This window comes from Arthrobacter sp. AG367 (assembly GCF_007828995.1).
Lineage (GTDB): Bacteria > Actinomycetota > Actinomycetes > Actinomycetales > Micrococcaceae > Arthrobacter.
The window spans coordinates 55,826-168,865 of record NZ_VIVE01000004.1; the positions used below are offsets into that span (position 1 = coordinate 55,826).

General features: G+C 66.2%; 111 protein-coding genes and 4 tRNA genes (2 of these 115 only partly in view). 45 read left to right on the top strand and 70 right to left on the bottom strand.

What is annotated here, in order from left to right; genetic code table 11:
• The 8 genes in view from rpsC to rpsJ are tightly spaced (at most 38 nt apart) and all read right to left on the bottom strand, a layout consistent with a single transcriptional unit that may run on beyond the window.
• A protein-coding gene (gene rpsC, locus FB478_RS12625; RefSeq protein WP_018769135.1) for a 30S ribosomal protein S3 crosses the window boundary here: on the bottom strand, nt 1–243 show its 5' end (the start). 588 nt of this gene lie to the left of the window's left edge; only the first 243 of its 831 coding nucleotides appear in the window; the start codon lies at nt 241–243; its stop codon lies beyond the left edge, outside the window.
• The gene (rplV, locus tag FB478_RS12630) at nt 244–609 is read right to left on the bottom strand and encodes a 50S ribosomal protein L22 (RefSeq protein ID WP_009358304.1); all 366 of its coding nucleotides are present in this window, start codon (nt 607–609) and stop codon (nt 244–246) included. It lies immediately after the preceding gene.
• A 38-nt stretch (nt 610–647) separates the two neighbouring features.
• A complete protein-coding gene (gene rpsS, locus FB478_RS12635) occupies nt 648–929 on the bottom strand; it encodes a 30S ribosomal protein S19 (protein ID WP_003803803.1) in 282 nt (93 codons plus the stop codon).
• A gap of 12 nt (nt 930–941) precedes the next feature.
• Entirely contained in the window at nt 942–1,781 is an 840-nt protein-coding gene (rplB, locus tag FB478_RS12640) for a 50S ribosomal protein L2 (protein WP_026264302.1), read from the bottom strand.
• Between the two features lie 29 nt (nt 1,782–1,810).
• Nucleotides 1,811–2,116 (bottom strand): 50S ribosomal protein L23, encoded by a 306-nt coding sequence (gene rplW, locus FB478_RS12645; protein WP_011692807.1) that lies wholly within the window; start codon nt 2,114–2,116, stop codon nt 1,811–1,813.
• A complete protein-coding gene (gene rplD / locus FB478_RS12650; RefSeq protein ID WP_018769134.1) occupies nt 2,113–2,733 on the bottom strand; it encodes a 50S ribosomal protein L4 in 621 nt (206 codons plus the stop codon). The genes rplW and rplD overlap by 4 nt, the downstream gene beginning before the upstream one ends.
• Before the next feature lie 4 nt (nt 2,734–2,737).
• On the bottom strand, nt 2,738–3,388 hold the full coding sequence (rplC, locus tag FB478_RS12655) for a 50S ribosomal protein L3 (RefSeq protein ID WP_018769133.1): 651 nt from the start codon (nt 3,386–3,388) through the stop codon (nt 2,738–2,740).
• Nucleotides 3,389–3,405: 17 nt separating this feature from the next.
• Nucleotides 3,406–3,714, bottom strand: a complete 309-nt coding sequence (rpsJ, locus tag FB478_RS12660) for a 30S ribosomal protein S10 (RefSeq protein WP_003803825.1) — start codon at nt 3,712–3,714, stop codon at nt 3,406–3,408.
• A 398-nt stretch (nt 3,715–4,112) separates the two neighbouring features.
• Here rpsJ and FB478_RS12665 point away from each other — a divergent pair, with 398 nt between their 5' ends.
• Nucleotides 4,113–5,549, top strand: coding sequence for a GH1 family beta-glucosidase (locus FB478_RS12665; RefSeq protein ID WP_018769132.1), 1,437 nt, complete (start codon nt 4,113–4,115; stop codon nt 5,547–5,549).
• A 36-nt stretch (nt 5,550–5,585) separates the two neighbouring features.
• Here FB478_RS12665 and FB478_RS12670 read toward each other — a convergent pair whose 3' ends face one another.
• The 9 genes from FB478_RS12670 to FB478_RS12705 form a co-directional block, all read right to left on the bottom strand.
• A complete protein-coding gene (locus tag FB478_RS12670; RefSeq protein ID WP_026265740.1) occupies nt 5,586–6,836 on the bottom strand; it encodes an Nramp family divalent metal transporter in 1,251 nt (416 codons plus the stop codon).
• 109 nt (nt 6,837–6,945) lie between these two features.
• A complete protein-coding gene (locus tag FB478_RS21385) occupies nt 6,946–7,071 on the bottom strand; it encodes a hypothetical protein (RefSeq protein WP_018769130.1) in 126 nt (41 codons plus the stop codon).
• 101 nt (nt 7,072–7,172) lie between these two features.
• A complete protein-coding gene (tuf, locus tag FB478_RS12675; protein ID WP_056334246.1) occupies nt 7,173–8,363 on the bottom strand; it encodes an elongation factor Tu in 1,191 nt (396 codons plus the stop codon).
• Between the two features lie 257 nt (nt 8,364–8,620).
• Complete coding sequence (fusA, locus tag FB478_RS12680) at nt 8,621–10,735, bottom strand: elongation factor G (RefSeq protein WP_144600747.1); 2,115 nt, start codon at nt 10,733–10,735, stop codon at nt 8,621–8,623.
• Between the two features lie 69 nt (nt 10,736–10,804).
• Nucleotides 10,805–11,275 carry a 30S ribosomal protein S7 gene (gene rpsG / locus FB478_RS12685; RefSeq protein WP_003803829.1) on the bottom strand — a complete coding sequence of 157 codons (471 nt, stop codon included), beginning with the start codon at nt 11,273–11,275 and terminating at the stop codon, nt 10,805–10,807.
• Between the two features lies 1 nt (nt 11,276).
• Nucleotides 11,277–11,651, bottom strand: coding sequence for a 30S ribosomal protein S12 (gene rpsL, locus FB478_RS12690; RefSeq protein WP_009358312.1), 375 nt, complete (start codon nt 11,649–11,651; stop codon nt 11,277–11,279).
• A 384-nt stretch (nt 11,652–12,035) separates the two neighbouring features.
• The gene (locus tag FB478_RS12695; RefSeq protein ID WP_144600749.1) at nt 12,036–15,935 is read right to left on the bottom strand and encodes a DNA-directed RNA polymerase subunit beta'; all 3,900 of its coding nucleotides are present in this window, start codon (nt 15,933–15,935) and stop codon (nt 12,036–12,038) included.
• Nucleotides 15,936–16,038: 103 nt separating this feature from the next.
• Complete coding sequence (gene rpoB / locus FB478_RS12700) at nt 16,039–19,548, bottom strand: DNA-directed RNA polymerase subunit beta (RefSeq protein WP_018769127.1); 3,510 nt, start codon at nt 19,546–19,548, stop codon at nt 16,039–16,041.
• 309 nt (nt 19,549–19,857) lie between these two features.
• Nucleotides 19,858–20,346, bottom strand: a complete 489-nt coding sequence (locus FB478_RS12705; protein WP_315898346.1) for a hypothetical protein — start codon at nt 20,344–20,346, stop codon at nt 19,858–19,860.
• A gap of 255 nt (nt 20,347–20,601) precedes the next feature.
• On the opposite strand from FB478_RS12705, the gene FB478_RS12710 reads away from it, so the two are divergent.
• Both FB478_RS12710 and FB478_RS12715 read left to right on the top strand, forming a co-directional pair.
• Nucleotides 20,602–21,801 (top strand): acetyl-CoA C-acetyltransferase, encoded by a 1,200-nt coding sequence (locus tag FB478_RS12710; protein ID WP_026265738.1) that lies wholly within the window; start codon nt 20,602–20,604, stop codon nt 21,799–21,801.
• Nucleotides 21,801–22,298, top strand: coding sequence for an aminoacyl-tRNA deacylase (locus FB478_RS12715; protein WP_144600751.1), 498 nt, complete (start codon nt 21,801–21,803; stop codon nt 22,296–22,298). Before FB478_RS12710 ends, FB478_RS12715 begins: the two co-directional genes overlap by 1 nt.
• Nucleotides 22,299–22,370: 72 nt before the next feature.
• Here the strand turns inward: FB478_RS12715 and rplL are convergent, their stop codons facing one another.
• The 9 genes from rplL to FB478_RS12760 form a co-directional block, all read right to left on the bottom strand.
• Complete coding sequence (gene rplL, locus FB478_RS12720) at nt 22,371–22,748, bottom strand: 50S ribosomal protein L7/L12 (RefSeq protein ID WP_018769123.1); 378 nt, start codon at nt 22,746–22,748, stop codon at nt 22,371–22,373.
• A 78-nt stretch (nt 22,749–22,826) separates the two neighbouring features.
• Nucleotides 22,827–23,408, bottom strand: coding sequence for a 50S ribosomal protein L10 (gene rplJ / locus FB478_RS12725; RefSeq protein ID WP_018769122.1), 582 nt, complete (start codon nt 23,406–23,408; stop codon nt 22,827–22,829).
• A 297-nt stretch (nt 23,409–23,705) separates the two neighbouring features.
• Nucleotides 23,706–24,824: a GNAT family N-acetyltransferase gene (locus FB478_RS12730; protein ID WP_144600753.1), complete on the bottom strand. Its 1,119-nt coding sequence runs from the start codon at nt 24,822–24,824 to the stop codon at nt 23,706–23,708.
• A gap of 7 nt (nt 24,825–24,831) precedes the next feature.
• Nucleotides 24,832–25,929 carry a GNAT family N-acetyltransferase gene (locus tag FB478_RS12735; protein WP_144600755.1) on the bottom strand — a complete coding sequence of 366 codons (1,098 nt, stop codon included), beginning with the start codon at nt 25,927–25,929 and terminating at the stop codon, nt 24,832–24,834.
• 131 nt (nt 25,930–26,060) lie between these two features.
• Complete coding sequence (gene rplA, locus FB478_RS12740) at nt 26,061–26,768, bottom strand: 50S ribosomal protein L1 (protein WP_018769119.1); 708 nt, start codon at nt 26,766–26,768, stop codon at nt 26,061–26,063.
• 177 nt (nt 26,769–26,945) lie between these two features.
• Nucleotides 26,946–27,377 carry a 50S ribosomal protein L11 gene (rplK, locus tag FB478_RS12745; RefSeq protein WP_003803853.1) on the bottom strand — a complete coding sequence of 144 codons (432 nt, stop codon included), beginning with the start codon at nt 27,375–27,377 and terminating at the stop codon, nt 26,946–26,948.
• Between the two features lie 128 nt (nt 27,378–27,505).
• Nucleotides 27,506–28,324, bottom strand: a complete 819-nt coding sequence (nusG, locus tag FB478_RS12750; RefSeq protein WP_018769118.1) for a transcription termination/antitermination protein NusG — start codon at nt 28,322–28,324, stop codon at nt 27,506–27,508.
• Nucleotides 28,325–28,439: 115 nt separating this feature from the next.
• The gene (gene secE / locus FB478_RS12755) at nt 28,440–28,724 is read right to left on the bottom strand and encodes a preprotein translocase subunit SecE (protein ID WP_056388913.1); all 285 of its coding nucleotides are present in this window, start codon (nt 28,722–28,724) and stop codon (nt 28,440–28,442) included.
• 82 nt (nt 28,725–28,806) lie between these two features.
• Nucleotides 28,807–28,879: transfer RNA gene (locus tag FB478_RS12760), tRNA-Trp, on the bottom strand.
• Between the two features lie 276 nt (nt 28,880–29,155).
• On the opposite strand from FB478_RS12760, the gene FB478_RS12765 reads away from it, so the two are divergent.
• A complete protein-coding gene (locus FB478_RS12765) occupies nt 29,156–30,373 on the top strand; it encodes a pyridoxal phosphate-dependent aminotransferase (protein ID WP_018769116.1) in 1,218 nt (405 codons plus the stop codon).
• A 187-nt stretch (nt 30,374–30,560) separates the two neighbouring features.
• On the opposite strand, the gene FB478_RS12770 is transcribed toward FB478_RS12765, so the two are convergent.
• On the bottom strand, nt 30,561–31,250 hold the full coding sequence (locus FB478_RS12770; RefSeq protein ID WP_186447796.1) for a response regulator transcription factor: 690 nt from the start codon (nt 31,248–31,250) through the stop codon (nt 30,561–30,563).
• Entirely contained in the window at nt 31,247–32,614 is a 1,368-nt protein-coding gene (locus FB478_RS12775; protein ID WP_144600757.1) for an ATP-binding protein, read from the bottom strand. Before FB478_RS12775 ends, FB478_RS12770 begins: the two co-directional genes overlap by 4 nt.
• Nucleotides 32,615–32,739: 125 nt before the next feature.
• Here FB478_RS12775 and FB478_RS12780 point away from each other — a divergent pair, with 125 nt between their 5' ends.
• The 5 genes from FB478_RS12780 to FB478_RS12800 all read left to right on the top strand — a co-directional run bounded on the left by FB478_RS12780 (nt 32,740) and on the right by FB478_RS12800 (nt 36,938).
• Nucleotides 32,740–34,410: a PspC domain-containing protein gene (locus FB478_RS12780; RefSeq protein WP_144600759.1), complete on the top strand. Its 1,671-nt coding sequence runs from the start codon at nt 32,740–32,742 to the stop codon at nt 34,408–34,410.
• 1 nt (nt 34,411) lies between these two features.
• The gene (locus FB478_RS12785) at nt 34,412–34,669 is read left to right on the top strand and encodes a hypothetical protein (protein WP_018769112.1); all 258 of its coding nucleotides are present in this window, start codon (nt 34,412–34,414) and stop codon (nt 34,667–34,669) included.
• Nucleotides 34,670–34,672: 3 nt separating this feature from the next.
• Nucleotides 34,673–34,930: a PspC domain-containing protein gene (locus FB478_RS12790; RefSeq protein WP_018769111.1), complete on the top strand. Its 258-nt coding sequence runs from the start codon at nt 34,673–34,675 to the stop codon at nt 34,928–34,930.
• A 238-nt stretch (nt 34,931–35,168) separates the two neighbouring features.
• Entirely contained in the window at nt 35,169–36,194 is a 1,026-nt protein-coding gene (locus FB478_RS12795) for an ATP-dependent 6-phosphofructokinase (protein ID WP_018769110.1), read from the top strand.
• 27 nt (nt 36,195–36,221) lie between these two features.
• Nucleotides 36,222–36,938, top strand: coding sequence for a GNAT family N-acetyltransferase (locus tag FB478_RS12800; RefSeq protein WP_144600761.1), 717 nt, complete (start codon nt 36,222–36,224; stop codon nt 36,936–36,938).
• On the opposite strand, the gene FB478_RS12805 is transcribed toward FB478_RS12800, so the two are convergent.
• The 6 genes from FB478_RS12805 to FB478_RS12830 form a co-directional block, all read right to left on the bottom strand.
• On the bottom strand, nt 36,900–38,423 hold the full coding sequence (locus tag FB478_RS12805; protein WP_018769108.1) for a DHA2 family efflux MFS transporter permease subunit: 1,524 nt from the start codon (nt 38,421–38,423) through the stop codon (nt 36,900–36,902). The genes FB478_RS12800 and FB478_RS12805 overlap by 39 nt on opposite strands.
• Before the next feature lie 51 nt (nt 38,424–38,474).
• The gene (locus FB478_RS12810; protein WP_018769107.1) at nt 38,475–38,906 is read right to left on the bottom strand and encodes an ankyrin repeat domain-containing protein; all 432 of its coding nucleotides are present in this window, start codon (nt 38,904–38,906) and stop codon (nt 38,475–38,477) included.
• Nucleotides 38,906–39,988: a folate-binding protein YgfZ gene (locus tag FB478_RS12815; RefSeq protein WP_186447797.1), complete on the bottom strand. Its 1,083-nt coding sequence runs from the start codon at nt 39,986–39,988 to the stop codon at nt 38,906–38,908. Before FB478_RS12815 ends, FB478_RS12810 begins: the two co-directional genes overlap by 1 nt.
• 22 nt (nt 39,989–40,010) lie before the next feature.
• Nucleotides 40,011–40,745, bottom strand: coding sequence for a flavodoxin family protein (locus FB478_RS12820; protein WP_056388901.1), 735 nt, complete (start codon nt 40,743–40,745; stop codon nt 40,011–40,013).
• 16 nt (nt 40,746–40,761) lie between these two features.
• On the bottom strand, nt 40,762–41,370 hold the full coding sequence (locus FB478_RS12825) for an FABP family protein (RefSeq protein WP_018769104.1): 609 nt from the start codon (nt 41,368–41,370) through the stop codon (nt 40,762–40,764).
• Between the two features lie 173 nt (nt 41,371–41,543).
• Nucleotides 41,544–42,311, bottom strand: a complete 768-nt coding sequence (locus FB478_RS12830) for a hypothetical protein (RefSeq protein ID WP_043424912.1) — start codon at nt 42,309–42,311, stop codon at nt 41,544–41,546.
• Between the two features lie 339 nt (nt 42,312–42,650).
• Here FB478_RS12830 and FB478_RS12835 point away from each other — a divergent pair, with 339 nt between their 5' ends.
• The 10 genes from FB478_RS12835 to FB478_RS12880 all read left to right on the top strand — a co-directional run bounded on the left by FB478_RS12835 (nt 42,651) and on the right by FB478_RS12880 (nt 50,479).
• The gene (locus FB478_RS12835; RefSeq protein WP_018769102.1) at nt 42,651–43,349 is read left to right on the top strand and encodes a response regulator transcription factor; all 699 of its coding nucleotides are present in this window, start codon (nt 42,651–42,653) and stop codon (nt 43,347–43,349) included.
• Nucleotides 43,350–43,383: 34 nt separating this feature from the next.
• Nucleotides 43,384–44,352: a mycothiol synthase gene (gene mshD, locus FB478_RS12840; RefSeq protein ID WP_018769101.1), complete on the top strand. Its 969-nt coding sequence runs from the start codon at nt 43,384–43,386 to the stop codon at nt 44,350–44,352.
• A 130-nt stretch (nt 44,353–44,482) separates the two neighbouring features.
• Nucleotides 44,483–46,732 carry an RNA degradosome polyphosphate kinase gene (locus FB478_RS12845; protein WP_018769100.1) on the top strand — a complete coding sequence of 750 codons (2,250 nt, stop codon included), beginning with the start codon at nt 44,483–44,485 and terminating at the stop codon, nt 46,730–46,732.
• 9 nt (nt 46,733–46,741) lie between these two features.
• The gene (locus FB478_RS12850) at nt 46,742–47,710 is read left to right on the top strand and encodes an NUDIX hydrolase (protein WP_134163692.1); all 969 of its coding nucleotides are present in this window, start codon (nt 46,742–46,744) and stop codon (nt 47,708–47,710) included.
• A 20-nt stretch (nt 47,711–47,730) separates the two neighbouring features.
• Entirely contained in the window at nt 47,731–48,534 is an 804-nt protein-coding gene (locus tag FB478_RS12855; protein WP_144600763.1) for a thymidylate synthase, read from the top strand.
• On the top strand, nt 48,531–49,115 hold the full coding sequence (locus FB478_RS12860) for a dihydrofolate reductase (protein ID WP_018769097.1): 585 nt from the start codon (nt 48,531–48,533) through the stop codon (nt 49,113–49,115). The genes FB478_RS12855 and FB478_RS12860 overlap by 4 nt, the downstream gene beginning before the upstream one ends.
• Nucleotides 49,116–49,119: 4 nt before the next feature.
• Nucleotides 49,120–49,338: an NF038396 family protein gene (locus FB478_RS12865; RefSeq protein WP_018769096.1), complete on the top strand. Its 219-nt coding sequence runs from the start codon at nt 49,120–49,122 to the stop codon at nt 49,336–49,338.
• 91 nt (nt 49,339–49,429) lie between these two features.
• On the top strand, nt 49,430–49,753 hold the full coding sequence (locus FB478_RS12870) for a hypothetical protein (RefSeq protein WP_144600765.1): 324 nt from the start codon (nt 49,430–49,432) through the stop codon (nt 49,751–49,753).
• Nucleotides 49,754–49,793: 40 nt separating this feature from the next.
• The gene (locus FB478_RS12875) at nt 49,794–50,198 is read left to right on the top strand and encodes a VOC family protein (protein WP_144600767.1); all 405 of its coding nucleotides are present in this window, start codon (nt 49,794–49,796) and stop codon (nt 50,196–50,198) included.
• Nucleotides 50,195–50,479, top strand: a complete 285-nt coding sequence (locus FB478_RS12880; protein ID WP_018769093.1) for a helix-turn-helix domain-containing protein — start codon at nt 50,195–50,197, stop codon at nt 50,477–50,479. The genes FB478_RS12875 and FB478_RS12880 overlap by 4 nt, the downstream gene beginning before the upstream one ends.
• A 266-nt stretch (nt 50,480–50,745) precedes the next feature.
• Here FB478_RS12880 and FB478_RS12885 read toward each other — a convergent pair whose 3' ends face one another.
• The gene (locus tag FB478_RS12885) at nt 50,746–51,669 is read right to left on the bottom strand and encodes a phosphotransferase family protein (RefSeq protein ID WP_144600769.1); all 924 of its coding nucleotides are present in this window, start codon (nt 51,667–51,669) and stop codon (nt 50,746–50,748) included.
• A 250-nt stretch (nt 51,670–51,919) separates the two neighbouring features.
• Between FB478_RS12885 and asd the strand changes: the two genes are divergently transcribed.
• On the top strand, nt 51,920–53,050 hold the full coding sequence (gene asd, locus FB478_RS12890; RefSeq protein WP_144600771.1) for an aspartate-semialdehyde dehydrogenase: 1,131 nt from the start codon (nt 51,920–51,922) through the stop codon (nt 53,048–53,050).
• 15 nt (nt 53,051–53,065) lie between these two features.
• Here asd and FB478_RS12895 read toward each other — a convergent pair whose 3' ends face one another.
• From FB478_RS12895 to FB478_RS12945, 11 genes are all read right to left on the bottom strand, one after another.
• Nucleotides 53,066–54,085 carry a type IV toxin-antitoxin system AbiEi family antitoxin domain-containing protein gene (locus FB478_RS12895; protein ID WP_144600773.1) on the bottom strand — a complete coding sequence of 340 codons (1,020 nt, stop codon included), beginning with the start codon at nt 54,083–54,085 and terminating at the stop codon, nt 53,066–53,068.
• Nucleotides 54,086–54,215: 130 nt separating this feature from the next.
• A complete protein-coding gene (locus FB478_RS12900) occupies nt 54,216–55,319 on the bottom strand; it encodes a winged helix DNA-binding domain-containing protein (protein ID WP_018769089.1) in 1,104 nt (367 codons plus the stop codon).
• Nucleotides 55,320–55,357: 38 nt separating this feature from the next.
• Nucleotides 55,358–56,425: a UDP-N-acetylmuramate dehydrogenase gene (locus FB478_RS12905; RefSeq protein WP_144600775.1), complete on the bottom strand. Its 1,068-nt coding sequence runs from the start codon at nt 56,423–56,425 to the stop codon at nt 55,358–55,360.
• Between the two features lie 22 nt (nt 56,426–56,447).
• Nucleotides 56,448–57,713 carry a sugar MFS transporter gene (locus FB478_RS12910; protein ID WP_144600777.1) on the bottom strand — a complete coding sequence of 422 codons (1,266 nt, stop codon included), beginning with the start codon at nt 57,711–57,713 and terminating at the stop codon, nt 56,448–56,450.
• A 49-nt stretch (nt 57,714–57,762) separates the two neighbouring features.
• The gene (locus FB478_RS12915; protein ID WP_144600779.1) at nt 57,763–58,200 is read right to left on the bottom strand and encodes a MaoC family dehydratase; all 438 of its coding nucleotides are present in this window, start codon (nt 58,198–58,200) and stop codon (nt 57,763–57,765) included.
• A 2-nt stretch (nt 58,201–58,202) separates the two neighbouring features.
• A complete protein-coding gene (locus FB478_RS12920) occupies nt 58,203–58,664 on the bottom strand; it encodes a MaoC family dehydratase N-terminal domain-containing protein (protein ID WP_018769085.1) in 462 nt (153 codons plus the stop codon).
• Nucleotides 58,665–58,730: 66 nt separating this feature from the next.
• Entirely contained in the window at nt 58,731–58,955 is a 225-nt protein-coding gene (locus tag FB478_RS12925; RefSeq protein ID WP_018769084.1) for a DUF3188 domain-containing protein, read from the bottom strand.
• A 35-nt stretch (nt 58,956–58,990) separates the two neighbouring features.
• Entirely contained in the window at nt 58,991–59,968 is a 978-nt protein-coding gene (locus FB478_RS12930) for a DUF2797 domain-containing protein (protein ID WP_144600781.1), read from the bottom strand.
• 27 nt (nt 59,969–59,995) lie between these two features.
• Nucleotides 59,996–60,859 carry a CoA ester lyase gene (locus FB478_RS12935; RefSeq protein WP_134163680.1) on the bottom strand — a complete coding sequence of 288 codons (864 nt, stop codon included), beginning with the start codon at nt 60,857–60,859 and terminating at the stop codon, nt 59,996–59,998.
• Between the two features lie 168 nt (nt 60,860–61,027).
• Nucleotides 61,028–61,969: an aldo/keto reductase family oxidoreductase gene (locus tag FB478_RS12940; protein WP_144600783.1), complete on the bottom strand. Its 942-nt coding sequence runs from the start codon at nt 61,967–61,969 to the stop codon at nt 61,028–61,030.
• Nucleotides 61,970–62,000: 31 nt separating this feature from the next.
• Nucleotides 62,001–63,713 carry a glycoside hydrolase family 13 protein gene (locus tag FB478_RS12945; protein WP_144600785.1) on the bottom strand — a complete coding sequence of 571 codons (1,713 nt, stop codon included), beginning with the start codon at nt 63,711–63,713 and terminating at the stop codon, nt 62,001–62,003.
• A gap of 96 nt (nt 63,714–63,809) precedes the next feature.
• Between FB478_RS12945 and FB478_RS12950 the strand changes: the two genes are divergently transcribed.
• A complete protein-coding gene (locus FB478_RS12950; protein WP_144600787.1) occupies nt 63,810–65,027 on the top strand; it encodes an ROK family transcriptional regulator in 1,218 nt (405 codons plus the stop codon).
• A gap of 31 nt (nt 65,028–65,058) precedes the next feature.
• Here the strand turns inward: FB478_RS12950 and FB478_RS12955 are convergent, their stop codons facing one another.
• A complete protein-coding gene (locus tag FB478_RS12955) occupies nt 65,059–65,715 on the bottom strand; it encodes an SDR family oxidoreductase (protein WP_018769078.1) in 657 nt (218 codons plus the stop codon).
• Between the two features lie 105 nt (nt 65,716–65,820).
• Here FB478_RS12955 and FB478_RS12960 point away from each other — a divergent pair, with 105 nt between their 5' ends.
• The 5 genes from FB478_RS12960 to FB478_RS12980 are packed head-to-tail and all read left to right on the top strand — an operon-like array spanning nt 65,821 to nt 73,896.
• On the top strand, nt 65,821–69,528 hold the full coding sequence (locus tag FB478_RS12960; protein WP_144600788.1) for a nitrate reductase subunit alpha: 3,708 nt from the start codon (nt 65,821–65,823) through the stop codon (nt 69,526–69,528).
• Nucleotides 69,528–71,222: a nitrate reductase subunit beta gene (narH, locus tag FB478_RS12965; protein ID WP_144600790.1), complete on the top strand. Its 1,695-nt coding sequence runs from the start codon at nt 69,528–69,530 to the stop codon at nt 71,220–71,222. Before FB478_RS12960 ends, narH begins: the two co-directional genes overlap by 1 nt.
• A complete protein-coding gene (narJ, locus tag FB478_RS12970; RefSeq protein ID WP_144600791.1) occupies nt 71,219–71,839 on the top strand; it encodes a nitrate reductase molybdenum cofactor assembly chaperone in 621 nt (206 codons plus the stop codon). The genes narH and narJ overlap by 4 nt, the downstream gene beginning before the upstream one ends.
• Nucleotides 71,840–71,841: 2 nt before the next feature.
• Nucleotides 71,842–72,639 carry a respiratory nitrate reductase subunit gamma gene (gene narI / locus FB478_RS12975; protein WP_134163673.1) on the top strand — a complete coding sequence of 266 codons (798 nt, stop codon included), beginning with the start codon at nt 71,842–71,844 and terminating at the stop codon, nt 72,637–72,639.
• Between the two features lie 45 nt (nt 72,640–72,684).
• Nucleotides 72,685–73,896 carry a nitrate/nitrite transporter gene (locus tag FB478_RS12980; RefSeq protein ID WP_134163672.1) on the top strand — a complete coding sequence of 404 codons (1,212 nt, stop codon included), beginning with the start codon at nt 72,685–72,687 and terminating at the stop codon, nt 73,894–73,896.
• On the opposite strand, the gene FB478_RS12985 is transcribed toward FB478_RS12980, so the two are convergent.
• From FB478_RS12985 to FB478_RS13020, 8 genes are all read right to left on the bottom strand, one after another.
• Nucleotides 73,881–74,435, bottom strand: a complete 555-nt coding sequence (locus FB478_RS12985) for a dihydrofolate reductase family protein (RefSeq protein ID WP_144600793.1) — start codon at nt 74,433–74,435, stop codon at nt 73,881–73,883. The genes FB478_RS12980 and FB478_RS12985 overlap by 16 nt on opposite strands.
• Before the next feature lie 138 nt (nt 74,436–74,573).
• Nucleotides 74,574–75,362, bottom strand: a complete 789-nt coding sequence (gene yidC, locus FB478_RS12990; RefSeq protein ID WP_018769071.1) for a membrane protein insertase YidC — start codon at nt 75,360–75,362, stop codon at nt 74,574–74,576.
• Between the two features lie 185 nt (nt 75,363–75,547).
• On the bottom strand, nt 75,548–75,739 hold the full coding sequence (locus FB478_RS12995) for a hypothetical protein (RefSeq protein WP_018769070.1): 192 nt from the start codon (nt 75,737–75,739) through the stop codon (nt 75,548–75,550).
• Between the two features lie 23 nt (nt 75,740–75,762).
• Nucleotides 75,763–76,011, bottom strand: a complete 249-nt coding sequence (locus FB478_RS13000; RefSeq protein ID WP_056393080.1) for a hypothetical protein — start codon at nt 76,009–76,011, stop codon at nt 75,763–75,765.
• Nucleotides 76,012–76,349: 338 nt separating this feature from the next.
• Nucleotides 76,350–76,423, bottom strand: a tRNA-Met gene (locus tag FB478_RS13005).
• Nucleotides 76,424–76,483: 60 nt separating this feature from the next.
• Nucleotides 76,484–76,555: transfer RNA gene (locus tag FB478_RS13010), tRNA-Thr, on the bottom strand.
• A gap of 295 nt (nt 76,556–76,850) precedes the next feature.
• Nucleotides 76,851–78,908, bottom strand: coding sequence for a DEAD/DEAH box helicase (locus FB478_RS13015; protein ID WP_018769068.1), 2,058 nt, complete (start codon nt 78,906–78,908; stop codon nt 76,851–76,853).
• A 395-nt stretch (nt 78,909–79,303) separates the two neighbouring features.
• Nucleotides 79,304–79,957: an MOSC domain-containing protein gene (locus FB478_RS13020; RefSeq protein WP_056393075.1), complete on the bottom strand. Its 654-nt coding sequence runs from the start codon at nt 79,955–79,957 to the stop codon at nt 79,304–79,306.
• A 181-nt stretch (nt 79,958–80,138) separates the two neighbouring features.
• Between FB478_RS13020 and FB478_RS13025 the strand changes: the two genes are divergently transcribed.
• Genes FB478_RS13025 through FB478_RS13040 form a run of 4 tightly spaced genes read left to right on the top strand, consistent with a single transcriptional unit; the run spans nt 80,139 to nt 84,689 of the window.
• Nucleotides 80,139–80,780, top strand: coding sequence for a Tat pathway signal protein (locus tag FB478_RS13025; protein ID WP_144600795.1), 642 nt, complete (start codon nt 80,139–80,141; stop codon nt 80,778–80,780).
• A 3-nt stretch (nt 80,781–80,783) separates the two neighbouring features.
• Nucleotides 80,784–81,995, top strand: coding sequence for a glutathionylspermidine synthase family protein (locus FB478_RS13030; RefSeq protein ID WP_026265733.1), 1,212 nt, complete (start codon nt 80,784–80,786; stop codon nt 81,993–81,995).
• A gap of 13 nt (nt 81,996–82,008) precedes the next feature.
• Nucleotides 82,009–83,502: an APC family permease gene (locus tag FB478_RS13035; RefSeq protein WP_134163668.1), complete on the top strand. Its 1,494-nt coding sequence runs from the start codon at nt 82,009–82,011 to the stop codon at nt 83,500–83,502.
• The gene (locus FB478_RS13040; RefSeq protein ID WP_144600797.1) at nt 83,499–84,689 is read left to right on the top strand and encodes an acyl-CoA dehydrogenase family protein; all 1,191 of its coding nucleotides are present in this window, start codon (nt 83,499–83,501) and stop codon (nt 84,687–84,689) included. The genes FB478_RS13035 and FB478_RS13040 overlap by 4 nt, the downstream gene beginning before the upstream one ends.
• A 103-nt stretch (nt 84,690–84,792) precedes the next feature.
• Here the strand turns inward: FB478_RS13040 and FB478_RS13045 are convergent, their stop codons facing one another.
• From FB478_RS13045 to FB478_RS13065, 5 genes are read right to left on the bottom strand one after another with little or no spacing between them, the layout of a single operon-like run.
• Nucleotides 84,793–85,563 (bottom strand): SDR family oxidoreductase, encoded by a 771-nt coding sequence (locus tag FB478_RS13045; protein WP_144600799.1) that lies wholly within the window; start codon nt 85,561–85,563, stop codon nt 84,793–84,795.
• Nucleotides 85,564–85,588: 25 nt separating this feature from the next.
• Nucleotides 85,589–86,950, bottom strand: coding sequence for an MFS transporter (locus FB478_RS13050; RefSeq protein WP_144600801.1), 1,362 nt, complete (start codon nt 86,948–86,950; stop codon nt 85,589–85,591).
• Nucleotides 86,947–87,453: a helix-turn-helix domain-containing protein gene (locus tag FB478_RS13055; protein WP_186447798.1), complete on the bottom strand. Its 507-nt coding sequence runs from the start codon at nt 87,451–87,453 to the stop codon at nt 86,947–86,949. Before FB478_RS13055 ends, FB478_RS13050 begins: the two co-directional genes overlap by 4 nt.
• Nucleotides 87,454–87,502: 49 nt before the next feature.
• A complete protein-coding gene (locus FB478_RS13060; RefSeq protein WP_056393063.1) occupies nt 87,503–88,666 on the bottom strand; it encodes a cystathionine gamma-synthase in 1,164 nt (387 codons plus the stop codon).
• A 25-nt stretch (nt 88,667–88,691) separates the two neighbouring features.
• Nucleotides 88,692–90,077: a cystathionine beta-synthase gene (locus FB478_RS13065; RefSeq protein ID WP_018769058.1), complete on the bottom strand. Its 1,386-nt coding sequence runs from the start codon at nt 90,075–90,077 to the stop codon at nt 88,692–88,694.
• 59 nt (nt 90,078–90,136) lie between these two features.
• On the opposite strand from FB478_RS13065, the gene FB478_RS13070 reads away from it, so the two are divergent.
• Nucleotides 90,137–91,324, top strand: coding sequence for an SLC13 family permease (locus FB478_RS13070; protein WP_144600803.1), 1,188 nt, complete (start codon nt 90,137–90,139; stop codon nt 91,322–91,324).
• Between the two features lie 71 nt (nt 91,325–91,395).
• Here FB478_RS13070 and FB478_RS13075 read toward each other — a convergent pair whose 3' ends face one another.
• Nucleotides 91,396–91,800 carry a VOC family protein gene (locus FB478_RS13075; protein WP_018769056.1) on the bottom strand — a complete coding sequence of 135 codons (405 nt, stop codon included), beginning with the start codon at nt 91,798–91,800 and terminating at the stop codon, nt 91,396–91,398.
• A gap of 184 nt (nt 91,801–91,984) precedes the next feature.
• On the opposite strand from FB478_RS13075, the gene FB478_RS13080 reads away from it, so the two are divergent.
• The 4 genes from FB478_RS13080 to FB478_RS13095 all read left to right on the top strand — a co-directional run bounded on the left by FB478_RS13080 (nt 91,985) and on the right by FB478_RS13095 (nt 95,688).
• Nucleotides 91,985–92,971: a DNA-3-methyladenine glycosylase gene (locus tag FB478_RS13080; RefSeq protein WP_056393187.1), complete on the top strand. Its 987-nt coding sequence runs from the start codon at nt 91,985–91,987 to the stop codon at nt 92,969–92,971.
• A gap of 105 nt (nt 92,972–93,076) precedes the next feature.
• Nucleotides 93,077–93,670, top strand: a complete 594-nt coding sequence (locus tag FB478_RS13085; protein WP_018769054.1) for a hypothetical protein — start codon at nt 93,077–93,079, stop codon at nt 93,668–93,670.
• 66 nt (nt 93,671–93,736) lie between these two features.
• Nucleotides 93,737–95,233 carry a C2 family cysteine protease gene (locus tag FB478_RS13090; RefSeq protein ID WP_261377401.1) on the top strand — a complete coding sequence of 499 codons (1,497 nt, stop codon included), beginning with the start codon at nt 93,737–93,739 and terminating at the stop codon, nt 95,231–95,233.
• Between the two features lie 137 nt (nt 95,234–95,370).
• Nucleotides 95,371–95,688 (top strand): hypothetical protein, encoded by a 318-nt coding sequence (locus FB478_RS13095; protein WP_018769052.1) that lies wholly within the window; start codon nt 95,371–95,373, stop codon nt 95,686–95,688.
• On the opposite strand, the gene FB478_RS13100 is transcribed toward FB478_RS13095, so the two are convergent.
• Nucleotides 95,689–97,365: an AMP-binding protein gene (locus tag FB478_RS13100; protein ID WP_144600805.1), complete on the bottom strand. Its 1,677-nt coding sequence runs from the start codon at nt 97,363–97,365 to the stop codon at nt 95,689–95,691.
• Between the two features lie 103 nt (nt 97,366–97,468).
• On the opposite strand from FB478_RS13100, the gene FB478_RS13105 reads away from it, so the two are divergent.
• Nucleotides 97,469–97,747 (top strand): putative quinol monooxygenase, encoded by a 279-nt coding sequence (locus FB478_RS13105; RefSeq protein ID WP_018769050.1) that lies wholly within the window; start codon nt 97,469–97,471, stop codon nt 97,745–97,747.
• Between the two features lie 67 nt (nt 97,748–97,814).
• On the opposite strand, the gene trxA is transcribed toward FB478_RS13105, so the two are convergent.
• Entirely contained in the window at nt 97,815–98,252 is a 438-nt protein-coding gene (gene trxA / locus FB478_RS13110) for a thioredoxin (RefSeq protein ID WP_144600807.1), read from the bottom strand.
• Between the two features lie 92 nt (nt 98,253–98,344).
• Nucleotides 98,345–98,899, bottom strand: coding sequence for an acyl-CoA thioesterase (locus tag FB478_RS13115; RefSeq protein ID WP_056393057.1), 555 nt, complete (start codon nt 98,897–98,899; stop codon nt 98,345–98,347).
• A gap of 71 nt (nt 98,900–98,970) precedes the next feature.
• Here FB478_RS13115 and FB478_RS13120 point away from each other — a divergent pair, with 71 nt between their 5' ends.
• Nucleotides 98,971–99,705, top strand: a complete 735-nt coding sequence (locus tag FB478_RS13120) for a potassium channel family protein (RefSeq protein ID WP_144600809.1) — start codon at nt 98,971–98,973, stop codon at nt 99,703–99,705.
• A gap of 401 nt (nt 99,706–100,106) precedes the next feature.
• Nucleotides 100,107–101,114, top strand: coding sequence for a LysM domain-containing protein (locus tag FB478_RS13125; RefSeq protein WP_144600811.1), 1,008 nt, complete (start codon nt 100,107–100,109; stop codon nt 101,112–101,114).
• A gap of 105 nt (nt 101,115–101,219) precedes the next feature.
• Here the strand turns inward: FB478_RS13125 and FB478_RS13130 are convergent, their stop codons facing one another.
• The 3 genes from FB478_RS13130 to FB478_RS13140 all read right to left on the bottom strand — a co-directional run bounded on the left by FB478_RS13130 (nt 101,220) and on the right by FB478_RS13140 (nt 102,338).
• Nucleotides 101,220–101,645, bottom strand: coding sequence for a CBS domain-containing protein (locus FB478_RS13130; protein ID WP_056393052.1), 426 nt, complete (start codon nt 101,643–101,645; stop codon nt 101,220–101,222).
• Nucleotides 101,646–101,832: 187 nt separating this feature from the next.
• Nucleotides 101,833–101,914, bottom strand: a tRNA-Tyr gene (locus tag FB478_RS13135).
• 166 nt (nt 101,915–102,080) lie between these two features.
• A complete protein-coding gene (locus FB478_RS13140) occupies nt 102,081–102,338 on the bottom strand; it encodes a hypothetical protein (RefSeq protein ID WP_018769044.1) in 258 nt (85 codons plus the stop codon).
• A 186-nt stretch (nt 102,339–102,524) separates the two neighbouring features.
• Between FB478_RS13140 and FB478_RS13145 the strand changes: the two genes are divergently transcribed.
• The 4 genes from FB478_RS13145 (at nt 102,525) to efeB (ending at nt 106,790) form a co-directional block, all read left to right on the top strand.
• Nucleotides 102,525–103,016 carry a YajQ family cyclic di-GMP-binding protein gene (locus FB478_RS13145; RefSeq protein ID WP_018769043.1) on the top strand — a complete coding sequence of 164 codons (492 nt, stop codon included), beginning with the start codon at nt 102,525–102,527 and terminating at the stop codon, nt 103,014–103,016.
• 288 nt (nt 103,017–103,304) lie between these two features.
• Nucleotides 103,305–104,168: an iron uptake transporter permease EfeU gene (efeU, locus tag FB478_RS13150; RefSeq protein ID WP_144600813.1), complete on the top strand. Its 864-nt coding sequence runs from the start codon at nt 103,305–103,307 to the stop codon at nt 104,166–104,168.
• A 52-nt stretch (nt 104,169–104,220) separates the two neighbouring features.
• A complete protein-coding gene (gene efeO, locus FB478_RS13155) occupies nt 104,221–105,417 on the top strand; it encodes an iron uptake system protein EfeO (RefSeq protein ID WP_144600815.1) in 1,197 nt (398 codons plus the stop codon).
• Nucleotides 105,414–106,790 (top strand): iron uptake transporter deferrochelatase/peroxidase subunit, encoded by a 1,377-nt coding sequence (gene efeB, locus FB478_RS13160; RefSeq protein WP_144600817.1) that lies wholly within the window; start codon nt 105,414–105,416, stop codon nt 106,788–106,790. Before efeO ends, efeB begins: the two co-directional genes overlap by 4 nt.
• Nucleotides 106,791–106,993: 203 nt before the next feature.
• Here efeB and htpX read toward each other — a convergent pair whose 3' ends face one another.
• Nucleotides 106,994–107,860, bottom strand: a complete 867-nt coding sequence (htpX, locus tag FB478_RS13165) for a zinc metalloprotease HtpX (RefSeq protein WP_056393047.1) — start codon at nt 107,858–107,860, stop codon at nt 106,994–106,996.
• Between the two features lie 29 nt (nt 107,861–107,889).
• Nucleotides 107,890–109,161, bottom strand: a complete 1,272-nt coding sequence (locus FB478_RS13170; RefSeq protein ID WP_144600819.1) for an MFS transporter — start codon at nt 109,159–109,161, stop codon at nt 107,890–107,892.
• 81 nt (nt 109,162–109,242) lie between these two features.
• On the opposite strand from FB478_RS13170, the gene FB478_RS13175 reads away from it, so the two are divergent.
• From FB478_RS13175 to FB478_RS13185, 3 genes are all read left to right on the top strand, one after another.
• The gene (locus tag FB478_RS13175; RefSeq protein ID WP_018769037.1) at nt 109,243–109,728 is read left to right on the top strand and encodes a Fur family transcriptional regulator; all 486 of its coding nucleotides are present in this window, start codon (nt 109,243–109,245) and stop codon (nt 109,726–109,728) included.
• A 7-nt stretch (nt 109,729–109,735) separates the two neighbouring features.
• A complete protein-coding gene (locus FB478_RS13180; protein WP_018769036.1) occupies nt 109,736–111,232 on the top strand; it encodes a catalase in 1,497 nt (498 codons plus the stop codon).
• Between the two features lie 137 nt (nt 111,233–111,369).
• Complete coding sequence (locus FB478_RS13185; protein ID WP_018769035.1) at nt 111,370–112,005, top strand: DUF2461 domain-containing protein; 636 nt, start codon at nt 111,370–111,372, stop codon at nt 112,003–112,005.
• 76 nt (nt 112,006–112,081) lie between these two features.
• Here the strand turns inward: FB478_RS13185 and FB478_RS13190 are convergent, their stop codons facing one another.
• A protein-coding gene (locus FB478_RS13190) for an amino acid permease (protein WP_018769034.1) crosses the window boundary here: on the bottom strand, nt 112,082–113,040 show its 3' portion. It continues 604 nt past the right edge of the window; only the last 959 of its 1,563 coding nucleotides appear in the window; the start codon falls outside the window, past its right edge; the stop codon is at nt 112,082–112,084.

A 113,040-nucleotide genomic window follows, 5' to 3' on the forward strand; every position in this document is an offset into this window, starting at 1 on the left:
GATGACGATGCCGGGACGTGCCGTGTGGATGTCCACGCGGACACGGTCACGGGTGCGCTCGATCTCGACCTTGGCGATGCCGGCGCGCTCCATGCCCGTGGACATGAGCTGGCGGATGCGGATGTCTTCGCGGACGAAGTCCTTGTACCGCTGGCCTGCCTTGGTGCTGTCAGCGAACCAGTGCGATACGTGATCGGTGGTGATGCCGAGTCGGAACCCGTGCGGGTTTACTTTCTGTCCCACTTAGCGAGCCTCCTCTTTCTCCGGGGTAGCGACTACCACGGTGATGTGGCTGGTGCGCTTCTTGATCTGAAATGCACGACCCTGGGCACGCGGCTGGAACCGCTTCATGGTCGGGCCTTCATCAACAAACGCTTCGCTGATGATGAGGTCGCCTTCGTCAAACGCCACGCCGTCGCGGTCCGCGAGGACCCGGGCGTTGGAGATTGCCGACTGAACTACCTTGAATACCGGCTCCGAAGCTGCCTGGGGGGCAAACTTCAGAATTGCCAGAGCCTCATTCGCTTGCAATCCACGAACAAGGTTGACGACGCGCCGGGCCTTCATAGGCGTTACGCGGATGTGGCGCGCAATTGCCTTGGCTTCCATTGCTTTCCTTCTCTCGTCTTTGACGTAAACGCAGGCGCCTAGCGGCGCTTGCCCTTACGGTCGTCCTTGACATGGCCGCGGAATGTCCGCGTGGGAGCGAATTCGCCGAGCTTGTGCCCGACCATCGACTCAGTGACAAACACCGGGATGTGCTTGCGTCCGTCGTGTACGGCGATCGTGTGTCCGAGCATGTCGGGGATGATCATCGAACGGCGGGACCAGGTCTTGATGACGTTCTTGGTGCCCTTTTCGTTTTCCCTGGCTACCTTCACAAAGAGGTGCTGGTCGACGAAAGGACCTTTTTTCAGGCTGCGTGGCATGTGTCCAGGCTCCTATCGCTTGTTCTTGCCAGTACGACGGCGACGCACAATAAGCTTGTCGCTCTCTTTGTTGGGGCGGCGGGTGCGGCCTTCACGCTTACCGTTCGGGTTGACGGGGTTACGTCCACCGGACGTCTTACCCTCGCCACCACCGTGCGGGTGGTCAACCGGGTTCATGGCAACACCACGGACGGTCGGGCGGACGCCCTTCCACCGCATACGGCCGGCCTTGCCCCAGTTGATGTTCGACTGCTCGGCGTTGCCCACCTCGCCGACGGTTGCGCGGCAGCGCACGTCAACGTTGCGGATTTCACCGGAAGGCAGGCGCAGCTGGGCGAAGCGGCCTTCCTTGGCAACAAGCTGGATGGATGCGCCGGCGGAGCGGCCCATCTTGGCGCCGCCACCCGGACGCAGTTCCACTGCGTGGATAACGGTACCCACCGGGATGTTGAGCAGGGGCAGGTTGTTACCGGGCTTGATGTCAGCACCGGCACCTGCCTCGACAACGTCACCCTGGGAGAGCTTGTTGGGAGCGATGATGTAACGCTTGGTGCCATCAACGTAGTGCAGGAGGGCGATGCGAGCCGTGCGGTTCGGATCGTACTCGATTTCGGCAACGCGGGCGTTGACGCCGTCCTTGTCGTGGCGACGGAAGTCGATCAGACGGTACTGGCGCTTGTGCCCACCACCCTTGTGACGGGTGGTGATCTTACCGGTGTTGTTACGGCCGCCCTTCTTGGGCAGCGGACGTACCAACGACTTTTCCGGCGTCGACCGCGTAATTTCGATGAAGTCCGCTACGCTCGAGCCACGACGGCCCGGGGTAGTCGGCTTGTACTTACGGATTCCCATAATTTATTTCCTCGTTAAAGTGGTCTCCGCTACGCGAGCGGACCGCCGAAGATGTCGATGGTGCCTTCTTTGAGGGTGACAATCGCACGCTTGGTGTTCTTGCGGGTACCCCATCCGAATTTGGTGCGCTTGCGCTTACCGGCACGGTTGATGGTGTTGATCGATTCGACCTTGACGGAGAAGATCTTCTCCACGGCCAGCTTGATCTCGGTCTTGTTCGAACGGGGGTCCACCAGGAAGGTGTACTTGCCCTCGTCGATCAGGCCGTAGCTCTTTTCCGACACGACGGGTGCAAGCACGACGTCGCGGGGATCCTTGATGGTGGCTGCACTCACTTGGCATCCTCCTCGTTCTTAGCTGCCTTAGCGGCAACGAATGCGTCGTAGGCAGCCTTGGTGAAGACAACGTCATCAGAGACGAGAACGTCGTAGGTGTTCAGCTGGTCTACGTACAGAACGTGAACGCCGGCGAGGTTGCGCACGGACAGTGCGGCAACGTCGTTATCGCGCTCGATGACGACCAGCAGGTTCTTGCGGTCGGACACACCGCGGAGCGTTGCCAGTGCGGTCTTGGCGGAGGGCTTGGTGCCTTCAACCAGTTCTGCGACAACGTGGATGCGACCGTTGCGTGCCCGGTCAGACAGTGCGCCGCGCAGTGCAGCAGCAATCATCTTCTTGGGGGTGCGCTGGCTGTAGTCACGCGGGGTGGGACCGTGGACGATGCCACCGCCGGTCATGTGGGGAGCACGGATGGAACCCTGACGGGCGCGGCCGGTGCCCTTCTGCTTGAACGGCTTGCGTCCTGCACCGGAAACTTCAGCGCGGGTCTTGGTCTTGTGGGTTCCCTGGCGGGCAGCAGCGAGCTGGGCAACGACAACCTGGTGCAGCAGCGGCACGTTGGTCTGAACGTCGAAGATCTCTGCAGGCAGGTCAACCTGGACAGTGTTAGCCATTGAACTAGGCTCCCTTCACGGCGGTGCGTACGAGTACGACCTGGCCGCGGGCGCCGGGAACGGCACCCTTGATCAGGAGCAGCGACTTCTCGACGTCAACCGCGTGGACCGTGAGGTTCAGCGTGGTGTGACGAACGGCGCCCATGCGGCCGGCCATTTTCATGCCCTTGAAGACGCGGCTCGGGGTGGATGCGCCACCGATTGAACCGGGCTTACGGTGGTTCTTGTGGGCACCGTGGGAAGCTCCAACACCGTGGAAGCCGTGACGCTTCATAACACCGGCGAAGCCCTTACCCTTGGTGGTGCCGATGACGTCGATCTTCTGGCCGGCTTCGAAGACCTCTACGGAGAGCTCCTGGCCCAGCTCGTACTCGGCAGCATCTGCGGTACGGAGTTCGACGACGTGGCGGCGAGGCGTGACGCCTGCCTTTTCAAAGTGACCAGCCAGCGGCTTGGTGACCTTGCGGGGATCGATCTGGCCGTAGCCGATCTGAACGGCGACGTAGCCATCGGTCTCAGCGTTGCGCAGCTGGGTGATGACGTTCGAGTCTGCCTGGACCACAGTGACGGGGATGAGCTTGTTGTTCTCGTCCCAGACCTGGGTCATGCCGAGCTTCGTGCCCAACAGGCCCTTTACGTTACGGGTTGCGGTCATAGTTTCTCAGCACCTCCCTACAGCTTGATTTCGATGTTCACGTCAGCCGGCAGGTCGAGACGCATGAGCGAGTCAACAGCCTTCGGCGTGGGATCGATGATGTCGATAAGACGCTTGTGCGTGCGCATTTCAAAGTGCTCGCGGCTGTCCTTGTACTTGTGCGGAGAGCGGATCACGCAGTACACGTTCTTCTCCGTCGGCAGCGGCACGGGGCCGACTACCGTTGCGCCTGCGCGCGTGACCGTCTCAACGATCTTCCGTGCTGAAACGTCAATGACCTCGTGGTCGTATGACTTCAGCCGGATGCGGATTTTTTGTCCCGCCATGTCGCCTGACTCTCTTTCAGTCTGTGCTTCCCCGGTTTAGGGCTGCCCTGTTCACTTACTCGTTGTATGGCTGCCGAAGCATTTGAGGTCGTAACCACCATCCGCCGCACAAACTGAATCCGGATGAATCCGGGTTCCTCACCTTGCCGGCGTAACCGACCCCCGCGGTCGGGCGTGTCGCGCTGGGCGCACATATAAATCCGCAGTTCCATGGGGGTGGGTTATGTTTGGTCTTCAGCTTGGACCCTGCACCCGGCATTATCCGGATCGGGACGCGAAGAAGCGCTTGAACAACTCATCTAGTATGCCGGAAATCCGCGGCAGATGCGAATCGGCTCCGGGTCCGGGCTGGTCACCGGCCATTGCCGCGGACCCGAACGCGCTGGATGATAGGGAGCATGACCCTGGAAGGCACTGAATCGGTGACCGAACTGGCCGGACGCGTTCCGCCGTCGTTCACGCTTGGCGTCGCGGCGGCGGCGTTCCAAATTGAAGGCGCACTCAAGGCCGGGGGCCGTGGGCCATCGGGGTGGGATGCCTTTGCGGAGAAGCCCGGCGCCATCCAGGACGGACACTCCCCCGCCGTGGCCTGCGACCATTACAACAGGTTGCCGGAGGATGTGGCGCTGCTCAAGGAACTGGGCGTTGACTCATACCGGTTCTCGCTGTCCTGGCCACGCATCCAGCCGGATGGCCAGGGCGGCTTCAATCCCGAGGGCCTGGACTTTTACGACCGGCTGATCGACCAACTCCTTGAGGCCGGCATCTCCCCCATGGCAACGCTCTACCACTGGGACACCCCGTTGCCCCTGGAACACCGCGGCGGCTGGCTGAACCGTGACACCGCGGAGCGGTTTGGCGAGTATGCCAGGGCTGCCGGCGAGCGGTTCGGCGACCGTGTGGCGCAGTGGGTCACCCTCAACGAACCGGTCTCGGTCACCCTGAACGGCTATGCCCTTGGAGTGCACGCACCGGGGCGCCGGTTGATGTTTGACGCCCTTCCCGCCATCCATCACCAGCTCCTGGCGCACGGGCTCGGCGTGCAGGCACTGCGGGCCGCCGGCGTGGCGGGCGGCATCGGCCTGACCAACCTGCACTCCCCCGTCAGGCCCGCCACCAGGAAGCTTGGCGACCGGCTGGTGGCCCATCTCTACGACCTGCTCATGAACAGGATCTATGCCGACCCCGTCCTGCTGGGCCAATACCCCTCGCTGCCGCTGTACGCTAAGCCCTGGCTGCGATCAATCGGCAGGATTTCCGATGCGGACCTCCGGACCATCCACCAGCCGCTGGACTTCTACGGACTGAACTACTACTTCCCCGTCAAGGTGGCCCTGGGGCCGGGCATCACTCCCCTGCCTGCGGATATGCACAAGCAACTCGCCAAGCTGCCCTTCCACGAGGTTGGCTACTCCGAGTTCGACAGCACAGGATTCGGCTGGCCCGTGGCACCGGACCATCTGGGAATCCTGCTGCGGGAAATGCGGGACCGGTACGGAGCGGCCCTCCCGCCGGTGTACATCACCGAGGGCGGTGCCAGCTTCCCCGAACCCGACCGTATCGCCGGCACACTGGAAGACACCGACCGCGTGGAGTACCTTGCCGCACATCTGACGGCAGCGCTTGACGCCACCGCCCCCGGCGGCCACGCCGAGGGCGTGGATCTCCGGGGCTACTACGTCTGGACGCTGATGGACAACTTTGAGTGGGCGGCCGGCTACTCGCAGCGTTTTGGGCTGGTGCACGTGGACTTCGAGACACTGGAGCGGACGCCCAAGCGGTCCTTCTACTGGTACCAGGCGCTGTCCAGGGCACGGCGCCACCGGCCACATTAGTGGCGCGCCACCAGCACCGTAGCGGCGGCGGCGGATTCAGCCGTGTCCCAACACCGTGAGGAAGATCAGCACGCAGTTCAAGCCCACGATCAGGGTGGCGCTGGTCCACCCGGCGATCTTGAGCGGCTTTGAATCGGCGTGGATGCCCATCACCTTGCGGCTGCCGGTGAGCCGGATCAGGGGGATCAGCGCGAACGGGATGCCGAAACTCAGGAGGACCTGGCTCAGGACCAACGCCAGCGTCGGTTCAATCCCTGCGCCCAGGACCGCCAGCGCGGGAATCAGGGTGACGGTCCGCCGGACCAGCAGGGGAATCCGCACCTTGAGGAGGCCGCCCATGATGGTGGCCCCGGCGTAGCATCCCACCGAGGTGGACGCCAGGCCGGAGGCCAGCAGGCCCACAGCGAAAACGACGCCGATCACAGGGCCCAGTGCGGACGTCACGGCAGCGTGCGCGCCGGCAATGGTGTCAGTACCCTCCACGCCGCGAAGGCTGGAGGCAGCCAGCAGCAGCATGGCAATGTTGACGACGCCGGCGAGCAGCAGAGCGCCGGCGACATCCACGCGCGTGGTTCGGATCAGCCGGGTCCTGACCGCCGGATCTTCGGAGAATCCGTGGCGGTCGCGGGCAAGGGCGGAATGCAGGTAGATGGCATGCGGCATAACCGTGGCACCGAGCATGCTCGCCGCGAGCAGCACGGTGTCGGTTCCCTCGAACCGGGGCACCAGTCCGGCCAGGGCGCCGCCGGCGTCAGGCGGTGCGACGAAGAGGCCCGAAACGAACCCGACAGCAATGACGCCCAGCAGGGTAAGAATGGCAAATTCGAAGGATTTCTGGCTGCGGTGCGACTGGAGCGCCAGCAGCAGCATGGACGCCAGGCCGATAATGACGCCGCCGGTCAGCAGGGGCAGGCCGAACAACAGGTTCAGTGCCACTGCCCCACCGATAACCTCGGCCATGTCAGTGGCCCCGGCAACGATCTCGGCCTGCACCCAATAGGCGCGGCGGCGCCGCGTGCCCAGGCGCTTGCCGAGGATTTCGGGCAGGCTCATGCCGGTGGCGAGCCCCAGCTTGGCTGACTGGTACTGGATCAGTACGGCCATGCCATTGGCTGCAACGAGGACCCAGACCAGGAGGTAGCCGAAGCTGGCGCCGGCGGTCAGGTTGGCGGCGACATTTCCCGGGTCGACGTAGGCAATGGCAGCTACGAATGCCGGCCCGAGCAGGAGCAGGCGGGACCAGATCCTGGGGGTGGCGGATTCTGCCGTCATTGTTGAAACAGCCATTGCGTGTCCTCGTCGTTGCGGGCGTCGATATGACGAGGATACCCCGAATTTAGGTATACCGAAAAGTAGGAGTAAGGACTACCGGCAGATCGCTGTGCTCACGCCGTTGCTACTGGTTTTTGTTTGCCCTGTTGATCCGCTTGGCCCGGTCAATCTCGCGCCGGAAGTACTTCCTGGTCCAGAACACCCCGGCTACAACGGCAACCGCGATGATCAGGAAAATAAGCCATCCCATGATGAACTCCTTTCAGTGGTGCAACAGTACCAGTGGCCCCTTAACGAAAAAGGACAGCCCCGCTGCTACTGCAGCGGGGCTGTCCTTTAGGTCAGCAAGTACTACTTGATGATCTTGGTAACACGTCCCGAACCAACGGTGCGGCCGCCTTCGCGGATTGCGAAGCCGAGGCCCTCTTCCATAGCGATCGGCTGGATGAGCGCAACGGTCATCTCAGTGTTGTCGCCAGGCATAACCATTTCCGTGCCCTCGGGCAGGGTGATAACGCCGGTTACGTCCGTGGTACGGAAGTAGAACTGCGGGCGGTAGTTGGAGTAGAACGGGTTGTGACGTCCGCCTTCGTCCTTGGAGAGGATGTAGACGTTGGCCTCGAAGTCGGTGTGCGGGGTGATGGAACCCGGCTTGACGACAACCTGGCCACGCTCGACATCGTCGCGCTTCAGACCGCGGAGCAGGAGGCCACAGTTCTCGCCGGCCCATGCTTCGTCGAGCTGCTTGTGGAACATCTCGATACCGGTAACCGTGGTCTTCTGGACCGGGCGGATGCCGACAATCTCGACCTCGGAGTTGATGGCGAGGGTTCCACGCTCGGCGCGGCCCGTAACAACGGTGCCACGACCGGTGATGGTGAAGACGTCCTCGATCGGCATCAGGAACGGCTTGTCGCGGTCACGTACGGGGTCCGGAACGGACTCGTCGACTGCTGCCATCAGGTCCTCAACGGACTTGACCCACTCGGGGTCGCCTTCCAGGGCCTTCAGGCCGGAAACGCGGACGACGGGAGCTTCGTCACCATCGAAGCCCTGAGAGCTCAGGAGCTCACGAACTTCCATTTCAACGAGGTCCAGCAGTTCCTCATCGTCAACCATGTCGGCCTTGTTCAGGGCGACCAGCAGGTAGGGAACACCAACCTGGCGAGCGAGCAGAACGTGCTCGCGGGTCTGAGCCATCGGGCCGTCGGTAGCGGCAACCACGAGGATTGCGCCGTCCATCTGGGCAGCACCGGTGATCATGTTCTTGATGTAGTCAGCGTGGCCGGGGGCGTCAACGTGTGCGTAGTGACGCTTCTCGGTCTGGTACTCCACGTGGGAGATGTTGATGGTAATACCGCGCTGACGCTCTTCGGGTGCAGAGTCAATCGACGCGAAGTCACGCTTCTCGTTGAGATCCGGGTACTTGTCGTACAGCACCTTGGAAATGGCGGCCGTCAGCGTCGTCTTACCGTGGTCAACGTGACCAATGGTGCCGATGTTGACGTGCGGCTTAGTCCGCTCGAACTTTGCCTTTGCCACAGGTTCCTCCTAGAACGTTTTCAAATAGCTTGCCCTCCAGCCGCGCTTATCGCGGTAGAACTCAGGCAAGTCTACTTGGGGGGCTTTGGATTGGTGAAATTGCAGATTCAGGAACTAATACTAATCCCCTGAGCCTGTTCGTGCAGGGGCCGGACCGGCTTGCCGGATAAATCCGGCCGGCCCGGCCACCTGCACCGGCTGCGCTGTCCGCTGGCGGACTGCCCAACCGAGGTGTTCGCTTTGAAAGTCCGGAAGGACTACTCGCCGCGGGACTTCTGGATGATCTCGTCGGCAACTGCCTTCGGGACCTCGGCGTAGCTGTTGAACGTCATGGAGTACACAGCGCGGCCCTGGGTCTTGGAGCGCAGGTCACCGATGTAGCCGAACATGCCGGACAGCGGAACGTGCGCACGGATGACCTTGACGCCCTGTGCATCTTCCATGGACTGCATCTGGCCACGGCGGGAGTTGAGGTCACCAATAACTTCACCCATGTATTCCTCAGGGGTGCGGACCTCGACATCCATCAGTGGTTCGAGCAGAACCGGGTTCGCCTTGCGTGCAGCTTCCTTGAAAGCCATACGGCCGGCGATCTTGAACGCCATTTCCGAGGAGTCAACATCGTGGTACGCGCCGTCGATCAGCGTGGCCTTGATGCCGACAACCGGGTAGCCGGCCAGGACGCCGTCGTTCAGTGCATCCTGGATGCCCGCGTCAACGGACGGGATGTATTCGCGCGGAACGCGGCCACCGGTGACCTTGTTCTCGAACTCGTACAGCTCGCCTTCGGCGGTGTCCAGCGGCTCGATGGCGATCTGGATCTTTGCGAACTGGCCCGAACCACCGGTCTGCTTCTTGTGCGTGTAGTCGTGGCGTTCGACGGCGCGCTTGATGGTTTCGCGGTAGGCAACCTGGGGCTTGCCCACGTTTGCCTCGACCTTGAATTCGCGGCGCATGCGGTCCACCAGGATGTCCAGGTGGAGCTCGCCCATGCCGGCGATGATGGTCTGGCCGGTGTCTTCGTTGAGGGACACCTGGAAGGTGGGGTCCTCAGCGGAGAGCTTCTGGATGGCCGTGGAGAGCTTCTCCTGGTCACCCTTGGTGTTCGGCTCGATGGCAACCGAGATCACGGGCTCCGGGAAGCTCATGGACTCAAGCACGATCTGGTTGTTGGCATCACACAGGGTGTCACCCGTGGTGGTGTCCTTCAGGCCAATGGCTGCGTAGATGTGGCCGGCGGTAGCGCCCTCAACGGGCATTTCCTTGTTGGCGTGCATCTGGAACAGCTTGCCGATGCGCTCCTTCTTGCCCTTGGTGGAGTTGACCACCTGGGCGCCTGCTTCCACGTGACCGGAGTACACGCGGATGAAGGTGAGCTGGCCGAAGAAGGGGTGCGCAGCAATCTTGAACGCCAGAGCCGAGAAGGGCTCTTCCGAGGAAGGCTTGCGCGTCAGTTCCTTCTCTTCGTCGCGAGGATCGTGGCCGACCATCGGGGGGACGTCGAGCGGGTTCGGCAGGTAGTCCACAACTGCGTCGAGCATGGGCTGAACGCCACGGTTCTTGAAAGCGGAACCGCAGAAGATCGGGTACAGCTCGGAGTTGATGGTCATCTTGCGGATGCCGGCCTTGAGCTCGTCAATCGAGATCTCTTCACCCTCGAGGTACTTGTCCATGAGTTCCTCGGAGGACTCAGCGACAGTCTCAATAAGGGTCGCGCGGTATTCCTCAGCCTTTTCCTGGAGGTCAGCCGGGATCTCGCGGATCTCGTACTTGGCACCCATGGTCACGTCACCCTTGGCGTCGCCGGGCCATACCAGGGCGCGCATGTAGAGCAGGTCAACGACGCCGATGAAGTCGTTCTCGGCACCGATGGGCAGCTGCATGACCAGCGGCTTGGCACCGAGGCGGCTGATGATGGTGTCTACGGTGAAGTAGAAGTCAGCACCGAGCTTGTCCATCTTGTTGACGAAGCAGATACGCGGAACGTTGTACTTGTCAGCCTGGCGCCAAACAGTCTCGGACTGCGGCTCAACGCCTTCCTTGCCATCGAAGACGGCGACTGCACCGTCGAGGACGCGCAGGGAGCGCTCAACCTCAACCGTGAAGTCAACGTGGCCGGGGGTGTCGATGATGTTGATCTGGTTGTTTTCCCAGAAGCAGGTCACGGCGGCAGACGTGATGGTGATGCCGCGTTCCTTTTCCTGTTCCATCCAGTCGGTGGTCGAAGCGCCGTCGTGCGTTTCGCCGATCTTGTGGTTCACACCCGTGTAGAACAGGATGCGCTCGGTGGTGGTGGTCTTGCCGGCATCAATATGGGCCATGATGCCGATGTTGCGGACCTTACTAAGGTCGGTAAGCACGTCCTGTGCCACGGGGTCTCCTTTTGGGATGGACTACGCGTTCGCCGCCGGCTCTGTTGAGCCGGCGGCGTCCGGGGAGTATTACCAGCGGTAGTGTGCGAAGGCCTTGTTGGACTCGGCCATCTTGTGGGTGTCTTCGCGACGCTTCACAGCGGCACCGAGACCGTTGGACGCATCCAGGATTTCGTTCTGGAGACGCTCGGTCATCGTCTTCTCGCGGCGGGCCTTGGAGTAGCCAACCAGCCAGCGCAGGGCGAGTGCGGTGGAGCGGCCGGGCTTGACCTCAACCGGAACCTGGTAGGTGGCGCCACCGACACGGCGGGAGCGGACCTCGAGGGAAGGCTTGACGTTGTCCATGGCCTTCTTCAGGGCTGCAACGGGGTCGCCGCCGGACTTGGCGCGTGCGCCTTCGAGTGCACCGTAGACAATGCGCTCTGCCGTGGACTTCTTGCCGTCAACGAGCACCTTGTTGATGAGCTGGGTTACCAGCGGGGAACCGTATACCGGATCCGAAACGAGCGGCCGCTTGGGGGCCGGACCCTTGCGAGGCATATTACTTCTTCTCCATCTTTGCGCCGTAGCGGCTGCGGGCCTGCTTACGGTTCTTCACACCCTGGGTATCGAGGGCGCCACGGACGATCTTGTAGCGGACACCCGGGAGGTCCTTCACACGACCACCGCGAACGAGCACAATGGAGTGCTCCTGCAGGTTGTGGCCAACACCGGGGATGTAGGCGGTAACTTCCACGCCGCCGTTGAGGCGCACACGTGCCACCTTACGCAGAGCCGAGTTCGGCTTCTTCGGGGTGGTGGTGTAGACGCGGGTGCAGACACCGCGGCGCATGGGGCTGCCCTTAAGCGCGGGAGCCTTGGTCTTTGAGACCTTAGGCGTGCGGCCCTTGCGGACCAGCTGGTTAATCGTAGGCACTCTCGTGTTCTCCGTTTTATCCGGAGTGGCTGTTTCCGGCCACTCTCCTGTTGCGTTGCCCCGCCGCCCGGGCCTTGAAGAAGATCTCCAGGGCGGCGAAGGCGAAGCCTTAATAGTCGGATCGCATTCCCGGGGGCGACTGGCGTCGGACAAGTCCCTAGGCATGCAAAAATGTGGCATACGTTGCACAAGAACCCTGCAAACCGGAAACGTCGCTCTGGTCCAGCTTTTCAGCTGGTACCGGCGCTCTCATCCACTGCCACAATAACAATTGGTTACAAGTCTAGCACGGACAGGCTCCATGCCTTAATCGGGGGGTTAAAGCGGATGGTCCCCCACCTTTCGGTGCGGGACCATCCCCTCGTAAGGCTCTACCGGAGTTGGTTACCGGAAGTCGTTGCCCAGGTCGTAGTCATCCAGCGGGATGGCGTGGAACTCGGGGGCTCCGTCACCGCCCAGGGTGTCGTACGAGAAGTCACTGAATGCGCTGGGGCCGGTGAACAGGTTGGCCTTTGCTTCCTCAGTGGGCTCGACGGTGACCTCGGTGTAGCGCGGGAGGCCCGTGCCGGCCGGGATCAGCTTACCGATGATGACGTTTTCCTTCAGGCCCAGCAGCGGATCGCTCTTGCCTTCCATGGCCGCCTGCGTCAGGACGCGGGTGGTCTCCTGGAAGGAAGCTGCGGACAGCCAGGACTCGGTGGCCAGCGATGCCTTGGTGATGCCCATGAGCTCGGGACGTCCGGAAGCCGGAGTCTTGCCCTCGGACACAACGCGGCGGTTCGCTTCCTCGAACCGGCTGCGCTCGGCGAGTTCGCCGGGCAGCAGGTCCGATTCGCCGGACTCGATGACCGTGACGCGGCGCAGCATCTGGCGGACGATAACCTCGACGTGCTTGTCGTGGATACCGATGCCCTGGCTGCGGTACACGCCCTGGACTTCGTCCACCAGGAACTTCTGTGCCGCACGCGGACCCATGATGCGCAGGACCTGCTTGGGGTCCACCGGGCCGTTGATCAGCTTCTGTCCGACGGAGACGTGGTCGCCGTCTTCGATCAGCAGGCGTGAACGGCGCAGGACCGGGTAAGCGATCTCTTCCGTTCCGTCATCCGGGGTGATGACCAGGCGCATCTGGCGCTCGGACTCTTCGATGGTGATGCGGCCGGCTGCTTCAGCAATCGGGGCGACACCCTTCGGAGTACGGGCTTCGAAGAGCTCCTGGATACGGGGCAGACCCTGGGTGATGTCGTCGCCGCCGCTGGCGGAAACTGCACCACCGGTGTGGAACGTACGCATCGTCAGCTGGGTACCGGGTTCACCGATGGACTGTGCGGCGATGATGCCCACGGCCTCGCCGATGTCCACGGTCTTGCCGGTGGCAAGCGAACGGCCGTAGCACAGGGCGCAGGTGCCGACGCTGGACTCACAGGTGAGTACGGAGCGGACCTTGACCTCGGTGATGCCTGCCTTGAAGAGCTCGGCGATGACGACGTCGCCACAGTCGGTGCCGGCGGCTGCGAGGACGTTGCCCTCGGAGTCCAAGACGTCGACGGCGAGCGTACGTGCGTAGGCGCTGTTCTCGACGTTCTCGTCCAGGACGAGTTCACCGTTGGAGTCGGCGACGGCGATGGGCGTGACCAGGCCACGCTCGGTGCCGCAGTCTTCTTCGCGGACGATGACGTCCTGGGAGACGTCCACCAGACGACGGGTCAGGTAACCCGAGTTGGCGGTACGCAGAGCGGTATCGGCCAGGCCCTTACGGGCGCCGTGGGTGGCGATGAAGTATTCCAGCACCGACAGGCCCTCACGGTAGGAGGACTTGATGGGGCGCGGGATGATCTCACCCTTCGGGTTGGCCACCAGGCCACGGATACCCGCGATCTGGCGGACCTGCATCCAGTTACCACGTGCACCGGAGGACACCATGCGGTTGATGGTGTTCATCGGGGACAGGCTGTCACGCATTGCCTGGGCGATCTCGTTGGTCGCCTTGTTCCAGATCTCGATCAGTTCCTGGCGGCGCTCGTCGTCGTCGATCAGGCCCTTGTCGTACTGGCCCTGGATCTTGGCGGCCCGCTCTTCGTACCCGGCAAGGATTTCCGGCTTGGCGGCCGGGACCTCGATGTCGGAGATGGCGACGGTGACGCCCGAACGGGTGGCCCAGTAGAAACCGGCATCTTTCAGGTTGTCCAGCGTTGCTGCGGTGACGACCTTCGGGTAGCGCTCGGCAAGGTCGTTGACGATGCGGGAAAGTTCGCCCTTGTCGGCAACAGCCTCAACCCAGGGGTAGTCCTCGGGCAGGGTCTCGTTGAAGAGGACCTGGCCCAGGGAGGTCTGGACGAGTGCGGGCTGACCCGGCTCCCAGCCTTCCGGAGCTTCCCAGCCGGCGTAGGGCACGAAGCCTTCGAGGCGGATCTTGACCTGCGAGTTCAGGTGCAGCTCGCGGGCATCGAACGCCATGATGGCTTCCGAAACCGAACCGAAGATGCGGCCTTCGCCGGCAGAACCGACACGCTTGGTGGTCAGGTGGTACAGGCCGATGATCATATCCTGCGAAGGCAGGGTGACCGGGCGTCCGTCGGAGGGCTTCAGGATGTTGTTCGAGGACAGCATCAGGATGCGGGCCTCAGCCTGCGCCTCGGGGCTCAGCGGCAGGTGCACTGCCATCTGGTCGCCGTCGAAGTCGGCGTTGAACGCGCCACAAACCAGCGGGTGCAGCTGGATTGCCTTGCCTTCGACAAGCTGCGGCTCGAACGCCTGGATGCCCAGGCGGTGCAGGGTAGGTGCACGGTTGAGCAGCACCGGGTGTTCGGTAATGATCTCTTCGAGCACGTCCCAGACCTGCGGGCGGTAGCGCTCCACCATCCGCTTGGCCGATTTGATGTTCTGGGCGTGGTTGAGGTCAACCAGGCGCTTCATCACGAACGGCTTGAAGAGCTCCAGGGCCATCTGCTTGGGCAGGCCGCACTGGTGCAGCTTCAGCTGCGGGCCGACGACGATGACCGAACGGCCGGAGTAGTCGACGCGCTTGCCGAGGAGGTTCTGGCGGAAACGGCCCTGCTTGCCCTTGAGCATGTCGCTCAGGGACTTCAGCGGACGGTTGCCCGGTCCGGTGACCGGACGGCCGCGGCGGCCGTTGTCGAAGAGGCTGTCAACAGCTTCCTGAAGCATGCGCTTCTCGTTGTTGACGATGATCTCCGGAGCACCCAGGTCAAGCAGGCGCTTGAGGCGGTTGTTGCGGTTGATCACGCGGCGGTAGAGGTCGTTGAGGTCGGAGGTCGCGAAGCGGCCACCGTCCAGCTGGACCATGGGGCGCAGTTCCGGCGGGATCACCGGGACGGCGTCGAGGACCATGCCAAGCGGGCTGTTGTTGGTGGTCAGGAACGCGTTGACCACCTTCAGGCGCTTGAGGGCGCGGGTCTTGCGCTGGCCCTTGCCGTTGGCGATGACGTCGCGCAGCAGGTCGGACTCGGCCTGCATGTCGAAGTTCTCAAGGCGCTTCTTGATGGCTTCGGCACCCATGGAGCCCTCGAAGTACATGCCGTAGCGGTCGCGCAGTTCGCGGTACAGGCCTTCGTCACCTTCGAGGTCGGCGACCTTCAGGTTCTTGAAGCGGTCCCAGACCTGCTCGAGGCGCTCGATGTCGGCGTCGGCACGCTTGCGCACGTTGGCCATCTGGCGGTCGGCGGAGTCGCGGGCCTTCTTCTTGTCGGCAGCCTTGGCGCCTTCGCCTTCGAGGCGTGCGATTTCGCCTTCGAGGTCGCGGGCGATCGCGGCGATGTCGGCATCGCGGTTGTCGATCAGCTGCTTCTTCTCGATGTCGTGCTCAACCTGCAGGTTGGGCAGTTCCTCGTGGCGGGCAGCTTCGTCAACGCTGGTGATCATGTAGGCGGCGAAGTAGATGACCTTTTCGAGGTCCTTCGGGGCCAGGTCAAGCAGGTAGCCCAGGCGGGACGGAACACCCTTGAAGTACCAGATGTGCGTGACGGGGGCGGCCAGTTCGATGTGGCCCATGCGCTCACGGCGGACCTTGGCGCGGGTGACTTCAACGCCACAGCGCTCACAGATGATGCCCTTGAAGCGCACGCGCTTGTACTTGCCGCAGTAGCATTCCCAGTCCCGGGACGGGCCGAAGATCTTCTCGCAGAAGAGGCCGTCCTTCTCGGGCTTGAGCGTGCGGTAGTTGATGGTTTCCGGCTTCTTAACCTCGCCGTACGACCAGCCGCGGATGTCTTCCGCGGTGGCGAGGCCGATCTGCATGAGGCCGAAGGAGGATTCGCTGGACATATGGTCCCTGTTCTCTCTTGTTCTCTAAATTCTGAAGTCTTGGTGCGGGATGAGGGAGGGGGCGTACGACGGCGGGTGGTCACCCGCCGTCGCAAACCTCCTGCTAGACCTCTTCTACGGAGCTGGGCTCTGCGCGAGACAGATCGATGCCCAGTTCCTCCGCAGCCGTGAAGACTGCGTCATCAGAGTCACGCATTTCAATTGTGGTTCCGTCCGTGGAAAGGACTTCCACGTTCAGGCACAGCGACTGCATTTCCTTGATCAAGACCTTGAAGGATTCGGGAACGCCCGGCTCGGGGATGTTCTCGCCCTTGACGATTGCTTCGTAGACCTTCACACGACCGTGGATGTCATCCGACTTGATCGTGAGGAGTTCCTGGAGCGTGTAGGCGGCGCCGTAAGCTTCGAGCGCCCACACTTCCATTTCACCGAAGCGCTGGCCACCGAACTGTGCCTTACCACCCAGCGGCTGCTGCGTGATCATGGAGTACGGGCCGGTGGAGCGTGCGTGGATCTTGTCGTCCACCAGGTGGTGGAGCTTCAGGATGTACATGTAGCCGACCGAGATCGGATCCGGGAACGGCTCGCCGGAGCGGCCGTCAAACAGGCGGGTCTTGCCGGAGGAGTTGATCAGGCGCTCACCATCGCGGGTCACGTTGGTGGAATCCAGCAGGCCCGTGATTTCCTCTTCGCGGGCACCGTCGAACACCGGCGTCGCAACAGTGGTGGGGCCACTCTCGCGCGGCAGGTTCGGCAGCTGCTTGACCCACTCGGGCTCGCCTTCGATCTTCCAACCGGTCTTGGCAACCCAGCCAAGGTGGGTTTCGAGCACCTGCCCCACATTCATACGGCCCGGAACACCCAGCGGGTTCAGGACGATGTCAACGGGGGTGCCGTCGGCAAGGAAGGGCATGTCCTCAACGGGGAGGATCTTGGAGATAACACCCTTGTTGCCGTGGCGGCCGGCGAGCTTGTCGCCGTCGGTGATCTTGCGCTTGGCGGCCACGTAGACGCGGACCAGCTGGTTCACGCCCGGGGGCAGCTCGTCGTCGTTGTCGCGGTCGAAGACGCGGACGCCGATGACGGTGCCGGACTCGCCGTGGGGCACCTTCAGGGAGGTGTCGCGGACTTCGCGGGACTTCTCACCGAAGATGGCGCGCAGCAGGCGCTCTTCCGGGGTCAGTTCGGTTTCACCCTTCGGGGTGACCTTTCCAACCAGGATGTCCCCTGCTTCAACCTCGGCACCGATGTGGATGATGCCGCGCTCGTCCAGGCCTGCCAGGACTTCCTCGGACACGTTGGGGATGTCACGGGTGATTTCCTCGGCACCAAGCTTGGTGTCGCGGGCATCGATCTCGTGCTCCTCGATGTGGATGGAGGAAAGGACGTCCTCGGCAACGATGCGCTGCGAGAGGATGATGGCGTCCTCGAAGTTGTGGCCTTCCCATGACATGAATGCCACGAGCAGGTTCTTGCCCAGTGCGAGCTCGCCCTGGTCCGTTGCCGGGCCGTCGGCGATGATGCCGCCAACTTCCAGGCGCTGGCCTTCGTTCACCAGGACGCGGTGGTTGTAGCAGTTGCCCTGGTTGGAGCGGGCGAACTTGTTGATGCGGTAGTTGGTCTCGGTGCCGTCGTCGTTGAGCATGATGACGAGCTCGGCGGAAACCTCGGTGACCACACCGGCCTTCTTGGCGATGACAACGTCACCGGCGTCGACGGCGGCAGCGCGCTCCATGCCGGTGCCCACGAACGGAGCCTCGGAACGGACCAGCGGCACAGCCTGGCGCTGCATGTTGGCACCCATGAGTGCGCGGTTGGCGTCGTCGTGCTCCAGGAACGGGATCAGGGCGGTAGCCACGGACACCATCTGGCGCGGGGAGACGTCCATGAACTCAACGTCCGCGGCCGGAACCAGGACGGGCTCGCCCCCACCACCACGGGCACGGACCAGCACGGTGTCTTCAGCGAACTTGTTGTTCTCGTCCAGCGGCGCGTTGGCCTGGGCGATCAGGACCTCGGCCTCGTCGTCGGCTGTCAGGTACTGGACGTCGTCGGACACGACGCCGTCCTTGACCAGGCGGTACGGGGTTTCGATGAACCCGAACGGGTTGATGCGTCCGTAGGATGCCAGCGAACCGATCAGGCCGATGTTGGGGCCTTCAGGGGTTTCGATGGGGCACATACGTCCGTAGTGGGACGGGTGCACGTCACGGACTTCCATGCCGGCGCGGTCACGGGACAGACCACCGGGGCCAAGGGCCGACAGGCGGCGCTTGTGGGTCAGGCCCGAGAGCGGGTTGTTCTGGTCCATGAACTGCGACAGCTGGGAGGTTCCGAAGAACTCCTTGATGGCTGCGACCACGGGGCGGATGTTGATCAGGGTCTGCGGCGTGATGGCCTCGACGTCCTGGGTGGTCATACGCTCGCGGACAACGCGCTCCATGCGGGACAGGCCCGTGCGGACCTGGTTCTCGATGAGCTCGCCAACGGCGCGGATGCGGCGGTTGCCGAAGTGGTCGATGTCGTCGATTTCGACGCGCAGGTCCACTTCCTGGCCATCGCGGGTGCCCTTGATGGTCTTCTCGCCGGCGTGCAGCGCGACGAGGAACTTGATCATGGCAACGATGTCTTCAACGTGCAGGACAGAAGCTTCCTTGTCGCCAAGGGAGCGGTCGATGCCCAGCTTGCGGTTGATCTTGTAGCGGCCAACCTTGGCCAGATCGTAGCGCTTGGAGTTGAAGTACAGGTTGTCCAGCAGGGACTGGGCAGCCTCGACGGTGGGCGGCTCGCCCGGACGCAGCTTGCGGTAGATGTCCAGCAGGGCGTCTTCGCGGGTCTCGGTGGCGTCCTTCTCCAGGGTTGCCCGCATGGAGTCGTACTGGCCGAACTCTTCGAGGATCTGGCCTTCGGTCCAGCCAAGGGCCTTCAGCAGGACGGTGACGGACTGCTTGCGCTTGCGGTCGAGGCGGACGCCGACCTGGTCGCGCTTGTCGATCTCGAGCTCAAACCAGGCACCGCGGGACGGGATGATCTTCGCGGTGAAGATGTCCTTGTCGCTGGTCTTGTCAGCGGCGCGCTCGAAGTAGGCGCCCGGGGAACGGACCAGCTGGGAGACGACGACACGCTCGGTGCCGTTGACGACAAAGGTGCCCTTCTCGGTCATCAGCGGGAAGTCACCCATGAACACGGTCTGCTGCTTGATTTCGCCCGTGTTGTTGTTCATGAACTCGGCCTTGACGTACAGCGGAGCCGAGTACGTTGCGTCCCGGTCCTTGCATTCGGCCATGGTGTACTTGGGGTCAGCGAACTCCGGATCGGAGAAGCTCAGGGACATAGTGCCCTGGAAATCCTCGATCGGGGAGATCTCTTCGAAGATGTCCGACAGGCCGGACGTGGTGGCGACGCTGAGATCGTTTTCTTCGACAGCCTTTGCCACGCGTGCCTGCCAGCGCTCATTGCCGACCAGCCAGTCAAAGCTGTCCGTCTGCAGGGCAAGCAGATTCGGAACGTCAAGAGGTTCGTGAATCTTTGCGAATGAGAGCCGGCGAGTGGCACCATCAGTGCTGTCGGCAGTGTTAGCGGTTTCGTTATTAGAGGTGCTCGAGGCGACCAAGAGGGATCCTTCCACAGACCTTCAGGCGTTTTCAGATCTCCCCCGCTGTGCACCCTGCGGAGTGACTCCGCAGCGCTACCATCCGGTTCCGCTATATGACCCGGGACCTGATACTGACTATGCTGTGACCGTTGTTACGGCACGTTGATTGCCAGCTGCCAGGCAAAGCCCACCGCTATATGAAGGCTGAAGGTAAACAGGGAAGACGCAAATATCTACGATACGGCAAAATAACCTACGTGTCTACCCCACATCCGGCCGGATTGCAAGCACCTGATTTTTGGGGACCCCTAGGGCGCCCCCCGGATGCTAGAGCCTGAGCGTGACGCCCGCCGCCGTGCAAGCCGCGGAGTTGGCGAAGACGGCGTCCCGCACCGCGTCCTGGGACTCCGGCGCCGGCTTGGCTCCGGCCTCCGCCGCGGATGAGTGGTCGATGGCCAGCAGGCTCAGGGAGGCAAACAGTCCCTGCAGATCCCCGGAGACGGTGTCCTTGGCGTCCTGGGCCTTCAGGTACACGTCCTCATAGCCCTTGGAGTCAGTGGGTGCAACAGCGGAGTAATCCGCCACCAGCCTGTTGAAGAGCTCGCAGGCTTCCCGGGTTCCGCCTGCCCTGGCACCCTGGCTTGTGCCGTCGGTGGCCAGGGGGCCGCTTCCGGCCGCATCCCGGGTCTGCTCCGGCGATGCGGTCGACTGGACCGATTCCGCCGGCGCCGGGGTGGACACCGAGCAGCCTGCCATCATTCCGCCCGCCAGTAAGGCCGTGGCGGCCGTGGCGGCCGCGATAGATGTCGTCTTCACTGTGTCGCTCCGTCCGTCCCGGCTCCGGACCATCTGTCCCCCTGCAAAGCATGTGCCCCTGCAAAGCCTCGCCGTCCACCCTACGCAAGAGGCCGCCGTCGTGCACAACGCTGCCGATGGGTACCTCTCCCCTGCCGCGTGTGGAACGAACTGATTCAGGAATGCACATAGGGGTTCCAGCGTTTGAATAGTTGGGTGACCAGGGTCACGATAGCCTTGGTGGCTTACACCGGAACTGGACTGAAAGTGAAAACCATGGGCAACTCTCCCGACAACAGTGACGTTGTCATCCTCGGGGCAGCACGGACTCCGCAGGGCCGGATCAACGGCCAGCTCTCGAGTCTCACCGCCGTGGACCTTGGCGCCCACGCCATCAAAGCCGCACTGGAATCCAGCGGCGTCGGCACCGGCGACGTGGAGGCCGTGATCATGGGCCAGGTGCTTCAGGCCGGTGCGGGGCAGAATCCAGCGCGGCAGAGCGCCGTCGGCGCCGGCATCGGCTGGAACGTCCCCGCGGTCACAGTCAATAAGGTGTGTCTTTCAGGCCTGACGGCGGTGATCGACGCCGCCCGGATGATCCGTGCCGGCGAGGCCGCGGTGGTGGTGGCCGGCGGCCAGGAGTCGATGAGCCGGGCGCCGCACCTGCTCCCGGGGTCCCGCCAAGGATGGACGTACGGCTCCATCCAGGCGCTGGACGCTGCCGCCCATGACGGCTTGACCGATGCCTTCGACGGCCAGTCCATGGGCCTGTCCACGGAAACACGGAACCTCACGCTGGGCATTGACCGCACGTCGCAGGACAACGTTGCCGCCCAGTCCCACCAGCGGGCGGCGCTGGCGGCAAAGAACGGAACGTTCGACGGCGAGATCGCACCCATCAGTGTGAAGCAGCGCAAGGGCGAGCCCCTGGTGGTGGATTCCGACGAGGGCGTCCGCCCCAACACCTCGGTGGAGTCGCTGGCAGGCCTGCGCGCAGCGTTCGTCACCGATGGCACCATCACCGCCGGTAACTCCTCTCCCCTGTCCGACGGCGCCGCCGCCCTGGTGCTCGCATCCCGAGGCTACGCGGAGGAGAACGGGCTGGAGTACCTGGCCGTGGTGGGAAAGCCGGGACAGGTGGCCGGCCCTGACAACTCGCTGCATTCCCAGCCGTCAAACGCCATCATGAACGCCTTGGGCAAGGCCGGGTGGAGCACTGCGGACCTTGACTTCATCGAGATCAACGAGGCCTTCGGGTCCGTGGCGGTACAGTCTCTGAAGGACCTGGACTACCCCCTGGAAAAGTGCAACATACACGGCGGTGCCATCGCGCTGGGACATCCGATCGGGGCCTCGGGCGCACGGCTGGCGGCCCATGCGGCCCATGAGCTGAAACGGCGCGGAACGGGCAAAGCCGCCGTGTCCCTCTGCGGTGGGGGCGGGCAGGGCGAGGCCCTCCTGCTGTACCGCGACTGATGGCGGGCGCATCCGGAAACGGAACGGACGGCGTCGGACGGGAACGCTTCCTGGCCGACGCCGCGGCCCGCGGCCTGCAGGTTGACGTGGTGCAGCGCCCGGCAGCAAAGAGCCTCGAAGAGGCAGCCGGCATCCTGGGCATCAGCCCGGCCGACATCGTCAAATCCCTGGTGGTCAAGCACAAGGACGGCACCTTTTTGTTCGCCCTGGTCCCGGGCGACCGGCAGATCTCCTGGCCCAAGCTCCGCGCCCTGGTAGGCGTCAATAAGCTGTCCCTCCCGCCCGCCGCTGCCGCGCTGGAGGCAACCGGCTATGAGCGGGGCACGATCACTCCGCTGGGGAGCACCACCGCCTGGCCGGTCTATGCCGATGCCACGATCACTGGGCGACGGATCTCCATGGGGGCCGGCGCCCATGGCTACAGTGCGTTCGTTGACGCCGATGCCCTGACCGCAGCCCTGGACGCGGTTGTGGCGGATATCAGCGACCCCGCGTAACGCGGGAGACCCGTTTAAAGCAGGAAACCCCGCCCACCGGAGTGGACGGGGTTTCCTGAGGAAAAGGCGTTGTTACTTGAGGGTAACGGTGGCGCCTGCAGCCTCGAGCTGCTCCTTGGCCTTCTCGGCAGCTTCCTTGTTGGCGCCTTCGAGGACAGCCTTGGGGGCACCGTCAACCAGGTCCTTGGCTTCCTTGAGGCCGAGGGAGGTGATGGCGCGAACTTCCTTGATGACTGCGATCTTCTTGTCGCCGGCAGCTTCGAGGATGACGTCGAAGTCGGTCTTCTCTTCAACCTCTTCAGCAGCTCCGCCACCGGCGGGGCCGGCAACTGCAACAGCAGCGGCGGTAACTTCGAAGGTCTCTTCGAAGAGCTTGACGAACTCGGAGAGCTCGATGATGGTCAGTTCCTTGAAAGCTTCAATGAGCTCTTCGTTGCTGAGCTTCGCCATGGTAGGCGTCCTTCCTGTTGTGGTGTCCGCAATGGCGCATGGCCTGAGGGGCACCGGAGTCTGGTGGGGGTAAGAGAATCAGTTCTCTTCGGCAGCGGGAGCTTCAGCGGCAGCTTCAGCTTCAGCGGCGGGGGCTTCTTCAGCGGCGGGCGCTTCGGCAGCTGCCGGTGCACCGTTCTCTTCTTCAAGCTTGAGGCGCAGTGCGTCGATGATGCGTGCAGCTGCGGCGGCCGGTGCCTTGAGGACACCTGCAACCTTGGCGAGCTGCAGCTCGCGGGACTCGAGGGCAGCAAGTGCGGCAACCTCGGTGGCGTCCAGCGCCTTGCCCTCGAAGTAACCGGTCTTGATGACCAGCTGCTTGTTGGCCTTGGCAAAATCCGTCAGGCTCTTGGCAGCGGCAACTGCGTCACCCTTGATGAACGCGATTGCAGTGGGGCCGGCAAGCTGGCCGTCGAATGCTTCGACGCCGGCTTCCTTGGCTGCAATGGCGGTCAGGGTGTTCTTGACGACCGCGAACTTGGTGTCCTGGCCGAGAGAAACACGCAGCTGCTTGAGCTGTGCAACGGTGAGCCCGCGGTATTCGGTCAGGACAGCGGCGTTCGATTCCTTGAAATCGTTAGTGATCTCAGCTACTGCTGAAACCTTGGTAGGCGTTGCCATAACCCTCCTTCCGGGGATAGTGCCGGTATTCGACGGTCCCCGCTCAAGAGAGCTAAAACTAAAAACGCCCCGCGCAGATGCACGGGGCTTGGCTCAACACGGCTATACCGCGGAGCTTTGCTTCGTTCACCTGCGCCGGCCGCCCTGCGTTGAGGGTCCTTCGTCCGGAAAACCACTGTGGTCCCCGGAGCACAACTGCAGAGTTGAGCCATGTTCAGGAGAGTGGATTTCCAACAACCGACGGTCTTTGGTACTCCCAGCATACGCGAGGCGTTGCCGGTCCGCCAAATCGGGGGCTCAGCTGGTACTGGCACGCAACGTGGGGAGCTCCTTTTGCCAGATCCCGGTGACGCCGGCCGTCTGGAATCCGAGCTGCCTGTTGACGGTCAGGAGGTACCGGTTCTCCGGCGCGTTCCAGGTGTAGATGATGCGGGCGTCCGGGAACTGCTCGCTGAGCCGCTCCATGTTGGCCACCTTGATGAGCAGGCCCAGCTTGTTGCCGCGGTGTTCCTGCAAAACCAGGGTGTCGTCCTGGAACACGACGTCGGCCCGGTGTGCCAGCACGGTGATGGTGGTGAGTCCCACCAGGGCTCCGGTGGCGACGTGCTCGACGGCGGTGACCACCGTCCTGCGGCCCTGTGCGATGGCGACGTCCTCCGCCTCCCGCAGGATGCCGCCGTCGAACACCATCTCCTGCTCGACGGGCGCGTCCAGCGAGGGATCCAAATCGGCCCCGGCCTGGTTTTCCAGGACGGCCACGGCCTCCAGCCAGCGTTCCGGGCAGCGGTCGGTCCAGTGGTGCAGCCTGTACCTGCCGTTGTTTGCTTCGTCGGCCTCAGCCTGGAGGTCCGCCACCAGCTTGCTGTCCAGCGGCAAGCGGCAGGAGCTGAACTGCTCGATGTGCTGCAGCGTGTATCCGGTCTTCTGCGCGAACTCCACTTCGCGGCTCTCCAGCGGCACGAACCCCTGGCCGGTACCGGGAACCAGCAGGGCCTGTTCAAACTCAGACAGGGACGCGCCGGGGTGGTTGGTGTCCACCAGGATCATGCTGCGCCCTTCCCCCCTTGCCAGTTGTTCGGCTGCCTCCAGCAGCCGCCGTCCCACGCCCTGCCGCTGGTACTCGGGGAGGATGTCCAAAGTGAGTTCGGCGAGGTCCAGGTGGTCAGTCAGCGGCAGTGCAATGTCCACCGTTCCCACAATGGTGCCATCCACCTTGGCCACGAGGATCAGCTGGCGCTCATACGGATCCGCGAACTCAAGCAGCTTCTCCAGTGGACCGTAAGCCAGATCGTCGCTGCCCCACGTGGCCATCCGCACCTTGCGGCCGACTTCGACGGCGGCAAGGAAGTCCGCTGCGTCGGGGGTGTCCAGTGAGTCGGGGATCCAAAGCTGCTCGATCTTTACGTCTATTGCCATTCGGGCATCATCCCAGCCGTTTCTGCCACTCACCTTCATAGCCAGCGGGCCTGAATCCAAGTGCGGTATTTATCGCCAGCATATGCTGGTTTTCGCTGGCATTCCATGTCAGGACCGAGCGCGCCCGGGGCCACTTTTCCTGTGCGCGGCGGAGGTTGGCCACCTTGACCAGCATGCCCAGCCGGTGGCCGCGGTGTTCCTCCGAAACCAGGGTGTCCTGCTGGAGCAGCGACCCCGGCACCAGCGGCCGCCAGGTCAGGACGGTATAGGCCACCAGCTCACCGGTGCGGCGGTGCAGGGCCGCCGCCACGGATGAGTGCACGCCGCTCCTGGCCAGCACCTGCTCATCGTCCCGCACGCGGGCGGCGTCCCAGTCCTCGCGTTCCCAGTCCATCCCGGCGGTGGGCGCATCGGTGCTCATTTGTGCCCGCAGGGCGGCGTACCGGGCGATCAACGGGTCCGGACAGTGCACGTCCCAGGCCGTCAGCCCATAATCGCCGGCGTGGCTGAGGGCATCAGCCTCCAGCCGCGCCAGCAGTTGTCCCGGAACGGGGAGGGCGAGCCGGCTGGAACGCTCCACCTGTTCCAGCCGGTACCCGGCGGACAGGGCGAAGGAGGTGGCCGGGTCAGCCAAAGGAAGTCCCCCGGCCCCCGACATGGCAGGTACCAGCGGACCCGCGTCATCCACCAGGCGGGCAGGGAGTTCAAAGTAGCCATCCAGCGACGTCCGGTTGTTGGCGCGGGCCACCTTCTCCGCGTGGTCAAGGAGCCGCCGCCCCAGCCCGCGCCGCCGGAAGGCCGGCGCCACCAGGACGTTGATCCCTGCCGTGGCGGTGTTCTCCCGCAGGGGCAGCGTCACCGAACACATGCCCACCGGTTCCTTGCCCAGCCGGGCGACAAAGAGGTGCCGCGCCTCGTAAGCGGTGCCGCGCCAGTGTTCCACCTCCTCCGCGTAGGTGTAGCCACGGTCAAGGTCGCCCCATGTCTGCAGTTCGTGCGCTTCCCGCATTGACCGGCAGTCGTTGAAGTCCTGAAAGTCGCTGCCGCCCTCGGTTGACGGAGGAACAACGACGGCGGAAATCACCAGGGCGTTCGGCTGCGTCATTCCCCAAGCGTAGCCAGCCGTGGACGGCTGTCGAGGGTGCGCAAGCGGCGTTAACGCCTGAAGGGACCGCCCGGCTGGTAGCCGGACGGTCCCTTCAGAAGTGCCGGAAGGCACGGGACGCTGCTGAGGATTTACGCCTCGGTGAGCACCTTGGTGACGTTGGGGTCAACGGAGATGCCCGGGCCGAACGTGGTGGCCACGGTGGCCTTCTGGATGTAGCGGCCCTTGGATGCGGACGGCTTGAGGCGAAGGACCTCTTCCAGTGCGGCTGCGTAGTTCTCGGCCAGCTTCACGGCGTCGAAGGAAACCTTGCCGATGATGAAGTGCAGGTTGGAGTGCTTGTCGACGCGGAAGTCGATCTTTCCACCCTTAATGTCGTTGACGGCCTTGGTGACGTCGGGGGTCACGGTGCCCGTCTTGGGGTTCGGCATCAGGTTACGCGGACCCAGGACCTTACCGAGGCGGCCAACCTTGCCCATGAGGTCAGGGGTGGCAACGGCGGCGTCGAAGTCGGTCCAGCCGGCGGCGATCTTTTCGATCAGGTCGTCGGAACCAACGAAGTCGGCGCCGGCTGCGATTGCGGCCTCAGCCTTGTCGCCCGTGGCGAAGACCAGGACGCGGGCCGTCTTACCGGTGCCGTGGGGCAGGTTGACGGTGCCGCGGACCATCTGGTCGGCCTTGCGGGGGTCAACGCCGAGGCGGAAGGCAACCTCAACCGTGGCGTCGAACTTGGACGGGTTGGTGTCCTTGGCCAGCGTTACTGCCTCGAACGGTGCGTAGTGCTTCTCCGCGTCGATCTTGGCGGCTGCTGCCTCATATGCTTTGCTGCGCTTTGCCATGCTGCTTATTTCTCCTTGTGCAGTTGTGGTCTGCGGACCGCGCTGGCCCTGCCACAGTCGGTGATCCGGTTCGTTATCCGGCCCGGATGACCAACATTTCAATGTGTTTGGTGCCGGTGTCCCGGCGGTGCCGCCCGTCGTCGTCAACTACCTGACGCTGGACAGCGGGAAGGGTGGTTAGCCCTCGACGGTGATGCCCATGGAGCGGGCGGTGCCGGCGATGATCTTCGCTGCGCCTTCGAGGCTGGTGGCGTTGAGGTCTTCCATTTTGGTGGAGGCGATCTCGTTGACCTGGGCCTGGGTCAGCTTGGCAACCTTGACGGTGTGCGGGGTTGCTGAACCCTTGGCGACGCCTGCAGCCTTCTTGATGAGTTCTGCAGCCGGCGGGGTCTTGGTAATGAACGTGAAGGAACGGTCTTCGTAGACCGTGATTTCCACGGGGATGACGTTTCCGCGCTGGGCTTCCGTCGCAGCGTTGTACGCCTTGCAGAATTCCATGATGTTGACACCGTGCTGGCCAAGCGCAGGACCGATCGGCGGGGCCGGGTTGGCGGCACCTGCCTGGATCTGCAGCTTGATGAGGCCGGTGACCTTCTTCTTGGGAGCCAATGTAGGGTCCTTCTCTCAATAACGTCCTGGGGCACAGGAGCGTGCCTCAGGTTTTTGGCCGCCATGGCAAGGCGGCCGGCCGTTCCGGTGCAGCTAAGCGGGCGGCGCCGGGACGAATTCTAGGATTCTCAGATCTTGGTGACCTGGTTGAACGCCAGGGTGACGGGCGTTTCGCGCTCGAAGATGGAGACCAGCACCACGAGGGTCTGGGACTCGGGCTTGATCTCGGAGATCGTGGCGGGAAGGGTCTCGAAGGGACCTTCCTTGACGATGACGGATTCACCGACCTCGAAGTCGACGGCCACGGGAGCCTGGTTCTGCTTGTTGACCGGCTTGCCCTTCTCGGCCTGTTCCTCTTCGAAGACAGGGGCGAGCATGGAGAAGACCTCGTCAAGGCGCAGCGGGACCGGGTTGTGGGCGTTGCCCACGAATCCGGTGACGCCGGGGGTGTGGCGGACGGCGCCCCAGGAGGCGTCGGTCAGGTCCATGCGGACCAGGACGTAGCCGGGGATGCGGACGCGGTTGATCACCTTGCGCTGGGCGTTCTTGATCTCCACGACTTCTTCCATGGGCACCTGGATTTCGAAGATGTAATCTTCCATGTCCAGGGTCTGGATGCGGGTTTCAAGGTTGGCCTTCACGCGGTTTTCGTAACCTGCGTACGAGTGGATGACGTACCAGTCACCTTCCTGGCGGCGCAGCTTGGCCTTGAACTCCTCAGCGGGATCCACGGCTGCAGCTGCTGCCGCGGCGGCGAGGGCGTCGGCGGACTCGTCTTCCCCGTCAGCGTCTGATGCATCGCCTTCGGCAGCAACTACCACGTCGGAGGCGGCGTCGTCGGATTCGGGCGTGGAGGACTCAACCTCGGACTCTTCACCGGCTTCTGCCGTGACGTCCGGGGATTCTTCCAGCCCCGTCTCGGTTACCTCGAGCTCCTGCTCAGACACTTGGTCTCCTGCTTCCTCATTGCCTAACATGCCTATTTAAATGGCTCAATCCCGCACACCGGCGCATCCCTTCCGGTTTCCCGGATGGAACACGCGGCCTGCGGACTGTGCAGCCTTAGCTGTCCTTGGGGCCGGTACCGCCGAAGATCCAGCTGACAGCGGTTCCGAAACCAATGTCCAGCAGGCTGACGATGACCATCATGATGGCCACGAACACCAGCACCACGAGCGTGTAGTTGATCAGTTCCTTGCGGGTGGGGGCAACAACCTTCTTCAGTTCGCCGATAATCTGGCGGACAAAGAGTGCAATGCGGGCGAAGAAGTTTGCCTTGGCTTCCTTCTTAGCTGGGCGGCCCTTGGAGCTGCTGGCAGCTGTTTCGGTCACCTGGTCCTCGCTCATCTTTGCAATGGTGGATTACCCGGCCCTGATCAGAACCATGGTTGCTGCGCCTGCCCCGGGCTTTCGCCCGGAGCAGCTTGCGCAGGGCAGACAGGACTCGAACCTGCAACCTGCGGTTTTGGAGACCGCTGCGCTACCAATTGCGCCACTACCCTATGGAGTGAATTCCACTCTTTGACGACCCAACACCAGCTTGAACTGGGGCGCACGTCATCATCCGTGTTTCAACACCGGTGAACCAGTCTACGCAAGAACTTCGCGTAGGTAAAACCAGCCCGGCCCGGTCCGTCCGAAGTCCGGCCTGAAAGGTGCTGCGCAGGGCAGTCATAAATCAAAACCGGCTCCCCGGAGGGTCCGGTGAACAGCATAGAGTAGAACTCGTCGAATCCCACATTCCAGCCACCCGGCTGCAAGCGAAGAACGGACCTGCCATGTCTGCCGCCCGCGTTTCCCAACGCATTTCCGCAATTGCCGAATCCGCAACCCTGGCCGTCGATGCCAAGGCCAAGGCGCTGAAGGCAGCTGGCCGGCCCGTTATTGGCTTCGGCGCGGGTGAACCCGACTTCCCCACCCCGGACTACATCGTGCAGGCGGCAATCGAGGCTGCGGGGCAGCCCAAGTTCCACCGCTACTCCCCCGCCGGCGGCCTGCCCGAGCTGAAGAAGGCCATCGCCGAGAAGACCCTCCGCGATTCCGGCTACCAGGTGGACCCCTCCCAGGTCCTGGTCACCAACGGCGGCAAGCAGGCCGTCTACAACACCTTCGCCACCCTGGTGGATCCGGGCGACGAAGTCATCGTTCCCACCCCGTTCTGGACCACATACCCGGAGGCCATCCGGCTCGCCGGCGGCGTCCCCGTGGAGGTTTTCGCCGGCCCCGAACAGGACTACCTGGTGACCGTCGAACAGCTCGAAGCAGCCGTGACGGACCGCACCAAGATCCTGCTGTTCGTCTCGCCGTCGAACCCCACCGGCGCCGTCTACTCCCCTGAGCAGGTGGCGGAAATCGGCAAGTGGGCCGCCGCCAAGGGCCTGTGGGTGGTCACGGACGAAATCTATGAGCACCTGACCTACGACGGCGTGCCGTTCACGTCGATCGCCACCGCGGCCCCCGAACTGGGCGACAAGGTGGTCATCCTCAACGGCGTTGCCAAGACGTACGCCATGACCGGGTGGCGCGTGGGCTGGATGATCGGCCCGGCCGACGTCATCAAGGCTGCCACCAACCTGCAGTCGCACGCCACCTCCAACGTGTCCAACATCATGCAGATCGCCGCCCTCGCCGCCGTGTCCGGTCCGCTGACCGCCGTGGACGAAATGAAGGTTGCGTTCGACCGCCGGCGCAAGGCGATCGTGGCAGGACTGAACGCGATCGACGGAGTGGAATGCCCGACGCCGAAGGGCGCCTTCTACGTGTACGCGGACGTCCGTGCCCTGCTGGGCAAGGAATTCCCGACCGCGTCCGGTACGGCCACGCCGCAGACCTCCGCGGAACTGGCCTCGCTCATCCTTGACGAGGTTGAGGTGGCAGTGGTTCCCGGCGAAGCCTTCGGCCCCTCGGGCTACCTGCGCCTGTCCTACGCCTTGGGCGACGACGACCTCGCTACGGGCGTCCAGCGCCTGCAGGACTTCCTGGGCAAGGCCCAGTAGTCGCTCCATCACCTTCCGCAGGAACAACCCAAACGCCCCATCACCTTCCGCAGGAACAACCCAAACGCCCCATCACCTGGTGATGGGGCGTTTGGGTTTAAGGCACAGGATCTGATGGGGCGTTTGGTTTTAAGGCCCGAAAGATGATGGGGCGTTTGGGTTTAAGGCGCAGGATCTGATGGGGCGTCTAGAGGAGGCGGCGCTCGGCTGCCCACTTGGTCAGTTCGTGGCGGCTTGAGAGCTGGAGCTTGCGCAGCACGGCTGACACGTGGGTCTCCACCGTCTTGATGCTGATGAAGAGCTCCTTGGCCACCTCCTTGTAGCTGTAGCCGCGGGCGATGAGGCGCATGACCTCAAGTTCCCGGGCGGAGAGCTTGTCCAGCTCGTCATCGGCAATATCCGCAGGAGCGGTGCCGAAGGCGTCCAGGACGAACCCGGCAAGGCGTGGGGAGAAGACCGCGTCGCCGCCGGCCACCCGGAACACGGCGTCGGTGATCTCGGCACCGGAGATGGTCTTGGTGACGTATCCGCGGGCACCAGCGCGGATGACGGCCACCACGTCCTCCGCAGCGTCGGAGACGCTCAATGCCAGGAACCGGGTGGTGGACAGGAGCGCGGCGGAGCCGGCGATGACTTCCCGGCCGCCGCCGCCCAGTCCTCCGGGCAGGTGGACATCGAGAAGAACGACGTCGGGCCGCTGCTGGGCGATCACGGCAATGGCCTGTTCAACGGTGGCGGCCTCCCCCACCACCTGGATGCCGGCGTCGAGGTCAGCTTTCAGCCCGGACCGGAAGATGGCGTGATCGTCCACGATGACCACACTCACGGAGTTTGCCGGCCGGGTGCTTCCGGTACTTGTCCCCTGGGTCGTGTTCATGATTTTCCTTCCGCGTGTTCTGCTGCAGCCGGCAGCCTCAGGCGGACCTCGGTACCATCCCCCGTGCTGAGGATGGCCGCCGAGCCGCCATGCCGTTTCATCCTGCCGATGATCGATTCCCTGATACCGAGGCGGTCCGCCGGGACGTCCCCCAGCTGGAAACCGGGTCCCCTGTCCTTGATGAAGATCTCAGCCTGCCCGTCCGATGCCTCAAGGTAGACCGAGACGGTTCCGCCGCCGTGCCGCGAGGCGTTGAGCATGGCCTCCCGGCTTGCCTGGACCAGGGCTTCGTGCGCCTCGGTCATGGCGGCGTCACCCACGGTGACCACCTCCACGGCGTTGCCAAGCAGGTCCTCCACCTCCGCCGCAACAGCCTTGATCCGGTCTGAAAGCTGTCCGCTTTCACGGCCGGGGTCCTGGAACAGCCAGCCGCGCAGCTCGCGTTCCTGGGCACGGGCCAGGCGGACCACGTCATGCTCGTTGCCGGCGCGCCGCTGGATCAGTGCCAGTGTCTGCAGCACGGAATCGTGGAGGTGGGCAGCGATCTCCGCCCGTTCCGTCTCCCGGATCCGGCCGGCGCGTTCCGATTCCAGGTCCCGCCAAAACTTCAGCGCCCACGGCAACAGGACCAGCACCACGCCGCCCAGGACGGCCACGGACGCCAACAGCGCCAGCCAGGTCTGTTCCCAGGAGCCCGAGCCGGACACCATCACCAGGACCCCGGCCACCACCAGCGCCAGTCCTGCAGCGAGCCTGCCCCACCCGCCGGCCTGGTCCGCTTTGGTCTTGTCCACCAGCCCTGCGCGGCGCGTCTCATCCAGCTGCATCCAGGCGATCGACGCGCCGCCCAGCACAGCTGCAGCCGGGATCAGCGTCCCCAGGGACACGTCCACGCCCAGCATCTGGGCAATCATGATGCCGGCCACCAGCAGGAGCCCGCAGCCCAGCAGGATTTCCTTGCCGTACCGCATCCCGCGCGCCCGGAACCAAGGGGGCTCTCCGGAGGCTCCCGCTCCGGCCGGAACGGGCCCATCGGCACCTGCTGGTGTTCCGCCGTCGGACGCCGTCTCCTGCGCCGGCTGGGCCTGCTGCTGCTGGCCCGGTCCCAGCTGGCTGACGGCGGGAGCAATGGGCGACGCCGGCCGGCGGGCGTTGCGGCGCGCGGCCTCATCCGCGGTGGGCACCATGATCCAGAGCCATGCGTAGAAGACCAGGCCGGCCCCGCCGGCGAAGGAGGCGAGGACCATGCCCAGCCGGACATTCTTGACCGGCCAGCCCAGGTGCGCGGCGAGGCCGGAGCAGACGCCGGCGATGACACGGTCGCTGCTCCGTGCCAGGGGCGGGCGCACCGGGAGGGTTGTCATGGATCAATCCAAACACGGATCAGGGTTGCCCGGACCGTATCCGGCCGCTTACCGGGGACAGCTCAGGGGCCGTTCAGGGTATCCCCCAGTAGAGCGGCGACGGGCCCGGACGGGAGGATCGAGGTATGAACTCGCAGACCCCCTCCCCTGACGACGAACACCCTGCCGGGGCCATCCCCGGATCCGACAGCGAGCGGCCCACGGAGCCGCTGCCGTCCTCCCCTGCAACGCCTCCGGAGCCTGAGGTTGGCCCGGGTGCCGGTCCCGCGGCCGGCCCGTCAGGTGGTCTTGGCGCCGGTCCGTCAGCTGATCCCGGTGCCGGACCGGGCCCTGATCCCGCTGATAACACCCAGGGCTATGCCTACCGCAGCAGCCCCACCGCCCCAACTCCTTCCACCGACTTCTTCGGCTGGATCCGCAGCAACGGCATTTACCGGGGCAACGACCGTTGGGTCGGCGGCGTCTGCAGCGGCATCGCCCACCGGCTGAACGTGGACCCGATCATCATCCGCGGCGCCTTCATTGTCCTCACCCTCCTGGCCGGCATTGGCGTGTTCTTCTATGGCCTGGCATGGGCGTTCCTGCCGGAACCGGACGGCCGGATCCACGTCCAGGAAGCCGGCGCCGGACGCTGGTCCAGTGGCATGACGGGCTCCCTGATTGCCACGGTCCTGGGTCTCACCGGCCTGGGCGGAGGCTTCTGGGGCTGGAGCCATAACGGCCTCAGCGGACTGCTCTGGACCGTCTTCTGGGTGGCCGGCGCAATCTATTTGGTCTACTACCTTTCCCAGCGCAACAAGTCCCACCCCACCATGGCCGGCCACACGCCGGCAGCCCCCGGCGCGGGCCACCCGGCCGGACGCCCGGGCGCGGACTACACCTCGTCGTTCTCCGCAGGCACGCCCTCCGGGCCGGCGCCCGGCTTCCCGGCGGCGCCGCGGTACAGCGGCGGCCCCACCAGCTCAGCATCCACCGGCATCTATGGCCCGGGCGGACACAGCACTCCTATCGGAACCGGTGTTCCCGTCGGAGGCACCTCCGCCGGCCCAAACGGCACCGGTTCAGGCAGCACAGGCCCAGGCGGGCCGGGCACAGGCGGGCCGGGCAGCGGCGTTCCCGGTGGAAGCAGCTACCCCGCACCGTGGGTGCCCCCGCAACCGCCAAAGCCCCGGCCGTCCGGCCCCGGCGCTCCCGCCGTCGCCATCGCCACGGGCTCGGCCCTGGTGGTGGGCGGTGGCCTCAAGGCGCTGGATGCCGCAAACATCATCGACCTGGGCGGCTCCGCCAACGCCATCGTGTGGGCCAGCGCGGCAGCAGTGCTAGGCCTGGGCATCCTGGTGGCGGGTTTCCGCGGCCGCACCTCCGGCGTCCTGAGCCTCTTTGCCGTAATCGCCCTGGTTACCGGCGGCATCTACAACACGCTGGACGACGGCCGGATGCGTTTCCAGCAAGTGGACTGGAACCCGGCAAGCATTGAGGAGGCACGCGGCGGCATCGACATCACCGCCGGGCGGGGCACCGTGGACCTCACGGGCCTGTCACCCACCGCCCCCCTGACGTCCGACGTCGTGGTTCCCCTGGACATCACCGCCAGCAACGTGACCGTGGTGATCCCGCAGAACCTGCCCGTCGACATCAAGGCGGACATGACCATGGGAAACCTTAACGAGGCCACCGGCCAGCGCGGCGGCACCACCACCCGCGAAAGCAGCTACAACGCGGACAAGCCCGGCAACCACCTGGTGGTGCGGATCGACGGCACGTTCAGCAACGTCACAATCCAGGAAGGCAACTGACATGGACAGCAGCAACATTCCGACGACGGCGGGCCAGGACCCCGCCGGACCGGCACCGGCGAGGGTGGGGACGGTGGTGTGGGGACTGATCGTCCTGGCGCTGGCCGCACTCATCATCGTGGCGCAGTTGGGCATCGTGACACTCAATGGCACCTACGTCCTGATCGGCCTCATGATCGGCGCAGGTGTGGCCCTGGTGGCCGGCGGCCTGCTCTCAGCCCGCAAACGTGACAACGCATCAACTACAGGGAAGTCTTGAACCATGGATAAGTTCTTCAGCATTGTCAGGGGCCTTGGCCTGCAGCGCGGCCCACAGCGGTGGCTCGGCGGAGTGCTGGGCGGCATCGCGGCCAAGCTCAACGTCGACGTCGCCTACGTCCGCATCGCATTCCTGCTGTTCTGCCTGCTCCCCGGACCTGCCGTGATCTTCTACCTCCTGGCCTGGGTGATCCTCCCGGACCAGCGCAACGAGATCCTGCTCCAGACGTTCCTGGACCGCCGGTCGCTCAACCGGCCCTGACCAGCCAAGTCGCCGGCGCCGGACACACTGGCGCCGGCACCATAAATCGGCCACGACCACGGCCCCTGCTTTCGCGGACACTCCCCGACAGCAGGGGCCTTTCCTGTCCCGGCACTGCCCGGCCCGGGCACCCCCATGTAACCGGTTTGTGTCGTACCCCACACACCCCATTACACTTCTAGGTGAGCTCAGCGTGGCGCTCTGCCTGTAAACCTTCTCTCCAGGATTTGAGCCGAACATGAAAATTGGAATCCTCACCAGCGGTGGCGACTGCCCCGGACTGAACGCCGTGATCCGAGGCGCAGTGCTTAAGGGCATCGCCGTCCACGGCCAGGAATTCGTCGGATTCCGCGATGGATGGCGGGGTGTGGTGGAGGGGGACATCATCGACATCCCCCGCACCATGGTCCGCGGCATCGCCAAGCAGGGCGGCACCATCCTTGGCACTTCCCGCACCAACCCGTTCGAAAACGGCGGCGGCCCGGAGGCCATCAAGGCCCACATGGACCGGCTGGGCATCGACGCCATCATCGCCATCGGTGGTGAGGGAACACTCGCCGCCGCCAAGCGCCTGACCGACGCCGGACTCAAGATCGTCGGCGTCCCCAAGACCGTTGACAACGACCTTGACGCCACCGATTACACCTTCGGGTTCGACACTGCCGTGCAGATCGCCACCGAAGCCATCGACCGGCTCCGCACCACCGGCGAATCCCACCACCGCTGCATGATCGCCGAAGTGATGGGCCGGCACGTGGGCTGGATCGCCCTGCACGCCGGCATGGCCGCAGGCGCGCACGCCATCCTGATCCCGGAGCAGAAGGTCAGCATCGAGCAGATCACCGAATGGGTCAAGGAAGCCCATCATCGTGGCCGCGCGCCCCTGGTGGTGGTGGCCGAAGGCTTCGTACCCGAACACATGGAAAGCCCGCACTCCGAGCGCGGCCTGGACACCTTCGGCCGTCCCCGGCTGGGCGGCATCGCGGACCAGCTCGCCCCCGAACTGGAGGCACGCACCGGCATTGAAACCCGCGCCACCATCCTGGGCCACATCCAGCGCGGCGGCGTCCCGTCGGCCTTCGACCGGGTCCTGGCCACCCGGCTTGGCATGGCTGCCATCGATTCCGTGGTGGAAGGCTACTGGGGCACCATGGTGGCGCTCAAGGGCACCGACATCCGGCACGTTGCCTTCGAAGAGGCCCTGGGCCAGCTGAAGACCGTCCCGCAAAACCGCTACGACGAAGCCGCGGTCCTGTTCGGCTAAGTCAGTGGGCCGCCCTAGGCTGGGACCATGACACTCGATCCCGGCTCAGCGGCCATCATCCAGCTGGCGTGGGCACGCCGGCTGGGCCTTGACGACGACGCGTTCGGGGACGCCCTGGTCTCCGGGGCACGGATCGTCCGGGCGGACGAATCGGCCCGGACCGTCGAGTTCGTCCGGTTGTTTGGCAGTTCCGCGCTGGTGGGCCCGCAGAGCGTCATCGAAGCCGCAACGGACATTCCGGACGAGGAGATGGCCCAGCACGTCACGCTGCTGAAACTGACCAGGGACCGGGGCGGCCATGGGCTCGGCGCTGCCGCCCTGTTCTTCGCCGACGACCTCCCGCTGCAGCAGCCCTCCGGGGAACTCACGGTCTCGCACGGGAACCCGGAAGCCATTGAACTGGAGGGCCGCTGCCCGCCGGACGACGTCAACGAAGTGGGGCTCTCCGACCTCGAAAACCGCTACACCATCGTGCGTGAGCAGGACGGCAGGCGCGTGCCCCTGGCCTGCGGTGCGTACGGCGAATGGGAGGGCCTGCTGGCTAACATGGGTGTACTGGTGGACCCGGAATGGCGGCGGCGCGGCCTGGGCTCGCTGGCCGCATCCATCGCGGCGCACGAGGCCCTCGCCGCCGGGCTGACGCTGCAGTGGCGTGCGGACGTCAGCAACACCGGCTGCCTGGCACTGGCCAGGCAGCTTGGCCTCTCAGCCGGCGGAATCCAGACCAGCGTCCACCTTCGCTGACGCCTGGTCCTGGCCCTGCGTCCCCCAGCCCTGGACCGGCTGCGGCTTGGCGAAGAACAGTGCCACCGCCGCCCCCACCAGGATCACTCCGGCGGGCAGCAGGATGGACTGGCCCATCGCGGTCGAGAATCCGGCGTGCAGGAACCCGGGCAGCGAGCCACCCATTGCCAGTCCTTCCCCGGCGGACCCGCCCGGCCCTCCCGAGGGAAGCTCGGCGGCCAGCCGCGACTGGATCAACACAGCGATGGCCGCACTGCCCAGCACCGCGCCGATCTGGCGGGTGGTGTTGTACACGCCCGAACCGGCACCCGCCTGGCGCGGCGGCAGGTTCCTGGTGGCAGTCGTGCTCAGCGGGGCCCAAATGCCGGCGTTGGCGAAGCCCAGGACGGCGCTGGGCAGCAGGAACATCAGGATGGGCGTATCCGGCTGCATCAGGACCGAGTTCCACAGCAGCGCCACCGCCATGAGCACCAGCCCGGTGGCCGTGATGAACTTCGGGTTCACGCGGTCCACCAGCTTGCCCACCACGGGTGCAAGCCCGCCGGAGATCAGTGCCATGGGCACCATCATGAGGGCGGACTGTGTGGGGGTTAGGCCCCGGACGAGCTGGTAGTAGAAGATCAGCGGCAGGCTGAAGGCGGTCACCGTGAAGCCGACGGTGGTGATCCCGATGTTGGCCAGCGAGAAGTTGCGGTCCCGGAACAGCGCCAGCGGCAGCAGCGGCTCGCCCTTGTTGAACCGCTGCCACAGGACGAAGACAGCCAGCACCACGATGCCGGCGATTATCAGGCCCCACACGCTGATGGGCCCGGTGATGGTGCCCCAGTTGTAGGTTTCGCCCTCCTGGATCCCGAACACCAGAAGGAACAGCCCGACGGCGCTCAGCAGGACGCCGGGAATATCGAAGCGGTGCGGATGGGTGCTCAGGGCCGGGACGTTGCGCAGCGCCAGGATGAAGCCCACGACGCCGATGGGCACGTTGATGAAGAAGATCCACTCCCAGCCCAGGCCGTCCACCAGGACGCCGCCAAGGATGGGCCCGACGAGCGTCGCCATGCCCGCTGTTGCGCCCCAGACCGCCATGGCTGAGCCGCGGCGGTCCGGCGGGAAGATCCGGGTGATCACGGCCATGGTCTGGGGCGTCATCATCGCGGCGCCAAGGCCCTGGAGGACACGGGCGGCGATCAGGATCCGGACGTCGCCTGAGAGGCCGCACCACAGCGAGGCGAGGGTGAAGACCACCAGGCCGGAGAGGTAGAGCTTCTTGGGCCCGAACCTGTCGCCCAGCCTGCCGGTGATGAGCAGCGGGACGGCGTAGGCCAGCAGGTAGGCGCTGGTCACCCAGATGACCGAGTTGATGTCGGCGTCCAGCCCCTCCATGATGCGGGGGTTGGCCACGGACACGATGGTGGTGTCGATCAGGATCATGAAGAACCCGATCACCAGGGACCACAGTGCCGGCCAGGGCTTTGCTACGTTTTCCACTCGGTCATCCTTCAGGAGTTTTTGTTGGTGCCGGGCGGAACCCGGGCAGAGCTAGCCCAGCAGGTCCAGGATCTCCGTGCGGGCAAACATTTGCGCCGCGGCGCGTGCCGAGGGCGCACCGGCGTCCGGATCCGCTCCGGCGTCAAGCAGGACCCGGGCCACGTCCGTGTAGCCCTTGAATACGGCGCCTGCGAGCGGGGTCTGGCCCCGGTCGTTGGCGGCGTTGGCGTCGGCGCCGTGTTGCAGGAGCAGCCCAACGGTGCCGGCGTGGCCGTGGTAGGCGGCCAGCATGAGCAGGGAGTCACCGGCGGAGTTGGTCATGGTGGCGGGAACCCCGGCGTCCAGGTAGGCACCCAGCAGGGCGTCGCTCCCCTCACGCGCAGCCTCGAAGAGCGCCTGCGCCAAAGCCAGCGCGTCGTCGTCGTGCCCTTCCGCTGCCGTCGTCCCAACGCCGGCAGGCGTGGTCCCGGTGTGCTCGGTCATCAGCGTGGCCCCCTCAGGAATCCGGTCTGGCGCCCCACCACCTGGCCGGCATCGGGGGCAACAATGATTTCCTGGACGGCGGCATACGGCTCATCGCCGTCCAGGACGGTCAGTATCTCATCCGCGGCCACGGAACGTTTTATGACTGCCAGGGCCACAGGACCCATCTCGTAGTGCTGCGCCACGGAGGTGACGGTCCCGACTTTCCGGTCCCCTGCCATGACCGGGCTGCCGGCGGCGGGGAGGGTGTGCTGCGAGCCGTCCAGCTGCAGGAACACCAGCCGGCGGGGCGGGTGGCCCAGGTTGTGGACTCGGGCGATGGTCTCCTGGCCTTTGTAGCAGCCCTTGGCCAGGTGCACCGCAGTGCGCAGCAGGTCAAGCTCGTGCGGGATGGTCTTGTCATCCGTCTCGGCACCGATTCGGGGGCGCCAGGCGGCGACCCGCAGGGCTTCCGCGGCGAGGACACCGGCCAGAGACCGCCCCGCGACGGCCTCTTCCAGTTCGGCGGCCGGGATGAGGTACTCGAACCAGGGGCGCTCCAGCCCCGGATGGTTCTCCTCCGACACGGTGGCATAGGAGTATCCGCCGGCGGATACGTGCGGCCACGGGTCCTGCCAGGCGAGGCGGCCGGACCACTCCGGGACGGCCCGGGTGCTGCCCACGACTGCCCAGTCGGACGAGACGTCGGCGATTTCCACCCGCAGCATGAACTTCATCCGGTTGAGGTACTCCGCCAGCGGCGCTGCCTCGGCGGCCTCAACGATCAGCCACATGGTCCCGCCGTCGTCGACAACCCGGGCGTCAAAGTCGATGCGGCCCTGGACGCTGAGGAGCAGCAGCTCGCTGGACTCCCCCGGCTTCAGCGCGGCCACCTGCTGGGAGGACAGGGTATTAAGCCAGCTCAGCCGGTCCGGGCCGGTGACGGTGACCACGCCGCGGTGGGAAAGGTCGACGACGGCGGTTCCGGCAGCGAGCGCGCGCTGCTCGCGCAGCGGCTCGCCGTAGTGGGCGGCGACTCCGGCGTCAGGGCCGCCGGCCTCGACGGCGCCGGGGCGCGACAACAAGGGGCTGGGCGTAGTCATATGAAGTAGAAGTCCTTGGAGGCTAACGGTATTCCGGATTTTCGAAATCGAAATGGGTACCGGCGTTCCATTCGTTGGGCAGGTTGCCGTAGGCCGGGTAGCCGCCCGCATCCTTCAGCATCTTTGCCAGGTGCAGGAGGTTCCAGGTCATGAAGGTGGTGTTGCGGTTGGTGAAGTCGCTCTCCGGGCCGCCGGAGCCTTCATCCAGGTAGCTTGGGCCCGGACCAACCGGCCCGATCCAACCCGCGTCGGCCTGCGGCGGGATGCTGAAGCCGATGTGCTGAAGACTGTAGAGGATGTTCATGGAACAGTGCTTGATGCCGTCCTCGTTGCCGGTGATCAGGCAGCCGCCCACCTTTGGATAGAAGGCCCACTGGCCCCTGTCATTGAGCTGGCCGGAGTGGGCGTAGAGGCGCTCGATAAGTTTCTTGGTCTGTGACGAGTTGTCACCGAGCCAGATGGGGCCCGCCACCACCACGATGTCAGCTTCCTGGACAGCGGGATAGAGATCCGGCCACTCGTCCGTGGCCCACCCGTACTGGGTCATGTCCGGGTAGACACCGCTGGCGATGTCGTGGTCCACGGTACGGATCACCCTGGTGCTGACACCCTGCTTTTCCATGATGCGGCGGCTGATGGCAATCAGCCCGTCCGTGTTGGATGTCTGCGGCGACTTCTTCAGGGTGCCGTTGAAGAAGACGGCCTTGAGGTCGCCGTAGCCGCTGGGCTTTCGTGCTTGATCCGTGCCGTCTTCCATGAGGTTTCTTTCCTGTTCAGGAGACTCTATGCAGGAACGCGGAGGCGTGGGCTTCAAGGCCCTTGCCGGTTTCGCCGCCTGTCGCCACGTCCCACCGCCACAGGAGGTTGCCGTCCACCAGGCCAAAGATCCTGGTGGCCGCACTGTACTCCTTGGAGTGGCTGCCACGCATCACCATGTCGGTGGTCAACTGGATCTGCGGGCCCTTGATCTGGCCGTAGTACAGCTCGGTGATGCCGCCTGGGTGGGCGATGGACACCGAGATGTCGAAGCCGCCGTCCTTGTTGCGCAGCGCCTCCACCTCATCGGCACTCTTCAAAACCGGGACGATGTCGGCAGGCACCAGGCCCGGGCCGCCGTCGGCATCCAGCTGCTTGCGTTCAAGCGCCCAGAAGCCGGTCTCAACGGTGAGCGGCCGCAGGCGCGTGCCCTCGTCGTCGGTCAACCAGCTCTCGGCCCGGTACTGCAGGTACGGCAGGCCGTTGTGGGTGAAGGAGACGTGCTGCAGGAAGTGTTCCGAATCCTCATCGCCGCTGCCCAGCCGGCCGCGGCCCTCCCACTCGCCAATGAGCCACGAAAGGGGGACGAGTTCAGGGGTCAGATCTGTAGGAATCTCAATGGGCATTTGTTCTACCTCGAGATACGGCCGGCTCCGGAAGAGGGGTGGCTACTTCTGGCCCTTGAAGAGGCGGTAGACCACGAATCCGGCGAACCAGGCCATGGACAGGCTCGCGATGCCGAGCAGGACAAGGAAGAAGATTTCAAAAGCAAGTACGGACATGGTGCCATCCTAACCCGTTAGTAGATGAGTAGTTTGTCTATGAAGTAAGCGAGGGATCCCACCGCTGAGACGGGGGCCAGGCCCATGCTCAGTGCGGCCGCAAAATTCAGCGGGGCGCCGCGGAGCGTGGCCAGTCTGCGGAAGCTTGCCAGGACCGCGCCCACCACCACGCCGAAGACCGCGGCCGGCAGGACGGCGATGTCCGACAGGACCAGTCCGGCGAGCGGCCCGGCCAGGCCCGCCAGGACAATGCCCAGCGGAGCAATGATGCTGTCCGGCCAGCGGATAAGGCCGGCCAGCAGGGCCACCGCGGCACTGATTGCCGCCACCAGCAGCATTTCGCGGACGCCGTTGAACCGCGCTCCGGCAACCCAGCCGGCGCCGAGGCAGGACAGCAGGACACCGGCGCAGCAGCCCAGTGTGGACTCCAGCCGCTGGGCCTGTCCCGTACCGCGGACCAACTGCACCACAAACACCGCCATCATTCCCAGCGCCACGAAGGCCGGCGTCCAGTCCAGGTAGCCCGGGGCCGGCGCCACGCCGGCCGCCACGGCAGCGCCTGCGCCCGGCAGGGCGATGACGGCGGCAAGGGTCTTCTTGGCGGGGATGCGGAGGAAATGCGGCCACCCGATCCCCACTGCGGCGGCGATGGCGACACCGACGGCGACGAGTGCTTCAGGCGAGGCATAGACCCCGGCGATGATGGCGGCCAGGCCGGCGATGCCGACAACGCCGATGGTCCAGGAACCCAGCGAACGCACGGGTGCCTGCAGGTCCGCCGTCATGCAGGGCCCGGCCTGTGCTTCGTCGGTGCACTCACTGCGCTGTTTTCCCATCCTGGCGTTGGCCGGAAGGCTGGTCCGCCCCCTCATGGCAGGGCTGGTCCGCCCTGCTTCAATCCTGCCTTATGTGAAGGGCATATGTCGCAAAACGCTCCCGTCCGCGGCCTGGATCTGTGGCCTGGAGGAGGCCGCCGGGTATACTCAAGGTTCAGCTACGCTCCCTGCTGAGGTAGCTGGCCGGCGGCGTGCTGACGGCCCAGAGCCTCGTGCAGGAAGCCAGTACCGGCCGGTGAGAATCCGGTTCAGTCGCCCAATGATGCGCGGACGGCCCTTGGAGGAACAATGTCGCACATCCTGTTACTGACCAACAGCACCGGTTCTTCGGTGGACATCCTGCCTGCCCTCGAATTGCTGAACCACAGGGTCCACATCCTCCCGGCCGAGCCCACGGCCCTCCTTGAGACAGACCCCTGCGACATCGTCCTGCTGGATGCCCGCAAGGACCTGGTGGGCGCCCGTTCACTCACGCAGCTCCTGAAAGCCACCGGGCTGAGCGCTCCCCTGGTCCTGATCCTCACAGAAGGCGGCATGGCCGCCGTTTCCTCTGCGTGGGCCGTTGACGACATCGTCCTCGATTCCGCCGGACCCGCCGAAGTGGAGGCGCGTATCCGGCTGTCCGTTGCCCGGGCAGTCCCCGAGCAGGAAGACGCTCCGAGTGAGATCCGCGCCGCCGGCGTCATCATCGACGAGGCAAGCTACACGGCACGCGTCAACGGCGCCCCGCTGAACCTGACGTTCAAGGAGTTCGAGCTCCTGAAATACCTGGCCCAGCATCCAGGCCGCGTGTTCACCCGGCAGCAGCTCCTCACCGAAGTCTGGGGCTACGACTACTACGGCGGCACCCGCACCGTGGACGTCCACGTCCGGCGCCTCCGGGCAAAGCTCGGCGCGGACCACGAGAACCTGATCAGCACGGTCAGGAACGTCGGCTACCGCCTCACCCTCGTCCGGCAGCAGGAAGACGAACTCACCGAGGCCTGAGCCCCGGCGCGCCATTGACGTATAGCCTTGGCTCATGACTCCAGCGCATCCGCAGAAGTGGCCCGTCCATGTCGTCCGGGGCGGAGTTGACCAGCAACTCCTGAAGGACTGCCGCGACCTCCTGGCCGCGGCTGAGGAATCGGATGGAAACCCTTCCATCTCCGAGCAGACCCTGGTGACCATGCGCGCCGGGGACTCCGCGGAGCACACCCTGCTGACGCTGGCCCTGTATGCACCCGACGAGGACTCCGATCCGGCGACCGGACAGGACCTGGCGGGCTTCGCCGTCGTGGTTGAGGAGCCGGACGGCCACGGCATCCTGGAGATCGCCGTCCACCCCTCCTACCGGAACCAGGGCGTGGCGGACCGCCTGGTGGGGGCCCTCAAGGAGGTCCGGGGCTTTGGCGGGCTGAACGCCTGGTCCCACGGCAACCACGAGGCAGCTGCCGACCTTGCTGCGCGGTACGGCTACGCGCCGGTGCGTGAGTTGTGGAAGATGCGGATGACGACGGCGGGCGCGGAGCTTCCCGACGCCGGCCTCCCGGACGGGGTGGCCATCCGCACCTTCGTGCCGGGCAAGGATGAGGACGCCTGGCTGGCCGCCAACAGGGCCGCCTTCGCCCACCATCCGGAACAGGGGAACCTCACCCGGGCGGACCTCGAGGCGCGCATGGCGGAGGACTGGTTCGATCCGGCCGGGTTCTTCCTGGCGGAGGACCGGGCCGGCCGCCTTCTGGGCTACCACTGGACCAAAGTCCACCCCCGGCACGGCTCGCACCCAGCCATCGGCGAGGTGTATGTGGTGGGCGTGACACCCGAAGCCCAGGGCATGGGCCTGGGCAAGGCATTGACCATCGCCGGCATCAGGCACCTTCGCGACTCCGGGCTGAACGGGGTCATGCTCTATGTGGACGCCGACAATGCCGCGGCCGTCGCCCTCTACCGGCGGCTCGGCTTTACGCGCTGGGACATGGACGTCATGTATGGCCCGGCGGCGGGGTAGGCAGGACAGCCGGAAGAATCCCCCGCCCGCGTGAAACAGGGGCCGTGGCGTGGGTGAATGCTTGTAAGGTTGAAAGGGAACCGCGCGGGGCGGAAGCGCCGGCACCAACGCGCCAGCTAAAGGAGAAGCCATGAACCCGGAACCCTCCGGAACAGCTACGTCCCAGGATGTTGCGGCGCCTGTACGGGCACGCTTCGGCTCCTCCGAGGTACCGGCCTCCAGGGCCACCCAGGACCGCATTGACATCCCTGAATTCGCGCCGAACCTGCAGCCGGAAGGCGACATCCGGCCTGACCGGTTCCTGGACCGCGAGCTGAGCTGGCTCGCCTTCAATTCGCGGGTCCTGGAACTGGCCGAGGACCCCACCCTGCACCTGCTGGAACGCGTCAGCTTCCTCTCCATTTTCGCGTCGAACCTGGACGAGTTCTTCATGGTCCGCGTGGCCGGCCTCAAGCGCCGTATCGCCACGGGACTCGCCGTCCCCTCCCCCGCCGGCCTGAGCCCCGTCGAGGTGCTGGAGCGGATCAGCGAGGAAGCCCACCGGCTCCAGGCACGGCACGCCCAGGTGTTCGCTGACCAGATCCGCCCGGCCCTGGCCTACGAGCACATCCACCTCATGCACTGGGACGAACTGGACGACGCCGCCAAGCAGCAGCTGAGCGTGATGTTTGCGGAAAAAGTCTTCCCCATCCTCACCCCGCTGGCCGTTGACCCTGCCCACCCCTTCCCTTACATTTCGGGCCTGTCACTGAACCTGGCGGTGGTGGTCCGGAACCCCGTCAGCGACAAGGAGCTCTTCGCCCGCCTGAAGGTGCCGGACCAGTTGCCCCGCCTGATCTCCATCGACGGCCCCCGCGCCGGCGCGGTGCCCGGGCGGGTGGCCCGGTTCATTGCGCTGGAGGAAGTCATCGCCGTCCACCTGGACAAGTTGTTCCCGGGCATGGAGGTGCTGGAACACCACACCTTCCGGGTCACCCGCAACGAGGACCTGGAGGTGGAGGAGGACGACGCCGAAAACCTCCTGCAGGCCCTGGAGAAGGAACTCCTGCGCCGCCGCTTCGGCCCGCCCGTCCGGCTGGAGGTGGCCAACGACATCAACCCCAACATCAGGGCCCTGCTGATCCGCGAGCTGGGCGTGGAGGAATCCGAGGTCTACTCGGTGCCGGCTCCACTGGACCTTCGCGGCCTGTCCGTCATCGCCGGAATCGACCGCGCGGACCTGCATTACCCCAAGCACGTGCCGCACACGTCCCGGTACCTGAATGAGTCCGAGACCTCCAAGGCGGCGAACGTCTTTGCCGCCATGCGCCGCCGCGACATCCTGCTGCACCACCCGTATGATTCGTTCTCAACTTCGGTGCAGGCGTTCCTGGAACAGGCCGCGGCGGATCCCAAGGTGCAGGCCATCAAGCAGACCCTGTACCGCACCTCCGGCGACTCCCCCATCGTTGACGCGCTGATTGATGCCGCCGAGGCCGGCAAGCAGGTCCTGGCCCTGGTGGAGATCAAGGCGCGCTTCGATGAGCAGGCCAACATCTCCTGGGCCCGCAAACTGGAGCAGGCCGGCGTGCATGTGGTGTACGGGATCGTGGGCCTGAAGACGCACTGCAAGCTGTCGCTGGTGGTCCGCCAGGAAGTGGACGGGCTCCGCCGCTACTGCCACATCGGCACCGGCAACTACCACCCGCGGACCGCCCGCTACTACGAGGACCTGGGCCTGCTGACGGCGAACGAACAGGTGGGCGAGGACCTGTCCAAGCTGTTCAACCAGCTTTCCGGCTACGCACCGAAATCGACCTTCAAACGGCTCCTGGTGGCACCCCGTTCCGTCCGGTCGGGACTTATCGACCGGATCGAGACCGAGATCCGCAACGCCAGGGCCGGCGTGCCGGGACATGTGCAGATCAAGGTGAACTCCATGGTCGATGAGGCCATCATCGATTCCCTCTACCGCGCCTCGCAGGCGGGGGTCAAGGTGGATGTGGTGGTCCGCGGCATCTGCTCGCTGCGCCCCGGCGTTCCCGGGCTGAGCGACAACATCACTGTCCGGTCCATCCTGGGCCGGTTCCTGGAGCACTCCAGGGTGTTCGCTTTCGCCAACGGCGGGGATCCCGTGGTGTACATCGGTTCGGCCGACATGATGCACCGCAACCTGGACCGCAGGGTGGAGGCGCTGGTCCAGCTGGCCAGCGCGGACGACATCGCCTATGTCCTGGACCTCATGAAGCGCTACATGGCGCCGGAAACATCCAGCTGGCACCTGGACAACGAGGGCCGCTGGAACCGGCACCACCTGTCCGAGGACGGGAAGCCGCTTGAGGATGTCCAGTCCTGGTTGTTGGCGTCCCGGCCGCGTCAACGCAGCCTGAGCCGGCGATAGGCAGCCGCGTTGTCGAGCGATGCACTCGTAGCCGACCAGACTGACCACCCGGGGGAACCCGTAGCCGTAACCGCTGCGGGCGCCATCCCGTGGCGGGTCAACAAGGACCTCCTGGAAGTCGCGCTGATCCACCGCCCGCGCTATGACGACTGGTCCTGGCCCAAGGGAAAGATCGACAACGGCGAGACCATTCCCGAATGCGCCGTCCGTGAGGTGTGGGAGGAGATCGGCCTCCGCGCGCCCCTGGGCATACCGCTGCCGCCTATCCACTACCACGTGGCGTCGGGCCTCAAGAAGGTCTACTACTGGGCGGTCAAAGTCAACGGCAACACCCTGGTTCCGGACGGCAAGGAGGTGGACAGCGTCATGTGGTGCGCCCCAGAAAAGGCGGCCGGCCTGCTGTCCAACCCTTCCGACGTCGCGCCCCTTGAACACCTGCGGGACGCGCACGAAGCGGGCACCCTGGACACGTGGCCCCTGCTGGTGCTCCGGCACGCCAAAGCCAAGCCGCGCTCATCCTGGAGCAAGGCAGAGGGCGAGCGTCCGCTTGCGGCCACAGGCAACCGCCAGGCACAGGCCGTCGGCCGGCTCCTGGATGTGTGGAAGCCCATGCGGGTGGTCACCAGCCCATGGCTGCGCTGCGTGGCAACCGTGGCCCCCTACGCGCGGGCGGCGGGGGCCAAAGTGAAGCTGGCGGAAGGCCTGACCGAACACAAGCACCAGCGCAGTCCCAAGAAGACCGCGGCCGTCATCGAATCCCTTTTCGACAAGCAGCGGCCCGTGGTTGTCTGCACGCACCGGCCGGCACTGCCCACCGTCCTCAAGCAGGTGGCCACCCATACGCCGGCACCCTTGGCGAAGCTCCTGCCCGGCCGCGAGCCCTACCTGTCCCCCGGCGAGGTGGTGGTGTGCCACGTGGCCAACGGCGGAAAGAAACGGGTCGTGGCGGTGGAGCAGTTCAAGCCCTTCGACGACTAGGCAGCCAGTAGACTTGGGGCGTGAGCATCCCTACTCCCTATGAAGACCTCCTGCGCGATGTCCTGGCCTCCGGCACCCATAAGTCGGACCGCACGGGAACCGGAACCACCAGCGTTTTCGGCCGCCAGATGCGCTTTGACCTGGCCAAGAGCTTCCCGCTGATCACCACCAAGCGGGTCCACTTCAAGTCCGTTGCCGTTGAACTCCTGTGGTTCCTGCGCGGTGAAACCAACATCAAGTGGATGCAGGACCAGGGCGTCACCATCTGGAACGAATGGGCGGACCAGGACGGCGACCTGGGCCCGGTCTATGGTGTGCAGTGGCGCAGCTGGCCCACACCGGACGGCGGGCACATCGACCAGATCGCCGAACTGATCGAGAACCTCAAGTCCAACCCGGACTCCCGGCGGCACCTCGTGTCCGCATGGAATGTCTCCGAACTCAACGACATGGCGCTGCCGCCCTGCCACGCGTTCTTCCAGTTCTACGTGGCCAACGGCAAGCTCTCCTGCCAGCTCTACCAGCGGTCGGCGGACATGTTCCTGGGCGTCCCGTTCAACATCGCCTCCTATGCACTGCTCACCTGCATGGTGGCCCAGCAGGTGGGGCTTGAGCCCGGCGAATTCATCTGGACCGGCGGCGACGTGCACATCTACGAGAACCACATGGACCAGGTCCTCAAGCAGCTGGAACGCGAGCCGTACGAATACCCGCGGTTGAAGATCACCCGCAAGCCGGCCTCGATCTTCGATTACACGCTGGAGGACTTCGAGGTGGTGGGCTACAAGCACCACCCCACGATCAAGGCACCGATTGCCGTATGAGCACCGAAAACTTCACCGATCCCCAGTCCTTCACGGAGGAGCTCGCCGCCTCCATCACCGGCGTCGGCCTGGTCTGGGCGCAGACGTCCGACGGCGTCATCGGCAAGGACGGGGACATGCCCTGGCACCTGCCCGAGGACCTGAAGCACTTCACCCGCCTCACCACCGGGCACCCGGTCATCATGGGCCGCAAGACCTGGCTGTCCTTCCCGGACAAGTACCGCCCCCTGCCCGGCCGCACGAACATCGTCATCACCCGGCAGAAAAGCTGGGCCAGTACGCCTGAGGCGGAGGGCGCCGTCGTGGTTCCCTCGCTGGATGACGCGCTCCTTGAGTCGCAGTTTGTCGACGGCGGCGAAACGGTCTGGATCCTGGGCGGCGGCGATGTTTTCCGCCAGTCCACGGACCTCGCCAACGTTGCCGTGGTCACCACCATCGACATGAAGGCCGACGGCGACACGTTCGCTCCCGAGCTTGGTCCCAGTTGGGTGGCGTCCGCCTCCGTCCCGCCGGACGGCTGGCTGACAGCCGCCAACGGCACGCGCTACCGATTCACCAAATGGTCACGGACCGAGGGCTAGGAACATGCTGAAGAAACCCGAAACCCTGTTTGTCCTGGGCTACATGCTGCTGCCCCTGCTGGCGCTCCTGTCCGCGATCGTCGGCCTGACCATGATCCTGGGCGGCAACAAGATCGCCGGTGCAATCGTGCTGGTTGTCGTCACCCAAGCCTTCGCCTTCGGCGCGTTCTTCGCGCTGCGGGCCCGGAAGGCTGCCGTGCTGGAGGAGTCGGACCGGGGTTAGTGCATACTGCCGTGCAAGGGCAGGACAACCCAACGCGGCCGTAGTGATCCTGCCTTAGGCTGGGGCCTGCAGCGCGCTGAACTGCTGCGGGATGAAAATTGGGGGAATCCTGGTGGCAGGGACTTTGTGGGGTGCCGACGTCGATCCACTGCGCACCCTCGCGCAGCTCTTCAGCAAAACCGCGGACCTGCTGCAGCAGCAATCGACACAGCTGGGCAGCCAGATCAACAACAATCCGGCGTGGGGCCCGGGCTGGCTCACTGATCCCGAAGCCAACCTCATGGTTATCAAGCAGCACCTTGGCAGCAACCTAGAGTGCGGCGTCACTCTTCGCCCGCCGCGAGGATCCCACCGTACAGACCCTTTCCGTGAAGAATGGCGGCGACGGATCATGGACCACTATCTCCACACATAGAGGCTTGACGATGTACTTGCATTTTGCAAGTATGAGCCGCATGAGCCTTTTCATCACCTGCCCGGTTGAGAGCGTCGAGCGCGCAACCGCCTTCTACACCGCCTTGGGCTGGACCCTCAACGCCGAGATGTCCGATCACAACGTGTCATGTTTCGAGATTGCGCCCGAGCAGTACGTCATGCTCGGAAGCCGCGAGATGTACGCAAGCGTCGGCGGCGCCGAGGAGCTGGTCGGCGGACCCGACACTCCTTCGAAGATCACGGTCTCATTCGACCTCGGCAGCCGCGAGGCGGTCGACGAGCTCACCGAACGCGCCGGCGCAGCCGGCGGGCGGATCGGTGACACCGACGACTACCCCTTCATGTACCAGCGCCAGTTCGACGACCCCGACGGCTACCACTACTCGCCGTTTTGGATGAAGCCGGACACCGATCCGACCGAGTGAGCGACCTCGCCGCGGCCCTCGACGTCGTCGGAGCACGGTGGGCCCTGCTCATCGTGGAGCGGCTGCTCGACGGGCCACAGCGCTACGGCGATCTGCAGCGCGACCTTGGAGTGCCGACCAACATTCTCGCGACCCGCCTGCGCGAGCTTGAGGCCGCCCGCGTACTGTCCCGTCTGCCCCTCCGGCACAACACCCGGGCCTATGCGCTGACCGACCGGGGGCTCGCCTTGCGCGAGGCGATCGTCGCGCTGGCACGCTGGGGCGGCGAGGAAGTGGTTTAGGTGTGGCGAGGAATCGCGATGCGCTCCACAAGCTCGGTTATGCCAGGGTTGTGAGTTGCAGCGGGAGCCCTGAAAGCGGTCCCGGCACAGCGGCGAGTAGGCGATGCCTCTGGTTGTCTGCCGTGAAGACCTTCATCCGCGAAAAAAGAAGTGGCGTCGGCGCCGCTCACTTCATTGACTTGGTGCTGCCCGCGAGGGGCCGGTGGCACCGAGCGGAATCCGGAGCGCGCCTTACGCCGCGTACCACGGACCGACGCAGGTCGCTGTCACAGGAGCAGCGCCTCGAGCTCCGGAAGTCGGCCGAACAGGTCGGGGAGGCCGCGCACCCCGTTGCGCACAGCCTCGTGCGACAGCGGGAGGTCAGGGCCGGTGCCCGCCTCGACACCGGCGAGGCACCGGAGGATGTTCCACCTTGTGTGCCCCAGCCAGCCGCCGATCATGAATACAAACCAGCTTGGACCTGAAGGCGGCAGGGTTCCGTCCCCCGCGACATAGCCCTCGAGAACCGAGCGGAAAATGCTGGGCTTGATGTCGTCGAAACCACACCCCTTCGCGATGCTCAGCGCGGTCGAGCCGAGCTCACCGGACAGGTCGAGCATGCCGGAGAGCTCCCAGTCGAGCACCACCGGCCGACGCTCTCTAGTGAGCAGGTTCCATGGTTGGATGTCCCCGTGGGTCAGTACGACGGGGCCTGGCCGTTCGCAGGTGTCGACGAAGCGGGCAATCTCGAGGAACGTCTCGACGTGAGAAGCGAGCTCGTCGGCCCACGGTTGTCCGGTCGCCGCCGCCCGCGCTGCGAGTTCGGGCCAGTCCCGTGGCACCGGGTCCTCGACCGGCACCTGCGACCATGGGATGTCGAGTGCATGGATGCGCGCGAGGATCTCACCGATCTCAAACGCGAACTCCGCCGACACCGGCGCTTCGGGCAGCTTCTCGCCTTCGACCCATCGGTGAACGAGTGTATGGTGGCTGGCCGAGATCGGCTCTGGCATCGGAATGCCGGCAGCGAACGCAGCCCGCTCAAACCTGAACACATCCTCGACGCGATAGGTCCAGCGGCGGTCGACGAGGTTCAACTCCTTCACCGCGAACGACCCCTGGTCGGTGTCGAGTCGGTACACCCGGTTGGCGAACCCGCCGTGGACGCGAATCATCGGCCCGATCGGCGCGCCGAGATGCGAAAGGTTCACCCACTGATTCTAGGAGCTGGCAGTTCCTTGATACACCGAACTTTCCCGGCCGCTTGCCGAGACCAGGCCAACGAGCTGCGCAAGAAGCGGCAGGCACCCGAACCTGGAACAGGACACGTCAGCAAATGACCCGCAAGGCGTTGCCGGGACAACGGGCCCCTCACGCAGGCCGCCGTCGTACCTTTCCGGGCTGCCGGCGGCGTGACGTAACCGACTGCGACCTGCCGGTTCCGAAGTCTAAACTGGACCAATGACTACAGCAGCTACCCCTTCCGTCGGCCTGGTCGGATGGCGCGGCATGGTCGGTTCCGTCCTGATGCAGCGCATGCAGGACGAGGGCGACTTCGCCAACATCAACCCGGTGTTCTTCTCCACCTCCAACGCGGGAGGTGCCGCGCCTTCCTTCGCTGAAGGCGCCGGCAAGCTCGAGGACGCGTTCGACGTCGACACCCTGGCCAAGCTGCCGATTATCGTTACCGCACAGGGCGGCGACTACACCAAGCAGGTCCACGGCGAACTGCGCAGCCGCGGCTGGGACGGCCTCTGGATCGACGCCGCCTCCACCTTGCGCATGAATGACGATTCGATCATCGTGCTGGACCCCATCAACCGCGACGTCATCGACAAGGGCCTGGTCAACGGCACCAAGGACTTCATCGGCGGCAACTGCACCGTTTCCTGCATGCTGATGGGCCTCGGCGGCCTGTTCAAGAACGGCCTGGTGGAATGGGGCACCTCCATGACCTACCAGGCGGCGTCCGGCGGCGGTGCCCGGCACATGCGCGAACTCCTTAGCCAGTTCGGCACGCTCAACGCCGAGGTCAGCACCGAACTGGACGACCCCGCGTCGGCCATCCTGGACATTGACCGCAAGGTCCTGGCCCACCAGCGCACGGACATCGACGCCACCCAGTTCGGCGTTCCCCTGGCCGGGTCCCTGATCCCCTGGATCGATGCCGACCTAGGCAACGGACAGTCCAAGGAAGAGTGGAAGGCCGGGGTGGAGACCAACAAGATCCTGGGCACTTCCGAGGAAAATCGCGTGATCATGGACGGGCTCTGCGTCCGCATCGGCGCCATGCGCTCCCACTCCCAGGCCCTGACCTTGAGGCTCCGCGAGGACCTGTCCGTCGCCGAAATCGAAAAGCTCCTGGACGAGGACAACCAGTGGGCCAAGGTCATTCCGAACACCAAGGAAGCCTCCATGGCGGACCTGACCCCCGTGGCCGCCTCCGGCACCCTGGACATCCCGGTGGGCCGCATCCGCAAGATGGAGATGGGCCCGCAGTACATCAGCGCCTTCACCGTGGGCGACCAGCTCCTCTGGGGCGCTGCCGAGCCGCTGCGCCGCATGCTCAACATCGCCACCGGCAACCTGTAAGCCCTAGAGCTGCCCTTAAAAGCGGCCCCTGCCCACACGGACGGTGCTCCCCAGCGCCGTTCCTGCGGGCAGGGGCCGCTTTGGTGTTCCGGGCTGTCCGAGGAACGCCGCCAGTCGGGCACGGAGCTCCCAAGGCCGGTCCAAGTGATTCCAGTGCAGCCTGAAGACCCGCCACCCGGCCTCCACAAGCGCATTTTCCCGCCAACGCTCCGCGAGCAGCACCTCCTGCGTCGGTTTGTGGTCCGTGTATTTGACGGCGCCGTCAAATTCGACGATCACCCGGGTTTCAGCATCGGCGAAGTCTGCCCGGAAGAGGCCCGCAGTCGTCGTGATCTCCACCTGTGGCTTGAATGTGGCCAGACCGAACGAGCAGAGCAGCAGCCTGGTCCTGGCCTCCCCGGCCGATTCCGATCTCGCATCCAGAACCTGCAGCAGGTCCGAAGCGCGCCTGCCCCCGCGCGTGACATGGCTTTTCTCCAGCAGCCGCCGCATGGTGGCCAATGATGCGCCCTTGCGGAGGGCGTGGTCGCCGATGACGGCAGCCTTGTCGAGGGGCAGGGTCCGGGCGCAGTCCAGCACGGTCCTTTCGATGGAAGTGGTCAGGATTTCGCGTCCGTCGGGCGTCCACAATGAAGCCAGTTCTTCTTCTGTGAGCGGGAGGCGGTGGGTCTGGACGTCCTTGCCGGCGCTGGCCCGCGAATTGGAGTACTGCGTTGTCACGTGGACCAGGGATCCGGCGTTCCACACATGGCAGCCGTGCAGCCGTGCCGCGCTCGCATGGCTGTACCGGGCCCGTCCCGAGGTCGACTCAAAGTGCGCCATGATTCGGAGCTGGTCCCGGTCCCACGGTTTTATGGTGTCCCAGTGTGCGGCAAGGACATATGCTCCCCGCCGCACGCGGAGCAGGGCACCGCTCTTCACTGCTGCTGTCACCACCCGGTCATCCAGCCCGGCAGCGGCCAGCTGTGCGGTGGAGGCAACGGCTCCTTCAGACCAGCGATCGTGAACCAGGGCACGTACTGTCTCGGCTTTCATCGTTCAAGCGTCGCTGGCGTGCAGGCATGGTGACAGCCGCCCCCACCGCCATGTGGATTGTCGGTAGCCTGAGCGGCCCTTGCCCGCAATACCGTTGCTGCCCCGCACCGGTTATGCGGGGCAGCACCGCTCACGTGGCAAGGAACGTTAGATACCGCCGGGCGGCCCTGGTGAGGGCTGCCTGGGCTGCCGGCCCCAGCTGCCGGGTCTCGTCAAAGAGTTCGGGCACGACGGCGGCACTGCTGCCCGTGCCCTGGAGCGCCCAGGTGCCCACCACCTTTCCCGCCGCAACCACCGTCTTCTTGAAGACTCCGTTGCCGCCGGGAACTATCAGGTCCGAATGCTCCGGCGCCAGGACGGGAGTCCGGTCCGTGTAGCCGAGGACGAACTCATCGAACCCGGGCAGCAGGTGAAGGGAGCGGCCACCGGGAACACCGGAATCCAGGAGGGACGCCACCTCCGGTGAGAGCCAGTAGCTGGTCCCATCGATGTCCAGCTCCACCAGTTGGCCCTGCACGTGCTGGAACGCGGCGCGCACCTCGGTCAGCGGCAGCTGGGTCCACCAGGCAAAGTCGCGCACGGTGGCCGGGCCATGGCTCCGGAAGTACCGAACCATGAACTCACCGATGGCCTCCTCGCGCCCGGGAAGGCGGGACGCCGGAATCCACTCGTCGAAAGCCGCGATCAGCTGCTGGTTACCCGAAAGCGGCCCCGGCACCAGCCAGCCGTGCCGGCACAGCGTACCCAGGAGATGGATGCCGCGCTGGCCCTGCGTTGGCTGGCCGCCGGCGTCGAAAACCTTGAACAGCCCGGAACGGCTGACGGGACCATCGGCCAGGATGCGGTCCAGCGCCAGGTCGCGCGCCTTCTCAACATCAGCCCAGGCAATCTCCAGCTGCCGGTGCCTGGCCGCAATGCTCCGGGTAAGCCGCTCGGCGGTGAGGTCCAGCATCCAGCGCAGGTCCTCGGGGGCAACCAGGTGCAGCGTTCCACGCATGGGCCACGACCGGACCACACTCCCGGAATCGATGGCAGTGCGGACGTCGGCGATCCCCGCACCGGGTACCCGGACCCCCACTGCCCACAGCGCCGCCGGCAGGTCCTGCGCCTGCATGGCGGTCATCCACCGGACCAGTTCCGGTACTGAGGCGGCACCGTCCCCGGTGAGACGCTGCGACACCAGCCGGAGCCTGCCGATCATCCTGTGGTCGCGCACGGAACCAGATGCAGCCATGCGCCCATCCTAGGCCGGGGACTGCGGTGGCGGGATGCCTACAGTTCCAGGCCGATGAGCAGCGGCTCCGGGTGCAGCTGGATGCCAAAGCGGCGTTCGACGCCGGCCCGCACCTCCCGCGCCACAGCCACCATGTCGGCGGCGCTGGCTGAGCCGCGGTTGGTGATGGCCAGGGTGTGCTTGGTGGACAGTGAGGCGCGGCCACCGGCCACGCCATCCGGTTCCAGGCCAAAGCCCTTGCCGAACCCAGACTGGTCGATCAACCACGCGGCGGAAAGTTTCACCAGGCCGTCCTGGCCTGCCGGATACCGCGGCGCTGCTTCGGGCAGCGTGTCCGCGACAGCGGCCGGGACGATGGGGTTGGTGAAGAAGGAACCCGTGGAATACGTATCACGGTCGGCGGCGTCCCACACCATGCCCTTGGAGGCACGCAGCCGGAGCACTTCACGGCGGACGTCGTTGGCGTAGGCGCGCTTGCCCACCTCCACCCCGAGGGATCGGGCCAGTTCGGCGTAGCGGATGGGGGCGCTCATCCGTCCCAGCGGCAACTGGAATTCCACAGTGAGCACCACGTACCGGGGCGAGCCGTTGACGGTGGTCTGCTTGAGGATGGAATCCCGGTAGCCGAACTTCAGTTCGGAGTTGGTGAAGGTCTGCACGGCGTTGCGTTCCCGGTCCCAGGTGCGCACGGCGGCAATGGTCTGCGAGACCTCAGAGCCGTACGCCCCCACGTTCTGGACCGGCGTGGCACCCGTTGAGCCGGGGATCCCGGACAATGCCTCAATCCCGGACCACGCGTGGCGGACGGCGTGCTCCACGAGCTTGTCCCAGTTATGGCCGGCCTGGACCACCACTGCCACGCCACCGCACGAGTCCTCGGCGTTGACCGTGAACCCCTCCGAGGCGATCCTGACAACGGTCCCGGGGAACCCGTCGTCGGACACCAGGAGGTTGGACCCGCCGCTGATGATCAGGACCTGCTCGCCGGCCGCGTCCGCGGACCGGACGGCGTCGATGATCTCTGCCTCGGTCCGGGCCTCAATGAACTTGCCGGCGGGGCCGCCGACGGCGGACGTGGTCAGGGAGGAAAGCAGGGTGGGAGTCACCCATCAACAATACTAGGGAAACCTAGGCGGGCTTCCGGGCCACCGGGGACAGCACGAAGCTCACGGCCAGCATCACCACCACGGCAAGGAGCGAGTGCAGGATGCCCACGTGTTCGGCCAGCAGGCCCAGCAGCGGCGGCCCGCACAGGAACGCCCCGTAGCCGATGGTGGACACCACCGATACCCGGGCCGCTGCCTTCGCCGGATCGTCGGCTGCTGCGGACATGCCCACCGGGAAGCCCAGGGACGCACCCAGGCCCCACGCGGCGAGGCCAACATAGGCGAGCCACGGCGCCGGAGCGAACACGAAGACGGCCAGGCCCAGGACAGCCATCGCAGCGCACCAGCGCATGACGGGTACCCGCCCAAACCGGTCCAGCAGCGGCGTCCCGGCGAACCGGCCGATGGTCATGAACGTGACAAACAGGCCGTATCCGGCGGCGCCGGCGGCATCGCTCTGGCCGTGGCCGTCCGCCAGGGCCAGGGCCACCCAGTCCCCCGCGGCGCCTTCGGCAAGGGCGAGGCCGAGCACCAGGACGCCCAGCAGCAGCGTCCGGCGGTCCCGCCGCGCCTGCGCGATCTTGCGCTTGTTGTCCAGCGGCGCCTCCGCCGTGCTCCCGGCGCGGATCAGGGGGATGGGGCCCGTGATGGGGTCTTCGAAGTTGTCCGGGGAGTAGGTGCGCTCCCCCGCCACCGGGGTGACGTCGGCGGGGAACCAGGACGCCGCCGTCGCCACCGACACGGCCCCCGCCGCCGCAAGGTGCCAGAACACTGGCAGGGACACTGCCGCCGCAGCGGCACCAAGACCCGCACCCGCCACCGTGCCAAGGCTGAAGGCACCGTGGAGCCGGGGCATGATGTGCCGGCCCACTGCCCGTTCCACGGCTGCGCCTTCCACATTGGACGCGGTGTTCCAGCTCCCCGTCCCCAGGCCGATGATGGCCAGGCCCATGGCCGTTGCCACCGGGCTTGCCAGCACGGTTGTGCCAAAACCGGCGGTCAGCAGCCCGGCCCCCACCATGATGCTGCCGGTGCGGATGGTCCGTTTGGACCCCAACCGCAGGACGATCAGCCCGGACGCCGAGACAGAGGCGAACGAGCCCAGCGTCATGCACAGCAGGATCACGCCGATGTTGCCCGGGCTCAGGTCCAGCGCGTCCCGGATGGCGGGCAGCCGGGACACCCAGGAGGCGAACGCCAGGCCGCTGGCGCCATAGGCCACCACGACGGCGTTGCGCCAGTGGGCAACCTGGGCGGCGGTAGCCCCGGTTTTGGGAGCGGAGGTCAACGGGTGCTGCTCATCATCACCAAGCGCGCATCAGGAGAGCCTGCGCTCATCAGGACAGCTGGACGAGGGCCTGGGCCTTCATCAGGACCTTCTGCCCTGCGGAGACAACGGTGAGGTCAACGCGGGCGGTGCGTGCGTCGGCGTCGAGCTTTCCGATGGTGCCGCTGACTTCGATAGTGGCGCCGGACTGGTCCGTTCCGGTGGTGTCCGCGACCAGGACCGGCTTGGTGAAGCGGGTCTGGAAATCGACGACGGCGGCGGGGTCGCCTGCCCAGTCGGTCACCAGCTGGACGGCTGAGCCCATGGTGAACATGCCGTGTGCGATGACGCCCGGCAGCTCCACGCTGGTGGCAAAGGCCTCGTTCCAGTGGATGGGGTTGAAGTCGCCGGAGGCACCGGCGTACTTGACCAGGTCCGTGCGGGTGACCTCGATGGTGCGGCTCCCGATTTCCTGGCCGGCGCTGAGTTCATTGAAGCTGGGGCTCATGGTTACTGTCCCTCTCCGCGGACCAGGATGGATGACGTGGTGGTGGTGACCGGTTCCCGTGAACCGCCGGAACCGAGGGCGAAGATCTCCGAGCGGGTGGTGATCATGGCACCGCCGCCCATGGCCCGGACGCCGTCGACATGCAGTTCCGCGACGAGGCGGTCCCCGGCAATGATGGGCCGGTGGTGGGTGAAGCGCTGGTCCGCGTGGACCACGCGGGAGAAGTCGATGCCGGATTCCGGATCCTCGATGAGCTGGGCGTCGGCCCGCTGGGCGATGATGATCGCGAAGGTGGGCGGCGCCACCAGGTCCGTGTGGCCCAGCGCCTCGGCGGCGTCGACGTCGAAATGCGCGGGGTGGGTGGCCTTCACGGCGCGGGCGAACTCGCGGATTTTCTCGCGGCCAACGTCGTACACCTCTGCGGCAGGGTAGCTTCGGCCCTGCAGATCCGGATTGATAGTCATGGATTCCAGCCTATCGCCCGCGTGTTGGCGGGCAGAAAAGGCCCGCCGCAACCGTTACGGCGGGCGCTACCGGCGCAGGTTCTTCCGGATGGCCTGGCCGCGGACCACGATGCCCACGACGTGCAGGACAAGGCCCAGTCCGATCAGCGGCAGGGAGGCCCAGGCCAGCGTTTGGTTGCCGCCGGTGTTGCCGATGATGTTCAGGATGATGCCGACGGCGATCAGTCCCATCGCGCTGAAGACCAGGACTTTGTAACGGGTTGGCGCGGTGGCCCAGAATTCGTTCAGCACCGTGCAAGTCTACCCGCCGGGCCTGCCGGATCCCGCTAGAACAGGGATTCCTGCACCGCCGGGACCTCCGAGGCGTAGCCGCCCAGGATGATGGTCCGGGCGGCCAGTTGGGAGAGGTTGACCACGAACGCGGCGTCCGTTCCATCCAGCCGGGCCAGAGCATTTGCCCCGCTCAGGGCAGTGACCGTGAAGCCGTGCTGCCCCTGGTCCAGCGCGTGCGGGTAGGCATGGCGTTGGGCGGGCCCGTAGAGGGCTTCAGCGTGCGCCGGCCTCGCCCACTGCTCCTCCACAGTTACAAAACCGTCGACGGCGGTGCGTGCCAGCAGTGTGCGCACCTCGCCGGCCGCGCGGGCGTTGGCGGCCTGCAGGTCCCGTTCCGGGAGAGGCTGCAGGAGGGCGTCCGCTTTGGCTGCGGACCGCACCTGCTGCGTCAGGCCCACCTCGGCTGTCACCAGGTCCTCCAGGATCCGCACCACCCGGCCGTCCCGGGCCCGGGCAACATAAGCGGCCGCAGCGGCCCCCTGCTCCGCGAGTCTGTTCCACTTCCGCGGGCCGGAGGCCGTTCCCACCTTGGTGGCACCGGCCGCGAACGTGGCAACGTACAGCCAGTGTTCCTGCATCAGGTAGTCACGGAGGCCCGGAGTGACCCTGCCGCCCCGGTGGAAGTCGTGCATGAGCCGGGACTCGTCCAGCACAAAGCACCGCTCGCACTGCTTTCCCCGCAGGGCCGGGGCAGCGGAGGCGCAGAGGACGTGGCTCCGCGAGGTTGCCGACTGGACCCGGATGTGGCCCAGGCAGGACCTGCCCGGTTCCACCACCTCTAGGCCGAGGCGCCGGCCGGGGCTAAGGCTGAGCTGACGGAAGTCCCCCTCCGGTGACTGGAGGCGCAAAACCGCGCCGCCGCCGTCGTCCGCGGCCCTGGAACCCTCCGGCGCCTTGGAACCCTCCGGCGCCTTGGAACCCGGCAGCGCATCCCAAAAGACCCCGTGGACCAGATAGCGGGTATCGGTCACGGGGTCTCCTGAAGTGGCGGGTGGGTGTTACAGCGCGGGCTGCACCCCGAAGGCTACGGCGAGCTTCATGATCTTCTCGGCGCGGCCAAGGCGGGGCAGGTCGGAGCCGTCACGGATGACGCGGCCGTTGGCTTCGAAGTCGTTCATGAAGTCGGTGGCCCACGCGACGTCCGACGGCGTGGGGCTGATGACCTCGTTGATCACCGGCGTCTGGTCAATGGCCAGGCAAAGCTTGCCGGTCATGCCCATCATCACGGTGATGCCGGTCTGCTCACGCAGGATGGGGTGGTTGGTGCCCACGGTGGGGCCGTCGATGGGGCCGGGCAGGTTGCCGACGCGGCTGGCGACCACCAGTTTGGCCCGCGGGTAGGCCATGGCCTCCGGGGTGGCGGCCATGCCGGTGTCGCGGCGGAAGTCGCCGGAACCGAAGGCCAGGCGGAACGCACCCTGGGCCTTGGCGATATGGTTGGCTTCCTCGATGCCCAGGGCGGATTCCACCAACGGGATCACGGGGGTCTTGCCGTCCATGCGGTGGAAGCTCTCGGTGACCTGGTCCGCGGATTCGGTCTTGGCGAGCATGACGCCCAGCAGGCCCGGGGTGCCGCGCAGCCCGGCAAGGTCATCAGCCCAGAACGGGCTGGTGGCGTCATTGATCCTCACCCAGGCCTTGCCGCCGCCGGTCAGCCAGTCGATCACGTTGGCGCGGGCCTGGTCTTTCTGGGACGGGTCCACCGCATCTTCAATATCCAGGATGATCGAATCGGCGCGGGAAACGGCCGACTGGTCGAACAGCTCCGGCTTCATGGCATTGACCAGCAGCCAGGAACGGGCGATCTCAGCGGGGATATTGCGTTCCGGCCTAACAGTTTCGGCGGCGATGGTAGACGTCATGCTTTCTACAGTATCCGCCCCGCAAGCGGCAAGGCGAAGAAATCGGCCAGCTTGTGAGGATCAATACGAACTAAACGGGATATGACTGTGTCTCCGGTTAAATGCGGGCAGCAGAAAGGGCCGTTGTGACCTGCACAACGGCCCCTGCTGCTGCCCGGCCGGGAAGGATCAGGGGATGTTGCTCCCGCGAGCCGTGACCCAGAGTTTGTACCAGTCGGCGCGGGTGAGGGCCTGCGCCACCCGGGCTGCGTCGCCGCAGGCCCGGATGCGGTCCGGGTTGACCGTCCCGATGACCGGCGCGATTCCGGCCGGGTGCTTCATCAGCCAGCCCAGCAGGACACCCTCGCCGGAGGTGCCGTACTCCTCCGCAAGCCCCGCCACGAGTTCCGCCGTTGCCGCATCGGCTGAGGTGGGACTGTCCGGTTCGGCGCCGGTGTAGACGCCGCGGGCCAGGGCGCCGTACGCCTGCAGGGTGACGTTGTTCCGGGTGCAATACTCAAGCGTCCCGTGCGGGAAGCTGTAGTCCAGGTGCTCCGGGTGGTTGACCAGGACCTGGCTTTCCAGCCATGCCCGCTTGAGCAGGCTCATTTCCAGCTGGTTGGCAACCACCGGGGTCTCCAGCCGGTCCCGCAGCGCCTCGATCTGCGCTGCGGACATGTTGGACACGCCCAGTTGCCGGACCTTGCCTTCGTCCATGAGCTGCCCGACGGCGGAGGCCACCTCCGCGGGGTCCGCCAGGGGGTCCGGGCGGTGCAGCAGGAGGATGTCCACGTAGTCCGTCCGGAGCCGTTCCAGGCTGCCGTTGACCCGTTCCAGGATGGCGTCCCGGCTCAGGTCGTAGTGGGTCTGAAGGCCGCGTTCGTTCAGCCGGATGCCGCATTTGGTCTGCAGCCGGATCCGTTCCCGCAGACCCGGAGTGGCGGCCATGACCTCACCGAACACCGCCTCGGACTTGCCGCTGCGGTAGATGTCCGCGTGGTCGAACAGGGTGATCCCGGCGTCCAGGGCGGCCTGGACGGCAGCGGCGGCCTGGTCCACATGGTGGCTGCCATGTGGTTCGTCAGTCCAGCTGCCGCCCAGTCCCATGCATCCGTAGATGACCTCCTGCATCAGGCCCGCCCACGCCGGCGGTTCACGCCCATCAGCGCAACCACGCGGTGGTGTTGGCCGGCAGCTTGCCGTCCTCCAGCGGGCCGCTGCTGACCAGCACCTTGCCGGCCGGAAGGTCGACGGCGGTGTTCCCGAAGTTGGTCACGGACTGCCACCCGTTGGGGCGCTTGAAGTGCAGGACGTCCCGGTTGCCGGTGGCAACCCATTCGAGGTCCTCGTCCGTCTGCAGTTCACGGCGGAGCTTCAGGGCCTCGCGGTAGAGCTCCAGGGTGGAACCTTCGGTGCCGTCCTGGGCCTCCACGGCGTACTTGCTGAACCAATCCGGCTGCGGCAGGTGGGAGCCGCCGTCGCCGAAGCCGAAGGAGGTGCCTTCCACCTTCCAGGGCAGCGGCACGCGGCAGCCGTCGCGGCCAATCTCCACGCCCTTGTTGCGGTAGAAGGACGGGTCCTGCCGTTCCGATTCGGGAATCTCGGCCACTTCCTGCAGGCCCAGTTCCTCGCCCTGGTACAGGTACGCGGAGCCGGGAACGGCGAGCATCAGGAGGGTGGCGGCCCGCGCACGGCGCTCGCCCAGTTCAACGTCCAGCTGGTCCTTGGGGCCGCCGGACAGCAGCCAGTCCTTGCCGTCCTGGCCCTTGGCGCCGGCCTTTTCCTTGGCCACCTGCGGCAGCCCGTAGCGGGTGGCGTGCCGTACCACGTCGTGGTTGGAGAACACCCACGTGGAGGAGGCGCCGGTGGCGGCAGCCTCGGCCAGGTTGCGGGTGATGATCTCCTTGAACTCGGCGGCGTCGAAGTCGGCCTGCAGCAGGTCGAAGTTGAACGCCTGGCCCAGGCCCTGGGGGCTGGCATAGCGGGCACGCCTGGTGGCGTGCACCCAGGCTTCGGCGACGGCGGTGCGCGGCGGGTTGTACTCGTTGAACACCGCGCGCCATTCGGCGTAGATCTCGTGCACTTCGTCGCGGTCCCAGAACGGGTGCGTCCCGTCGTCGAATCCGTCCACTCCGGTGTTGGCGGCGCTCAGTTCCAGCTTGGAGAGCAGCGGCTCGGTGAGGTCCTTGGTGAGGGCGTGGGCAACGTCGACGCGGAAACCGTCCACGCCGCGGTCGGACCAGAACCGCAGCGTCTTCAGGAAGTCATCCCGGATTTCGCGGTTGGACCAGTTCAGGTCCGGCTGCTCCTTGGCGAAGATGTGCATGTACCACTGGCCCGGGGTGCCGTCCGGTTCGGTGATGCGCTCCCAGGCGGGGCCGCCGAACACAGAGTCCCAGTCCGACGGCGGGAACTCGCCGTTGGGGCCCTTGCCGTCACGGAAGATGTAGCGGTCGCGGGCCGGCGAACCCTTCGGCGAGGCCAGCGCTTCCTGGAACCACTTGTGCCGGTTGGAGGAGTGGTTGGGGACGATGTCGGCAATGAGTTTGATGCCGGCTTCGTGGAGGGCCTTGGCCATCTCGTCGAAGTCGTCCAGGGTGCCCAGCTTGGGATCCACGTCGCGGTAGTCGTCAACGTCGTAGCCGCCGTCGGCGAGCGCGGAGGGGTAGAACGGGCTCAGCCAGACGGCGTCGATGCCCAGCGACTTCAGGTACGGGACCTTGGCGGTGATGCCCTTCAGGTCACCGATGCCGTCGCCGTTGGAATCGGCAAAGCTGCGCGGGTAGATCTGGTATACGGAGGCCTGGCGCCACCAGTTGGGGTCGGCCGGACGGTCGGAGTCGGACAGGGTTGCCAGCGTGGCAGTGGTGGACAAGGGGTGGTCCTTTTCTTTGCAGCAGGTACATTTATATTGAATCTAAATTTACTTCCCCAAGTATTATCTGGTGCTTTGCTCAGGAAGGTCAACAGCATGCCTGAACTGGTTCCGGCGACTCCCCAGTTGCTGCGGCGGGTCAGTGCCGGCGCGGTCCTCGAATTCCTCCGCGCCTCGGCCGCGGTGACCGTCACGGACGTCATGGCCGCCACGGGCCTGACCCGCGCCACCACCATCGCCGTCTGCGAGGACCTGGTCCGGCGCGGCTGGGTCCTGGAGCGGGAAAACCAGCGCGAATTCGGCGGGTACCACAAGGGCCGCCCCGCCCGCCGGTTCGAACTCAACGAGCGCGCAGGCGTGGTCCTGGGCATGGACATCGGCTATTCAAAGGTCATCGTGGTGGTTTCCGACCTCCGGGGCAAGACATTGGGACGGTCCAGCCGGCCTTTCCAGGCGGGAGACGTCGGTTCCCGGGAACGCATAGCCTTCATCGACGGCGTAGCCCAGGCGGCCCTGCGGTCCGCAGGAACGGAGCCCGGCCGGGTACTGGCCGTCTGCGCCGGAGTTGCCGCACCCGTGGACCGGCACGGGGAGGTGGTGGCCACGCAGAAGTTCTGGGGGCTGTTCGACCTGGGACTGGGGGCGGCCCTCAAGGAAACCCGGGGCTGGACGGTGCTGCTGGAAAACGACGCCAACCTTGCGGCCCTGGGCGAACGCTGGCAGGGGGCGGCCGCGGGAATTGACGACGTGGTGGTGATCCTGGCCAGCGAACGGCTGGGTTCGGGCATCGTGGAGGGCGGCCGGCTGGTCCACGGAACGCGGGGCAGCGCCGGGGAGCTGGCGTACCTGGACCTGGTGGAAGGCGTGGGCGACACCTACGGCATCGCCCACCTGGCGCGGACCTGGGCCGCCGAAGCCCTGGCCACCCCGGTCCCCACCGCCCTCCGCTCCGTCCCCCACGGGCGGTTGGAAGCTGAGCAGGTCTTTGCGGCGGCGGAACAGGGCGACGCCGTGGCTCTTGGCATCATGGACCGGCTGGCGGACAGGATGGCACGGGTGGTGGGAACCGTAGCCACCCTGCTCAATCCGGAGCTGGTGGTGATCGGCGGCGGGGTGGCCGATTCCGCGGGCGTACTCCTTGCACCCATCAGCGAGCGCCTGAAAGACTTCACCGCCACCCCCGCGCGGGTGGCGGTCTCCCCGCTGGGCGACTCAATCGTCACGGTGGGTGCCGTGCGCTGCGCCCTGGACTACGTGGAGCAGAATTCCCTGGACCTGGACCTGGAGCTGGCCGCGCCGGTCGCCCCGGCATAACCGAGGCCACGCGCCCCTTGCCCGCCGGGGTCTACGCGCCCGGTTCCAGGGCCGCTGCCACCGGCAGCGTGCCGTCGCGGAACTCGATGGTCCGGCCTGCGGTCTGGGGCAGGTCCAGCACCGCCGCGGCCACGATCGCCGTGTTGGCACGTGACGTGTCACGGTCCCCATCCGGCGACGGGTCCACGTCGATCAGCCCGGTCCCCGGCTTGTCGGTCAGTGCCCCGGGCCCCAGGATGGTCCACGCCAGCCCGCTGCCGCGCAGGTACTCGTCAGCGGCCGCCTTGGCTTCGGCGTAGGCGAAGAAACTGTTGTCTTCCGGCACTCCGTGGTCCTTGCCCGCACCGAAGTAGGACACCATCACGTACCGGTCCACCCCTGCCTGGGCCGCCGCATCCATGGAGCGGATGGCAGCGTCCCTGTCCACCGCGTAGGTGCGGCCGGGGTTGCCGCCGCCAGCCCCGGCGGACCAGACCACGGCGTCATGCCCGGCCAAGGCATCGGCGATGGCCGCCGTCGTGGCATTTTCCACGTCCAGGACCGACGGCGTGGCGCCAGTGGCGGCGACGTCGTCCGCATGGTCCGGATTGCGGATGAACGAGGTGACGGAGTGGCCCTCGCCGGTGAGGAGCTGGGACAGGAGGAGGGCCACTTTCCCGTGGCCGCCGATGATGGCGATGCGTGTCATGCACCCATTCTGCCCGCCCCGGGAGGGATTCGGAGCAGCCATGGTCCACGGAACAGGGCCTTTGTGCCCTGTTCCGCGTTTCCGGCTCCCGCCTAGCTTGGGGGCATGGCTGCCGGACCCCGTGCGGGGTTAGATGGACCCGCATCAGAAGCAATGTTGAAGCTGGGCCGTTTCTTTACCCGGTGGGACCAGACCGACGACGGCAGGGCCGTCTTCCGGGAGGGGGGCCGCAAGGGCGACATCTTCTACCGCGACCGGTGGAGCCACGACAAGGTGGTCCGCTCCACCCACGGGGTGAACTGCACCGGTTCCTGCTCCTGGAAGGTGTACGTCAAGGACGGCATCATCACCTGGGAATCCCAGCAGACCGACTACCCGTCGGTGGGCCCTGACAGTCCCGAATACGAACCGAGAGGCTGCCCGCGCGGGGCAGCCTTTTCGTGGTACACCTACTCCCCCACCCGGGTCCGCTTTCCCTACGCACGCGGTGTACTGGTGGAGATGTACCGGGAAGCGAAAGCACGCCTGGGCGACCCGGTCCTGGCCTTCGCCGAGATAGCGGCCGACCCGGACAAGCGCCGGCGCTACCAGCAGGCCCGCGGCAAGGGCGGCCTGGTCCGGGTCTCCTGGCAGGAAGCGATCGAGATTGCCGCCGCCGCCCACGTGAACACCATCAAGACCTACGGCCCGGACCGCTGCGCCGGCTTCTCCCCCATCCCGGCCATGTCAATGGTTTCGCACGCCGTCGGTACGCGTTTCATCCAGCTGATCGGCGGGGTGATGACGTCCTTCTACGACTGGTACGCTGACCTGCCTGTCGCCAGCCCGCAGGTGTTCGGGGACCAGACCGACGTTCCCGAGTCCGGTGACTGGTGGGACGCGCGCTACCTCATGATGTGGGGATCGAACGTCCCGGTCACCCGAACTCCGGACGCGCACTGGATGGCCGAGGTGCGGTACCGCGGCACCAAGGTGGTCACGGTCAGCCCGGACTATGCGGACAACACCAAGTTCGCGGACGAATGGCTTCCCGCCCAGGCGGGAACGGACGCTGCCCTGGCGATGGCGATGGGGCACGTCATGCTGAAGGAATTCTTCGTGGACCGGGACGTGCCGTTCTTCACCGACTACGTGAAGCAGTACACGGACCTTCCGTTCCTGGTCCGGCTGGTGAGGAACGACGACGGCGCGCTGACGCCGTCAAAATTCCTCACTGCGCGTGACATCCCGGCGGAGTCCGGGGCAGAGGACGCTGCGTTCCGCACCGTCCTGTTCGACAAGAAGGCCGGCCGTCCGGCCGTCCCCAACGGGTCCCTGGGCTTCCGCTACTCCGGCAGCGGCGAGGGCAAGTGGAACCTGGACCTCGAGGGGATGGAACCGGCGCTGTCGCTGCGGGAGGTCTCGGGAGAAAGCGCCGAGGTCCTGCTCCCGTGCTTCGAGCAGGCGGACGGCACCGGCAGCGTGCTCCGCCGCGGCGTGCCCGTCATCGAGGTGGAAGGCCAGCTGGCCACCACGGTGTTCGACCTCATGCTCGCGCAGTACGGAGTGGGCCGCGACGGGCTGCCCGGGGATTGGGCCGCCAGCTATGACGACGCCGCCACGCCCTACACCCCGGCATGGCAGGAGGAGATCACCTCCGTACCCGCCCAGGCCTGCATCCGGGTGGCCCGCGAGTTCGCCCGCAACGCCGAGCAGTCCAGGGGCCGGTCCATGATCATCATGGGCGCCGGCATCTGCCAGTGGTTCCACGGCGACACCACGTACCGGGCCATCCTGGCGCTGGTGATGCTGACCGGCTGCATGGGACGGAACGGGGGCGGCTGGGCGCACTACGTGGGGCAGGAAAAGACCCGCCCCATCACCGGCTGGGTGTCGCTGGCCAATGCCCTGGACTGGTCCAGGCCGCCGCGCACCATGATCGGCACCGGGTACTGGTACATGCACACGGACCAGTGGCGCCAGGACGGGTACTCGGCCGACGCCCTCAAATCACCGCTGTCCACCGGCGCCCTGGACGGCCTGCACACCGCGGACGCCATCGCCCAGGCCGCGCGGCTTGGATGGATGCCGTTTTACCCGCAGTTCGACCGCAACCCCCTGGACCTCGCCGACGAGGCGGAGGCCGCCGTCGCCGCCGGAACCGCCAAGGACACCCCCAGCTATATCGCGGACGCACTCAAGAACCGGACACTGAACCCGGCCATCGAGGACGTGGACGCCCCGGAGAACTGGCCGCGCACGCTGGTCCTGTGGCGCTCCAACCTGTTCGGTTCCTCCGCCAAGGGCAATGAGTACTTCCTGCGGAACCTGCTGGGCACCCACAACAACGTCCTGGGCACGGATGCCGAGGGACTTAAACCCAAGGATGTGAAGTGGCACGAAAAGGCGCCGGAAGGAAAGCTGGACTTCCTGGTCTCCGCGGACTTCCGGATGACCTCCACCACGCTGCTCTCCGACGTCGTGTTCCCGGCCGCCACGTGGTACGAGAAGCACGACCTGTCCTCCACGGACATGCACCCGTTTGTGCACGCCTTCACCCCAGCAATCGACCCGCCGTGGGAAACCAAAACGGACTTCGAGATGTTCCACCTGCTGGCCCGGGAGTTCTCCCGGATGGCCAAGACCCATCTGGGCGTCCGCCGGGACCTGGTCAGCGTGCCGCTGCAGCACGACACCCCGGGCCAGCTGGCCCAGCCCGGGGGGATCGTGCGGGACTGGCGTGACACGGACATTCCCGCCGTACCGGGCCAGAACATGCCCGCCTTTTCGGTGGTGGAGCGGGACTACACGGCCATCGCGGACAAGCTCGCCGCCGTCGGGCCCCTGGCCGACAAGCTCGGTTTCACCGTCAAGAACGTCACGTACAAACTCGCCGGCCCGTTGGAGCGGCTCAGCCGTTCCAACGGCGTGATGCTCGGCGGCGCAGCGGACGGGCGGCCGGCGATCGACACCGACGCGAAAATGGCCGAGGCCATCCTGGCCTTCTCCGGCACCACCAACGGTGCGCTGTCCGTGCAGGGCTTCAAAGACCTCGAAGTCCGCACCGGAAGGAAGCTGGCGGACCTGTCCGAGGGCTCCGAGGAAAAGTTCATCACCTTCGCCCAGACCCAGGCCGGACCGGTCCCCGTGATCACGTCGCCGGAATGGTCAGGCTCCGAAACGGGCGGCCGGCGCTACGCCCCGTTCACCATCAACATCGAACGGCTCAAGCCCTTCCATACCCTGACGGGGCGGATGCATTTCTTCCTGGACCACGACTGGATCACGGACATCGGCGAGGGGCTGCCCATCTACCGGCCGCCGCTGGACATGCACCGGCTCTTCGGCGAACCCAAACTGGGCCGGAACGGGGAGCTGGAAGTGGTGGTCCGGTACCTGACGCCGCATTCCAAGTGGTCCATCCACTCCGAATACCAGGACAACCTGCTGATGCTCTCGCTCTCCCGCGGCGGCCCCACGGTCTGGATGAGCCCCGCCGACGCCGAGGCGATCCAGGTCAAGGACAACGACTGGGTGGAGTGCCTGAACATCAACGGGGTCCTGGTGGCCCGGGCGATCGTCAGCCACCGGATGCCGGCCGGCGTGGTCTACGTCCACCACGCACAGGAACGCACCATCGACGTGCCGAAGTCCGAAGCCACGGGACGGCGCGGCGGCATCCACAACTCGGTGACCCGGCTGCTGGTCAAGCCTTCGCACCTGATCGGCGGCTACGCCCAGCTGGCCTACGCGTTCAACTACCTCGGCCCCACCGGGAACCAGCGCGACATGGTTGCCACCGTCCGCCGTCGTTCCCAGGAGGTGCAGTACTGATGCGTGTCATGGCTCAAATGGGCATGGTCATGAACCTGGACAAATGCATCGGCTGCCACACCTGTTCCGTGACCTGCAAGCAGGCCTGGACCAACCGTGCGGGCACCGAGTACGTCTGGTTCAACAACGTGGAAACCCGGCCCGGGCAGGGGTATCCGCGCCGCTACGAGGACCAGGAGAGGTGGCACGGCGGCTGGGTGCTGAACAAGCGCGGCAAGCTGGTGCTGAAAGCCGGGGGCCGGGTGAAGAAGCTCCTGGGGATCTTCGCCAGCCCCGTCCAGCCCGAGCTCAAGGACTACTACGAGCCGTGGACCTACGACTACAAGACCCTCGTGGACGCGCCGCTGGGCGACGACTTCCCGGTGGCCCGGCCCAAGTCCCTGATCACCGGCAAAGACACGAAAATCACGTGGTCCGCGAACTGGGACGACGACCTGGGCGGCTCCACCGAAAACGGCCACCTGGACCCGATCGTGGAGAAGGTGCGGCGCGAGTCCGAGGACAAGATCAAGTTCGCCTACGAGCAGACGTTCATGTTCTACCTGCCGCGGATCTGCGAGCACTGCCTGAACCCGTCCTGCATGGCGTCCTGCCCCTCCGGCGCGATCTACAAGCGGGTGGAGGACGGGATTGTGCTGGTGGACCAGGACAAGTGCCGTGGCTGGCGGCAGTGCGTCACCGGCTGCCCGTACAAGAAGATCTACTTCAACCACAAGACGGGCAAGGCCGAGAAGTGCACCTTCTGCTATCCAAGGGTGGAGGTGGGGCTGCCGACGGTCTGTTCGGAGACCTGCGTGGGCCGGCTGCGGTACCTGGGGTTGTTCCTGTACGACGCCGACGCCGTCACCGCGGCGGCCGCGGTCACCGACCCCAAGGAACTCTACGACGCCCAGATGGACGTGCTGCTGGACCCGAACGACCCCGCCGTCCAGGCCGAGGCCCGCGCCCAGGGGATCCCCGAGGACTGGATCGACGCCGCGCGGCGCTCGCCGGTCTACGCCCTGGCCAAGGTCTACAAAGTGGCACTCCCGCTGCACCCCGAGTACCGCACCATGCCGATGGTCTGGTACGTGCCGCCGCTCTCACCCGTTGTGGACCTGCTGCGGGACCAGGGGCACGACGGCGAGGACCACGGCAATCTCTTTGGCGCCATTGATGCGCTGCGCATCCCGGTGGAGTATCTCGCGGAACTGTTCACCGCAGGCGATGCGGACCGGGTCACGGCCGTACTGAAGAAGCTGGCCGCCATGCGTTCCTACATGCGCGGCATCAGCCTCGGCAACGACCCGGACGACTCGATCTCCGAGGCCGTGGGCATGGACGGCCAGACCATGTACGAGATGTACCGGCTGATGGCCATTGCCAAATACGACGAACGGTACGTCATTCCCAAGGCGCACGTGGAGCAGGCCCACGACCTGGAGGAGATGGGCTGCTCGCTGGATTTCGACGGCGGCCCTGGCATGCAGGATTCGGCACCCTTCGGGGAGGCGAGCGGCAGGCCCGTCCCGGTGGCCGTGGACACCTTCCACGCCCTGCGCGACCGGCAGACAAGTGACGAGGTCTCCGCGGGGACGGGCCTGAAGGGCAGGGTGAACCTGCTGAACTGGGACGGCCGCGGGGCGCCGCCCGGCCTGTTCCCGGACAAGGGGCACGAAGCGGATACCCTCGACGCTGCGGAGGACCAGCCGTGAACCGCCACGACCAGGTGGTGTACCTGGCAGCGGCCTGGTGCCTGTCCTATCCCGATGAGGACCTGGTGCAGCGGGTTCCCCTGGTCCGGGCAGCGTTTTCCGAGTTTCCCGGGGCTTTGCCGGCATTTGCGCCGGTACTGGACCTTCTCGAGGCCACCCCGCCCATGGAACTGCAGGCCCAATATGTCCGCGAGTTCGATCTCGGCCGGCGGCACGCGCTGCATTTGAGCTACTGGACCGATGGCGACACCCGGCGCCGCGGTGAGGTGCTGGGCTTCTTCAAGGAGGCCTACCGGCACAGCGGCGCCCTGGTGGACCTGGACGGGGAACTTCCCGACTACCTGCCCATGGTGCTGGAATTCGCTGCCCGGGTGGATTCCGCGGCCGGACGCACCCTGCTGAAGCGTTACCGGGCCAGCTTGGAGATGCTTCGGCTGGGGCTGCTTCGGGACAACCTGCCGCATGCCACGATCCTGGCGGCCATCTGCGCCACCTTGCCCGGGAAGTCACCCCAGGACGAGCAGGAAGTGATGCGCATGGCCGGATACGGTCCACCCTCCGAAAGCGTGGGACTGGATCCCTACGACCCGCGGCTTTTGCCGGTCAGGAGGGCCTGACCATGCCCGCACTCAAGGCGTCCACCGTGGCGGAGCCGGGACCCGCCGTCGTCCTCAACGCCTGGGATACCGTCCTGTGGGGCGTCCTGCCCTATGTCATGGTGGTGGTGCTGGTGGGCGGGCTGGTGTGGCGCTACCGGTACGACCAGTTCGGCTGGACCACCCGGTCCTCCCAGCTTTACGAATCCCGGCTCCTGAGGATCGCCTCCCCGCTTTTCCACTTCGGGCTGCTTGCGGTCATCGCCGGGCACTTCTTCGGCCTGGTGATCCCGATCGCCTGGACGGCGGCGGCGGGCATGAGCCAGGACTTCTACCACTTCAACGCCCTGCTGGTGGGCGGCATCGCCGGGGTGGGAACGCTGGGCGGGATCGCGCTGCTGATCTACCGGCGGCGCACCACCGGCCCGGTCTTCATGGCGACCACCAGGAACGACAAGACCATGTACGTGGTGCTGACCGCGGCCATCGTCTTTGGCCTGTGGACCACCCTGGCCAGTGTGTTCGAGGGAGAACACGGGCACAACTACCGGGAAACGGTGGCGCCGTGGTTCCGGTCGCTGTTCATCTTCCAGCCGGACATCGCGGCGATGGCCGCTGCGCCGTTCACCTTCCACCTGCACACCTTGGTGGGCATGGCGCTGTTCGTCATCTGGCCGTTCACGCGCCTGGTGCACGCCTTCACGGCACCCCTGCACTATCTTTTCCGCCCGTACATCGTCTACCGCTCGCGGGACAGGGAAACGAAGGGCCGGGGCTGGTCCGCCGTTGGCACGCCGGACAGGGACACCCGCAACCGCTGACCGGCGGTGCGTTTGGATCATGGTGAGGAGCAGGAAGTGGCCGGAATGACCACAGCGCCGGGCACCTGGAGGGCGCTGAACCTTGCGCTGGCGACGGCGGCATCCGTGGCAGGTTTCTGGGCATGGAACTCCGTGGCCACGCTGGGCGCCTTCTACGTCCAGAACCTGTCCCTGACGCCGGCCAGCACCGGGATCCTGGTGGCCATGCCGGTGTTCGTCGGTTCGCTGGGACGGATCGTGGTGGGCACGCTCACGGACAAGTACGGCGGCAGGGCCATGTTCACCTTCGTGCTCCTGGCCGCCATCCCTCCCCTCCTCCTGGTGTCGGTCGGCGGCCTCCTGAGTTCCTTCGCGCTGGTACTGGGGGCCGGGCTGCTGCTCGGCGTGGCAGGGACCGTTTTCGCCGTCGGGATCCCGTTCGTCAGCGCCTGGTACCAACCAGCCCGCCGCGGGTTCGCCACCGGTGTCTTCGGCGCCGGGATGGGCGGCACGGCGCTGGCGGCATTTCTGAATCCCCGGCTTGTGGCCGGGATCGGATACTTTCAGACGCACCTGCTGATCGCCGGCGTCCTGGCCGTGATGGCGGCGCTGGTGTGGTTCGCCATGAAGGAATCCCCGGATTGGGCGCCCAGCCACCTGCCGGTGCTGCCCAAACTCCTCGACGCTGCCAGGACGGCAGTCACCTGGAAGATGTGCTTCCTCTACGCCGTGGTCTTCGGCGGTTTCGTTTCCTTCGCCACCTACCTGCCCACCTATCTGCGGGACGTGTACAGTTTCGATCCCTCCGGCGCCGGCGCCCGGACCGCCGGGTTTGCCCTGGCCGCTGTCCTGGCCCGTCCGGTGGGCGGGGTCCTGGCTGACAAGCTGGGCCCGAAACCGGTAGTCCTCACCGCCCTTGCCGCCGTCGCGGTCCTGGGCTGGGTGGTGAACATGCGGCCCGACGGCGAAGTCCCCGCCGGTGCCACATTCGTTGCCATGGCGGCGGCGCTGGGTCTGGGAACGGGCGGCGTGTTTGCGTGGGTCGGCGTCCTGTCACCGGCGGGGAAGGTGGGCAGCATCAGCGGCATCGTGAGCGCCGCTGGCGGATTGGGCGGATACTTCCCCCCTCTGGTCATGGGCGCCACCTATGACGCAGCGACCCGCAGCTATTCGATCGGGCTGCTCCTGCTGGTGGGCACCGCGCTGGTGGCCCTGTTGTTCACCCTCTTCGCGGTCCAGCGCAGGACGGGTGCGCCGGCGGTTCAGAGGACTCCGTAGCGCAGGTACACCACGCCGTTTCCGAACGGGCGTTCCTCCAGCAGTTCCAGCCGGGCCTCCAGTCCGTCCGGCAGGAAGCGCAGGCCGCCGCCCACGGCAACCGGGGTGATGAAGAACTGGCATTCGTCCACCAGGCCGGCGTTGAGGGCGTGTGCCGCCAGCGTGGGGCCGCCGATGCTGATGTTCCTGTCCGTGCCGGCCTTCATGTCCCGCACCGTCTCCGGGCGGAACTGCCGCTCCGGCCTGGTGCGGGGCGTGGCAGCGATGGCCAGCGTCGTCGAGTACACCACCTTGTCCGCCCCCTGCCAGATCCGGGCATAGTCCTGGATCACCGAAGGATCCCCGGACGTGCCCATGGTTTCCCAGACAGACATCACCTGGTACATCCGCCGCCCCAGGAGGTAGGTGCCCACATCCCGCTCCAGGTCGTTGATGAAACCGTGGACCTCCGCATCCGGCGCGGACCAGTTGAAGTTGCCGTCCTTGTCTGCCGTGTAGCCGTCGAGGGACATGATTGCGGAGTAGATCAGCTTCGCCATGGCCCCATTCTGCCGCCGGATATCAGGCCCGCATAGGCCTTCGGCGCTGCTTGCGGCATTCCTGGGCTTGTTCGCACATCCGTGCCTTCTACGCGGGTCATTGCGAACAAGGCTAGGACCGCAGCATCCGGCAAAGCCTTACTGCTGCCGCGACACCATGAACTGCTGGCCCAGCGTCCAGAGGTTGGAAACCGTCCAGTAGACCAGGACTCCGATGGGGAAGAAGATCCCGCCCACGCCGAAGACCACGGGCAGGACGTACAGCAGGACTTGCTGCTGGCGCATCAGGAGACTGTCGCTGTCTTGGCCGTCCATGGTCCGTGAGGCCACAAGTTTCTGCGTCAGGAATTGGCTGGCGATCATCACCAGGATCATGACGACGGCGAGCACAGCCACGGCGGCCGGGTCGCCTGCGCCGTGCTGCAGGGAGGAGGACAGTGGTGCCCCGAAGATGCTGGAGGAATCGAACTGGACCACCTGGTCGTGTCCCATCACGCCCATGCCTTCGCCCTGCCGCGAGGCGTTGGAAATTCCGGACAGCACCTGGAAAAGCGCCAGGAAGAACGGTGCCTGGATCAACAGCGGCAGGCACGCAGAGAACGGGTTGGTGCCGTGCTTTTTGTAGAGGGCCATCTGTTCCTGGGCCATGGCCTGCCGGGACGCAGGGTCTGTCCTGCCCTTGTACCTGTCCTGGAGCTCCTTCAGGTCCGGCTGCAGGAGCCGCATCCTGCGCTGGGCCCTCACCTGGGCCAGGAACACCGGGATTAGTGCTGCGCGGATGACCAGGACCAGCCCGATGATGGACAGCGTCCAGGTCCAGCCGCCCGCCGCCGGCATGCCCACGGCGGCCAGCCCGTCGTGGAAAGCCACCATGACGGCGGACACCAGCCACCGGAACGGCTGCATCACCGCCGTGAAAAAGTCCACCGATCCCCCGTCCGCCAATTGCTGCCAAGCTACTGCGGATCCGGGAAACAGGAAAGCCCCCGGAACCTTGCGGATTCCGGGGGCTTGGCCGCCGCAGACAGGTATTGGTGTGGGGAAGGCCAAGGGGGCAGACAGGACGTTCAGCGGCCCCTCGGCCCCATGTGTGGGACATGCAGGATGAATCTTCAGTCTGTTTGGACGAAAAGGAAGAGGAAGAGGAAGGCAGCACCCATGGCTAAGCCGATCCACATGCTGATCAGGCGTGTCTTCTTGTACTGCCTGGTTTTGCCCCGCTGGTCTGCCATGAGCCACTGATCGTACAGCACCAGCGAGGCCACGATAATCGCGGCAGAAATCGATAAGTAGGTGAACGACATGGCTCAATCTCGACCTGCGGGGCCTACAGAGCGTCACGCCCTTCAGTTTCTGATTTCACCCGATAGTGCCGCGCACGGCTCAGGATGATCCCAAGCCTGCTCACGCAGGCGATGACCAGAACCGTGCCTGTTGCCGCGAAAAAAATATCGACCCCGGTCCAGCCTTCCCAATCGAACCGCACCAGGGTTGGAATAAGCAGGCATAAGCCGAGGATGAAGCCCCACCAAGGCAGAATCCAGCCCTCGTGCCCGTCAGATGACGTAGTGCCCATGCTTCCACCTTCCCAATAGGGCGTCCACGGAGCTTCCTGGTGTGGTGAGGCGGGCGGCCGCCGTAAGGAACCACCCGCCTCGTCCAGCAGCTGGGGAGTCAAAGCCAGCGGCTGGGTACTTTATCTACAGGCCAAGCAGCCTGTTGTGCCCTGACGGGCCCTAATATGGCGTGACATATGCCACTTTTCTGCTCAGTCCAACCTAATAGTAAGCATGCTGAGCAGTCAACACCGGCCGCTTAGATAAGTGCCTTGAAGTCGAGACGCCGCTAGAGATGGATGGACTTGCAGCAAACAGAAAAGCCCCCGGGATCCATGGATCCCGGGGGCTTAGCCTGTAGCGGTGGGGAGGCTCGATCTCCCGACCTCACGATTATGAGTCGTGCGCTCTAACCAACTGAGCTACACCGCCACGAATGAGAAAAACCTGCGTCAAGCCGGTCAAACCGCCTTGACGCAGGCCCTCATTCAGAGCCCCCCACCGGAATCGATCCGGTGACCTCGTTCTTACCAAGAACGCGCTCTACCACTGAGCTAGGGGGGCAACGAGTAAATACTCTACCGGAAGATTTACGCACCAACAAATCGGCGCCCGGAGCCCCTTCCGGACGGTCGGGCAAGTGCTTTTCCGGGCTGCGGAAGCGTGTTTTTCCGCGGAATTCCGGGGCTGGAGGGGTGATGGGAAGCAGGGCGGACGACGGCGGCAGGCACCTTCCCAGGGCCCCTCGCCACCGTGCGGGAGCGCGAATGTGGCGAGTCCCACACCCGTGCGGTTAAACGCCGATGGGCCGGCTCGAAAGCCGGCCCATCGCCGTCGTCAATTCCTCAACGCCGGGGGTTTACCACTTGCCCTTGCGGTTGAAGTCGCGGTGCCCGCCCTCGCTGCCGCTGCGGGGCTTGCGGGAGCCGTCGCCGTGGCCGCCGAAGCGGGAGTCGCCCGACTGGCCGCGGTCGCTGAAGGAGCGCTCGCTATACGAACGGCCGCCGCGGTCAGCGGAGGACCGCTCGCCATCGTTCTTGCGGAATTCCTTCTTGAACCCGCCGTTGCCCTTGAAGTTGCCTCCCCGGTCACCGCCGCGGCTGCCCTGGTAGGCGCCGCGGTCACCGGACGGCTTGCGGCCGTTGTCCAGTTCGAGGTGGATCAGCTCGCCGCCGATCCGGGTGCGGGACAGGGCCTTCAGCTGGTCGGGGCTCAGGTCCGCGGGCAGCTCCACCAGGGAGTGGTCCGAGCGGATGTCGATGCCGCCGATCTGCGCGGAGGAGATGCCGCCTTCGTTGGCAATGGCGCCCACGATGGAGCCGGGCATGACGCGCTGGCGGCGTCCCACCGCGATCCGGTAGGTGGCATTGCCCTCGGTCAGCGCACGGGTCGGCCCACGTGAGCCGAAGCCGTCCTTGGAGCGCTCGCGCTTCTGGAATTCAGGAGCGGCAGGCAGTTCCTTGACCAGCAGCGGCTGCCCGCCCTGCGCCATCACGGCAAGGGCGGCAGCGATCTCTGCTGCGGGAACGTTGTGCTCCTCCTCGTAGGACGCGATGAGGTCCCGGAACGCCGCGACGTCCTCGGAGGCGAGGGTCTCGGTGATGCGCTCGGCGAACTTGCCCAGGCGCAACGTGTTCACGGTCTCGGCTGTGGGCAGGTGCATCTGCTCCACCGGCTGGCGGGTGGCCTTTTCGATGGAACGCAGCAGGTACTTCTCCCGCGGCGTCATGAACAGGATGGCGTCACCGGAACGGCCTGCACGGCCGGTGCGGCCGATGCGGTGCACGTAGGACTCGGTGTCGTGCGGGATGTCGTAGTTGATGACGTGGCTGATGCGTTCCACGTCAAGGCCACGGGCGGCGACGTCGGTGGCCACCAGGATGTCGATGCGGCCTTCCTTCAGCGCGTCAACAGTGCGCTCGCGCTGCTGCTGCGGGATGTCACCGTTGATGGCGGCGGCCTGGAAACCGCGGGACTTCAGCTTGTCAGCAAGGTCCTCGGTGGCCATCTTGGTGCGCACGAAGGCGATGACGCCGTCGAAGTCTTCCACCTCGAGGATGCGGGTCATGGCGTCGAGCTTGTGCGGGCCCATGACCTGCAGGTACCGCTGGCGGGTGTTGGCGCCGGTGGTGGTCTTGGACTTGACGGAGATCTCGGCGGGATCGTTCAGGTACTGCTTGGACATGCGGCGGATCTGGCTCGGCATGGTGGCGGAGAACAGTGCCACCTGGCGGTCCGAAGGCGTCTGCTGGAAGATCTGCTCAACGTCCTCGGCGAAGCCCATGCGCAGCATCTCGTCGGCCTCGTCCAGCACCAGGTACTGGAGTTCGGACAGGTCCAGGGAACCCTTGGAGATGTGGTCGATCACGCGGCCGGGGGTACCAACAACCACTTGGGCGCCGCGGCGCAGGCCGGCCAGCTGGGGCCCGTAGGCGGAGCCGCCGTAGACGGGCAGGACGGTGAAGTCGTCGATGTGCTTGGCGTAGGAGGTGAAGGCCTCGGCCACCTGGAGGGCCAGCTCGCGGGTGGGTGCCAGGACCAGGGCCTGGGTCTTGCGGGACGGGCCGTTGAGGTCGTGGAGCTCGGCCAGGCGGGACAGTGCCGGTACTGCGAATGCTGCAGTCTTACCGGTGCCGGTCTGGGCGAGGCCCACGACGTCGCGGCCTTCAAGCAGCAGCGGGATGGTTGCTGCCTGGATGGGGGAAGGCTTTTCGTAGCCAACGTCCTGCAGGGCGGCCAGGACGCGGCCGTCGATGCCAAGGTCGGCGAACTTCACGGTGTTTTCTTCTGCCTCAGCGGCAGGGGCGTCCGCAGCGGCAGGAGCCTCGGCGGCGGGAGCGGTTGCGGGAGCCTCGGCGGCGGGAGCCACGGGGGCATCCTCAACAACGGCGGTGGTTTCGTTCTGGTTTTCGGGCATAGGGGGATATTCCTCATCCATAGGGGGCCAGGCGGCACTACCCGAGGTGAGCGGAGCCGCAGTACGCGTGCCGATGATGCCGGGCAAACGTTGACCGGCCGGTCACAGAAGTCCGGCGCTTTCGCAATCCCGTGGCAGGACTTCGCGCTGCATCTCTTGGCTGCTATCCCAGCAGTCTGTACAGCGTTTTCTTTAGCCGGCTCTCCCTATGAAAATGCCCGCATCGCTTGTGCGGGCCCCAACACTTGCCAGTCCTGCCTCAAAAATTGGGCAGGAATAAGGGATTTCCGGAGTGGGGGATATTTCAAGTGTAAGGTACGGACGCCATTGACCGCCAATTCAATGCCCGACGGCGGCGGTGAGCTTGCGCACACAGCCCGCCCCGGGCAGGGATGCTACTGCCCGAGCCGCCGCAGCAGCAGCCCAAACTTTGTGTGGTATTCGTCCTGGAGCCGGATCTCGCCGTCGGCCTCTGCACTGCGGAGCGCCTCGATGACCTCCGCGTCCGGCTCACTGAACCACTGGCCGATCGTGATGCCGTGGCGCGGCACGAAGGTCCGCTGGATGGGGTCGCCGGCGCGGATGCTGCCGGTGCGGATGACGCGCAGGTAGGTCCCCACCCGCCCCTCCTCGGTGAACCGCTTCACCCACTGCGGTTCCTTCATCCGGCGCTGGAACGTGGCGCAGGGGACGCGCGGGGAGGTGACCTCAAGTTCGACGTCGGCCCCCACCTTCCAGCGCTCCCCGATGACGGCGTGGGTGGCTTCGATGCCGGCCACCCGCAGGTTCTCACCAAACATGCCCGGCGGCAGTTCGCGTCCCAGGGTGCGCGCCCAGAAGTCGGCGTCGGCCTGGGAATAGGCGTAGACGGCCTGGTCCTCTCCGCCGTGGTGCACCCGGTTGGCCTGGATGTCTCCGCGCAGGCCCAGCTTGTGGACCTTCACCGGACCGTCCGCCGGGCGCTTGTCGATGGCCGTCACGCCAACGTTTCCCTGGTCCGCGATGAGCTGGTGGACGCGGCAGACAGCAAGGACAGAACCAGATTCCATGGCATCCAGTCTAGGGTTCCCCCGCGCCCTGGCTCCTGCGGCTCGGGGATGGGCAGTTCTCCCCTGCCGTCGAGCGCGGTTTTACTCGCAGCCGGCCTGCCCAGGGATTACGCTGATCCGAGGATTGCAATTGGGGGTGCAGCGCTGTGCCCAATTCACGTGGACAACTGAAGGGGACGCTGTGGATTCAAACACCATGGACCCGAACGAGGATCCCAGCAAGGAGCCGGACAACGCTTCCGAGGCGCAGCACGGCGCGTCCGGCCGGCCGCAACCGGGAACCGGCAGCAGCACCGCCAAGCCTCCGCCCTGGCAGGTCCCCAAGCCGGACCTGCGCCCCGAACTCCTCAATGAACCGGTCACCCCTGTCGACCCGTTCGCGCGGGAGCGGGAAAAGCAGCTCAATGACGCGGCCGCACGGAAGAAGCGTTCCCAGCGGCGTACCGTGATGGTGGGCCTGGGCGTGACAGCCCTCCTGGCCGGGACCATCACTGCCGTGGTGGCCAGCAATGAGGATGATCCCGAGTACGCGCAGGTGTGCTTCAACGACGAAACCGGCGAGCGCGTGGCGGACACCAATTGCGATAGCTCTGCGGGCCGCGGGGGCGGCATCTACGCCTGGTACTTCTACTCCCGCGGGGCAAGTGTTCCGCCCATTGGCCAGAACCGGTCCACCGCGCCCAACTACACGCGGACCGTCCCCAGCGGCGCAAAGGCCTCCACGGGGTACAGCAGCCAGGGCGGCACGGTCAGCCGCGGCGGTTTCGGCTCCAGCGCCAAGAGCGGCTCAAGCGGTGGCGGCGGCAAGGTCTCGGGGGGCTGACGGATGAAGAGGATGTTGTCCGAACCCCGGCCGGGCTGGAAGCAGAAGATCGAAGAGCAGGGCCTGGTGTTCTCCACCACCACCATGGACGACGGGCGCCGGATCGAGTACTGGAACGAATCCGCGTACTACGAGTTCACCATGGACGAGGTGGAGACCCTTGAAGTGGCGGCCGAGGAGATGCACCGGATGTGCCTGGAAGCCGCGAAGTTCCTGGCCACCGGGGCCATGGGCAGCATCGGCATCGGTCCCCAGGCACTGGAACTGGCGGCCGCATCGCTGCAGGCCGGCGACGTGGATGTTTACGGCCGGTTCGACTTCATCTACGACGGCCGGGGCGGGCCGGCCAAGATGCTCGAATACAACGCCGACACCCCCACCGGACTCATCGAGGCCGCCGTCGCCCAATGGTTCTGGCTCCAGGACGTGTTTCCGGAGAAGGACCAGTGGAACGGCATCCACGAGGCCCTCATCCGGCAGTGGAAGAAATTCCAGTACCGCACCGGCATGAGCACCCTCCACGTGGCCCACTCCGAGGTGGAGGAATCCGGCGAGGACTGGATGACCGCCGCGTACATGCGCGACGTCGCCGGCCAGGCGGGGTGGACCACCATCGGGATCAACATGTCCGATATCGGCTGGGACCCCAACCTGAACCGCTTCGTGGACCTGGACAACTTCCTGATCAACACCATCTTCAAGCTCTATCCCTGGGAGCTGATGATGAAGGAGGAGTTCGGGCCCCGCCTGCTGGAGCGGGCGCACAACCCGCGCTGGGTGGAACCCGCCTGGAAGATGCTGCTCTCCAACAAGGCCCTGCTGGCCGCCCTGTGGCATCTGTACCCCGGCCATCCCAACCTGCTGCCCGCGTACCTCACGGATCCGGGGCCGCTGAAGGAGTGGGTGGGCAAGCCCCTCCACGGCCGTGAAGGCGACAACATCCGGATCCACGCGGACGGGATCAGCCTGGAGCAGCCCGGCGGCTACGGGCGGGAGGGCTGGTGCTACCAGCAGTACCACCCCTTGCCGGACTTCGACGGCAACCATCCGGTGCTGGGCCTCTGGGTGGTGGACGGCGAGTCCGTGGGCTGCGGCATCCGGGAATCGGACGGGCCGGTCACGGACTACTTCTGCCGCTTCGTCCCCAACACCATTGACGCGCCGGCGCCGCTTTCGGCGGTGGCCGACTCCACCAAGGCAGGAATCGTTCTATGAAACCGGTGACAGCATGAGCACGGACATGACGACGACGGGCGGCCCAGGGCGCGGGACCGGCACCACCGTGCCGGCCAAGGGACTGCGGGCCGGCATCCTGGACCTGGGCGACTCCGTGATGCTGGGGCTGGCCTCCACCGCGCCGGTGTACTCCCTCGCCGCCACCCTGGGCCTGATCGTTGCAGTCAACGGCAACTACACTCCCCTGATCCTGCTGCTGGGCTTCATCCCGGTCCTGTTCATCGCCTACGCGTTCCGCGAACTGAACAGCGCCATCCCGGACTGCGGCACCACCTTCACCTGGTCCCGCCAGGCCTTCGGCCCCTGGGCCGGCTGGCTGGGCGGCTGGGGCGTGGCCCTGGCCGGAATCGTGGTCCTGGCCAACCTCGCCCAGGTAGCGGGGAAGTATCTTTGGCTGCTGGTGGGCGACGGATCGCTGGCGGAGAACACCTTGCTGGTCACCGGCACGGGGCTGCTGTTCATCATCCTCATGACCTTGGTGAACTACCGCGGGATCCGGCTCGGCGAGCACGTCCAGCGCGTGCTGACCTACGTGCAGTACATTGCGCTGGGCATTTTCGCACTGGCCATCGTGGTGCGGATCGTGGGCGGGGCACCGGAAGGGCAGGCCTTTGACCTGGAATGGTTCAACCCGGCCGGCGCCTTTGCCGACCCCGGCGCCGTAGTACACGGCGCCCTCCTTGCCCTGTTCATCTATTGGGGCTGGGACACCTGCCTGGCGGTGAACGAGGAGACCGAGAACCCGTCCACCACACCCGGCCGCGGCGCCGTGATCTCGGCGTTCGTCCTGGTGGCAATCTACGTTTCCGTGGCACTGCTGGTGATGATGTACGCCACCGTGGGCTCGGAAGGGATCGGCCTGGGCAACGAGGCCAACCAGGACGATGTGTTCCTGGCCATGAAGGACGTGGTGCTGGGCCCGTGGGGCTGGCTGATCGTCGTCGCGGTTCTTGCCTCGGTGCTGTCCTCCACCCAGACCACCATCCTGCCCACGGCCCGCGGGACCCTCTCCATGGGGGTCCACGGCGCGCTGCCGGCAAAGTTCGCAGAGGTGCATCCGCGCAATCAGACCCCGGGATTTTCCACCCAGGTGATGGGAGGCGCCGCCGCGGCCTACTACGTGGCCATGAGCTTCCTGAGCGAGAACCTGCTGGCGGACTCCATCAGTGCCATCAGCCTTTTCATCGCGTTCTACTACGCCCTGACCGGCTTCGCCTGTTTCTGGTACTTCCGCGGAACCCTGCGGGCATCGGCGCGCAACCTCTGGTTCCGCGGCATCCTCCCCCTCGCCGGCGCGCTGCTCCTGACCGCCGCCTTCTTCATTTCGGCGGTCCAGATGTGGGACCCGGCGTACGGCGACACCCAAATCTTCGGTGTCGGCGGCGCCTTTGTGAGCGGGGTGCTGCTGCTGGCGCTGGGCGTGGTCCTCGCGGCCGCGTGCCGTTTCATGCCGTCCACCCGCGGATACTTCCAGGTGAAGAAATGACTGGTGAAGCCGTGACCGCGGGCCCGTCGGACGTCCTGGACCTCGACTCCCTGCTGTCCGCGGAGGAACTGGAGCTCCGGCAAAAGGTCCGCGACTTCACCCGGCAGCGGATCAAACCGGACATCGCCCGCTGGTACGAGGACGCCGTCTTTCCCCTCGACCTCGCGACGGAACTGGGTGAGCTGGGCGTCCTGGGGGTGCACCTGGACGGCTATGGCTGCCCGGGCCGGTCCGCCGTCGAATACGGCCTGGCGGCCATGGAACTGGAGGCCGGCGATTCCGGCATCCGCACCTTCGTGTCCGTCCAGGGCTCGCTGGCCATGACGGCCATCCATACGTGGGGATCCGAGGAGCAGAAGCAGGAGTGGCTGCCCCGGATGGCGGCCGGGGAGGTCATCGGGTGCTTCGCCCTGACCGAGCCAACGGCGGGTTCAGATCCCGCCTCCATGGCCACTTTCGCGGAGCGGGACGGCAGCGGGGATGACGCCGGCTGGGTGCTCAACGGTGCCAAGCGCTGGATCGGGCTCGCCTCAGTGGCCGGGGTCATGGTGGTCTGGGCCATGACGGACGACGGCGTCCACGGCTTCCTTGTTCCGGCGGGCACCCCCGGCGTGACTGCCACGCCTATCCGGCAGAAGCTGTCCATGCGCGCCTCCATCCAGTGCGATGTGGTGTTCGACGACGTCCGGCTGGGTCCCGAGGCCCTGCTCCCGGGAGCGCGGGGGCTGCGTGGGCCGTTCACCTGCCTGAACGAGGCCCGGTACGGCATCGCCTGGGGTGCCATGGGCGCCGCCCGGGATTCCTACGAAGCCGCCCTGGCGTACTCGCAGGAGCGGCTGCAGTTCGGCAGGCCGCTGGCCGGCTACCAGCTCACGCAGGAGAAGCTGGTGAACATGCTGGTGGAAATCCAGAAGGGCACCCTGCTGGCGCTGCACCTGGGCCGGCTGAAGGACGCCGGAAGCATCCGGCCGGAGCAGATTTCGCTGGCCAAGCTGAACAACGTCCGCGAGGCGATTGGCGTGGCCCGGGAGGCGCGGTCCATCCTGGGCGGCAACGGCATCACCACGGACTATTCACCGCTTCGGCACGCCGCGAACCTGGAGTCGGTCCGCACGTATGAGGGCACCGACGAGGTGCACACCCTGATCCTTGGCCGGCACATCACCGGCCTGGACGCCTTTCACTGACCCCTCCCCCAACCAGCTAGCAGTAGATGCCGTTTTGGGGGCCCAAAACGGCATCTACTGCGAGTCAGTTGGGAGGGCGCGGCGCGAAGGGGGTGCAGGGCACTCAGGCCGAGAAGCCGCCGTCGGCCTTGATCAGCTGCCCGGATACCCAGCGGCCGGCCGGGGACAGGAGGAACGCGACGGTGCCGGCGACATCGGCCGGGGTGCCGAGCCTCCCGGTGGGCTGGCGCGCGGTGAGCTCCCGGCGGACCTCCGGGGACATCCAGCCGGTGTCCACCGGCCCCGGGTTGAGCACGTTGGCCGAGATCCCCTGCGGACCCAGCTCGCGGGCGGCGGCGATGACGATCCGGTCCAGGGCACCCTTCGAGGCACCGTACGGAAGGTTGAACGCCGTATGGTCACTGGTCAGCGCAACGATCGCGCCGCCGTCGTCCGGTGCCTGCCGCGCAAAGGCGGCGATCAGCTGCCAACTGGCGCGTGTGTTGACGGCGAAGTGGCGGTCAAAGGATTCGATACTGGTGTCCAGCACGCCCGAATCCACCGATTCAGCGTGGCTGAGCACCAGGCCCTGCAGCGGGCCCGCCAGCTGCCCGGCCTCGGCCACCAGCCTGTCCGGGACGCCGGGATCCTGGAGGTCTGCCGACAGGACCTGGGCCTTGGCTCCAATCGCTTCCAGCTCGGCCGTGAGGCGAACCACGTCCTCGGGTTCGCTCCCCCACGGCATGCGGGCGTCGTAGTCGGCCCAGTAGGACAGGGCCAGGTCCCAGCCGTCCGCCGCGAGCTGCCGGGCAATGCCGGCCCCAATGCCGGCAAGCCGTCCCACGCCGGTGACCAGGGCAACGGGACGGACAGGGGCGGGTGCGACGGGTTCCATCCGACCAGCCTAGCCGCGCCCCAGATCAAGCCGCTGCCGGCTCCGCTTCCCGCGAACTGTGGTGCCGGCGGATGGTGGCACTGATGACCGCAGCGATGGTGCACATGGCTGCGGCTCCCAGCCAGGCGTAGGTGTAGTGGCCGGTGGCATCCCGCAAGGCCCCGGCCGCGATGGCCGCCGCGGCGGCGCCCAGCTGGTGGGCGGCGAAGACCCATCCGAACACCACACTGCCGTCAGCACCGAACGTTTCACGGCAGATGGCGGCCGTGGGCGGAACGGTGGCCACCCAGTCCAATCCGTAGATCACCACGAACACGATCATGCTGGGCTGCACGTCTGCATTCAGCAGCAGCGGCAGCACCAGCAGCCCGATGCCGCGGAACTGGTAGTAGACGGCGAGCAGGACGCGGGGGTTGAAGCGGTCCGTCAGCCAGCCCGAGGCGATGGTCCCGATAATGTCGAAGATTCCGACGACGGCCAGCAGGCCCGCGGCCGTGGTTTCGGGCATGCCGTGGTCATGGGCGGAGGGGATGAAGTGGGTGCCGATCAGGCCGTTGGTGGTGGCGCCGCAGATGGCGAAACCGGCCGCGAGCGCCCAGAACGTGCGCACCCTGCTGGCGCGCTTGAGGACCTGGAGCGCCCGGACGGCGGCGTTGCTGCGCGGGGCGCCTTCCGGAGCCGCTGCCGGGGAACCAGCCTGTTCTTCAATGGCTGGCCCTTCCGCGCCGTAGGGGAGCACCCCGACGTCGGCCGGCGAGTTCTTGAGGAACTTCAGCACCAGCGGGACCACGGCAAGCGCCCCGGCAGCGATCAGCAGGGAGGCCTGGCGCCACCCGGGATCCTGCGCGAGGAGGGCGATGAAGGGCAGGAAGACCAGCTGGCCGGCGGCGCTGCCGGCCGTCAGGATGCCGATGACCAGGCCCCGGTTTTTCGTAAACCACGTGTTGGCGATGGTGGCGGCGAAGACCAGTGCCATGGAGCCGGTGCCGAGCCCGATCAGCAGCCCCCAGGTGAGGAGGATCTGCCATGACTGGTTGACCAGCACGGTCAGCGCGCTGCCCATGCCGATCAGGACCAGGGCTGTTGATGTGACGGCCCGGATGCCGAACCGCTCCATCAGGGCGGCGGCAAACGGAGCCGTGAGGCCGAACAGCACCAGGTTGATGCTGACGGCCGCCGAGAGCACGGTGGTGGACCAGCCGAACTCCTGCTGGAGCGGCACCATGAGGACGCCCGGGGCGGCCCGGAATCCGGCTGCCCCAACCAAGGCAAGGAATGCCACGGCGGCGACGATCCAGGCCGGGTGCAGGCGGCGTCGAGGTCCGGGCGCCTGAAGAATGGTGGTCTGCGAGGGAGTTCCGGCCGTTTCCTCGGGCAGGGTGCTCACGATGCCGCTCCCTTCCCGGATGCGGTGGACAGCCGGATGGGTTGATCGGACCTGGACTGGCTGTGCCAGCTGGTGTTGGCCGCCGTCAGCCGCGCGCCGCATTCGGTGCAGGTGTCCGCCGAGGTGGTGGGTTTCCCGCAGCCGGTGTGGATCACGTAAAGGTGGGCCTGGTCCGACGGCGCGGGCAGGTGTTTTTCCGCCCAGATGGTGACTGCGTTCAGCACCGGCAGGGCGTCCTCACCCTTGGGGGTGAGGACGTACTCCTGGCGTGTGCGGCCGCCGTCGTCGTAGGCCTTCCTGGCCAGCAGCCCGGACTCAACCAGGCCTGCCAGGCGTTTGGTGAGCACCGAGTCCGCCACTTCCAGCCGGCTTTTCATGGCGTCGAAGCGGCCATTCCCAAAGAAGACCTCGCGCAGCACCAGGATGCTCCATGGGTCGCCCAGGATGTCCAGGCCGCGGGCCATGCTGCAGCTGCGTTGGGACCAGTCGGATCGAAGAGGCACAGGGAAAACCCTAGCTGGCTTTCCTCAAGAAAGCCAGACCCTTTCGTGGTTACGGGATGGCCGAGAACGCCTGGTCCAGGTCCGCGATCAGGTCCTCCACGTCCTCGATGCCGCAGGACAGCCGCAGCAGGTTTACCGGGACGGCCAGCTCGGTGCCCTTGACGGACGCGTGGGTCATCTCGGAGGGGTAGTTCATCAGCGACTCGATCCCGCCCAGGGATTCGGCGAGCGTGAACACGGACGTGGACTCCGCTACCTTCCGGGCCGCCGCCTCACCGCCCTTGAACTGCACCGAGACCATGCCGCCGAACTTCCGCATCTGCTTTTTGGCGAGCTCATGGCCGGGGTGGCTGGGCAGGCCCGGATACAGGACGGCCTCAACCTCCGGTCGTTCCAGCAGCCACTCCGCCACGGCCTGCCCGTTCTCGCTGTGCCGGTCCATGCGGACGCCCAGGGTCTTCAGTCCACGGGTGGTCAGGAAGGCGTCCATGGGCCCGGACACGGCGCCCACGGCGAACTGGACGAAGCCGATCTTTTCCGCCAGTTCGGCGTCCTTCACCACGACGGCGCCGCCCACCACGTCGGAGTGGCCGCCGATGTACTTGGTGGTGGAGTGGACCACCACGTCCGCACCCAGGGCGAGCGGGGTCTGCAGGTAGGGGGACGCGAAGGTGTTGTCGACCACCAGGAGGGCCCCGGCGTCGTGCGCTATGTCCGCGAGCGCTGCGATGTCGGTGATCTTCATCAGCGGATTGGAGGGGGTCTCCACCCACAGGAAGCGGGCCTTATGGGAGGCCACGGCGTCGCGGACCATGTCCAGGTTGGCCATGTCCACGGGGGTGTTGCCAATTCCCCAGTCGCCGAGCACCCGGCTGATCAGCCGGTACGTGCCACCGTAGGCGTCATTGCCCAGCACGATGTGGTCCCCGGGGCGGGTCAGCGCGCGGATCAGGGCGTCCTCCGCGGCCAGGCCGGAGCTGAAGCTGTAGGCGGAGGTGCCCAGTTCCAGCGACGCGAGCTGTTCCTGCAGCGCGTCCCGGGTGGGGTTTCCGCCGCGCCCGTATTCGTAGCCGCTGCGCAGTCCCCCGATCCCGTCCTGGGCATAGGTGGAACTGAAGTGCAGCGGCGGCACCACGGCTCCGGTGCGGGGCTCGAAGTCCTGGCCGGCGTGGACGGCGCGGGTGTTGAAACCTTGGTTTTCAGGCAGGGACATGATGCTCCTTTGCGGGTAACGCAGATCAGTTGCTGAGGTAGGCCAGCAGGTCGTGCCGGGTGAGGATGCCAACGGGCGCACCCACGAACGTGACCATCAGGGTGTCCGTGTCAGACAGCAGTTCCCTGGCGGCAGAAATGGTTTCCAGCGATCCGATGACGGGCAGCTTGGGTCCCATATGCTCGGAGATCTTGTCCGTCAGCTTGGCCTCGCCCCGGAACAGTTTGGCAGTCAGTGTGCGCTCGTCCACGGCGCCGAGGACCTCGCCCATGACCACGGGCGGTTCCTGGGACAGGACCGGGATGTGGCTGACGCCGAACTCGTTCATGATGTTGATGACGTCGCGGACAGACTCGTTGGGGTGGATGTGCACCAGGTCCGGCAGTTCGCCGTTCTTGGACTTGATGACCTCCCCCACGGAGGTTTCCTCGCCGCCGGAGAGGAAACCATAGGAGCGCATCCACTGGTCGTTGAAGATCTTGGCCAGGTAGCCGCGTCCTGAGTCTGGGAGGATGACCACGACGACGGCGCTTTCCGGCAGGTCCCGGGCCGCCTGCAGCGCGGCTACTACGGCCATCCCGGAGGAGCCGCCCACCAGCAGTCCCTCCTCCCGCGCCAGCCGGCGGGTCATGGCGAAGGAATCGGCGTCGCTGACGGCGATCACCTCGTCCGGGACCGACTTGTCATAGTTGGCCGGCCACATGTCCTCGCCAACGCCCTCCACGAAGTAGGGGCGCCCGGTCCCGCCGGAGTAGACCGAGCCCGCGGGGTCCGCGCCGATGATCTTGACCACGCCGCCGTCGGACTCCGGCCGGTCCGCCGAAACCTCCTTGAGGTACCGCCCGGTGCCGGTGATGGTGCCGCCCGTGCCCGCGCCGATAACGCAGTGCGTTACCTTGCCGTCGGTATCGCGCCAGATCTCCGGGCCGGTGGTCTTGTAGTGGCTGCCCGGGGCGGCGGGATTGGAGAACTGGTCCGGCTTGTAGGCGCCCGGCGTCTCCCGGGTGATGCGGTCCGAGACGCCGTAGTAGCTTTGCGGGCTGTCCGGCGGAACGGAGGTGGGCGTGACCACCACTTCCGCGCCGTACGCCTGCAGCACCGCACGCTTGTCCTCGCCCACCTTGTCCGGGACCACGAAGATGCACTTGTAGCCCTTCTGCTGCGCCACCAGGGCCAGGCCCACGCCGGTGTTGCCGGAGGTGGGCTCCACAATGGTGCCGCCGGGCTTCAGCTTGCCCTCGCGCTCGGCGTCCTCGATCATCTGCGCGGCGATGCGGTCCTTGATGGATCCGCCCGGATTCAGGTACTCAAGTTTGACCAGGATGGTGGCTTTGAGGCCGTCGGTCACGTGGTTGAGTTTGATGAGCGGGGTATTGCCGATGAGGTCCAGGATGGACTGGGCGTACTTCATAGGTACTAAGCTACCGCTTCCTGCGCGCCCGCCCCGGTGCGGGATGCGAGGATAGGCCGGTGAAGCAGTTCGCATGGCTGAAAGCCGCCCGGAGCTACCTGCTGCCCGGCGGAACGCTGGCAGCAGGTATAGCCACCCTGGCACTCGGTGCGCTCCCCCTGCCCGCGTTCGGGGAGCTTTCTTCCCGGACCATTCCCATCCTGGCCTTCGTGCTGGCCATGTCCCTGGTCACCGAACTGGTGGACGAGGCAGGACTGTTCCGGGTGGTGACGGACAGGCTGGCGGCCCTGGGCCGTGGCCGGGTCTTCCAGCTGTGGCTGCTGGTGGTGGGGGTGGCGACGGTGTCCACCGTGTTCCTGTCCCTGGATACGACGGCGGTCCTGGTGACGCCCGTGGTGGTCCTGCTGGCCGTCCATGCCCGGATCCCGCCGCTGCCGTTTGCGCTGACCAGCATCTGGCTGGCCAATACCGCTTCACTGCTGCTTCCCGTTTCCAACCTCACCAACCTCCTGGCCCAGGACCGGCTGGGCCTGAGCCCCTGGCGTTTTGCGGGGCTGGTGTGGGCGCCCGCCCTGGTGGGCCTGCTGGTCCCCCTGGTCCTGTTGTGGCTGGCTTTCCGGCGGGACCTGCGCGGAACATACGGGCCGCAGCCTGCGCATCCCATCCGCGACCGCACCCTGTTGAAGGCCGCTGCCGTCACGCTCCTGGTCCTGTTGCCTGCGCTGGTGTCCGGAGTGCCGGTGCAGTACCCGGCACTGGCAGCCGCGGCCTTCCTCCTGGTGGTCTTCCTGCGCCGCCGGCCGTCCGTCCTGCGGTGGTCAATGGTGCCATGGCGGCCGCTGATGCTGACGGTGGGCCTGTTCATGCTCATGGAAGCACTGCACGCGCACGGCCTGACCGCACTGCTGGCGGGTGTTGCCGGTTCCGGTGAGAGCCTGCCTGCGCTCCTGCAGCTGGCCGGGCTGGGCGCCGGTGCCGCCAACGCCGCCAACAACCTGCCCGCCTACCTGGCACTGGAACCGGTGGCGGGATCGCCGGCAAGGCTTGCGGCACTGCTCATCGGAGTGAACCTTGGGCCGCTGGTGACTCCGTGGGCGTCGCTGGCCACGCTGCTCTGGCATGAGCGGCTGCGGGTGCTGAACGTCCCCATCCGGTGGGGCGGGTTCGCCCTGGCGGGCCTGGTGGCCGTGGTGCTGACGGTGCCGCTGGCCGTCCTGGCGCTGTGGCTGGTTTCCGGCACGCCGTGAAACGGCCGGGCCGCCGTGAAACGGCAGCCCCGGACCGGCACCCGTGAAACGGCAGCGTACAGCGAAGGCTGTCAGCCGCGCTGGGCGTCCCCTTCGGCCGGGAGATTCTCCCAGAGGCCCATCACGTTGCCCTCGGAATCCCTGAAGTAGGCCGTGTAGCCCATGCCGGGAATTTCGTTCTTCGGTACCACCACTGATCCACCCAGTTCCTCCACCCTCTTGAGGGTGGCATTGATGTCCGGGACGTCCACCGTGACCACCGGGTTGGTGATCTCCCCCTCCCTGGCCATCATGCCCCCGTTGATGGCACCGGCGGCCACTGGCTGGCCGTTGTCATCCATGTCCGCGGTGATGACCATGCTGTAGTCCATCCCTGGCACTGGTTCGATCCGCCAGCCCAAGGCTTCCCGGTAGAACTTGCTGGCCCGGTCCTGGTCGTCCGCGGGGATTTCGAAATGCACCACTCCGCCCATCATGGCCCTCCTGCCGTGTCGGGTTGCGGCGCAGTCTGTTCCGCGCCACAGGGTGGATTCTAGGTTTTGCCCGGGCGGGAAATTAGGGCCGTTCTACCTTTGCTTCCGGCCGTTTTCCTCCCCCGGCTGGCTTATGGGCCGGCTGGTTGTCCCGCCGCTGTCAGTGGTCCGTGGGACGATTGAAGGCATGACGATCGCAGAGGCACCTCCCCGGGTGGCAGCCGCGGCGGACGTGTCCCTGCGGTGGTATCCGGAGGCTCCGTACAGCCTTTCCCGCACGCTTGCGCCTCTTCTGCGGGGCAGCAGTGATCCTTCCTTCTGCGTTCAAGGCGACGTTATCTGGAATGCGTTTACGACGCCGGCCGGTCCGGCAACAATGCGGCTCGCCCCGGCGGGCGGCGAGGCAGCAGGCGCCCCCTTGGTGGACATCCAGGCCTGGGGTCCCGGTGCCGCGGCCGCCGTCAGGGCAGCGCCCCGGCTCCTGGGGGACGACGACGACTGGCGGGGTTTCGACGAACCCTCCTTCCATGCCACACTGCCCCACATGGTCCGGGAGGCCCGGCGGCGCAGCCTGGCGGTGCGGCTGCCGTCCAGCGGCCGCATGGTGGACCAGCTGGTGCCGATCATCCTGGAACAGAAGGTGACGGTCATTGAGGCGCGGCGCGCCTACCGCTACCTGGTGCACCGGTACGGAACCCCGGCGCCCCGGGCCGGTACGTCCACCCCGGCCGGGCTGGTGGTGGCGCCAACGGCAGCGCAGTGGCTGCAGGTTCCCAGCTGGGAGTGGCACAGGGCCGGCGTGGGTCCCCAGCGCTCAGCCACCGTCATGCGCGCGCTGCGCTCCGCCGCCGCACTTGAACGGCTCGCCGCACTGCCGGCCGCGGAGGCTGCCGGGAAGATGCAGGTCATTCCGGGCATCGGGGTATGGACCGCCGCCGAGGTTGTGCAGCGCACCCACGGCTGCCCGGATTCGATCTCCGTGGGCGACTACCACCTCGCCGCCTACGTGGGGGCGGCGCTCACCGGACGCAGGACGGACGACGCCGGGATGCTCCGGCTGCTGGAACCCTGGCGGGGGCACCGGCAGCGCGTGGTCCGGATGATCCAGAGCACCGGTTACCGCAAGCCCACTTTTGGCCCGCGGATGACCATCCAGGACCACCGGGGGCACTGAGGCTTGCCACGGCAGGTCAACGGGTGCTTGATCCGGACCGCGATGGGTAAGGCTACGGGTGTGGCGTCCAGCCAGGCACGGCCGGACCACGATTGAGAGGAACCCATGAGCTCCGATCCTGGACGCACCAACTACGCCGGCGGGGAACCCCTGGACGTGGATCCAACCGGGCAAGACCCCGCGGTGGTGGACCCGGAGGCGCACGATCCTGACGGGGATGCCAAATTGAAGCTGCAACTGGCCATCTTCGACGTGACTCGCCGCGGGGCCACGGGCAAGAGCCTTGAGGAAATCCGGGAGATGCTGCTGACCGCGTTCACCGCGCGGGACGTTGCCCCACCACCGTTCACCTGGGTGGAGTCCGTGGCGTCGTCGGCGTTCTACGGTGAGCCCTACATCATCGACTACCCGACAGCCATCGCCGCCGACGATCTGGAGGCTGCCCCCGATGAGACGGTGCGGGAGCGGCTGGCCGCCCGACGGAAACTGCGCGAGACCCAACTGCCGCAGGGGATCCTTCCGGCTCCGTCCGAGTGGCACATTCCCGCCAACGAGGTCACCGGCGGCAGGACGCGACAGGCCCCCATGGCCGGAAGGAACGGGGCAGCGGTCCTGGCCTTGGTCGCACTGGCGGCGGGCGCCGTCGTGGCCGTTGTGGCGCTACGGCTATCCCGCCGCCCAACCGGCCGCAGTAGCTAGCGGGCAGTTCTCCCCATGCCTCCGGCGGCGCGCCTCGCGTAAGCTTGAGCCTGGATATTTGGGGGAATGATGGCAGGCATTTACGGGGCGGACGTCGCCCAACTTCGCGCCCTGGGAAAGGCCCTTACTGCCTCTTCCGCGCGCTTGATGTCCACTGCCACGGCGCTGTCGAGGAACGTGGGCGAGCCGGGCACCTGGAAAGGGGCCGACGCCGAGAGGTTCCGGAACGACTGGAATGGCACGCACAGCCTCCTGCTGGGCCGCGTCATTGAGGCCCTTGCGGACGCAGGGAAGGCAGCCGCACGGCACGCGGACGAGCAGGAACGCGCCAGCGGCGCCGGTGGCGCGTCAGGCCGGACCAGTACGGCCGGGGGCCCTCCCGGCAAGGCCGCCGGGGATCCGACGTCCGATTACCTGACCGGCGGGGAGCATTCTGTGGCGCGCCACCCCGACCGCGGCGAAGCGAACCTTGCCGCGCCCGAACTGGATAGGCTACAGGGCCTGGTCAGGGACACTGCGTCGGGCGACAACTTCTTTGTGGGCAACGATTCGGACGTCAACAAGCTCCGCGACGCCTTGACCGGGCTCAAACCTGCCCAGCTGAACCAGTTGCTGGAGTCGTTAACCGATGATGAGCTCCGAAGCCTGGGCAGCGGCGCGGCGACCGACGGCAAGGGACTGTTCAACTGGGAGGGAACCACGCCTTTCGAACGTCAGCAACTGCTGGACCAGCTCCTGTCCAAGGCGTCAGCAGAGCAGGTGGGGCGCCTGAAGGACCTCATCCCGTGGGCCCAGCCGGACGGGCAGGCCATGGGAGATGCAGCGAGGCCTGATGGCCCTGACGCCAGCAGCACGAACCGGTGGATGGAACCCAAGTGGCCGGTGGTCGGACAACGCCCGGGCACTGACGACATCAGGCAGGGGCAGTACGGGGACTGCGTGCTTTTGGCCGCCGCCGGGGCCATGATCAATGCCGATTCGGGTTGGGCCCGCGAGCACGTAACGGACAACGGCAACGGCACGGTTTCCGTCCTGCTGTTCGACAAGAACGGAGAGGAGCAGTGGGTCACCGTCACCTCGGACCTGCCGGCAAACAGCAAGGGCGCACAGATGGGAGCCAAAGCAGGGTTTGGCGGCAACTGGCCTGCCTATGTTGAGAAAGCGCTGGCACAGGTTTACACCGAGGACGACAGAAACGACGGGACAGCGGAAGGGGCGCCCCCGGACCAGGCGTATCCGCCAGGCAACTACCGCGCCCTTGAAGGCAACTGGGGTCCCGACGCATTCCAGTTTTTGGCAGGACCGGACGTGGAACGCACCGACGACGCCGGGAAGCTGTGGGAGGCGGCCGGCCGGGGACGTCCGGCCTTGGTCACAACACTGGGTGAAACGCCGGAGGAGGCGCCCAACGGATACCGTGCCGGCCACGCCTATTTCGTTACCGGAGTTGACGAGCGGGGGAACATCATCCTTCAAAACCCATGGGGCCGCTCCGAGCCGCGCATGTACATCTCGCAGGACGAATTCAGCAAGCTCTTCAGCGATGCCACGGTGGCGCGCTGATGCCGCGTCCAGCCCTGCGGCTTCGTGGCCGCATTCTCGCTTGCACGGTTTTGCCTCTGGCACTCTCTCTGAGCGGCTGCTCCCCCTCCGCAGAGCCGTCCCAACAGCACTCACCCCAAGCATCAAAGGAGCCAGCCATGACGTCAACGGCAAGCTGCACCAACACTGGAATTTACCGGATCATCCCGTCTGCAAATGGCTCTTTTCCGCTTCTGCCGGATTCCCCGCGGGGCTCGGATGCCACACCGCTCGTGCGACTGTCCAGCACACACCTGAAGAATGACCCGCCGACGGTGGACCTGTCGGTAGCCTTGTTCGAGGTCAGCAGCCCGGCATCGAAAGACTTTCCGGGGTTGGCACTCGGGCAGGAAGCCACATTTGACGGCTACACCATCCGGATCACCTCGATCTGCGAGGGCGAAGTCCGATTCGACCTGGTGCAGCAGCCCCGCTAGTCAGAGCCGCAGCCGGGCCACCGCTTCCTCGCGCATCTGGACCTTGCGGACCTTCCCTGAGACCGTCATGGGGAAACTCTCGCGCACCTCCACGTAGCGCGGGATCTTGTAGTGGGCCAGCCTCCCCCGGCAGTACTCGGCCACCGCTGCGGCGTCCAGCCGTTCCGCGCCCGGCTTGAGGATTATGCAGGCCATCAGCTCCTCCCCATATGTGGGATCAGGAACCCCAATCACCTGGACGTCCTGGATGGCAGGGTGCGTGTACAGGAACTCCTCGATTTCCCGGGGGTAGATGTTCTCCCCGCCCCGGATCACCATGTCCTTGATCCGGCCCTCCACCACCACGTACCCGTCGTCGTCCATCCGGGCGAGGTCGCCGGTGTGCATCCACCCGTCGGCGTCGATGGCTTCGGCCGTCTTGTCAGGCTGGTTCCAGTACCCGGCCATCACCGCGTAGCCGCGGGTGCAGAGCTCACCGATCTGCCCGCGCTCCAGTTCCTCCCCCGTGGCAGGGTCAACGATCCGGCTCTCCAGTTGCGGCATGGTCCTGCCCACGGTCTCGGTGCGCTGCTGGAGGGTGTCCCCCTTGCGGGTCATCGTGGACACGGGCGAGGTCTCGGTCATGCCGTAGCAGATGGCCACATCCACCATGTTCATTTCCGAGATCACCCGGTTCATCACCTCGATGGGGCACAGCGAACCGGCCATCACCCCCGTGCGGAGCGTGGACAGGTCATAGGAGGCGAAGTCCGGCAGCGCGAGCTCGGCGATGAACATGGTGGGAACCCCGTAGAGGGATGTTCCGGCGAAGTCCTGCACTGCCTCAAGCGCGGCCGGCGGCGAGAAGCCGCGGCCAGGGATGATGGTGGCGGCGCCGTGGCTGAGCGCATTGAGGTTGCCGATCACCATCCCGAAGCAGTGGTAGAAGGGCACCGGGATGACCACCCGGTCATGGTCCGTGTAGCCCAGCAGCTCACCGATGGCGTAGCCGTTGTTCAGGATGTTGTGGTGCGTGAGCGTGGCGCCTTTGGGAAAGCCCGTGGTGCCGGACGTGTACTGCAGGTTGATGGGATCGTGCGGGTGGAGTTCGGCCATGCGGGCCTTCAGGGCAGCGTGACTCACGTCGTCCGCCCGCTTGAGCAGTTCGGCGTACGTCAGTTCGGCATCGCTTTGGGGGCTCCCGGCCGTCAGCCCCTCCAGGCCGTGGTCCGGCAGGAAGACCAGCTCCCGCAGGTCCGGGCAAGTCAGCAGGGCCTGCCGCGCCATGGCCACGTAGTCGCTGTTGTTGTCCGACGGCGCCGTGAACAGCATGCGCATGCCGTTCTGCTTGACCACGAATTCCAGTTCATGGCTGCGGTAGGCCGGGTTGACGTTGACCAGGATGGCGCCGGCCTTGGCGGTGGCGTACTGCAGCAGCGTCCATTCGGCGCAGTTGGGGCTCCAGATGCCCACCCGCTCCCCCTTGGCGATGCCCAGGGCGAGGAGCGCACGCGCCAGCCGGTCGACGTCGTCGTTCATCTTTGTGTAGCTCCAGCGGCGGGCATCGGCGCCCGGCACCGGTGCGGCCTCAATCAAGGCGTCATGGAGGGGGAACTGGGCGGCCACGCGCTCGAAGTTCGCGCCGATGGTTTCCTCCAGGAGCGGGACGTCAGTGTCCCCGGCTGTATAAGCACGCATGATGGCACGCTACCAACAGGATCCCTGCAGGAGAAGGAAGACAGGCGGGGAAACGGGCGCAACACAACGGGGCGCCACCTGCAGCCCCGGTATTGTGAAACGCATGAGTGCACCCATTGACCTGATAGCAACGTTCATTCCCAACGACGGCGAGTTCTTCCGCGTCAAGCTGGCCCTGGAAATCGCGATCGATGAGGTGGTGAACGAGCCAGGCTGCATCCGTTACGAGCTGACCGAAGCCACGGAGGAGAAGCTGGTCCTGACCGAACAGTGGGCGTCCGAGGAGGACCTGGACAAGCACTCCAAGGGCACCGCTGTGCAGGACCTGAACGAGTCGCTGAGCGCATTGCTGGCCGAACCGGTCAAGCTGGAACGCGTCTGACGCAGCCTGAACGCAAAAATGCGGGACCTCCAGAGGGAGGTCCCGCATTTTTTGTGCTGTCAGAGTCTTAGAAGTCGGGGATCTGGGTGCCGTCCTGCGTACCGTCCCGGGGGCCGGCAGGCTGGCTGGCTGCCGCTGCCGCTTCTTCCCGCTGGCGGGCCACGTGGGCGTGGACCTCGTCCATGTCCAGTGCCTTCACCGCGTCCACCACCTGTTCCAGCTGCTGGGCGTTCAGGGCGCCGGGCTGCGAGAACACCAGCACCTTTTCACGGAAGGCCATCAGGGTGGGGATGGAGGTGATGCCTGCCTCCGCCGCCAGCTGCTGCTCTGCTTCGGTGTCCACTTTGGTGAACACGACGTCAGGGTGCTTCTCGGAAACTGCTGCGTAGGTGGGGCCGAACTGCTTGCAGGGGCCGCACCATTCTGCCCAGAAATCGACCAGGACAACGTCGTTGCCTTCGATCGTGGATGCGAACTGTTCACCTGTGATGTCGAGGGTAGCCATGTGTCCACGCTACGCGCCGGGGCCCCGGCTGTCGCCCGTGTTCGCTCCCCGCGTCATCGGGAATAGGGCAAGGACGACGCCGGCACGGGGGTTCAGCGGTTGGCATCCCACAGGTGCGGGGAAGGCGTGCGGCTGCCGGGCAGGGCGCTGGAGGCGCGCCACTCATGGATCCACTCGGGCAGCACCAGGTCCCCGGGCGGTGTCCCGAACTCCGCGATGATCTCCTCCTGGCTGACCGGGCCGGTCTTGGTGACCAGCCGGGTGGCGATGTAGGCACGTGCGTAAATCTCGCCGTCGGCCACCATGCGCTGCTCGAAGAAGATCGCCTTGGTGTCCAGCCCGATGATGCGGGTCTCGATGGCGTAGTCCTGCCACAGCTGCAGGGATTTGCGGAAGGAGATGGTTTCCGCCGACACCACCGGGCTCCAGCCGCGGCGGCGCATCCGCTTCCAGACGCCGCTGCGCACCATGAGGTCGAACCGGCCCAGGTCCATCAGGGACAGGTACATGCCGTTGTTGACGTGCATGGCGATGTCGATGTCCGTGGGCAGGACGCGCAATGGCAGGGATGCCGGTTCCCATACGGTGAGCGGCGGCCGCCGTTTCGACCGGAAAAGCAGAAGCAGTGTTCTCAGGAGCAGGTGCATTCCTCAATGTTACCCGCCGGTAACATCTTTTGGCCTGCTGTGCCGCGGTCCATCCCCTTAGGATTTTCTGCATGACGCAGCAACGCTACCGGGCCCTGGCGGAGTGGCCCCTGATGGCGACGGCACTGGTATTTCTCGGCGCGTACGCCTGGCAGGTCATCGGCAGGGTCGAGGGCAGTGGGGCGGACTGGCTTGAGGCGGTCATGTGGGTGACCTGGTTCGTCTTCGTCCTGGACTACTCGGCAAACCTGTGGCTCTCGGCTGACCGGCGGCAGTGGTTCATCCGGAACCTGCACGAGCTGGTGATCGTGGCCTTGCCGTTCTTCCGGCCGCTGCGCCTGCTGCGCCTGGTCACATTGTTGTCCGTCCTGCACCGTACCGTGGGCGAAACGCTGCGCGGCCGCGTGGTCACGTATGTGGCGGGGTCCGCGGCGCTGCTGGTTTTTGTCGGTGCGCTGGCTGTGCTGGACGTCGAACAATGGGCGCCGGACGCCAAGATCACCACGTTCGGCGATGCCCTGTGGTGGGCCACCGCAACCATCACCACGGTGGGCTATGGGGACATGTACCCGGTGACGCCCATCGGCCGGCTGGTGGCCACGGCGCTGATGATGAGCGGCATCGCCGTGCTGGGTGTCGTGACGGCGTCCATTGCCTCCTGGCTCGTCCAGCGGGTTGAGGATACAGCGGAAACGGTGGCGGAGGCCGTGGAAGAGCCGCTGCGGGTTGAAGTGACGGAACTGGTAACCGAGATTGCCTCATTGCGCCGGGAAATCGCCGAGCTGCGGGAACGCCGGACGCCGTAGAAGCGGGGATTGAGAGATTCCGTTTGGTGGTTGGCCTGCGCCCTCCAGGTCACGGCCGGTGGCAAGTATTGGGCTTCCGGATGCTGAGTAGCTTCGCTGCCGCGGGCGGGTACCGGCCCCGAAAACTCGGGTAATTCCTACTGGTGCCCCGGCCTTGGGGCGATTCCTAGACTCGGGATTCCTAGGACCAACACGCACTGGCAGGTCCCCCGGGTGGCTTCCGGACGTTCCTGCCTTCACGCGGAGTTCCGCATTTTCTGGGTATGCGGATGCCTCCACCCTGTGCCGCCTGCGGCTCCGGCAACTGCCGGGGCCGGCGGTGCAATGACTTCGCCATCCGTCCGGCGCACCGGTGTGCAGCAGCACAACCTGGCTGGACCGAACCCAGATGGGCCAACTCCATGAAACAGCCTTTCATCCCCTCCCCCGAGGGCACCAGCAGAAGCTTCGCCACCGACGAACCACGGACCGACCTCAACACCGGCCGGCCGGTCATCAGCAACAAGTTATGGGCAGGCATGGCCACGGCGGCCGTTGTGGCCGCGGTAGGCGTGGGCGCCATGGCAGCGCCGCCCGCTACCCTCGGCGGAAGCACGACGGCGGCGGCCCAGGTGGCAGAGGCCGCCTCACCACCGTCGCCAAGCGCCGCAGCCGAAACAGCCACGGACGCCGTGGCATCCGGACAAAGCGATCCGGGTGCGGCATCGGCGGTGGCGGCACAGGCTGCTGCGCCGGCCGCCGACCCGGCGCCTGCCCCCGCACCGGCAGCAGCCGAACCTGCGCCGGAACCTGCGCCCGCACCGGCCCCCGCGCCTGCCGGTGACCCCAACGTGTACACCGTGGTCCCGGGCGACACCGTGGGCGCGATTGCTGCCGGCCATGGCGTGGACATGAACGCCATGCTCGCGGCCAACGGGCTCAGCGCCTACAGCATCATCTACCCTGGCCAGACGCTCCTGCTGACCGGTCCGGCCATCGCAGTGGCCGCACCCGCCCCGGCTCCGGCCGCGGCACCTGCCGCGGCCCCGGCTCCAGCGGCCGCACCGGCACCTGCTCCGGCTCCCGTCCCGGCTGCGCCTGCAATCCGGACCATTTACGTTGCCGGCTCCGGCGGCCAGTCCATGGTGGACGCCTGCATCGGGCCCATCCACTTCACCCCCAATGACGGCTATTCACTGTTCATCACCGAGCATGATTTCTGCGGCGGCTGGGCCCGGTTCTCCGGGATCAGCGTGGGTGAGACGGTGAGCATCCCGGGCTATGGAACCTTCACGGTAACGGGGCGCGGGACGGTCCCCAATCCCGGAACCACCAACGACGTGATTGCGGTGTTCGGCGGTTTCCCCCGGGCGATCCTGCAGACCTGCATCCCGGGCACCAGCCAGATGCTGCTGATCGCACTGAACTGAAGGCACATGAACCCGGGAGCTGACCCGGGTTATCAAAAGCTTGTCCGCGGGTCCGAACCTTTTACGGCTTGGATCCGCGGACAAGGCCATGACGTGTCGCCGGCCCTACACCCCGTGGCGCTCCGAGATGTGCTCCACCAGTTCGCCTACGCGCTGTTCGGAGTAGTTGCGCGCAATGTCGCCCTGGCTGATGATGCCCACCAGTTTGTGGTCGGAGATCACCGGGAGCCTGCGGACCTGGTGCTTTTCCATCATGTCGATGGCTGCATCGACGTTGGCGTCGGCGTCGACGCAGTAGGGCTTGCCGGAGGCGAGGTCGCGGGCCATCATCTGGCCCGGGTCACGGCCGGCGGCGACGCACTTGAGCACAATGTCGCGGTCGGTGATCATGCCCTTCAACTTGCCGTCATCCCCGCAGATGGGGAGGGCGCCGCAGTCCAGGTCCTGCATCATCCGGGCGGCGTCCACAAGGGACTCGCCTTCACGGATACATCGCGCATCCGTGGTCATGAATTCACGTACAGCACTCATTGAATCCTCCTTCATCGATGGATTTATCGACGCAGGGCATCGGGGCACGTGCGCCGATTCTGTCAGACTACGCCCGCACCCCCATGGTGTCGACGACGGTTTGGCACCGTTTCCAGGCGGCCTCCGACCCTGCCTGGAGACACGAAAAAGCCCCCGGAACCTGGTGGTTCCGGAGGCTTTCCTTGGGTGGCAGATGAGGGATTCGAACCCCCGTAGGCGTTGCCAGCTGATTTACAGTCAGCCCCCTTTGGCCGCTCGGGTAATCTGCCGAACTTCAAAAGAAGTACCCGCTGATGCAGTGTTCGGAGCGTCCGTTTCCGTCCGTTCCGCTTCAGTAACCGCGGGCAAGACAACTTTACAGAACTTCCGCCGAAGAATCGAATCGAGCCCCGGGCAGTCCCAAAAGCCGCGAAACAGCGCCGGAAAACCGCTGTTTTATGCCTCCTGGCCCAGGATGCGTCCGGCCAGCTTGGCCTCGAAGCTCAGGGCCTGCTCCTCGGTGATCTGGTTCAGCTGCACGGCCCGCTGAAGGTCCGCCCGTACCCCGTCCATGCGGGAGGAGGCGTCGGCCACCGGGCTGAAGATGATGGAGGCTGCCAGCGCTGCCGCCGCCACCGAGGTCGCCGCCGTGGCCACCGCCCCCGCTGCTGCTGATGTGGTCCGGGTGACATAACGGGCGGCCTTGCGGTGCATGGTGTTCCTCTCGAACTTCAGTACAACTGCTCCAACTCTCGCCAGCGCGCCTTCGTTCCCCCGGTGCGTCCGCTGAGAGGGAACTGTGAATCCGCGGCCCCCACCGGTCCGGGCATCCGTACTAGGCTGGATTCCAGTGATCCTGGCCCTGTTCCGCACGGGGCGCCCCATCAACAAAGGAGAGTCATGGCAGGCGAGTCAACGTTCGACGTCGTAAGCAAAGTGGACAAGCAGGAAGTGGCCAACGCGCTCAACCAGGCCCAGAAGGAACTCGCCCAGCGCTACGACTTCAAGGGCGTCGGGGCCGAGGTGGACTTCAGCGGCGAGAAGATCCTCATGAAGGCCAACTCCGAGGAACGCGTCCTGGCGGTCCTGGACGTACTGCAGTCCAAGCTGATCCGCCGCGGAATCTCACTGAAGTCGCTGGATACCGGCGAGCCCTACGCATCCGGCAAGGAGTTCCGCCTGGAAGCCTCCATCAAGGAAGGCATTGCGCAGGACCTGGCCAAGAAGATCAACAAGCTGATCCGGGACGAGGCGCCCAAATCGGTGAAGTCCCAGATCCAGGGCGACGAACTGCGGGTCTCCTCCAAGTCCCGCGATGACCTGCAGGCCACCATGGCGCTGTTGAAGGACTTCGAGGAAGCCGACCTGCAGTTTGTGAACTTCCGCAGCTAGCCCTCCCCGCCGTCGACTTCGACGCGGATAATTTCCTCCGCTACGCCTAACGGCCGGCGCACCCGATATACGGGGGGCGCCGGCCTTTTTGCGTATCGCGGACGGCTTTGCGTGTCGCGGGCGGCTTGGCGTGTCGCGGGCGGCGGAGCCGGTCGCCGATTCCGCTGCGGCCCCGTCATGCGTAACGAACGCGAAATTACAGCACGTTTAGTTTGCGTAATTGCCGGCGCCGGGTAATCTCATCCTTAGGCCTGCCTAAGTAAGGCTTACCTGAGCGAAAGAACCTCCATGACTGCCAACTACCTGATCGGCCTGCGCGAAGGACTCGAAGCCACCCTGGTGGTGGTCCTCCTCATGGCCTACCTGGCCAAGACAAACCGCCGCCGCCTCATCCCCCGGCTGTGGACAGGCGTTGCGGCGGCCATGGCTGTCTCCGTCGGATTCGGGGCCCTCCTGACCTTCGGCCCCAAGGGCCTCACGTTTGAGGCGCAGGAGGCGATTGGCGGCAGCCTGTCCATCCTCGCCGTCGGCCTGGTCACCTGGATGGTCTTCTGGATGGCCCGCACCGCGCGGACACTCGGCAGCGACCTGAAGTCGCGCGTTGACCGGTCCGCAGGCGGGGCCGGTTGGGGCCTGGCCGTGGTGGCAGCCATCGCCGTGGGACGGGAAGGCCTGGAAACGGCCCTCTTCCTGTGGGCGGCGGCCAAGGCCACCGGTGAGACCACCCAGCCACTGCTGGGCGCCCTGCTTGGCCTGGCAACCGCGGCCGGCCTGGGCTACCTGCTGCACCGCGGCGTCCTGAAGGTCAATCTCTCCCGCTTTTTCACCTGGACCGGCGCCGCCCTGATCGTCATCGCCGGCGGCGTGCTGTCCTACGGCATCCATGATCTCCAGGAGGCCCGGCTCCTTCCGGGCCTGCACTCCCTGGCGTTCGATATCAGCGCCGCGGTACCGCCGTCGTCCTGGTACGGCACCCTGCTCAAGGGCACCCTGAACTTCTCCCCGGCTACCACCTGGCTGGAAGCCGCGGCGTGGCTTGTGTACGTACTGCCCGTGCTGTTCCTCTACCAGCGCACCCACTTCACGTCGGTGCCGCCAGGCAGGACCATGGCCGGCAACAACCACACCGCCAAAGCCCCGGCCGCTGCCTGACGGCCTGCCTGACTCCCAAAGACCTCCGCACCCGCACCCAAAGGACAACCCAATGCCCGGCTTCACCCTGCCCAAAACACCCCGGTACGTCTTCCGAAACAAGCCCGCCGCCCTTGCTGCCGCCGTCGTGGCCGTCCCGCTGCTCCTCACCGGCTGCACGGACAACACCAAGGCAGCGGACACCTCGGGTGGCGCCATCGAGGTTGTCAGCTCAAATACCGAGTGCAAGGTCTCGGCCGGCAGCGTGCCCAGCGGAAACCTCAGCTTCTCCGTGAAGAACGAGGGCACGGAGGTCACCGAGTTCTACCTGCTGGCAGCGGACGGGCTGCGCATCCTGGGCGAGGTGGAGAACATCGGCCCCGGCCTGACCCGCAACCTGGTGGTCACCGCCCCGGCAGGCACCTACACGACAGCCTGCAAGCCGGGCATGGAAGGCGACGGGATCAGGGGCGCCCTGGAAGTCACCCAGTCCGGAAACCAGCCGTCGGCCGACACGGACTTCCAGCACCTCCTGGACACCGCCACCGGGCAGTACGCCTCCTACGTCAAGGACCAGAGCGAGCAACTGCTCACCGGCACCCAGCAGTTCGCCGCCGCCTTCGCGGCCGGCAACGCGGAGGAGGCGCGCTCCCTGTACGCCGCAACGCGCCAGCACTGGGAACGGATCGAGCCCGTGGCCGAGTCCTTTGGGGACCTGGACCCGCAACTTGATGCCCGTGAAGCCGATCTCGAACCGGGCCAGGAGTGGACCGGCTGGCACCGTGCCGAGAAGGACCTGTTCCCGCCGGCGGACTACACGGCGTTGACGGCAGCGGAACGGTCCTCGATCGCAGACCGGATGGTGGCCGACACCAAGGACCTGGTGGAGCGCACCCGCACCCTGGAGATTTCCGCGGACATGCTGGGCAACGGCGCCAAGGAACTGCTGGACGAGGTTGCCACCGGAAAGGTGACCGGGGAGGAGGAGATCTGGTCGCACACGGATCTTTGGGACTTCCAGGCGAACGTCGACGGCGCCCGCATCGCCTTCGAAAGCCTGAAGCCCGCATTGCTTCAGAAGGACGCTGCCCTGGCCTCCTCCCTGGATGAGAAATTCGCCGCACTGCAGGCGGAGCTGGCCACGCACGCCCGGGGCACCGGCTTCGCCTCCTACGACAAGCTGGCCCCTGAGCAGGTCCAGCGGCTGGCGTCACTGGTTGACGCGCTCGGCGAACCGCTGTCCCGGCTGACGGCGGCGGTGGTCCTGTGACCGGCTGCCCCTTTGGCGGCCGGCCGCCGGAGGCCTCCGCGCCGGATGAACCTGCCGCTTCACCTGGGGCGCCGCAGGATGGCGGGGACCGGGAACAGCCGACGGCGGGAGCCCGCCTGAGCAGGCGCGGCCTGTTTGGCATCGCCGGACTGGGCGGTGCGGCAGCGGGGCTCGCCGCAGGCTTCCTGGGGCACGACGCCGTGGCCGCCTCTGCCGCGCCGCCGGCCGCCGACAGCCCGGTGGTCCCCTTCCACGGCCACCACCAGGCCGGCATCACCACCCCCGCCCAGGACCGCCTGCACATGGCCGCGTTCGACGTCACCACGACGAAGCGTGAGGAACTGGTCCAGCTGCTCAAGGACTGGACGCGGGCTGCGGAAGCACTGACCGAGGGCCGCCCGGCGGGCGCAACCGGCGCCGTGGACGGACCCTATGGCGCCCCTCCGGAGGACACCGGCGAGGCGCTGGACCTCAACGCGGGAAAGCTGACCCTGACCTTCGGCTTCGGCGCCGGCCTGTTCGAAAAGGACGGCGTGGCCCGCTTCGGACTGGAAGGACGCCGGCCCGAGGCCCTGGCCGACCTGCCGCACTTCCCCGGCGAGGACCTGGACCCCGCCCGCAGCGGCGGCGACCTGGTGGTGCAGGCCTGCGCGGACGACCCCCAGGTGGCGGTGCACGCCATCCGGAACCTGGCGCGGCTCGGCTTCGGCAAGGTGCGGGTCAGGTGGTCCCAGCTGGGCTTCGGCCGGACCTCGTCCACGTCCCGCACGCAGCAGACCCCGCGGAACCTCTTCGGGTTCAAGGACGGCACCAACAACCTGAAGGTGGAGGACCAGCAACTGCTGGACCAGCATGTGTGGGCAGCGGCCGCCCGGCCCCAGGATGCCTGGATGGCAGGCGGCAGCTACCTGGTGGCCCGCCGGATCCGCATGCACATCGAGATCTGGGACCGCACGTCCCTGGGTGAACAGGAAGGCCTGATCGGCCGGACCAAGGGAACGGGTGCGCCCCTGTCCGGCGGCGGGGAGTTCACCGAGCCCGATTTCGCACGGCCGGGCAAGGGCGGAAAACCCCTGATCCCCCTCGATTCCCACATGCGGATGGCACATCCCAGCCAGAACAGCGGGGTGCGGATGCTGCGCCGGGGCTACAACTACACCGACGGTTCCGACGGCCTGGGGCACCTGGACGCCGGGCTGTTCTTCATTGCGTTCGTCACCGATCCACGGACCCACTATGTCCCCATGCAGATGGCGATGGCCAAGGGCGACACCCTGGCGGTGGAGTACCTGAAGCACACGGGCTCCGGACTTTTCGCGGTGCCGGGCGGGGTGAAGCCCGGCGGCTTCATCGGCGAAGGCCTCTTCGCGTAGCGGGACCGCCCATGCCGGCCCCGCCCCGCCGTCGTTCCCGACGCGCCAAAGGCTAACCGCTGCGCAGGTTCCTTGGCGCACCCGAAATACCAGGGGCGCCAAGGAATCTGCGCAGCGAAAATGAAGGTGCGCGTCGCCGGCGAAGGCGCGGGTCGCTGCTGAAGGCAGAGCGTCGGCATACAGGTCCGACGGCGGGCAACCGGCTACGGCTGCCGGCCGGCCATCCGCTCCAGCCGGGCGATCCGGTCCCGCATGGGCGGGTGGGTGGCGAACAGCTTGTTCATGGCGCCGCCGCGGAAGGGGTTGGCGATCATGAGGTGGGAGGCGTTGACCAGCCGCTGGTCCTGCGGCAGGGGCGCGATGGTGACGCCGCGTTCGATCTTGGCCAGTGCCGAGGCGAGCGCCAGCGGATCGCCCGTGAGCTGCGAACCGTCCTCGTCGGCGTCGTACTCCCTGGTGCGGGAGATGGCCATCTGGATCAGCGACGCCGCGAACGGCGCCAGCAGTGCCATGGCGATCATGGCCAGGGGGTTGGCGTTGCGCCGGTCACCGCCGCCAAAGAACAGCAGCATCTGCCCCACGGACGTGATGACGCCCGCGACGGCGGCAGCCACGGATGAGGTGAGGATGTCCCGGTTGTAGACGTGCATCAGTTCGTGTCCCAGGACGCCGCGGAGTTCACGGGCGTCCAGGAGCTGGAGGATGCCCTCGGTGCAGCAGACCGCGGCATTTTGCGGATTGCGTCCGGTGGCGAACGCGTTGGGGTTCATGGTGGGCGACACATAGATGCGCGGCATGGGCTGGTTGGCGCGCATCGAAAGCTCGCGGACAATCTGGTAGAGCTGCGGCGCCTGGGCTTCGGAGACCGGGATGGCCTGCATGGCCCGGATGGCAATCTTGTCGCTGTTCCAGTACCCGTAGAAGGTGGTGCCGACGCCGATCAGGGCCATGATCCAGATGGGGGCCGAGCTGCGTGTCCCCACGCCGATGAGCCCACCAAGGCCCAGCAGCACCGCCCACAGCACCCCGAAGAGTGCCGCGGTCTTCAGTCCGTTGTGATGGTTGTGCACGTTTCCTCCTCGTTAAAAGGAACGGCCGGCTAGGGAACCGGGTTCCGCGCATCGTACGTCCGGAAGCCCGGCTGCAGTTTCGCCGCCAGCAAGGCCCCCGCAATACACAGCGCACCGCCGAGCAGCAGGACCCAGCCCTCATTCAAAATCTTAGTCGCGCCACCCGCCAGCAGGTCCCCGATTCGAGGGCCGCCGGCCACCACCACGATGAACACGCCCTGCAGCCGGCCGCGGAGGTGGTCAGGGGCCGCGGCCTGCAGGATGGTGTTGCGGTAGACGCTGCTGATGGAGTCGGCAATGCCTGCAAGGGCACAGCAGACGGCGGCGGGCAGGAGCCACAGGGTCACTGCCCCGTCCGGCGTGGGACCGGCCAGCAGCACCACCAGGCCGAACGCCCCGATGGACGCGCCCCAGCCCATCACCGAAACGACGACGGCGGCCCCCTGGCGGCGCACGCTGCCCAGCGGACCGGAGAACAAGCCGGCCAGGAAGGCCCCGACGGCGGTGCAGGCCAGCAGGATGCCCACGGTTGCCTCGCCGCCGCCGATCATGAGGGCCGCGACGGCGGGCAGCAGCGCCCGCGGCTGGGCAAGGACCATGGCGATGAGGTCGATGATGAAGGTCATGCGGAGGTTGGGCCGCGTACCAAGGAACCGGAACCCCTCGATGACGGAGCGGATCCCCGCCTTGCTGTGTCCACCGGTGGGCGGCATGGGTGGCAGCCGGTAGACAGCCCATAGGACGAAGGCAAAGCTCACGAAGTCGATGGTGTAGGTCCAGCCGAACCCGAGCCACGCCACCAGGAGGCCGGCCAGCAGCGGCCCCGCGGTCATGGCAAGGCCCAGGGTCAGCATGCTCAGCGCGTTGGCGGCCGGCAGGAGTTCCTTGCGGATGAGCGTGGGGATGATGGCGCTGCGTGCCGGCTGGTTGATGGCCTGGGCCCCGCTTTGCAGTGCCACCAGCAGGTACAGCACCCACACGTTGCCGAGCTGCACCCAGGCCTGCAGTGCGATCAGGCCGGTGGTCAGCCAGAGCACGGTGGTGGCCAGCAGGGCAATCCGCCTGCGGTCGTGGGCGTCGGCGATGGAGCCGCCCATCAGGCCACCGATCACGAGGGGAACCAGCGCGAAGATGCCCAGCAGGCCCACGTAGAAGCTGTCCTGCGTCAGGCGGTACACCTCGAGGCTCACTGCCACCAGGGTGAGCTGGCTGCCGACGGCGGACACCGCCGATCCGAGCCACAACCGGCGGAATGCCGGGCTTTCCCTGAGCGGTGTGACATCGGCAAGCAGTTTCCCCACCCCCGTAACACTAGCGGGCGACACGGGAAGGTAAGCCACGCCTTATTGTGAGTTGCTAAAAATAAGTGTTTCAATGGAGCCATGATGGAGCACTTTGACGGCCAGGAAGCGTGGGCTGCAGCCCTGCGCGCCCACGGCCGCAGGGTGACCAAGCAGCGGCTGGCCGTCCTTGCCGCCGTCGAACGCCACCCCCACTCGCCTGCCGAAAGCATCCTTGCCGCCGCCCGGGCCGAGCTGCCCGAACTGACGGCCCAGTCCGTCTATGTAGTCCTCGGCGACCTGACGGACCTGCACATGCTGCGCCGCTTCGAGCCGCCGCACTCCCCTGCCCTGTATGAGACGCGCGTGGGCGACAACCACCACCACGCCATCTGCATCAGCTGCGGCCGGGTGGAGGACGTGGACTGCGCCGTCGGCCACGCCCCCTGCCTCACGCCGCACTGGAACCCGGACGCCAAGCCCATGACCATCCAGATCGCGGACGTCATGTACCAGGGCATCTGCCAGGAATGCCAGCAGGCCCAGCAACTTCCTCCCCACAGTCCCTCGCAAGAAAAAGAGAAATAGGAGAACAATGACTGCCGTTTCCACAACCCAGTCAGGCGCGCCGGTTACATCCGACGCTCACTCGAAGTCAGTTGGTGCCGATGGTGCCATCATCCTGACCGACCACTACCTCGTTGAAAAGCTCGCGCAGTTCAACCGCGAGCGGGTTCCGGAGCGCGTAGTGCACGCCAAGGGCGGCGGCGCATTCGGCACGTTCAAGACCACCGAAGACATCTCCAAGTACACCAAGGCCGCGTTCCTGCAGCCCGGCGTCGAGACCGAGATGCTGATCCGCTTCTCCTCCGTCGCGGGCGAGAACGGCTCCCCGGACACCTGGCGCGACCCCCGCGGTTTCGCCGTGAAGTTCTACACCACCGAGGGCAACTACGACCTCGTGGGCAACAACACCCCCGTCTTCTTCATCCGCGACGGCATCAAATTCCCGGACTTCATCCACTCCCAGAAGCGCCTGCCGGGCACGCACCTCCGCGACGCCGACATGCAGTGGGACTTCTGGACCCTGTCCCCCGAGTCCGCCCACCAGGTCACCTGGCTCATGGGTGACCGCGGCCTGCCGGCCTCCTGGCGCGAAATGCAGGGCTACGGCTCGCACACCTACCAGTGGATTAACGAAGCCGGTGAGCGCTTCTGGGTCAAGTACCACTTCAAGTCCAACCAGGGCGTGAACTCCATGAGCTCCGAGCAGGCCGAACAGCTGGCCGGCTCTGACGCGGACTTCTACATCCGCGACCTGTCCGAGAACATCGCCGCGGGCAACTTCCCGTCCTGGGACCTGCACGTGCAGGTCATGCCGTACGAGGATGCCAAGACCTACCGCTTCAACCCGTTCGACCTGACCAAGGTGTGGCCGCACGGCGACTACCCGCTGATCAAGGTGGGCACCATGGAGCTGAACCGGAACCCGGAGAACTACTTCGCGCAGATCGAGCAGGCCACCTTCGCGCCGTCGAACTTCGTGCCGGGCATCGCCGCCTCGCCGGACAAGATGCTGCAGGCCCGCATCTTCTCCTACGCGGACGCACACCGCTACCGCGTGGGCACCAACCACGCGCAGATCCCGGTGAACCAGCCCAAGAACCAGGTCAACAACTACAGCCAGGACGGTGCCGGACGTTACCTGTTCAACGCCCCCTCCGTTCCGGTCTACGCACCCAACTCCGTGGGCGGCCCGGCTGCCGTTGAGCCGCAGAACCCGGCCGGCGGCTGGGAGAACGACGGCGAGCTGACCCTTGCCGCGCACTCCCTCCACGCCGAGGACAGCGACTTCGTCCAGGCCGGCGCGCTGTACCGCGAGGTCTACGACGAGGCAGCAAAGGCCCGCTTCCTGGAGACCATCACCGGTGCCGTGGGCGGCGTCCAGAGCCCGGGCATCAAGGAACGCGCCATCCAGTACTGGACCAACGTTGATGCCGAACTCGGCGCCAAGCTGCGCGCCAACCTCGGCGCAGGGGATGCCCCCTCCGCTCCGGCCTCGGATGCAGAGTCCGCCAACAAGATCGGCTGACCAGGCTTCCTGCCGGCTGAACCGAAAGAACACCCCGTCACGGGCCTCCGTGGCGGGGTGTTCTGCAGTCGGGCCGCTTTTGCACATACGGCGGCGTAGACCTGGCTGGTTGCGGGCGGCAGCCCTACGCTCCGTAGATGAACACTTTCGCAGGCATCCCCGTCGAAGCTTTCCGCTTCTACGCACAGCTGGAGGACAACAACAACCGCGACTGGTGGCTGGCACACAAGGCAACGTACGAGGAATCAGTCAAGGCACCACTCACCCTCCTGCTCTCCGAGCTGGAACCCGAGTTCGGACCGGCCAAGCTTTTCCGCCCCAACCGCGACGTCCGCTTCTCACTGGACAAGTCGCCCTACAAAACTGCCCAGGGAGCATTCGCTGCGCGCCAGGAAGGCGTGGGTTTCTATCTCCAAATCAATGCTGACGGGCTGTTGATCGGTGGGGGCTACCACTCCCACACTCCCGCCCAGCTGGCACGGTTCCGCGCGGCCGCCGACGCTTCCGCCAGCGGCGCCGCCCTGCAGGACATTGTTGATGCCGTGGCCGGCGCCGGTTTTGCCATCGAGGGCGAGACGCTGAAAACCGTCCCGCGGGGATTCGACAAAGACCATCCCCGCGCCGAACTGCTCAAGCACAAATCGCTCTCCGCGGGAGTCGAGGTGGGCCGGCCGGAGTGGGTCTCCACACCCGCCGCGAAGGAGCGGATCGCGGAACGGTGGCGGCAGCTCCGGCCGCTCGTGGAATGGGTGGGCCGGTACGCGGCGCCCTGAAACGCGGCTGCCGGAAATGCGGCTGCCCGCCCGGCACAGGCCGGGCGGGCAGTTCAGGAGGAGTGGTCGCGGGCTGTCAGGTGCGGCTCAGCTCATCCTCGTCGTCCCGTTCGGCGGCGGGGGCTGCAGCGGAACCCGCGGCGCCGTTGACGCTGGCGTTGGCCTCGGCGAAGCGCTCGTTGAGCCGGGAGTGCCGCTGTCCGTACGCGAAGTAGATAGCCAGGCCAATGACCAGCCAGACGGCAAAGAAGATCCAGGTCTCCACGGCGAGGTTGGTCATCAGGTACAGGCACAGCACCGCGGAGACAACCGGCAGTACCTTGCCGAACGGGACGCGGAAGGCGGGCTTCAGGTCCGGGCGCTTCCTGCGGAGCACCAGGATGCCCAGGCTGACCACCACGAACGCGGACAGCGTGCCGATGTTGATCATTTCCTCGAGCAGGTCCACGTTGGTCAGGCCTGCCACCAGGGCAACCGCGGCGCCGCAGATGATCTGGAGGCGCGCCGGGGTGGAACGCTTGTCGCTGGTCTTGGACAGCGACCGGGGCAGCAGTCCGTCGCGGCTCATGGCCAGCACCACGCGGGACAGGCCCATGAGGAGCACCATGATCACGGTGGTCAGGCCCACCAGGGAACCGAAAGCGATGACCTTGGCGGCGGACGTGTCGCCCACGGCCTCGAAGGCAGTGGTGAGGGTGGGGCTCTTGGCCTCGGCCAACTGGGTGTAGGACACCATGCCGGTCAGGGCCAGGGACACGAGGATGTAGAGCAGCGTCACCAGGGCCAGGCCGCCAAAGATGCCGCGGGGCAGCGTCTTCTGCGGGTTCTTGACTTCCTCGGCGGAGGTTGCCACCACGTCGAATCCGATGAAGGCGAAGAACACCAGTGCGGCCCCGGCGAAGATGCCCATGGTGCCGTACTGGGCGGGCGCGGCACCGGTCAGGAAGCCGAAGAAGGACTGCTTCAGGACGTCCGCGGCGCCGGTGCCTGCCGTGGGCTGGGCGGCGGGAACGAACGGGCTGTAGTTCTCCAGCT

Excerpts from the sequence above, each read along its gene's own strand:
- FB478_RS13045 (WP_144600799.1), bottom strand. The coding sequence starts at position 85,563 with ATGGAACCCGTCGCACCCGCCCCTGTCCGTCCCGTTGCCCTGGTCACC.
- trxA (WP_144600807.1), bottom strand. The coding sequence starts at position 98,252 with ATGGCTACCCTCGACATCACAGGTGAACAGTTCGCATCCACGATCGAA.
- FB478_RS12825 (WP_018769104.1), bottom strand. The coding sequence starts at position 41,370 with ATGCCCATTGAGATTCCTACAGATCTGACCCCTGAACTCGTCCCCCTT.
- FB478_RS12790 (WP_018769111.1), top strand. The coding sequence starts at position 34,673 with ATGGATAAGTTCTTCAGCATTGTCAGGGGCCTTGGCCTGCAGCGCGGC.
- FB478_RS12780 (WP_144600759.1), top strand. The coding sequence starts at position 32,740 with ATGAACTCGCAGACCCCCTCCCCTGACGACGAACACCCTGCCGGGGCC.
- FB478_RS13030 (WP_026265733.1), top strand. The coding sequence starts at position 80,784 with ATGAAGAGGATGTTGTCCGAACCCCGGCCGGGCTGGAAGCAGAAGATC.
- FB478_RS12875 (WP_144600767.1), top strand. The coding sequence starts at position 49,794 with ATGAGCCTTTTCATCACCTGCCCGGTTGAGAGCGTCGAGCGCGCAACC.
- FB478_RS12895 (WP_144600773.1), bottom strand. The coding sequence starts at position 54,085 with ATGAAAGCCGAGACAGTACGTGCCCTGGTTCACGATCGCTGGTCTGAA.
- narI (WP_134163673.1), top strand. The coding sequence starts at position 71,842 with ATGCCCGCACTCAAGGCGTCCACCGTGGCGGAGCCGGGACCCGCCGTC.
- FB478_RS12870 (WP_144600765.1), top strand. The coding sequence starts at position 49,430 with ATGAAAATTGGGGGAATCCTGGTGGCAGGGACTTTGTGGGGTGCCGAC.
- FB478_RS13085 (WP_018769054.1), top strand. The coding sequence starts at position 93,077 with ATGAGCTCCGATCCTGGACGCACCAACTACGCCGGCGGGGAACCCCTG.
- FB478_RS12710 (WP_026265738.1), top strand. The coding sequence starts at position 20,602 with ATGGGCAACTCTCCCGACAACAGTGACGTTGTCATCCTCGGGGCAGCA.
- FB478_RS12845 (WP_018769100.1), top strand. The coding sequence starts at position 44,483 with ATGAACCCGGAACCCTCCGGAACAGCTACGTCCCAGGATGTTGCGGCG.
- FB478_RS13000 (WP_056393080.1), bottom strand. The coding sequence starts at position 76,011 with ATGGGCACTACGTCATCTGACGGGCACGAGGGCTGGATTCTGCCTTGG.
- rplA (WP_018769119.1), bottom strand. The coding sequence starts at position 26,768 with ATGGCAAAGCGCAGCAAAGCATATGAGGCAGCAGCCGCCAAGATCGAC.
- FB478_RS12995 (WP_018769070.1), bottom strand. The coding sequence starts at position 75,739 with ATGTCGTTCACCTACTTATCGATTTCTGCCGCGATTATCGTGGCCTCG.
- FB478_RS13175 (WP_018769037.1), top strand. The coding sequence starts at position 109,243 with ATGATGGAGCACTTTGACGGCCAGGAAGCGTGGGCTGCAGCCCTGCGC.
- narH (WP_144600790.1), top strand. The coding sequence starts at position 69,528 with ATGCGTGTCATGGCTCAAATGGGCATGGTCATGAACCTGGACAAATGC.
- FB478_RS13080 (WP_056393187.1), top strand. The coding sequence starts at position 91,985 with ATGACGATCGCAGAGGCACCTCCCCGGGTGGCAGCCGCGGCGGACGTG.
- FB478_RS12865 (WP_018769096.1), top strand. The coding sequence starts at position 49,120 with ATGCTGAAGAAACCCGAAACCCTGTTTGTCCTGGGCTACATGCTGCTG.
- rplB (WP_026264302.1), bottom strand. The coding sequence starts at position 1,781 with ATGGGAATCCGTAAGTACAAGCCGACTACCCCGGGCCGTCGTGGCTCG.
- FB478_RS12730 (WP_144600753.1), bottom strand. The coding sequence starts at position 24,824 with ATGGCAATAGACGTAAAGATCGAGCAGCTTTGGATCCCCGACTCACTG.
- FB478_RS13120 (WP_144600809.1), top strand. The coding sequence starts at position 98,971 with ATGACGCAGCAACGCTACCGGGCCCTGGCGGAGTGGCCCCTGATGGCG.
- FB478_RS13020 (WP_056393075.1), bottom strand. The coding sequence starts at position 79,957 with ATGGAATCTGGTTCTGTCCTTGCTGTCTGCCGCGTCCACCAGCTCATC.
- FB478_RS12935 (WP_134163680.1), bottom strand. The coding sequence starts at position 60,859 with ATGACGTCTACCATCGCCGCCGAAACTGTTAGGCCGGAACGCAATATC.
- FB478_RS12955 (WP_018769078.1), bottom strand. The coding sequence starts at position 65,715 with ATGACACGCATCGCCATCATCGGCGGCCACGGGAAAGTGGCCCTCCTC.
- rpsG (WP_003803829.1), bottom strand. The coding sequence starts at position 11,275 with ATGCCTCGCAAGGGTCCGGCCCCCAAGCGGCCGCTCGTTTCGGATCCG.
- rplD (WP_018769134.1), bottom strand. The coding sequence starts at position 2,733 with ATGGCTAACACTGTCCAGGTTGACCTGCCTGCAGAGATCTTCGACGTT.
- efeO (WP_144600815.1), top strand. The coding sequence starts at position 104,221 with ATGCCCGGCTTCACCCTGCCCAAAACACCCCGGTACGTCTTCCGAAAC.
- rpsJ (WP_003803825.1), bottom strand. The coding sequence starts at position 3,714 with ATGGCGGGACAAAAAATCCGCATCCGGCTGAAGTCATACGACCACGAG.
- FB478_RS12770 (WP_186447796.1), bottom strand. The coding sequence starts at position 31,250 with ATGAACACGACCCAGGGGACAAGTACCGGAAGCACCCGGCCGGCAAAC.
- asd (WP_144600771.1), top strand. The coding sequence starts at position 51,920 with ATGACTACAGCAGCTACCCCTTCCGTCGGCCTGGTCGGATGGCGCGGC.
- FB478_RS13065 (WP_018769058.1), bottom strand. The coding sequence starts at position 90,077 with ATGAAGTACGCCCAGTCCATCCTGGACCTCATCGGCAATACCCCGCTC.
- FB478_RS12960 (WP_144600788.1), top strand. The coding sequence starts at position 65,821 with ATGGCTGCCGGACCCCGTGCGGGGTTAGATGGACCCGCATCAGAAGCA.
- FB478_RS12695 (WP_144600749.1), bottom strand. The coding sequence starts at position 15,935 with ATGTCCAGCGAATCCTCCTTCGGCCTCATGCAGATCGGCCTCGCCACC.
- FB478_RS12915 (WP_144600779.1), bottom strand. The coding sequence starts at position 58,200 with ATGAGCCCCAGCTTCAATGAACTCAGCGCCGGCCAGGAAATCGGGAGC.
- FB478_RS12785 (WP_018769112.1), top strand. The coding sequence starts at position 34,412 with ATGGACAGCAGCAACATTCCGACGACGGCGGGCCAGGACCCCGCCGGA.
- FB478_RS13035 (WP_134163668.1), top strand. The coding sequence starts at position 82,009 with ATGAGCACGGACATGACGACGACGGGCGGCCCAGGGCGCGGGACCGGC.
- FB478_RS12775 (WP_144600757.1), bottom strand. The coding sequence starts at position 32,614 with ATGACAACCCTCCCGGTGCGCCCGCCCCTGGCACGGAGCAGCGACCGT.
- FB478_RS12800 (WP_144600761.1), top strand. The coding sequence starts at position 36,222 with ATGACACTCGATCCCGGCTCAGCGGCCATCATCCAGCTGGCGTGGGCA.
- FB478_RS13040 (WP_144600797.1), top strand. The coding sequence starts at position 83,499 with ATGACTGGTGAAGCCGTGACCGCGGGCCCGTCGGACGTCCTGGACCTC.
- FB478_RS13180 (WP_018769036.1), top strand. The coding sequence starts at position 109,736 with ATGACTGCCGTTTCCACAACCCAGTCAGGCGCGCCGGTTACATCCGAC.
- FB478_RS12860 (WP_018769097.1), top strand. The coding sequence starts at position 48,531 with ATGAGCACCGAAAACTTCACCGATCCCCAGTCCTTCACGGAGGAGCTC.
- FB478_RS12820 (WP_056388901.1), bottom strand. The coding sequence starts at position 40,745 with ATGGAAGACGGCACGGATCAAGCACGAAAGCCCAGCGGCTACGGCGAC.
- FB478_RS13115 (WP_056393057.1), bottom strand. The coding sequence starts at position 98,899 with ATGCACCTGCTCCTGAGAACACTGCTTCTGCTTTTCCGGTCGAAACGG.
- FB478_RS21385 (WP_018769130.1), bottom strand. The coding sequence starts at position 7,071 with ATGGGATGGCTTATTTTCCTGATCATCGCGGTTGCCGTTGTAGCCGGG.
- FB478_RS12735 (WP_144600755.1), bottom strand. The coding sequence starts at position 25,929 with ATGACGCAGCCGAACGCCCTGGTGATTTCCGCCGTCGTTGTTCCTCCG.
- FB478_RS13100 (WP_144600805.1), bottom strand. The coding sequence starts at position 97,365 with ATGCGTGCTTATACAGCCGGGGACACTGACGTCCCGCTCCTGGAGGAA.
- FB478_RS13095 (WP_018769052.1), top strand. The coding sequence starts at position 95,371 with ATGACGTCAACGGCAAGCTGCACCAACACTGGAATTTACCGGATCATC.
- FB478_RS12815 (WP_186447797.1), bottom strand. The coding sequence starts at position 39,988 with ATGACTACGCCCAGCCCCTTGTTGTCGCGCCCCGGCGCCGTCGAGGCC.
- rplL (WP_018769123.1), bottom strand. The coding sequence starts at position 22,748 with ATGGCGAAGCTCAGCAACGAAGAGCTCATTGAAGCTTTCAAGGAACTG.
- FB478_RS13075 (WP_018769056.1), bottom strand. The coding sequence starts at position 91,800 with ATGATGGGCGGAGTGGTGCATTTCGAAATCCCCGCGGACGACCAGGAC.
- FB478_RS13140 (WP_018769044.1), bottom strand. The coding sequence starts at position 102,338 with ATGCACCGCAAGGCCGCCCGTTATGTCACCCGGACCACATCAGCAGCA.
- FB478_RS12900 (WP_018769089.1), bottom strand. The coding sequence starts at position 55,319 with ATGGCTGCATCTGGTTCCGTGCGCGACCACAGGATGATCGGCAGGCTC.
- FB478_RS12985 (WP_144600793.1), bottom strand. The coding sequence starts at position 74,435 with ATGGCGAAGCTGATCTACTCCGCAATCATGTCCCTCGACGGCTACACG.
- FB478_RS13015 (WP_018769068.1), bottom strand. The coding sequence starts at position 78,908 with ATGCCCGAAAACCAGAACGAAACCACCGCCGTTGTTGAGGATGCCCCC.
- FB478_RS12980 (WP_134163672.1), top strand. The coding sequence starts at position 72,685 with ATGACCACAGCGCCGGGCACCTGGAGGGCGCTGAACCTTGCGCTGGCG.
- rplJ (WP_018769122.1), bottom strand. The coding sequence starts at position 23,408 with ATGGCAACGCCTACCAAGGTTTCAGCAGTAGCTGAGATCACTAACGAT.
- secE (WP_056388913.1), bottom strand. The coding sequence starts at position 28,724 with ATGAGCGAGGACCAGGTGACCGAAACAGCTGCCAGCAGCTCCAAGGGC.
- rpsS (WP_003803803.1), bottom strand. The coding sequence starts at position 929 with ATGCCACGCAGCCTGAAAAAAGGTCCTTTCGTCGACCAGCACCTCTTT.
- FB478_RS13145 (WP_018769043.1), top strand. The coding sequence starts at position 102,525 with ATGGCAGGCGAGTCAACGTTCGACGTCGTAAGCAAAGTGGACAAGCAG.
- FB478_RS13105 (WP_018769050.1), top strand. The coding sequence starts at position 97,469 with ATGAGTGCACCCATTGACCTGATAGCAACGTTCATTCCCAACGACGGC.
- FB478_RS12665 (WP_018769132.1), top strand. The coding sequence starts at position 4,113 with ATGACCCTGGAAGGCACTGAATCGGTGACCGAACTGGCCGGACGCGTT.
- FB478_RS12795 (WP_018769110.1), top strand. The coding sequence starts at position 35,169 with ATGAAAATTGGAATCCTCACCAGCGGTGGCGACTGCCCCGGACTGAAC.
- FB478_RS13125 (WP_144600811.1), top strand. The coding sequence starts at position 100,107 with ATGAAACAGCCTTTCATCCCCTCCCCCGAGGGCACCAGCAGAAGCTTC.
- FB478_RS12810 (WP_018769107.1), bottom strand. The coding sequence starts at position 38,906 with ATGACCGAGCACACCGGGACCACGCCTGCCGGCGTTGGGACGACGGCA.
- FB478_RS13090 (WP_261377401.1), top strand. The coding sequence starts at position 93,737 with ATGATGGCAGGCATTTACGGGGCGGACGTCGCCCAACTTCGCGCCCTG.
- mshD (WP_018769101.1), top strand. The coding sequence starts at position 43,384 with ATGACTCCAGCGCATCCGCAGAAGTGGCCCGTCCATGTCGTCCGGGGC.
- rplV (WP_009358304.1), bottom strand. The coding sequence starts at position 609 with ATGGAAGCCAAGGCAATTGCGCGCCACATCCGCGTAACGCCTATGAAG.
- efeU (WP_144600813.1), top strand. The coding sequence starts at position 103,305 with ATGACTGCCAACTACCTGATCGGCCTGCGCGAAGGACTCGAAGCCACC.
- FB478_RS12830 (WP_043424912.1), bottom strand. The coding sequence starts at position 42,311 with ATGACGGCGGACCTGCAGGCACCCGTGCGTTCGCTGGGTTCCTGGACC.
- FB478_RS12715 (WP_144600751.1), top strand. The coding sequence starts at position 21,801 with ATGGCGGGCGCATCCGGAAACGGAACGGACGGCGTCGGACGGGAACGC.
- FB478_RS12670 (WP_026265740.1), bottom strand. The coding sequence starts at position 6,836 with ATGGCTGTTTCAACAATGACGGCAGAATCCGCCACCCCCAGGATCTGG.
- FB478_RS12835 (WP_018769102.1), top strand. The coding sequence starts at position 42,651 with ATGTCGCACATCCTGTTACTGACCAACAGCACCGGTTCTTCGGTGGAC.
- FB478_RS12950 (WP_144600787.1), top strand. The coding sequence starts at position 63,810 with ATGCCTGAACTGGTTCCGGCGACTCCCCAGTTGCTGCGGCGGGTCAGT.
- FB478_RS13130 (WP_056393052.1), bottom strand. The coding sequence starts at position 101,645 with ATGAGTGCTGTACGTGAATTCATGACCACGGATGCGCGATGTATCCGT.
- FB478_RS12940 (WP_144600783.1), bottom strand. The coding sequence starts at position 61,969 with ATGCAGGAGGTCATCTACGGATGCATGGGACTGGGCGGCAGCTGGACT.
- FB478_RS12920 (WP_018769085.1), bottom strand. The coding sequence starts at position 58,664 with ATGACTATCAATCCGGATCTGCAGGGCCGAAGCTACCCTGCCGCAGAG.
- FB478_RS12765 (WP_018769116.1), top strand. The coding sequence starts at position 29,156 with ATGTCTGCCGCCCGCGTTTCCCAACGCATTTCCGCAATTGCCGAATCC.
- FB478_RS13060 (WP_056393063.1), bottom strand. The coding sequence starts at position 88,666 with ATGTCCCTGCCTGAAAACCAAGGTTTCAACACCCGCGCCGTCCACGCC.
- rplC (WP_018769133.1), bottom strand. The coding sequence starts at position 3,388 with ATGACCGCAACCCGTAACGTAAAGGGCCTGTTGGGCACGAAGCTCGGC.
- FB478_RS13185 (WP_018769035.1), top strand. The coding sequence starts at position 111,370 with ATGAACACTTTCGCAGGCATCCCCGTCGAAGCTTTCCGCTTCTACGCA.